General features: G+C 71.5%; 104 protein-coding genes and 6 pseudogenes (2 of these 110 cut by a window edge). 46 read left to right on the plus strand and 64 right to left on the minus strand.

Annotated elements, in window-relative coordinates:
- The 8 genes from B5557_RS08470 to B5557_RS08500 all read right to left on the minus strand — a co-directional run.
- Positions 1-166: the 5' end (the start) of a substrate-binding domain-containing protein gene (locus tag B5557_RS08470; RefSeq protein WP_079658529.1), read on the minus strand. The gene continues 896 nt to the left of window position 1, outside the view; only the first 166 of its 1,062 coding nucleotides appear in the window; its start codon is at positions 164-166; its stop codon lies beyond the left edge, outside the window.
- Between the two features lie 17 nt (positions 167-183).
- Positions 184-1,200: an ABC transporter permease gene (locus tag B5557_RS08475; protein ID WP_079658530.1), complete on the minus strand. Its 1,017-nt coding sequence runs from the start codon at positions 1,198-1,200 to the stop codon at positions 184-186.
- Positions 1,197-2,720, minus strand: coding sequence for a sugar ABC transporter ATP-binding protein (locus B5557_RS08480; protein ID WP_079658531.1), 1,524 nt, complete (start codon positions 2,718-2,720; stop codon positions 1,197-1,199). Before B5557_RS08480 ends, B5557_RS08475 begins: the two co-directional genes overlap by 4 nt.
- A 261-nt stretch (positions 2,721-2,981) precedes the next feature.
- On the minus strand, positions 2,982-4,163 hold the full coding sequence (locus B5557_RS08485) for an ROK family transcriptional regulator (RefSeq protein WP_079658532.1): 1,182 nt from the start codon (positions 4,161-4,163) through the stop codon (positions 2,982-2,984).
- Positions 4,164-4,349: 186 nt separating this feature from the next.
- On the minus strand, positions 4,350-5,027 hold the full coding sequence (locus tag B5557_RS08490) for a GntR family transcriptional regulator (protein WP_079658533.1): 678 nt from the start codon (positions 5,025-5,027) through the stop codon (positions 4,350-4,352).
- Between the two features lie 265 nt (positions 5,028-5,292).
- Complete coding sequence (locus B5557_RS08495) at positions 5,293-6,240, minus strand: beta-ketoacyl-ACP synthase III (RefSeq protein WP_079658534.1); 948 nt, start codon at positions 6,238-6,240, stop codon at positions 5,293-5,295.
- Positions 6,241-6,421: 181 nt separating this feature from the next.
- Positions 6,422-6,559: an MFS transporter small subunit gene (locus tag B5557_RS44185; RefSeq protein ID WP_173877651.1), complete on the minus strand. Its 138-nt coding sequence runs from the start codon at positions 6,557-6,559 to the stop codon at positions 6,422-6,424.
- The gene (locus B5557_RS08500) at positions 6,525-7,859 is read right to left on the minus strand and encodes an OFA family MFS transporter (protein ID WP_079658535.1); all 1,335 of its coding nucleotides are present in this window, start codon (positions 7,857-7,859) and stop codon (positions 6,525-6,527) included. Before B5557_RS08500 ends, B5557_RS44185 begins: the two co-directional genes overlap by 35 nt.
- Before the next feature lie 269 nt (positions 7,860-8,128).
- Between B5557_RS08500 and B5557_RS08505 the strand changes: the two are divergent.
- The 3 genes and pseudogenes from B5557_RS08505 to fdhD form a co-directional block, all read left to right on the plus strand.
- A pseudogene (locus B5557_RS08505) lies at positions 8,129-8,606 on the plus strand (2-dehydropantoate 2-reductase); the annotation flags it as partial.
- Positions 8,604-8,963, plus strand: a pseudogene (locus B5557_RS08510) (2Fe-2S iron-sulfur cluster-binding protein); the annotation flags it as partial. The pseudogenes B5557_RS08505 and B5557_RS08510, both read left to right, overlap by 3 nt.
- Positions 8,964-8,970: 7 nt before the next feature.
- Positions 8,971-9,819, plus strand: a complete 849-nt coding sequence (fdhD, locus tag B5557_RS08515; RefSeq protein WP_079658536.1) for a formate dehydrogenase accessory sulfurtransferase FdhD — start codon at positions 8,971-8,973, stop codon at positions 9,817-9,819.
- A 73-nt stretch (positions 9,820-9,892) separates the two neighbouring features.
- Here the strand turns inward: fdhD and B5557_RS08520 are convergent, their stop codons facing one another.
- Positions 9,893-10,420, minus strand: a complete 528-nt coding sequence (locus B5557_RS08520; RefSeq protein ID WP_079658537.1) for an isochorismatase family protein — start codon at positions 10,418-10,420, stop codon at positions 9,893-9,895.
- 19 nt (positions 10,421-10,439) lie between these two features.
- Positions 10,440-10,877 (minus strand): MarR family winged helix-turn-helix transcriptional regulator, encoded by a 438-nt coding sequence (locus B5557_RS08525; protein ID WP_079658538.1) that lies wholly within the window; start codon positions 10,875-10,877, stop codon positions 10,440-10,442.
- Between the two features lie 81 nt (positions 10,878-10,958).
- Here B5557_RS08525 and B5557_RS08530 point away from each other — a divergent pair, with 81 nt between their 5' ends.
- On the plus strand, positions 10,959-11,876 hold the full coding sequence (locus B5557_RS08530; RefSeq protein WP_079658539.1) for a quinone oxidoreductase family protein: 918 nt from the start codon (positions 10,959-10,961) through the stop codon (positions 11,874-11,876).
- A gap of 25 nt (positions 11,877-11,901) precedes the next feature.
- On the opposite strand, the gene B5557_RS08535 is transcribed toward B5557_RS08530, so the two are convergent.
- Positions 11,902-12,918, minus strand: coding sequence for a bile acid:sodium symporter family protein (locus tag B5557_RS08535; protein ID WP_079658540.1), 1,017 nt, complete (start codon positions 12,916-12,918; stop codon positions 11,902-11,904).
- Positions 12,919-13,072: 154 nt separating this feature from the next.
- Between B5557_RS08535 and B5557_RS08540 the strand changes: the two genes are divergently transcribed.
- The 3 genes from B5557_RS08540 (at position 13,073) to B5557_RS08550 (ending at position 17,130) form a co-directional block, all read left to right on the plus strand.
- Positions 13,073-13,975: a LysR substrate-binding domain-containing protein gene (locus tag B5557_RS08540; protein ID WP_079664664.1), complete on the plus strand. Its 903-nt coding sequence runs from the start codon at positions 13,073-13,075 to the stop codon at positions 13,973-13,975.
- A 322-nt stretch (positions 13,976-14,297) separates the two neighbouring features.
- Positions 14,298-16,124 (plus strand): AMP-dependent synthetase/ligase, encoded by a 1,827-nt coding sequence (locus tag B5557_RS08545; RefSeq protein WP_079658541.1) that lies wholly within the window; start codon positions 14,298-14,300, stop codon positions 16,122-16,124.
- A gap of 169 nt (positions 16,125-16,293) precedes the next feature.
- Positions 16,294-17,130, plus strand: coding sequence for an aldo/keto reductase (locus B5557_RS08550; RefSeq protein WP_079658542.1), 837 nt, complete (start codon positions 16,294-16,296; stop codon positions 17,128-17,130).
- A 75-nt stretch (positions 17,131-17,205) separates the two neighbouring features.
- Here B5557_RS08550 and B5557_RS08555 read toward each other — a convergent pair whose 3' ends face one another.
- The 4 genes from B5557_RS08555 to B5557_RS08570 form a co-directional block, all read right to left on the minus strand.
- Positions 17,206-17,925, minus strand: coding sequence for an SDR family oxidoreductase (locus tag B5557_RS08555; protein WP_079658543.1), 720 nt, complete (start codon positions 17,923-17,925; stop codon positions 17,206-17,208).
- A gap of 104 nt (positions 17,926-18,029) precedes the next feature.
- Positions 18,030-18,968 carry a class I SAM-dependent methyltransferase gene (locus B5557_RS08560; protein ID WP_079658544.1) on the minus strand — a complete coding sequence of 313 codons (939 nt, stop codon included), beginning with the start codon at positions 18,966-18,968 and terminating at the stop codon, positions 18,030-18,032.
- Between the two features lie 244 nt (positions 18,969-19,212).
- A complete protein-coding gene (locus B5557_RS08565; RefSeq protein WP_079658545.1) occupies positions 19,213-20,949 on the minus strand; it encodes a glycoside hydrolase family 6 protein in 1,737 nt (578 codons plus the stop codon).
- Positions 20,950-21,019: 70 nt separating this feature from the next.
- Positions 21,020-22,519 carry a cellulase family glycosylhydrolase gene (locus B5557_RS08570; protein ID WP_173877652.1) on the minus strand — a complete coding sequence of 500 codons (1,500 nt, stop codon included), beginning with the start codon at positions 22,517-22,519 and terminating at the stop codon, positions 21,020-21,022.
- Between the two features lie 265 nt (positions 22,520-22,784).
- Here B5557_RS08570 and B5557_RS08575 point away from each other — a divergent pair, with 265 nt between their 5' ends.
- Entirely contained in the window at positions 22,785-25,700 is a 2,916-nt protein-coding gene (locus tag B5557_RS08575; protein WP_079658546.1) for a glycoside hydrolase family 48 protein, read from the plus strand.
- Between the two features lie 301 nt (positions 25,701-26,001).
- Positions 26,002-28,665, plus strand: coding sequence for a cellulose binding domain-containing protein (locus B5557_RS08580; protein WP_079658547.1), 2,664 nt, complete (start codon positions 26,002-26,004; stop codon positions 28,663-28,665).
- 81 nt (positions 28,666-28,746) lie between these two features.
- Here the strand turns inward: B5557_RS08580 and B5557_RS45885 are convergent.
- Positions 28,747-28,854: pseudogene (locus tag B5557_RS45885) on the minus strand (rhamnogalacturonan lyase family protein); the annotation flags it as partial.
- 54 nt (positions 28,855-28,908) lie between these two features.
- Between B5557_RS45885 and B5557_RS08585 the strand changes: the two are divergent.
- Positions 28,909-29,157: pseudogene (locus tag B5557_RS08585) on the plus strand (hypothetical protein); the annotation flags it as partial.
- Positions 29,158-29,167: 10 nt separating this feature from the next.
- Here B5557_RS08585 and B5557_RS08590 read toward each other — a convergent pair.
- The 3 genes from B5557_RS08590 to B5557_RS08600 form a co-directional block, all read right to left on the minus strand.
- Positions 29,168-29,932, minus strand: a complete 765-nt coding sequence (locus B5557_RS08590; protein ID WP_079658548.1) for a class I SAM-dependent methyltransferase — start codon at positions 29,930-29,932, stop codon at positions 29,168-29,170.
- Between the two features lie 17 nt (positions 29,933-29,949).
- Positions 29,950-30,255 (minus strand): 4a-hydroxytetrahydrobiopterin dehydratase, encoded by a 306-nt coding sequence (locus tag B5557_RS08595; protein ID WP_079658549.1) that lies wholly within the window; start codon positions 30,253-30,255, stop codon positions 29,950-29,952.
- Between the two features lie 87 nt (positions 30,256-30,342).
- Positions 30,343-30,552: a hypothetical protein gene (locus B5557_RS08600; protein WP_079658550.1), complete on the minus strand. Its 210-nt coding sequence runs from the start codon at positions 30,550-30,552 to the stop codon at positions 30,343-30,345.
- A gap of 29 nt (positions 30,553-30,581) precedes the next feature.
- Between B5557_RS08600 and B5557_RS08605 the strand changes: the two genes are divergently transcribed.
- The 5 genes from B5557_RS08605 (at position 30,582) to B5557_RS08625 (ending at position 35,503) form a co-directional block, all read left to right on the plus strand.
- Complete coding sequence (locus tag B5557_RS08605; protein ID WP_079658551.1) at positions 30,582-31,412, plus strand: helix-turn-helix domain-containing protein; 831 nt, start codon at positions 30,582-30,584, stop codon at positions 31,410-31,412.
- Positions 31,413-31,533: 121 nt separating this feature from the next.
- Complete coding sequence (locus B5557_RS08610; RefSeq protein ID WP_079658552.1) at positions 31,534-32,397, plus strand: helix-turn-helix domain-containing protein; 864 nt, start codon at positions 31,534-31,536, stop codon at positions 32,395-32,397.
- Between the two features lie 39 nt (positions 32,398-32,436).
- On the plus strand, positions 32,437-33,258 hold the full coding sequence (locus B5557_RS08615) for an SAM-dependent methyltransferase (protein ID WP_079658553.1): 822 nt from the start codon (positions 32,437-32,439) through the stop codon (positions 33,256-33,258).
- Between the two features lie 113 nt (positions 33,259-33,371).
- On the plus strand, positions 33,372-35,099 hold the full coding sequence (locus B5557_RS08620) for a right-handed parallel beta-helix repeat-containing protein (RefSeq protein ID WP_079658554.1): 1,728 nt from the start codon (positions 33,372-33,374) through the stop codon (positions 35,097-35,099).
- Positions 35,096-35,503 (plus strand): hypothetical protein, encoded by a 408-nt coding sequence (locus B5557_RS08625; RefSeq protein ID WP_079658555.1) that lies wholly within the window; start codon positions 35,096-35,098, stop codon positions 35,501-35,503. The genes B5557_RS08620 and B5557_RS08625 overlap by 4 nt, the downstream gene beginning before the upstream one ends.
- A 91-nt stretch (positions 35,504-35,594) precedes the next feature.
- On the opposite strand, the gene B5557_RS08630 is transcribed toward B5557_RS08625, so the two are convergent.
- The 8 genes from B5557_RS08630 to B5557_RS08665 all read right to left on the minus strand — a co-directional run bounded on the left by B5557_RS08630 (position 35,595) and on the right by B5557_RS08665 (position 46,324).
- Positions 35,595-37,175 carry an IS1182 family transposase gene (locus B5557_RS08630; RefSeq protein ID WP_079658556.1) on the minus strand — a complete coding sequence of 527 codons (1,581 nt, stop codon included), beginning with the start codon at positions 37,173-37,175 and terminating at the stop codon, positions 35,595-35,597.
- Positions 37,176-37,244: 69 nt separating this feature from the next.
- On the minus strand, positions 37,245-39,155 hold the full coding sequence (gene dnaK, locus B5557_RS08635) for a molecular chaperone DnaK (RefSeq protein WP_079658557.1): 1,911 nt from the start codon (positions 39,153-39,155) through the stop codon (positions 37,245-37,247).
- A gap of 84 nt (positions 39,156-39,239) precedes the next feature.
- Positions 39,240-39,998, minus strand: coding sequence for a glycerophosphodiester phosphodiesterase family protein (locus B5557_RS08640; RefSeq protein WP_079658558.1), 759 nt, complete (start codon positions 39,996-39,998; stop codon positions 39,240-39,242).
- Positions 39,999-40,225: 227 nt separating this feature from the next.
- Entirely contained in the window at positions 40,226-40,654 is a 429-nt protein-coding gene (locus B5557_RS08645; protein WP_079658559.1) for an OsmC family protein, read from the minus strand.
- Between the two features lie 76 nt (positions 40,655-40,730).
- Positions 40,731-42,527: a vWA domain-containing protein gene (locus tag B5557_RS08650; protein WP_079658560.1), complete on the minus strand. Its 1,797-nt coding sequence runs from the start codon at positions 42,525-42,527 to the stop codon at positions 40,731-40,733.
- Complete coding sequence (locus B5557_RS08655) at positions 42,524-43,585, minus strand: ATP-binding protein (RefSeq protein ID WP_079658561.1); 1,062 nt, start codon at positions 43,583-43,585, stop codon at positions 42,524-42,526. The genes B5557_RS08650 and B5557_RS08655 overlap by 4 nt, the downstream gene beginning before the upstream one ends.
- Positions 43,586-43,694: 109 nt before the next feature.
- Entirely contained in the window at positions 43,695-45,797 is a 2,103-nt protein-coding gene (locus B5557_RS08660; RefSeq protein ID WP_079664666.1) for a phage holin family protein, read from the minus strand.
- Between the two features lie 116 nt (positions 45,798-45,913).
- Positions 45,914-46,324, minus strand: a complete 411-nt coding sequence (locus B5557_RS08665; RefSeq protein ID WP_079658562.1) for a hypothetical protein — start codon at positions 46,322-46,324, stop codon at positions 45,914-45,916.
- A gap of 84 nt (positions 46,325-46,408) precedes the next feature.
- Between B5557_RS08665 and B5557_RS08670 the strand changes: the two genes are divergently transcribed.
- The gene (locus tag B5557_RS08670) at positions 46,409-47,182 is read left to right on the plus strand and encodes an MBL fold metallo-hydrolase (protein ID WP_079658563.1); all 774 of its coding nucleotides are present in this window, start codon (positions 46,409-46,411) and stop codon (positions 47,180-47,182) included.
- Positions 47,179-47,811 (plus strand): DedA family protein, encoded by a 633-nt coding sequence (locus B5557_RS08675; protein ID WP_079658564.1) that lies wholly within the window; start codon positions 47,179-47,181, stop codon positions 47,809-47,811. Before B5557_RS08670 ends, B5557_RS08675 begins: the two co-directional genes overlap by 4 nt.
- A gap of 45 nt (positions 47,812-47,856) precedes the next feature.
- Here the strand turns inward: B5557_RS08675 and B5557_RS08680 are convergent, their stop codons facing one another.
- The 4 genes from B5557_RS08680 to B5557_RS08695 all read right to left on the minus strand — a co-directional run bounded on the left by B5557_RS08680 (position 47,857) and on the right by B5557_RS08695 (position 52,225).
- Entirely contained in the window at positions 47,857-48,927 is a 1,071-nt protein-coding gene (locus tag B5557_RS08680; RefSeq protein ID WP_079664667.1) for an MBL fold metallo-hydrolase, read from the minus strand.
- Complete coding sequence (locus tag B5557_RS08685; protein ID WP_079658565.1) at positions 48,924-50,171, minus strand: aminotransferase class I/II-fold pyridoxal phosphate-dependent enzyme; 1,248 nt, start codon at positions 50,169-50,171, stop codon at positions 48,924-48,926. The genes B5557_RS08680 and B5557_RS08685 overlap by 4 nt, the downstream gene beginning before the upstream one ends.
- A gap of 264 nt (positions 50,172-50,435) precedes the next feature.
- Positions 50,436-51,200, minus strand: coding sequence for a hypothetical protein (locus B5557_RS08690; RefSeq protein ID WP_079658566.1), 765 nt, complete (start codon positions 51,198-51,200; stop codon positions 50,436-50,438).
- A 230-nt stretch (positions 51,201-51,430) separates the two neighbouring features.
- Complete coding sequence (locus B5557_RS08695) at positions 51,431-52,225, minus strand: RNA polymerase sigma factor SigF (protein WP_079658567.1); 795 nt, start codon at positions 52,223-52,225, stop codon at positions 51,431-51,433.
- Positions 52,226-52,519: 294 nt separating this feature from the next.
- On the opposite strand from B5557_RS08695, the gene B5557_RS08700 reads away from it, so the two are divergent.
- The 5 genes and pseudogenes from B5557_RS08700 to B5557_RS08720 all read left to right on the plus strand — a co-directional run.
- A complete protein-coding gene (locus B5557_RS08700; protein ID WP_079658568.1) occupies positions 52,520-54,313 on the plus strand; it encodes a thiamine pyrophosphate-requiring protein in 1,794 nt (597 codons plus the stop codon).
- Positions 54,314-54,435: 122 nt separating this feature from the next.
- A complete protein-coding gene (locus B5557_RS08705) occupies positions 54,436-54,816 on the plus strand; it encodes a DUF2795 domain-containing protein (RefSeq protein ID WP_079658569.1) in 381 nt (126 codons plus the stop codon).
- 93 nt (positions 54,817-54,909) lie between these two features.
- Positions 54,910-55,176 (plus strand): annotated as a pseudogene (locus tag B5557_RS46200) (diguanylate cyclase); the annotation flags it as partial.
- A 131-nt stretch (positions 55,177-55,307) separates the two neighbouring features.
- Positions 55,308-55,850 carry a type 1 glutamine amidotransferase domain-containing protein gene (locus B5557_RS08715; protein ID WP_079658570.1) on the plus strand — a complete coding sequence of 181 codons (543 nt, stop codon included), beginning with the start codon at positions 55,308-55,310 and terminating at the stop codon, positions 55,848-55,850.
- 143 nt (positions 55,851-55,993) lie between these two features.
- Positions 55,994-56,329: pseudogene (locus tag B5557_RS08720) on the plus strand (DJ-1/PfpI family protein); the annotation flags it as partial.
- Between the two features lie 37 nt (positions 56,330-56,366).
- On the opposite strand, the gene B5557_RS08725 reads toward B5557_RS08720, so the two are convergent.
- On the minus strand, positions 56,367-56,717 hold the full coding sequence (locus B5557_RS08725) for a DUF6158 family protein (protein WP_079658571.1): 351 nt from the start codon (positions 56,715-56,717) through the stop codon (positions 56,367-56,369).
- Between the two features lie 66 nt (positions 56,718-56,783).
- Here B5557_RS08725 and B5557_RS08730 point away from each other — a divergent pair, with 66 nt between their 5' ends.
- Positions 56,784-57,893: a baeRF2 domain-containing protein gene (locus B5557_RS08730; RefSeq protein WP_079658572.1), complete on the plus strand. Its 1,110-nt coding sequence runs from the start codon at positions 56,784-56,786 to the stop codon at positions 57,891-57,893.
- Between the two features lie 34 nt (positions 57,894-57,927).
- On the opposite strand, the gene B5557_RS08735 is transcribed toward B5557_RS08730, so the two are convergent.
- Both B5557_RS08735 and B5557_RS08740 read right to left on the minus strand, forming a co-directional pair.
- Complete coding sequence (locus B5557_RS08735; RefSeq protein WP_079658573.1) at positions 57,928-59,547, minus strand: ABC-F family ATP-binding cassette domain-containing protein; 1,620 nt, start codon at positions 59,545-59,547, stop codon at positions 57,928-57,930.
- A 98-nt stretch (positions 59,548-59,645) separates the two neighbouring features.
- Entirely contained in the window at positions 59,646-60,305 is a 660-nt protein-coding gene (locus B5557_RS08740) for a histidine phosphatase family protein (RefSeq protein WP_079658574.1), read from the minus strand.
- Positions 60,306-60,565: 260 nt separating this feature from the next.
- On the opposite strand from B5557_RS08740, the gene B5557_RS08745 reads away from it, so the two are divergent.
- Positions 60,566-61,387: a class I SAM-dependent methyltransferase gene (locus B5557_RS08745; protein ID WP_079658575.1), complete on the plus strand. Its 822-nt coding sequence runs from the start codon at positions 60,566-60,568 to the stop codon at positions 61,385-61,387.
- Positions 61,388-61,429: 42 nt separating this feature from the next.
- On the plus strand, positions 61,430-61,600 hold the full coding sequence (locus tag B5557_RS08750; protein ID WP_079658576.1) for a hydrophobic protein: 171 nt from the start codon (positions 61,430-61,432) through the stop codon (positions 61,598-61,600).
- 24 nt (positions 61,601-61,624) lie between these two features.
- On the opposite strand, the gene B5557_RS08755 is transcribed toward B5557_RS08750, so the two are convergent.
- From B5557_RS08755 to B5557_RS08825, 15 genes are all read right to left on the minus strand, one after another.
- Entirely contained in the window at positions 61,625-61,909 is a 285-nt protein-coding gene (locus B5557_RS08755; RefSeq protein WP_079658577.1) for a gas vesicle protein K, read from the minus strand.
- Complete coding sequence (locus B5557_RS08760; RefSeq protein ID WP_079658578.1) at positions 61,906-62,094, minus strand: gas vesicle protein; 189 nt, start codon at positions 62,092-62,094, stop codon at positions 61,906-61,908. Before B5557_RS08760 ends, B5557_RS08755 begins: the two co-directional genes overlap by 4 nt.
- On the minus strand, positions 62,091-62,897 hold the full coding sequence (locus B5557_RS08765; RefSeq protein WP_079658579.1) for a GvpL/GvpF family gas vesicle protein: 807 nt from the start codon (positions 62,895-62,897) through the stop codon (positions 62,091-62,093). Before B5557_RS08765 ends, B5557_RS08760 begins: the two co-directional genes overlap by 4 nt.
- Positions 62,894-63,265 carry a gas vesicle protein gene (locus B5557_RS08770; RefSeq protein WP_079658580.1) on the minus strand — a complete coding sequence of 124 codons (372 nt, stop codon included), beginning with the start codon at positions 63,263-63,265 and terminating at the stop codon, positions 62,894-62,896. Before B5557_RS08770 ends, B5557_RS08765 begins: the two co-directional genes overlap by 4 nt.
- Positions 63,262-64,371 carry an SRPBCC family protein gene (locus B5557_RS08775; RefSeq protein ID WP_079658581.1) on the minus strand — a complete coding sequence of 370 codons (1,110 nt, stop codon included), beginning with the start codon at positions 64,369-64,371 and terminating at the stop codon, positions 63,262-63,264. Before B5557_RS08775 ends, B5557_RS08770 begins: the two co-directional genes overlap by 4 nt.
- Positions 64,368-65,123, minus strand: a complete 756-nt coding sequence (locus tag B5557_RS43575; RefSeq protein WP_143688153.1) for a DNA primase — start codon at positions 65,121-65,123, stop codon at positions 64,368-64,370. The genes B5557_RS08775 and B5557_RS43575 overlap by 4 nt, the downstream gene beginning before the upstream one ends.
- Complete coding sequence (locus B5557_RS08785; RefSeq protein WP_079658583.1) at positions 65,120-65,383, minus strand: gas vesicle protein GvpG; 264 nt, start codon at positions 65,381-65,383, stop codon at positions 65,120-65,122. Before B5557_RS08785 ends, B5557_RS43575 begins: the two co-directional genes overlap by 4 nt.
- 7 nt (positions 65,384-65,390) lie before the next feature.
- Positions 65,391-66,152 (minus strand): GvpL/GvpF family gas vesicle protein, encoded by a 762-nt coding sequence (locus B5557_RS08790; protein ID WP_079658584.1) that lies wholly within the window; start codon positions 66,150-66,152, stop codon positions 65,391-65,393.
- Positions 66,149-66,586 (minus strand): gas vesicle structural protein GvpA, encoded by a 438-nt coding sequence (locus tag B5557_RS08795; RefSeq protein ID WP_079658585.1) that lies wholly within the window; start codon positions 66,584-66,586, stop codon positions 66,149-66,151. The genes B5557_RS08790 and B5557_RS08795 overlap by 4 nt, the downstream gene beginning before the upstream one ends.
- Before the next feature lie 61 nt (positions 66,587-66,647).
- Positions 66,648-67,016 carry a gas vesicle protein GvpO gene (locus tag B5557_RS08800; RefSeq protein WP_079658586.1) on the minus strand — a complete coding sequence of 123 codons (369 nt, stop codon included), beginning with the start codon at positions 67,014-67,016 and terminating at the stop codon, positions 66,648-66,650.
- Positions 67,017-67,061: 45 nt separating this feature from the next.
- Complete coding sequence (locus tag B5557_RS08805; protein ID WP_079658587.1) at positions 67,062-68,084, minus strand: DNA polymerase domain-containing protein; 1,023 nt, start codon at positions 68,082-68,084, stop codon at positions 67,062-67,064.
- On the minus strand, positions 68,081-69,928 hold the full coding sequence (locus B5557_RS08810; RefSeq protein ID WP_079658588.1) for a transketolase: 1,848 nt from the start codon (positions 69,926-69,928) through the stop codon (positions 68,081-68,083). The genes B5557_RS08805 and B5557_RS08810 overlap by 4 nt, the downstream gene beginning before the upstream one ends.
- A 4-nt stretch (positions 69,929-69,932) precedes the next feature.
- The gene (locus tag B5557_RS08815) at positions 69,933-71,573 is read right to left on the minus strand and encodes an NAD(P)/FAD-dependent oxidoreductase (RefSeq protein ID WP_079658589.1); all 1,641 of its coding nucleotides are present in this window, start codon (positions 71,571-71,573) and stop codon (positions 69,933-69,935) included.
- Between the two features lie 175 nt (positions 71,574-71,748).
- Entirely contained in the window at positions 71,749-72,777 is a 1,029-nt protein-coding gene (locus B5557_RS08820; protein ID WP_079664668.1) for an SDR family oxidoreductase, read from the minus strand.
- Between the two features lie 12 nt (positions 72,778-72,789).
- A complete protein-coding gene (locus B5557_RS08825; RefSeq protein WP_079658590.1) occupies positions 72,790-73,263 on the minus strand; it encodes a phage holin family protein in 474 nt (157 codons plus the stop codon).
- A 134-nt stretch (positions 73,264-73,397) separates the two neighbouring features.
- Between B5557_RS08825 and B5557_RS08830 the strand changes: the two genes are divergently transcribed.
- Both B5557_RS08830 and B5557_RS08835 read left to right on the plus strand, forming a co-directional pair.
- On the plus strand, positions 73,398-73,748 hold the full coding sequence (locus tag B5557_RS08830) for a VOC family protein (RefSeq protein ID WP_079658591.1): 351 nt from the start codon (positions 73,398-73,400) through the stop codon (positions 73,746-73,748).
- A 107-nt stretch (positions 73,749-73,855) separates the two neighbouring features.
- Positions 73,856-74,203 carry a DUF6204 family protein gene (locus tag B5557_RS08835; RefSeq protein ID WP_079658592.1) on the plus strand — a complete coding sequence of 116 codons (348 nt, stop codon included), beginning with the start codon at positions 73,856-73,858 and terminating at the stop codon, positions 74,201-74,203.
- On the opposite strand, the gene B5557_RS08840 is transcribed toward B5557_RS08835, so the two are convergent.
- From B5557_RS08840 to B5557_RS08865, 6 genes are all read right to left on the minus strand, one after another.
- Positions 74,181-74,741: a GNAT family N-acetyltransferase gene (locus B5557_RS08840; RefSeq protein ID WP_079658593.1), complete on the minus strand. Its 561-nt coding sequence runs from the start codon at positions 74,739-74,741 to the stop codon at positions 74,181-74,183. The two genes, B5557_RS08835 and B5557_RS08840, sit on opposite strands and share 23 nt — an antisense overlap.
- 21 nt (positions 74,742-74,762) lie before the next feature.
- Positions 74,763-75,068 (minus strand): LapA family protein, encoded by a 306-nt coding sequence (locus B5557_RS08845; protein ID WP_079658594.1) that lies wholly within the window; start codon positions 75,066-75,068, stop codon positions 74,763-74,765.
- 87 nt (positions 75,069-75,155) lie between these two features.
- Positions 75,156-76,079: a S66 peptidase family protein gene (locus tag B5557_RS08850; RefSeq protein WP_079658595.1), complete on the minus strand. Its 924-nt coding sequence runs from the start codon at positions 76,077-76,079 to the stop codon at positions 75,156-75,158.
- Entirely contained in the window at positions 76,076-78,040 is a 1,965-nt protein-coding gene (locus B5557_RS08855; protein ID WP_079658596.1) for a prolyl oligopeptidase family serine peptidase, read from the minus strand. The genes B5557_RS08850 and B5557_RS08855 overlap by 4 nt, the downstream gene beginning before the upstream one ends.
- Before the next feature lie 16 nt (positions 78,041-78,056).
- Entirely contained in the window at positions 78,057-79,361 is a 1,305-nt protein-coding gene (locus B5557_RS08860) for a M20/M25/M40 family metallo-hydrolase (protein ID WP_079658597.1), read from the minus strand.
- A 62-nt stretch (positions 79,362-79,423) separates the two neighbouring features.
- Positions 79,424-80,257: a M55 family metallopeptidase gene (locus B5557_RS08865; protein WP_079658598.1), complete on the minus strand. Its 834-nt coding sequence runs from the start codon at positions 80,255-80,257 to the stop codon at positions 79,424-79,426.
- 179 nt (positions 80,258-80,436) lie between these two features.
- On the opposite strand from B5557_RS08865, the gene B5557_RS08870 reads away from it, so the two are divergent.
- Entirely contained in the window at positions 80,437-81,867 is a 1,431-nt protein-coding gene (locus tag B5557_RS08870) for an MBL fold metallo-hydrolase (RefSeq protein ID WP_079658599.1), read from the plus strand.
- Positions 81,864-82,607 carry a sulfite exporter TauE/SafE family protein gene (locus tag B5557_RS08875; protein ID WP_079658600.1) on the plus strand — a complete coding sequence of 248 codons (744 nt, stop codon included), beginning with the start codon at positions 81,864-81,866 and terminating at the stop codon, positions 82,605-82,607. Before B5557_RS08870 ends, B5557_RS08875 begins: the two co-directional genes overlap by 4 nt.
- Positions 82,608-82,628: 21 nt before the next feature.
- Here B5557_RS08875 and B5557_RS08880 read toward each other — a convergent pair whose 3' ends face one another.
- Complete coding sequence (locus B5557_RS08880) at positions 82,629-82,895, minus strand: metal-sensitive transcriptional regulator (protein ID WP_399316624.1); 267 nt, start codon at positions 82,893-82,895, stop codon at positions 82,629-82,631.
- A gap of 111 nt (positions 82,896-83,006) precedes the next feature.
- On the opposite strand from B5557_RS08880, the gene B5557_RS08885 reads away from it, so the two are divergent.
- Both B5557_RS08885 and B5557_RS08890 read left to right on the plus strand, forming a co-directional pair.
- The gene (locus B5557_RS08885) at positions 83,007-83,636 is read left to right on the plus strand and encodes a rhodanese-like domain-containing protein (protein ID WP_079658602.1); all 630 of its coding nucleotides are present in this window, start codon (positions 83,007-83,009) and stop codon (positions 83,634-83,636) included.
- Between the two features lie 48 nt (positions 83,637-83,684).
- Positions 83,685-84,629 carry a sigma-70 family RNA polymerase sigma factor gene (locus tag B5557_RS08890; RefSeq protein ID WP_079658603.1) on the plus strand — a complete coding sequence of 315 codons (945 nt, stop codon included), beginning with the start codon at positions 83,685-83,687 and terminating at the stop codon, positions 84,627-84,629.
- A gap of 54 nt (positions 84,630-84,683) precedes the next feature.
- On the opposite strand, the gene B5557_RS08895 is transcribed toward B5557_RS08890, so the two are convergent.
- The 5 genes from B5557_RS08895 to B5557_RS08915 all read right to left on the minus strand — a co-directional run bounded on the left by B5557_RS08895 (position 84,684) and on the right by B5557_RS08915 (position 91,658).
- Positions 84,684-85,025, minus strand: a complete 342-nt coding sequence (locus B5557_RS08895; protein WP_079658604.1) for a DoxX family protein — start codon at positions 85,023-85,025, stop codon at positions 84,684-84,686.
- Between the two features lie 105 nt (positions 85,026-85,130).
- Positions 85,131-85,856, minus strand: coding sequence for a class I SAM-dependent methyltransferase (locus tag B5557_RS08900; protein WP_079658605.1), 726 nt, complete (start codon positions 85,854-85,856; stop codon positions 85,131-85,133).
- Positions 85,857-86,013: 157 nt separating this feature from the next.
- Complete coding sequence (locus B5557_RS45680; protein ID WP_079658606.1) at positions 86,014-88,527, minus strand: SpoIIE family protein phosphatase; 2,514 nt, start codon at positions 88,525-88,527, stop codon at positions 86,014-86,016.
- 140 nt (positions 88,528-88,667) lie between these two features.
- Positions 88,668-91,061, minus strand: a complete 2,394-nt coding sequence (locus tag B5557_RS08910; protein WP_079658607.1) for an MFS transporter — start codon at positions 91,059-91,061, stop codon at positions 88,668-88,670.
- 153 nt (positions 91,062-91,214) lie between these two features.
- Positions 91,215-91,658, minus strand: coding sequence for an SRPBCC family protein (locus B5557_RS08915; RefSeq protein WP_079658608.1), 444 nt, complete (start codon positions 91,656-91,658; stop codon positions 91,215-91,217).
- 199 nt (positions 91,659-91,857) lie between these two features.
- Between B5557_RS08915 and B5557_RS08920 the strand changes: the two genes are divergently transcribed.
- Together B5557_RS08920 and B5557_RS08925 are read left to right on the plus strand one after the other, a co-directional pair.
- Positions 91,858-92,946, plus strand: coding sequence for an Rv2578c family radical SAM protein (locus B5557_RS08920; protein WP_079658609.1), 1,089 nt, complete (start codon positions 91,858-91,860; stop codon positions 92,944-92,946).
- 143 nt (positions 92,947-93,089) lie between these two features.
- Positions 93,090-94,679 carry an alpha/beta hydrolase gene (locus B5557_RS08925; RefSeq protein ID WP_079658610.1) on the plus strand — a complete coding sequence of 530 codons (1,590 nt, stop codon included), beginning with the start codon at positions 93,090-93,092 and terminating at the stop codon, positions 94,677-94,679.
- 102 nt (positions 94,680-94,781) lie between these two features.
- Here B5557_RS08925 and B5557_RS08930 read toward each other — a convergent pair whose 3' ends face one another.
- Positions 94,782-95,909, minus strand: coding sequence for a tryptophan dimethylallyltransferase family protein (locus B5557_RS08930; protein ID WP_231976311.1), 1,128 nt, complete (start codon positions 95,907-95,909; stop codon positions 94,782-94,784).
- Between the two features lie 140 nt (positions 95,910-96,049).
- Between B5557_RS08930 and B5557_RS08935 the strand changes: the two genes are divergently transcribed.
- Together B5557_RS08935 and B5557_RS08940 are read left to right on the plus strand one after the other, a co-directional pair.
- Positions 96,050-96,448 carry a RidA family protein gene (locus B5557_RS08935; protein WP_079658612.1) on the plus strand — a complete coding sequence of 133 codons (399 nt, stop codon included), beginning with the start codon at positions 96,050-96,052 and terminating at the stop codon, positions 96,446-96,448.
- A gap of 23 nt (positions 96,449-96,471) precedes the next feature.
- The gene (locus tag B5557_RS08940) at positions 96,472-96,972 is read left to right on the plus strand and encodes a GNAT family N-acetyltransferase (RefSeq protein ID WP_079664669.1); all 501 of its coding nucleotides are present in this window, start codon (positions 96,472-96,474) and stop codon (positions 96,970-96,972) included.
- Between the two features lie 21 nt (positions 96,973-96,993).
- Here the strand turns inward: B5557_RS08940 and B5557_RS08945 are convergent, their stop codons facing one another.
- A complete protein-coding gene (locus B5557_RS08945) occupies positions 96,994-97,569 on the minus strand; it encodes an adenylosuccinate lyase (protein WP_079658613.1) in 576 nt (191 codons plus the stop codon).
- A 78-nt stretch (positions 97,570-97,647) separates the two neighbouring features.
- Between B5557_RS08945 and B5557_RS08950 the strand changes: the two genes are divergently transcribed.
- From B5557_RS08950 to B5557_RS09005, 11 genes are all read left to right on the plus strand, one after another.
- Positions 97,648-98,913 (plus strand): IS701 family transposase, encoded by a 1,266-nt coding sequence (locus B5557_RS08950; protein WP_079658614.1) that lies wholly within the window; start codon positions 97,648-97,650, stop codon positions 98,911-98,913.
- A gap of 503 nt (positions 98,914-99,416) precedes the next feature.
- On the plus strand, positions 99,417-101,222 hold the full coding sequence (locus B5557_RS08960) for a 3-hydroxyacyl-CoA dehydrogenase family protein (protein WP_079658616.1): 1,806 nt from the start codon (positions 99,417-99,419) through the stop codon (positions 101,220-101,222).
- A 118-nt stretch (positions 101,223-101,340) separates the two neighbouring features.
- The gene (locus B5557_RS08965) at positions 101,341-102,174 is read left to right on the plus strand and encodes a TetR family transcriptional regulator (protein ID WP_180291499.1); all 834 of its coding nucleotides are present in this window, start codon (positions 101,341-101,343) and stop codon (positions 102,172-102,174) included.
- A 443-nt stretch (positions 102,175-102,617) separates the two neighbouring features.
- Positions 102,618-103,955 carry a crotonyl-CoA carboxylase/reductase gene (gene ccrA, locus B5557_RS08970; RefSeq protein WP_079664670.1) on the plus strand — a complete coding sequence of 446 codons (1,338 nt, stop codon included), beginning with the start codon at positions 102,618-102,620 and terminating at the stop codon, positions 103,953-103,955.
- A gap of 17 nt (positions 103,956-103,972) precedes the next feature.
- Positions 103,973-106,021 carry a protein meaA gene (locus tag B5557_RS08975; protein ID WP_079658618.1) on the plus strand — a complete coding sequence of 683 codons (2,049 nt, stop codon included), beginning with the start codon at positions 103,973-103,975 and terminating at the stop codon, positions 106,019-106,021.
- On the plus strand, positions 106,018-106,977 hold the full coding sequence (locus B5557_RS08980; protein ID WP_079658619.1) for an HpcH/HpaI aldolase/citrate lyase family protein: 960 nt from the start codon (positions 106,018-106,020) through the stop codon (positions 106,975-106,977). The genes B5557_RS08975 and B5557_RS08980 overlap by 4 nt, the downstream gene beginning before the upstream one ends.
- A 15-nt stretch (positions 106,978-106,992) precedes the next feature.
- Positions 106,993-107,499 carry a MaoC family dehydratase gene (locus B5557_RS08985; RefSeq protein WP_079658620.1) on the plus strand — a complete coding sequence of 169 codons (507 nt, stop codon included), beginning with the start codon at positions 106,993-106,995 and terminating at the stop codon, positions 107,497-107,499.
- Positions 107,500-107,502: 3 nt separating this feature from the next.
- Positions 107,503-108,708 carry an acyl-CoA dehydrogenase family protein gene (locus B5557_RS08990; RefSeq protein WP_079658621.1) on the plus strand — a complete coding sequence of 402 codons (1,206 nt, stop codon included), beginning with the start codon at positions 107,503-107,505 and terminating at the stop codon, positions 108,706-108,708.
- A gap of 172 nt (positions 108,709-108,880) precedes the next feature.
- Positions 108,881-109,537, plus strand: coding sequence for a phosphatidylserine decarboxylase (locus tag B5557_RS08995; protein WP_079658622.1), 657 nt, complete (start codon positions 108,881-108,883; stop codon positions 109,535-109,537).
- 19 nt (positions 109,538-109,556) lie between these two features.
- Entirely contained in the window at positions 109,557-110,375 is an 819-nt protein-coding gene (gene pssA / locus B5557_RS09000) for a CDP-diacylglycerol--serine O-phosphatidyltransferase (RefSeq protein ID WP_079658623.1), read from the plus strand.
- 176 nt (positions 110,376-110,551) lie between these two features.
- The gene (locus B5557_RS09005) at positions 110,552-111,778 is read left to right on the plus strand and encodes an alpha/beta fold hydrolase (protein WP_079658624.1); all 1,227 of its coding nucleotides are present in this window, start codon (positions 110,552-110,554) and stop codon (positions 111,776-111,778) included.
- A gap of 23 nt (positions 111,779-111,801) precedes the next feature.
- On the opposite strand, the gene B5557_RS09010 is transcribed toward B5557_RS09005, so the two are convergent.
- Positions 111,802-112,492, minus strand: partial view of a glycerate kinase gene (locus tag B5557_RS09010; RefSeq protein ID WP_079658625.1) — the 3' portion only. 428 nt of this gene lie beyond the right edge of the window; the window shows 691 of its 1,119 coding nt (coding positions 429-1,119); its start codon lies off the right edge, out of view; the stop codon is at positions 111,802-111,804.

Below are 112,492 nucleotides of genomic sequence, written 5' to 3' on the forward strand. Positions count from 1 at the left end.
CGGGCTTGTCGTCGGCGGCCGGCTGGTCGTTCGCGGCCGGCTCTTCATCCTTGGAATCGTTGCTGGTGCAACCAGCAAGGAAGGTTCCGGCGGAGACGGCGGCAGCCCCGAAGAGCATTCCTCTGCGACTGGTGAAGCGGTTCGGATAAGGCGTCGGCTCTGGCATGGCGGTGAACCCTTTCCTCAGGTCGTGCTCGCGGTACGGCGCTGGACCAGCACGGCGGCGACGATGATCGCGCCCTTGGCGATCTGCTGTACGTCGCTCTGCAGGTTGTTCAGGGCGAAGATGTTGGTGATCGTGGTGAAGATCAGGACGCCGAGCACGGAGCCGGTGATGGTGCCGCGACCCCCGCTGAGCAGCGTGCCGCCGATGATCGCGGCCGCGATGGCGTCGAGTTCGTAGAGGTTGCCGTTGGTGTTCTGACCCGAGCCGGACAGGATGATCAGCAGGAAGGCAGCGATGCCGCAGCACAGTCCGGACAGCAGGTAGAGGTAGAGCCGTTGGCGGCGTACGTCGATGCCGGCGAGCCGGGCGGCCTCCGCATTGCCGCCGACGGCGACCGTGCGGCGGCCGAAGGTGGTGCGGTTCAGCACCAGCCAGCCGATGACCGTCACGATCGCGAATACGATCACGAGTGGCGGGACGCCGAGCACATAGGAGTCGCGCTCGCCGAGGTCGAGGATGCCGTTGATCGTCACGATCTGCGTCCGGCCGTCCGTGATCTGCAGCGCCAGCCCGCGGGCGGAGGCCAGCATGGCGAGCGTCGCGATGAACGGCACCATGCCGCCGTAGGCGATGAGCAGTCCGTTGACCAGGCCGCAGCCCACGCCGACGATCACCGCGGTGAAGAGGATGCCCGCGAAACCGTATTCCTGGGTGGCGACCGTGGTGGCCCACACCGAGGAGAGGGCGACGATCGCGCCGACGGAGAGGTCGATGCCCCCGGAGGTGATGACGAAGGTCATGCCAACGGTCACCACCCCGATCACCGAGGCCTGGGTGAGGACGAGTTGGAGGTTGCGGGTGTCCAGGAACTCGTCCGGTTTGGTGATCCCGCCGATGACGACGAGCGCGGCGAGCACACCGAGCAGGGAGAGCGTGCGGAGGTCGGCGCGGGCGACCATGGTGCGCCAGGCGGGGAGTGGGATCTGCGGCACCTTGTCGGTGCTGTTCCGCGGTGGGGAGACGGGCTGCGTCATGACGCCGGGCTTCCTTCCATGACCAGATCGAGTACGCGGTGTTCGTCCAGGTCACGGGCGGGTGCCGTGTGGACGACGTGGCCTTCTCGGAGCACCAGCACGCGGTCGGCGAGGCCGAGCACCTCGGGGACCTCGCTGGAGACCAGCAGCACGGCGAGGCCTTCGTCGGCAAGTCGACGGACGACTGCATACAGCTCGGCGCGGGCGCCGACGTCGACGCCGCGTGTCGGCTCGTCGAGCAGCAGGACCCGGCAGCCGCGCAACAGCCAGCGGGCCAGGACGGCCTTCTGCTGGTTGCCGCCGGACAGGGTGCGCACGGGGACGGACGGGTTGTCGGGGCGCAGGGACAGCTCACGGGTCGCGGCCTGCGCCGCCCCCCGCTCGGCGCGCCGGTCGATCCAACCGCCCCGTGAGAAACGGGACATGGAGGAGACCGAGACGTTGCGTGTGACGGACTCCAGCATCAGCAGGGCCTGCGCCTTGCGTTCCTCGGGGGCGAGCCCGAGCCCGGCCCGTACGGCGGCGCGCACACTGCCGGGGCGCAACGGCCGTCCGTCGACGAGGACTTGACCCGCAGTGGGCTTTCGCGCTCCGTAGATCGTCTCCAGGATCTCCGAGCGCCCCGAGCCGACCAGTCCGGCGAGTCCGACGATCTCTCCGGGCCGCACGGTCAGGTCGAGGGCGGCGAACTCACCGTCCCGGGCCAGCCCCCGCACCTCCAGTACGGGCTTCCCGTCCCCGGCCGCGTCACCCGACGGCCGCTCGGGGAAGACGTACTCGACGTTGCGTCCCGTCATGAGCGCCACGACCTCGCGCGTAGGCGTCGTCTTCGCGGGCAGTCCGCCCGCCACCGCCCGTCCGTCCTTCAGCACGGTCACGCGGTCGCCGATCCGCCGGATCTCCTCCAGGCGGTGCGAGATGTACACGACGGCCACTCCGTCCGCGGTCAGGTCGCCGACGATGCGGAACAGGTTGTCGACCTCGTCGGGGTCGAGGGCGGCCGACGGTTCGTCCATCACGATGAGCCGTACGTCGTGCGAGAGGGCGCGCGCCATGGAGACGATCTGCTGCTGCGCCGCCGACAACTCACCGACCAGTCGGGCTGGATCGATCTCAGGATGACCAAGTCGCTTCAGCAGAGCAGCAGTTGAGGCACGTGCCGCCTTGCCTCGTACGACGAAGCCGACTGCGGTGGGTTCATGGCCCAGGTGGACGTTCTCCGCCACCGACAGGTGCTCCACCAGGTCGAGTTCCTGGTAGATGGTGGCGATGCCGAGGCGCATGGCCGCGATCGGGGAGCGCAGGGTGGCGGAGTCGCCCTGCCAGCGGATGACGCCGCCGTCGGGCTGGTGGGCGCCGGCCAGGATCTTGATGAGGGTGGACTTGCCGGCGCCGTTCTGGCCGAGCAGACAGTGCACTTCGCCGGCCTGGACGTCGAGGTCGACGCCGTCCAACGCCCGTACTCCGGGGAAGGACTTGGTGATGTCGGACATGCTGAGCAGGGGTGGTGGTGATGCCATGTGGGTTCCCCTCGGCGGGCGTGCGGGCCGGAGTCAGGGCAGAACGATGTCGTTGTTCTCAAGGCAGGGCAGGGCAGGGCACGGCAGGAAAGAGCAGGCTGGACAGGACACGCGGAGCACAACAAGCAGGGCAGATCAGGGAGGACGGATCAGGCGGGACGGATCAGGCAGGGCATGGCCGTCGGAGCAGGGCGAGGCTGGGCGTCGCGCTGGTGAACCGTGTCAATGGCGCGCTTGCGGGGATCGTGTCGGGTGGCTGGCTTACGCGGGTGAGAACAGATGGTCGCTGATCAGTCGGGCCGCGCCGATCACACCGGCGGTGGGGCCCAACTCCCCCAGGACGATGGGGAGGTTGCCGGTCGCGAGCGGCAGCGACTGGCGGTACACCTGAGTGCGGATCGCGGCGAGCAGGGTGTGGCCGAGGCCGGTCACCCCGCCGCCGATCACCACCAGGCCGGGGTTGAAGAAGGAGACGAGTCCGGCGATGACCTGGCCGACCCGGTTGCCGCCCTCGCGGATCATCTCGATGCAGGTGGCGTCGCCCGCTGCGGCAGCGGCGGCGACGTCGACGGCGGTCAACGCGCCGTTCGCCTCCAGCCGTGCCGCGAGTTCCGCCGACAGGCCCTGCTGGGCCGCCTCCGTCGCGTCACGGGCCACGGCCGCGCCGCTGAAGTAGGCCTCCAGGCATCCTCTGTTGCCGCAGGCGCACGGACGGCCGTCGGGCACGGCCTGGATGTGCCCGATGTCGCCCGCGCTGCCGGTCGTACCGCGGTAGACCTGACCGCCGACGACGATGCCGCAGCCGATGCCGGTGCCGATCTTGACGCAGAGGAAGTCGGCGACGGTGCGGGCGACGCCCGCATGCTGCTCCCCCATCGCCATGAGGTTCACGTCGTTGTCGACCATGACCGGGCAGCCGAGTTCCTGGCTGAGCGCCTCCCGCACAGGAAAGCCGTCCCAACCCGGCATGATCGGCGGCGCGACCGGCACACCTTCGGGAAAACGAACCGGACCGGGTACCCCGATGCCGGCGCCGTCGAAGCCCTCGGCGAGTCCCGTCGCCCTCAACTTCGCGGCCATGGACAGGACTTGCTCGAAGACCGCGACCGGTCCCTCACGTACGTCGAGGGGCTGGTTGAGGTGTCCGAGGGTCTCCAGTTCGGCGTTGGTGACCGCGACGTCGACCGATGTCGCGCCGATGTCGACGCCGAGGAGGCGCAGCCCGGGGTTGAGCCGGACGTTGTGTGAACGACGGCCACCGCGCGAGGCGGCGAGTCCGTCGGCGACGACCAGCCCCGTCTCCAGGAGCCGGTCCACCTCCACGGCCAGCTTGGACCGGGACAGGTCGACCCGATCACCCAGTTGCGCACGGGAGTTGGGGCCGCTGTCCCGCAACAGTTTGAGCAGGCGGGCCTGGTGAGCGTTCGCGGGTCGTGCCGTCATGCGTCTCACGAACCCCTCCCCGCCTCAATTTCGGCCACCAGTGTCGGGCTTTCGAAGGGAACGTAGCAGCGGCTGCCGAACCTGGGAAGAAGCTGTGCACAGATTGCCGCCAACTTTCTCCACTCACAGGACAAAGCAGCGTGGCGGCACCCACGGCATAGGCTCGGTCGGCGCTGGAAGGAGGGCTCAGGACGTGGCGCGGGCGTGGTACGAGCGCCGGGTGTGCTCGGTGTGCTCACGCATCAGCCGGGTCGCCAGTTGCTCGTCGTGCGCGACGATCGCGGTGATCAGTTCGCGGTGCTCGTCCCAGGACTGGTGGCCGCGCTGGCGGGCGATCGGCGTGTAGTACCAGCGCACCCGGCGGTCGACCTGGGCCGCCAGCTCGGCGAGGACCGTGTTGCCGGCGATCTCCATGATCTTGGCGTGGAAACGGGCGTTCAGGGCGACGGCGGCGTCCACGTCGTCCTGGGCGACGGCCAGCATCCCCTGGGCCTGGATCTCGTTCAGGGCCTCGATGCCCGCCTGGTCCGCGTGCGCGGCGGCGAGCCGTGCGGCTTCGGCCTCCAACAGCGTGCGAACGGTGAGGAGTTGGTCCGCCTCTTCCTCGGTCGGCTCGTGCACGAACGCACCCTGGGCGGGTCTGAGGTCCACCCACCCCTCGGTGTTCAGCCGCTGCAGAGCCTCCCGCACCGGCTGCCGCGAGACGCCGAGGTGCGAGGCGAGCTCGCTCTCGACGAGGTGCTGGCCGGGCTGGAGGGCACGGGTGGTGATGAGTTCGAGCAGCGCCTCGTAGACGCGGTCGCGCAGCGGACCGGGTCGTTCGAGCTTGGGCACCGCACCCTGTGGCAGTCCTCGCGACAACATCGGTCGGTCCCCCTCCTGGGAAACACCGGGCAACCGCACCCGAAAGCCCCGTATCGATTGACGTATCGGCCGTGTGCAGCTGGGTGGCGACTGTCTACAGCCGAGTCTCGATTGTCTTTCGTCTACAGTCTACGGCGCACAGTGGACCAGCCCCGGGCACGGTCGATCGCGTCGCCCTTCGGTGCGGCCTCGACGTCTGGCCTCGCGGCGCGAGCTGCGCGAGCCGCCCTCAAGGGCCCGTCCGACTACCGCAGCCCGCCGCCGCTCACGGGCAGCGCACGACCTGGCCCGCGTACGACAGGTTGCCGCCGAAGCCGAAGAGCAGCACCGGGTCGCCCGTGGAGACGGCGCCCTGCTCGACGAGCTTGGAGAAGGCCAGGGGGATGCTGGCGGCGGAGGTGTTGCCCGATTCGGTGACGTCGCGCGCGACGACCGCGTTGACGGCGCCGATCTTCTGCGCGAGGGGTTCGATGATGCGCAGGTTCGCCTGGTGCAGGACGACGGCGGCGAGGTCCTCGGGAGTGAGCCCGGCCCGCTCGCAGGCCTGTCGCGCCAGGGGCGGCAGTTGGGTGGTGGCCCAGCGGTAGACGCTCTGCCCTTCCTGCGCGAACCGTGCCGGCTGACCCTCGATGCGCACGGCGTGGCCCATCTCGGGCACCGAGCCCCACAGCACGGGCGCGATGCCGGGCTCGACTCCGTCGGGGCAGGCTTCGACCACGGCGGCGCCCGCTCCGTCGCCGACCAGCACGCAGGTGGTGCGGTCGCTCCAGTCGGTCACCTCGGACATCTTGTCGGCGCCGATGACCAGGGCACGGGTGGCTGCGCCCGCACGGACGGTGTGGTCGGCGGTCGCCAGCGCATGGGTGAAACCGGCGCAGACGACATTGACGTCCATCGCGGCCGGCTGCGGAATGCCGAGCCGGGCGGCGACCCGGGCGGCCATGTTGGGCGAGCGGTCGACGGCCGTGGAGGTCGCGACCAGCACCAGGTCGATGTCGGCCGGTGTGAGGCCGGCCGAGGCGAGCGCCTTGGCGGCGGCGTGTGCGGCCAGCTCGTCCACGGGCTCGTCGGGGCCCGCGATGTGGCGCGTGCGGATGCCCACCCGGCTCCTGATCCACTCGTCACTGGTGTCGACCAGGCCCGCCAGGTCCTCGTTGGTGAGCACCTTGGCGGGCTGGTAGTGGCCGACGGCGGCGATGCGCGAGCCGTTCATTGGGGGGTCCCCCTCGTTGCCTTGGGTAGCGGGATCCTCCAGTCTGATCAGTGACTCGCGGGTACGAGGGCGCGTGAAGCGACAGGAAACCGGTTCCCGGGTTGTCGGCTTCCCCATAGCCCTCGGACGCCCGAGCAACCGCCGAACATCCACCCGCCGCACACCCGCCCCACGCAAACCGTTACCCGGTGAACAATTGCGTCGCCTTCTGTACGAGCTCGTACAGCCCGTAGGCGAGCGGCGCGCCCACCCACAGCCAGGCAAAGGCGATCAGTGGCCGCCGGTCAGGCTGCGGACTCGGGCTGCTGTCGTTCGACATCGGCAACCTCCTTCTGGGCGGGCAGGTGGTGACGGGGGTGGACGGGACGGACGAGTTCGTTGGCGACGAAGCCGACGGCGAGCAGCCCGATCATGATGAACAGGGACAGCGTGTACAGCGACGAGCCGTGCTTTCCGGCCTCCTCCTGCCGGTCGGCGATCCAGTTCACGATCAGCGGGCCGAGCACTCCGGCGGTGGACCAGGCGGTGAGCAACCGGCCGTGGATCGCGCCGACCTGGTAGGTCCCGAACAGGTCCTTGAGGTAGGCGGGGACGGTCGCGAAGCCGCCGCCGTAGAAGGAGAGGATCACCAGCGCGCACAGGACGAACAGGGGTTTCGACGAGTCGCCGATCAGCGCGATCAGCCCGTACATCAGGGCGCCGACGCCCAGGTACACCCGGTAGATGTTCTTGCGTCCGATCAGGTCCGAGGTGGACGACCAGCCGATCCGGCCGGCCATGTTCGCCGCGGACAGCAGGGCGACGAAGCCGGCGGCGGCGGACACCGAGACCGGGGTGGAGGTGTCGGCGAAGAAGTCCTTGATCATCGGCGCGGCCTTCTCCAGGATGCCGATGCCGGCGGTCACGTTCATGCAGAGCACGACCCACAGACACCAGAACTGAGGGGTGCGCACCGCACTGCGCGCCGACACCTGCACCCCCTCGACGGCGCTCGGCCCGCCCGCGACCGGCCGCTCGCTGCGCGGCACCCGCACCAGCAGTACGCCCAGCGTCATGAAGACCGCATAGGAAAGCCCGTGCACGAGAAAGGCGAGCGCGATCCCGGAGCTGTCGGAGCCGAACGACTCCAGCATCTGCGCCGACCAGGGCGAGGCGATGAGCGCGCCGCCGCCGAAGCCCATGATGGCGATGCCGGTGGCCATGCCAGGACGATCCGGGAACCACTTGATCAATGTGGAGACGGGTGAGATGTAACCGATGCCGAGACCGATTCCGCCGACGAAGCCGTAGCCGAGGACGATCAGCCAGTACTGCTCGGTGGCGGCGCCGAGCGCGGAGATCAGGAAGCCGGACGAGAAGCAGACCAGGGCGACGGTCATCGCCCAGCGCGGCCCGTTGCGTTCCACGAGCGTGCCGCCGAAGGCCGCGGACAGGCCGAGCATGACGATGGCGAGTTGGAAGGGAAGCGCGCTCTGCGTGCCGCTGAGGTCGAGCGCGGACTCCAGCGGCGGCTTGAACACGGACCACGCGTAGGCCTGGCCGATGGAGAGATGGACCGAGAGCGCGGCCGGGGGGACGAGCCAGCGGCTCCAGCCGGGCGGTGCGACAGGGGGACTCATGAATCCTGAACATTAGGAATCCACAACGGCGTTGAGAAGGCGGCGCGTCGACAGTTTTCGGTGAACGGTATGCGAGCTGCGCCGAGCGGTCGGACCGACCGGTTTTTCGAAACCGCTTGCACAACCGGTGCGGGGACCGCCGCGGGCTCCGGCCCGGCCCCGGCGCCGCGCGCACCCTCGCCGCCCCCACTTGCGTACTGTAGACAATATTTCGTCGACAGAGTTCGGCCAGTTCCTCGGTACCCTCGACCGAACGGAGCTCCCTCACCATGAAAGTCGCAGTCCTCGGCGCCGGTGCGATCGGCGCCTACGTCCGTGCAGCGCTCCACCGCGCGGGCGCCGACGTGCATCTCGTCGCCCGTGGACCGCATCTCGCGGCCATGAGGCGGGACGGGGTGCGGGTGCTCAGTCCGCGCGGCGACTTCACCGCCCGCGCCCACGCCACCGACGACCCGGCCGAGATCGGCCCGGTCGATTTCGTCTTCCTCGGCCTCAAGGCCCACTCGTACGCGGCGTGCGGGCCGCTGATCGGGCCCTTGCTGAACGACTCCACCGCGGTGGTCGCCGCCCAGAACGGCATCCCCTGGCGGTACTTCCACCGACACGACCCCTACGACGGCCGGCGCGTCGAGAGTGTGGATCCGGGCGGCGCGGTCAGTGCGGTGCTCGCGCCCGAGCGGGCCGTCGGCTGCGTGGTCTACGCGGCCACCGAACTCCAAGGGCCGGGTGTCGTAAGGCACTTGGCTGCTCGCGTCCTCGGTCGACCTGTCCACGACACCGCTCGTCGCGGAATGGATCAAAGAATACGAGGCGAAGCCGGACCGCTTCGGACCGGACGCGGCCCGGATCGAGGAGGAACCGAAGATCGACAACGACCTCTACGGGTCCGAGTTCGACCGCCGCGCGGCCGGCAGCTGGGACGAATCGGCACAGACGCAGACCACGACCGTGTGCGCGCACTGCGGGGTGGGCTGCAACCTCACGCTCTATGTGCAGGACAATGAGATCGTGAAGGTGCCGTCACCGCACGACAACCCGGTGACTCACGGCAATCTCTGCATCAAGGGCCGCTTCGGCTACCAGCACGTACAGAACCAGGGCTGATGACGACATGGGACGAGTCACCGAACGACGCAAGGTGATCCGCATCAGGGACGGAGTGGTCTCCGCCCGACCGGACACCCTCGTCGCCGAGGAACCACTGGAGATCCGGCTCAACGGCAAGCCGCTCGCGATCACCATGCGCACGCCCGGCGACGACTTCGCGCTGGCCGCCGGCTTCCTGGTCAGCGAGGGTGTACTGGCCACCGCGTCCGATCTGCTCAACATCGTCTACTGTGCGGGCGCGACGGTCGACGGTTCCAACACCTACAACGTGGTCGACGTCCGGACGACCCCCGGCGTGACGATCCCCGACTTCACCCTCGAGCGGAACGTCTACACGACCTCCTCCTGCGGCCTGTGCGGAAAGGCGAGCCTGGACGCGGTCCGTACGACGACCCGCTGGCCGATAGCCGACACTCCCCCGCTCCGGATCGAGCCCGAGCTGCTCGCGAGCCTCCCCGACCGGCTGCGTGCGGCCCAGCGGGTGTTCGACCGGACCGGGGGGCTCCACGCGGCGGCCCTGTTCTCGGAGGAGGGCGAGCTGCTCGACGTCCGGGAGGACGTGGGCCGGCACAACGCGGTCGACAAGCTGGTCGGCCGCGCCCTGCAGAACGGGGACCTGCCGCTGTCCCGGGCGATCCTGCTGGTCTCGGGGCGGGCCTCGTTCGAGCTGGCGCAGAAGGCCGTGATGGCGGGCATCCCGGTGCTCGCCGCGGTCTCGGCGCCCTCCTCCCTGGCCGTGGACCTGGCCGCGGAGACCGGGCTGACCCTGGTGGGCTTCCTGCGAGGCAGTTCCATGAACGTGTACGCGGGTGAGGACCGCATCACCCTGCGGACCGCGGCCGCCCGGGGCTGACCGGTTCCCCCGCTGCACGGCGGCGGGGCCCCGACCGGCGGGGAGCGCCCCCCTGCGCCGCAGGGGCGCCGCCTCAGCTGCTCAGGAATCGCACCTGGGCCGCACGCACCACCGTCCCCAGCCGGGGGAAGTCCAGTTTCACCGACGCCTCGTGCTCGGCCTCGGTGAGAGCGGACATCGCGTCCTCGACGAAGAACAGCTCGTAGCCGAGGTCGCCGGCGGCACGGGCGGTGGACTCGACGCCGAGGTTGGTGGCGATGCCGCCGAACACGAGTGTGGTGACGCCGAGTTCACGGAGACGGTCGTCCAGTCCGGTCCCCTGGAAGGCGCCGATGGTGCGCTTGACGATCTCCAGGTCGCCTTCCCGGAGCAGCCCCTGGACCAGACCGCTGCCGGGCGGCTGCTCGCCGACCCCGGGGCGCTCGACGCGGACGAGGACGACGGGGCCGCCCGCCGTGCGGAACTCGGCGGCCAGCTCCTCTGCGACGGACAGCACTTCGGTCCCCTTACGGGGCTCCAGGGGCAGCGCGACGATGCGGTCCATCAGGTCGACGAGGACAAGGGCGGTGTGCGCGGGGTCGAGCGCGAGAGGTGCGGTCATGACGGAACGTTATCCACCGTCAGCCCTCCGTGCCGGAAATCCGGGTCAACAGGCCCATGAACTGGTCCCGTTCGGCCGCCGAGAGCGGGGCGAGCAGGGCGTCGTTCGCCTCCCGAGCGGCCTTCTCGCAGCGCTGGAGCAGTTGTCGGCCCTGCTCGGTGAGTGACACGGCGTTCTTCCGGCGGTCACCGGGATCCGGCGCGCGCACGGCGAGGCCCGCGGACTGCAGGTCGTTGAGGATGCCGACCAGGTCCTTGGGGTCGAGTCCGACACTGCGGCCGAGGTCGGCCTGAGCGACGGGGCCGAGATCGCGGACGGCGGAGAGCACGACGTGGTGCCACATCTTGAGGCCCTCGACGGCGAGAGCGTCGGCGACCAGGGCGCGGCCGCGCGCGGCGGCCCGACCGAGGAGCCAGCTGGGGAGAGAGCGGATGGCGGCGAGGGGCGCTTCGGACATGCCTCCACCCTACCGAATTCATTGGACTTCCCAACGACCCCTGATATACCGTTGGGAGTCCCAACGAATTCTGGAGGTGCGATGCGTCGCGTCCGGTACGACTCCATCGGCGGACCGCTGTTCCTGGAGGAGACGCCCGTCCCCGAGCCCGGCCCGGGCGAGCTCCTCGTGCGCTGCGCGGCGATCGGCGTGACCCTGCCCGTCGTCCGCAAGGTCACCGAGGGCACGGAGCCGATTCCGCTCGGCGGCGAGATCGCCGGGGAGGTCGTGGCCGTCGGGCCCGGGGTCACCGGATTCCGGGTGGGCGAGCGGGTGACGGGCCTGTGCTTCGGCCACGGCTACGCCGACTTCGCGCTCCTGCACGAGGCCATGGCCTCCCCCGTCCCGGAGGACGCGAGCGCGGTCGACGCCGTCGCCCTCGTGCGCAGCGGCCTGGTCGCGCTGGGCGCGCTCACGGCCGCGCGGCCCGAACCCGGCGAGGCGGCCCTCGTCACGGCGGCGGCGAGCGGGGTCGGCCACCTCGCCGTGCAGCTGGCGCGCACGCGCGGCGCGGCCCGGGTCGTGGGCGCCGTGTCCGACCCGGCGAAGTCCGACTTCGTGGGCGCACTGGGCGCCGACGACGTCATCGTCTACGACAACGCCGACTGGGGCGCCCCCGTCGACTACGTCCTGGACGCCGTCGGGGGCGCGTTGCTCACTCCCGCCGTCGCGGCCCTCGCTCCCGGCGGGCGACTCGTGGCGTACAGCTCGGGCGGCGGGACGATCCGGGCGTACGACCTGTTGGTGGGCGCGAAGTCCGTGATCGGTTTCCAGATGGCCCACGTCGCGCGCGGGAGGCCTGAGGTGTACGAGCGGTGGCGCCAGGAGCTGTGGCGCCTGTTCGCGGCGGGGACGCTGAAGCCGGTCGTCCACCGGGAATTCGGCCTGGCGGACGCCGCCGAGGCACACGAGATGATCGAGTCACGGAGCAATCTGGGGAAAGTGGTTCTGGTGCCGTGAGCTGGAGGTCGTCGGTGCCAGAGGTTCACGCTGCGGCCGACGCCCGCTCGTCGCGCCGTTCCCCCGGCGCCTCCAACGGATCCCGTGCCCGGCGCTTGGCGATGACGGCGCACACCATGAGCTGCATCTGATGGAAGAGCATCAGCGGCAGTACGGCGAGGGAGGCGTGCGCGCCGAACAGGACGCTCGCCATGGGCAGCCCGGAGGCGAGGGACTTCTTCGAGCCGGCGAACTGGATCGCGATGCGGTCCTCACGATCGAACCGCAGCGCCCTGCCCCCGTACCAGGTCAGGGCGAGCATCACCGCGAGCAGGACGGCCTCGACGACAAGCAGTCCGCCCAGCCGTACGGCGCTGACCTGGTGCCAGATGCCCTGGACCATGCCCTCGCTGAACGCGGTGTAGACGACGAGGAGGATCGAGCCGCGGTCGACCAGTCCGAGCACCTTCTTGTGCCGTGCGACGAAGCCGCCGATCCAGCGGCGCAGCAGTTGCCCGGCGAGGAACGGTACGAGCAGTTGCAGCACGATCTCGACGAGCGAGTCGGCGGAGAAGCCGCCGCCGCTGCTGCCGAGCAGGGACGCCGCCAGCAGCGGGGTGACGACGATGCCGACCAGCGAGGAGAAGGAGCCCGCGCAGATCGCGGCGGGGACGTTGCCGCGGGCGATGGAGGTGAACGCGATCGACGACTGGATCGTCGACGGGACGAGGGTGAGGAAGAGCAGCCCCTGGTAGAGCGGGTGGGTGAGCAATACCGGGATGAGGCCGCGCGCGGCCAGGCCCAGCAGCGGGAAGACCACGAAAGTGCAGGCCAGGACGGTCACGTGGAGGCGCCAGTGCCTCAGTCCGTCGAGTGCCTCACGGGTGGACAGGCGAGCGCCGTACAGAAAGAAGAGGAAGGCGATCGCGGCCGTGGAGGCGCCGGAGGCCACGTCGGCGGCGCCGCCGCGGGCCGGGAACAGTGCCGCGAGCCCGACGGTCCCGAGCAACAGCAGGATGTAGGGGTCGACCGGCATCCAACTCGGCCAGTGCAGGCGTTTCACGGTGCTCCACGTGCGGTTCGATGGGTGTGCGTCCGGGCCCAAGGGGGTCCCTCTCCATCGTCCTCCGGCGCACCGTGATCGGGAATCCGGCATACCGCTCTCACTGTCATCGCGAAACACGATGAACACGAGGACAGCGGCTACTGTGACGGGCGTGTACGAACCCTCCCATCTGCGCACCTTCCTCGCCGTCGCCCAGACGCTGAGTTTCACGCAGGCCGCGCGGCGGCTCGGGCTGCGCCAGTCCACCGTCAGCCAGCACGTGCGGCGCCTGGAGGACGCGACCGGCCGGGCGCTGTTCACCCGGGACACGCACTCCGTGGAGCTCACGGAGGACGGCGAGGCGATGCTCGGCTTCGCGCGCCGGATCCTGGACGTGCACGAACAGGCCACGGCGTTCTTCACCGGCACCCGGCTGCGCGGTCGGCTGCGCTTCGGCGCCTCGGAGGACTTCGTCCTGACCCGGCTGCCGGAGATCCTGGAGGGCTTCCGCCACGACCACCCCGAGGTCGACCTGGAACTGACGGTGGAGCTGTCGGGCACCCTGCACGAGCAGCTGGCCGCCGGGAAACTGGACCTGGTGCTGGCCAAGCGGCGCCCCGAGGATCCACGGGGTGAGCTGGTGTGGCACGACCGGCTGGTGTGGATCGGCGCGGAGCGGTTGCGGCTGGACGCCGACCGTCCGGTCCCGCTCATCGTCTTCCCGCCGCCGGGCATCACCAGGGCGCTGGCCCTGGAGGCGCTGGAGCGGCAGGGGCGGGCCTGGCGGATCGTCTGCACGAGCGGCAGCCTCAACGGTCTCATCGCGGCGGCCCGGGCGGGCCTGGGCGTGATGGCGCACTCGCGGGGCCTGATCCCGCCGGGCCTGGTGCGGATCCCGGACCGGGCGGGGCTGCCGGAACTGGGACGGGTCGACTTCGTGCTGGTGCACGGACGCAGACGGACGTCGGCCCAGGGCGCCGCGGACGCGCTGGCGGCGGCGATCCTGGCGGGCGGCGACCGCCTGCACCGACGACCGGCCCCGGGACCCGGCCGGCGCACCGGCCCGCCGGAGTAACGGAATCAGACGCTCCGCCGCTGTCGGAGGAGAGGGTGACCCCCCGCCCGGGACCCATGGGGCAGGGATCGGCAACGAAGGCCGTGACGGGCCTCGGGAGGGGTCGGGCAGCGTAAGCGGTACGGGCAGATTCGGTGGAGATTACGGTGCCGAAACTTACTCAACCGTCAGCTTTCTGTCCGACCCTTCCCCATGTGAGCCCATTTTCCGGCACTGACCAGCGCAGACGAGAGCATCGCTCGCTTTCCGGCCCCCTCCCACCCCGTCGACGGGTGGGGTAGCTTTCACGGCGCTGAGGGGCCATGAGAAGCGGGGTACGGGTTTGCGCGAGTTCACCAACCCTCCGTTGGCGTTGGCACCGCCGGTCGGCGGTCTGGCCGACGTCGTCTTCCAGCACGCCCAGGACGACCCGCAGTACGTCAGCCTCGGCCGCAAGGACGAACGCGGCGAATGGCGGGACGTGACCGCCGCCGAGTTCCGCGACGAGGTACTCGCCCTCGCCAAGGGTCTGCTGGCCCAGGGCATCCGGTTCGGCGACCGCGTCGCCATCATGTCCCGCACCCGTTACGAGTGGACGCTGTTCGACTACGCCCTGTGGACGATCGGCGCCCAGGTGGTGCCGGTCTACTCGACCTCCTCCGCGGAACAGTGTTTCTGGATGCTCTACGACGCCGAGTGCACGGCCGCGGTCGTCGAGCACGAGGACCATGCGATGACGATCGCCACCGTCATCGACCGCCTCCCCCAGTTGCGGCAGCTGTGGCAGCTGGACTCGGGCTGTGTGCAGGAGCTGTACGACGCCGGCGCCTCCATCGAGGACGACGTGGTGCACCGGCACCGGGAAGCGGTCACCCCCGACTCGACCGCGACGATCATCTACACCTCCGGCACGACAGGCCGGCCCAAGGGCTGTGTCATCTCGCACGGCAACTTCATGTTCGAGGCGGACACGGTCATCGAGCGCTGGGAGCCGGTGTTTCACTCCAAGCGGGGCGACGAGGCGGCGACCCTGCTGTTCCTGCCGCTCGCGCATGTCTTCGGACGGATGGTGCAGATCGCGGCGATCCGCGGCAGGGTCCGCTTCGGTCACCAGCCCCAGCTGCACGCGGCCGCCCTGCTCCCCGACCTGGCCGCCTTCCGGCCGACGTTCTTCCTGGCCGTGCCGTACATCTTCGAGAAGGTCTTCAACGCGGCCCGCCGCAAGGCGGAGCGGGAGGGCAGGGCGGGGCCGTTCGAGAAGGCCGTCGAGGTGGCCGTGAACTACGCGGAGGCCATCGAGGCGAAGGCCTGGGGCCTCGGGCCCGGCCCGTCGGCGGGCCTGCGCATGCAGCACCAACTCTTCGACAAGCTCGTCTACTCCAAGGTGCGCGCGGCCATGGGCGGCCGGGTCCGGCACGCCATGTCCGGCGGCTCGGGCATGGACCGCAAGCTCGGCCTGTTCTTCGCCGGCGCGGGCGTGCAGATCTACGAGGGTTACGGCCTGACGGAGACGACCGCGGCCGCGACCGCCAACCCACCCGGACGCACCCGGTACGGCACGGTCGGCCGGCCCATCCCGGGGATGACCGTGCACATCGCGGACGACGGCGAGATCTGGCTGCGCGGCGAAAACGTGTTTCAGGGCTACCTCAACAACCCCAAGGCCACCGACGAGACCCTGCACGACGGCTGGCTGGCCACCGGCGACCTGGGCTCCCTCGACGAAGACGGTTACCTCACCATCACCGGCCGCAAGAAGGAAATCCTGGTCACCTCCGGCGGCAAGAGCGTCTCGCCGGGACTGCTGGAGGAGCGGGTGCGCGACCATCCGCTGGTCAACCAGTGCATCGTCGTGGGCAACGACCGGCCGTTCGTGGCCGCGCTGGTCACCCTCGACCAGGAGGCCGTCGAGCACTGGCTGCAGATGCGCGGCAAACCGCAGCTGCCGCCCGTCGAGCTGGTGCGCGACCCGGATCTGGAGGCGGAGGTGCGCCGGGCGGTCGTGGCGGCGAACACGCTGGTCTCGCAGGCCGAGTCGATCCGCACGTTCCGCATCCTCGCCCAGCCGTTCACCGAGGAGCACGGACTGCTGACGCCGTCGCTGAAACTGAAGCGCAAGGCGATCGAAAACGCTTACGCGAACGAGGTCGACGCGCTGTATCGCACGTAGGGCAGCAGGTCCTGGGGTTTTCCGATGGGTGGGAACTGGTGTGAAACGGTTACCGGCGGGCACCCGCCCCGAAATCGGGGGTGGGATCGGGCGTCAGGAATGCGATGGCCGCCGTGATCGTTGACGATGGCAGTACCACTTTGACGGACAACCGAAGGATCAAGAGCTCGTGAGCAGCAAGGTCCCCCCGATCATCCTCAACAACGGCGTGGAGATGCCCCAGCTGGGCTTCGGCGTCTGGCAGGTGCCGGACGACGAGGCGGAGCAGGCGGTGTCCACCGCCCTGGAGGCCGGGTACCGCAGCATCGACACAGCGGCGATCTACGGCAACGAGGAGGGCACCGGCAAGGCCATCGCCTCCTCCGGTGTGCCCCGCAAGGACATCTTCGTCACCACCAAGCTCTGGAACAGCGACCAGGGGTACGACGCGACGCTCCGCGCGTTCGACGCCTCCCTGGAGAAGCTCGGCCTGGACTATCTGGACCTGTACCTCATCCACTGGCCGCTGCCGGCGCGCGACACGTACGTCGACTCGTACAAGGCGTTCGAGAAGCTCCTCGCGGACGGCCGGGTACGGGCCATCGGCGTGTCCAACTTCCTGCCGGAGCACCTGGAGCGGCTGATCGGTGAGACGTCGGTCATCCCGGCGGTCAACCAGATCGAGCTGCACCCGCACCTGCAGCAGCACGCCTCCCGTGCGTTCCACGCGGACCAGGGCATCGCCACCGAGGCCTGGTCCCCGCTCGGCCAGGGCAAGGGCCTGCTGGAGGTCCCGGCGATCGTGGCGATCGCCCAGAAGCACAACCGCACCCCGGCCCAGGTGGTGCTGCGCTGGCACCTCCAGCTCGGCAACGTGGTGATCCCGAAGTCCGTGACGCCGTCGCGGATCAAGGAGAACATCGAGGTGTTCGACTTCAGCCTGGACACCGAGGACCTGGCGGCGATCAGCGCGCTGAACGAGGACCGGCGCATCGGTCCGGACCCGGGCACGTTCGACCTCGGCTGACGTTCCCCGCACGTGGTCGAGGGCGCCCCCTGTTCAGGGGGCGCCCTCCGTCGGACGGGCCCGTGAACGCGCTCGTCAGTTGGGCTGCCCGATCGGCCGTACGACGACGGTGTTGATGTCGACGCCCGCGGGCTGTCGGATTGCCCAGACCACGGAGTCGGCGATCTGGTCGGCGGTGAGCAGATGCCCGGGCGGCAGGCTGCCGTAGCTGTCCCAGAACGGGGTCTCGACCCGGCCGGGCGCGATCAGTGTCACGCCGACGCCCCACTCGGTGACCTGGCGGCGGGTGTTCTCCGCGAGCCCGGTCACCGCCCACTTCGTCGCCCCGTAGACGTTGCCCGGCGTGGGCACGAATCCGGCGACACTGCCGACCAGCACGATCCGCCCCCGCGTCTCCCTCAGCGCGTCGATCGACGCGCGGACCAGGAGCGCGGGGCCCAGGACGTTGGTGAGCACCATGTCGGTCCACCCGGCCGGGTCGCCCTCGGCGACCGAGTCGTGCGTGGCGGTCCCCGCGTTGGCGACGACCGTGTCCAGTCGCCCGTATCGCTTGAGCGTACGGTCGACCGCCATCTGTACGGAGTCGTAGTCGGCGGCGTTCCCGGCCACCGTCAACAACCCGTCCGGGTCACCGAGTTCCGCGGCGAAGGCCCGCAGTCGTTCCTCGCCGCGCCCCGTGACGGTGACCCGGTGTCCGGCGTCCAGCAGCTGCCGCGCGACGGCCGCGCCGATGCCGCTGCCGCCTCCGGTGATCAGCGCGACCGGAGAATCCGGCGTGCCGGAAGAGTTGCTCATGACGTGCCCCCATAGCGATGCCTGTTGTGCGTGGCTCGCAGTTCACCAGTTGGAGCACTCTCCAAGTCAAGCCCCACCGGGCGGACTTGATCCGGACCGGTTTGCTACACCGCCTTCACCGCCGTGTGCACCGTGTGCGCCGCGAGCACGAAGACGTCCGCCCTTCGGTGCACGCCCCCCTCGTCCTGAGGGTCGAGCAGCCGGTCGAGCGTGGCGCGGTCGTCCGGGTCGAGAGTGTCGCCGAAGGCGTCCCGCAGCCGGGACAGGGACGCGACGATGTGGGCGCGGGCCCGGTCGGAGGCAGGAGCGGGCAGGTCGAGCAGGAAGCTGCGGGTACGAGTGTGCTTGAGGCCGGCCGCGCCGAGCAGCGCCGCCCAGTCCTCGGTCTCGGCCACGGAGCCGGGCAGGTCGGCCCGCATCCGCGCGAACCACTCGGCCTCCAGCGCGTCGAGCCGTGCCTCCAGACCGGACCGCCCGAAGCCCAGGTCGCGCGGCAGGAACCGGGCCGGCAGACCGCCCTCCATGATCGCCAGGGTTCCGCCGGGTGCGAGCCGCTCCGCGAAGGCGGTGAGGGCAGCGCGCTGATCGCCCAGGTGATGCAGACTGCGGCCGGCCCACAGCAGGTCCGCCGGATACTCCAACTCGTCAAGTACGCCGGGGAGTTCTCCGGCGAGGGTGTCGAAGCGGTCGCTGTACCCGAGCCGGTCGGCCCGCTGCCGGGCCCGGTCAAGCAGCGGCGCGGAGCCGTCGACCGCCATGACCCGCGCCCCGGGGAACGTCTCGGCGAACAGACAGGAGATGACGCCGGGTCCGCTGCCCGCGTCCACGATCAGGCCCGGGTCGGTCACCTCCTTGCCGAGCCAGGACAGGGCGCGCTCGTACAGCGGGGTGAACAGCTCGGCCTGCGCTTCCAGATGCGGGGCCATCGCGGCCCAGTCGATGTCGGTGTGGTGGCCGTGCCCGTGACTGTGCCCGTGCCCCGAACCGTGGTTGTCGTCGTGGGTGTGCCGGTCGCCGTGGGATGCGTGCGGATCGTGCGCCATGGTGGTCAGCCTCTCTTCCGGTGTGCCGTCAGCCTGCTCCGACGCACCGGACGAGAGCCACTCCTGTTGCCGGGACGGCAAAAAGAGAAACGCGGGTGGCAAGCTTTTTCGAGCCGGTGATCCGCCGGGGCCCGGCCCGGGAGGGCTGACCGACCCCGACGGATCACCGTCACCTCAACTCACCGCCCTACGGATCACCGCCGTACGGATCACCGCCGTGTGGTGGTCTGTTTCACCGGCCGGCCTACAGCGGCGGGTACGCGTTCTGCATCAGCTGCTGGAACTGGGCGGAGAACCACTTCCCGGACAGCGGGGCGTTCGCCAGGGCGCCGGACATGCTGTTGCCGTTGCGCGGGTTGCCGGTGTAGGTCGGGTCGCACATCCGGTCGAAGCCCTTGCCCTCGTCGTTGGGGATGGCCGAGCTGGCGCCGTCCGACTCACCCGGCGGCTTCATCCACACGTAGGCGTCGATCCCGGCGGCAGGCGCCGCCTTGGGACGCTCACCGAGGCCCGCGCCGGCCTGGTTGCACCAGTTGCCGACGTGGATCCGACGGTCGTAACGGCCGCCGTTGACGTAAGTGTCCACGCTGGTCGTGGCACCCGGGCCGGTGGGCCGGGCGGCGCCGCCCCAGCCGTTGCGGGAGGTGTCGATCAGCATGCCGATGTCGGACCTGAAGCCGGTGGTCACCAGCTGGTTGCGGAAGGCCTGGGCGTACGACAGCTCGTCGACGTAGCGGTTCCAGTCCACCCACTTGGACTCACGGACCGACTTGCCGGCCACCGAGTCGTTGATGGTGAAGTTGTTCTCCTTCAGGGCGCTGTAGTTCGCCGTGTTGGTGATGAAGCCGTGCACGTCGTCGACGGTCGCGCCCTCGGCGGTGGCGGCCTGGTACATGATCTGGGCGGACGGCACGAAGTTGTCGTCCCAGCCGAGCCAGCCGTGGTGTCCGGCGTCGATGTAGTTGTAGACGTTGGGGATCGCGCCGAGCTTCTTCAGCGCGTAACCGACGCCCTTCACGTAGTTGCCGTTGGCCTTCATGGTGTCGCAGGCCGGGGTGGCGGTGGCCTTGCCACCGGTGTTGGTGACGAGGTTCGGCAGCGAGTCGATCTCGACGGCGGTGACGATCCGCAGGCCCGCGTACTTGCTGTCCGCGAGGATGGCCGCGATGGGGTCGATGAACTGCGTCTTGTACTTGTCGATCTCCGTCGGGCCGAGCTCACCGTTGGAGGCGAGGGCCGAGCAGTCCCGTCCGGGAAGGTCGTAGACGACCAGCTGCACGACTTCCTCACCGCTGCCCTTCTGGGCGAGGGCCGCGTCCAGGTGGTCGCGCAGACCCATGCCGCCGTTCACGCCGTTGATGGTGGCGATGCGGTCGAGCCAGACACCGGTGGGCTGGTTGGAGACGCGGCTGCCGCCCGGCTCGGCGGCGGCGTGCGCCGACCATTCCGGGTTCACGTACACCTTGGCGCCGGCGTAGGGGTTGTCGACCTTGGTACCCGGAGTGCCGGGACCGGTCGGGCCGGGGTCGGTCGGGCCGGGGTCGGTGGGACCGCCGGTCCCGCCGTCGACGTTGCAGGTCACACCATCGAGGGTGAACGTGGCCGGAACCGCGTTGGTGCCGCTGTAGGTGCCCTGGAATCCGAAGCTGACCGAACCGCCGGTCGCCAACGTCCCGTTGTAGGTCTCGTTGTTGGCGGTGACGGCCGCACCGGACTGGGTGATCTTCGCGTTCCAGCCATTGGTGACCTTCTGGCTGCCGGCGTACGCCCACTTCACCGACCAACTCGACTTCGCGGCCGAGTTGTTGGTCACGGTGACGGCGGCGGTGAAGCCGGTGCCCCAGTCGTTCTGCACCTTGTAGTCGACACTGCACGGGATGGCGGCGATGCCGGGATCGCCGGGGACGACCGCGAGCGCCGTCCCGGAGGCGCCGGCGACCAGCGCCAGCGCGGCGAGTACCGCTGTTCTGCTACGGCTCATGAGTGCGGGCTTCCTTCTTGGTCGCGGATGTTTTCCGTTGCGTTCCTTCGATGGAGCTGTGCGGTGGCGCCTATCCGTCGAGCCCGAGTGCGCGCAGGTGATCGCGCAGGCCGGTGCCGTACGCCGTGGGCGTCCCGTCGTAACCCGAGATCAGTGACGGGCCGGTGGAGCAGTCCCAGGCGTTCCAGGTCCAGCCCAGGTACGACACTCCGCGGTCGTCGAACCACTTCATGACCTGGTCGACGAAACCGTGTGAGCAGGTGTTCTCGCCGATCTCCCCTGCCACCAGCGGCACCTGGGCGGCGACCGGGGCGAGCGTCGAATTCCAACAGCTCTCGTTCGCACAGGAGTTGAAGTTGTAGACGTGGTAGGCGGCGGCGAGATTGCCGGTCGGGTCGGTGGGCTTGTACGTCAGCCACTGGCTGAGGTCGTTGGAGTACGCGAGTCCGCCGGCCAGGATCACGTTCTTGGCGCCGGTCGCCCGTACGGAGTCGACGAGATCCTGCATTCCGGCGACTTCGTACCCGATGCCGGGGCAGGTTCCGCCGTCCCGCCAGCACTGCCACGCCTGGGTGGTCGTGGAGGTGGCGCGGTCCGGGTAGGGCTCGTTGAACAGGTCGAACACGACGGCCGTGTCGTTCTTGAAGGTGTTGGCCACCGAGGTCCAGAACGACGGCGTGTACTGCATGTCGGGCATCGGCTTCTGGCAGCTCGCGTGCACGTCGGAGCAGCCGGCCGAGTTGCCCGTGTACTGCCCGTAGTTCCAGTGCAGTTCGACGATCGGCGTCATCCCGTGCGCCTTGACACGGGCCACCAGGTCCTTGACGGCGTTGATGTAATTCGCGCCGCCGTAAGCGGAGTTGATGTTCGACAGGCCGAGCCAGCACTCCTCGTTGAGCGGAATGCGGACCGTGTTGACGTGCCAGTCGGCGATCGCCTTGACGGCCGCGTCGTCGACCGGTCCGTCCCAGATGCCACGCCCCTGGACGCACATGAACTCGCCGCCGGAGCGGTTCACGCCGAGCAGACGGCGGGTCTTTCCGCCGGCGTCCACGAGCTTGTTCCCCGCGACGTGCAGCGCGGGCGGCGCGTCACCGGTGTCCGGTGGATCGGACGTGGGTGGGGTGGTGGGGGTGGGCGTGGGGGTCGGTTCGGTGTCGACGTTGCAGGTGGTGCCGTTGAGCTTGAACGTGGTCGGTGCGCTGTTCGCGCCCGCCTTGGAGGCGATGAAGCCCGTGCTGACGCTCGCGCCCGTGCCGAGGGAACCGTTCCAGCTCTCGTTCGCGGCGGTGACGGTCGTGCCCGACTGGGACCACTTGGCGCTCCAGCCCTGGGTGACCTTCTGACCGCCCGAGAAGTCGAACGTGAGGCTCCAGCCGCTCACGGCCGCCGCATTGTTGGTGATCTTCACGGCAGCCTGGAAGCCGGCGTCCCACTGGCCGGTGACGGAGTACTCCACCGTGCAGGCGGGCGTGGCTCCCTGAGCCGTCATGACCGGCAGGGCCACGCCCGTCCCGAGGGCGGCCATGCCGGCGACGGCTAAAAGTACTGAACGCGGGGGATGTCGCATGAGCGACTCCTTGCAGCTCAGGCGCGTCGTGGCGGACGCGTCGACTGATGGAATCGCTCCCACTGGTGTCTCGAAGTTAGCGCCAAGTGCTGGCAAAGAACAGGGGCGTCGCTGACTTTCCCTCAACTTACGGCGTCGAATCTTTTCGACTCTTCAAGCACCTTGACCGCGTTCACCCCCATCCTCACTATGGGAGCGCTCCCACTGGTTCAAGGCTTGTTGCTCCTCCCCCCACTTCTCCGAGCCGCAAGGAGGAACCAGCATCATGGATCCCTCACGCAGACGTCGCCGGGCGCGGCGCCTGTGGACCGCCGCCGTGGCGGCCCTCGCGCTTCCCCTCGCCATGCTGAGCACGAGCACAACTCCCGCCCAGGCGGCGGCACTTCAGTGCAGCGTGGACTACAAGACCAATGACTGGGGCTCCGGGTTCACCGCGGACCTGACCCTCACCAACCGGGGCACCGACCCGATCAGCGGCTGGACCCTGACGTACTCCTACGCCGGCAACCAGAAGCTGACCAACGGCTGGAACGGCAGCTGGTCGCAGTCCGGTCAGCAGATCACGGTGAACAACGCCTCGTACAACGCGACGATCGCCGCCGGCGCGGCGGTCAGCACGGGTGGGCAGTTCACCTACAGCGGCACGAACGCCGCTCCCGCGAGCTTCGCGGTCAACGGCACCACCTGCGCAGGCGCGCACCAGCCGCCGGTCACCGTGCTGACCAGCCCGACCGCGGGCGCCGTCTACACGCAGGGGGACGCGGTGCCGCTCGCGGCGACCGCCGCGGCCGCCGACAGCGCGACGATCTCCAAGATCGAGTTCTACGACGACACGACCCTGCTGGGAACGGACACGAGCGCGCCGTACTCCCTGTCCGTCTCAGGATTGTCCGTGGGCAGCCACTCCCTGGTCGCCAAGGCCTACGACAGCCTGGGGGCGTCGGCGTCGTCGACCCCGGTCGGCATCACCGTGGCCTCGGGTCCGGCCGTGGTCGCCTCCGCGAACCAACTGGCCGTGCAGCAGGGCAAGACGGGCACGTACTCGTTGAAGCTGTCGACCCAGCCGTCGGCCAATGTGACCGTCACGACCGCCCGCACCACCGGAGACACCGGGCTGACCGTGACGGGCGGCGCAAGTCTCACCTTCACGCCGTCGAACTGGAGCACCGCCCAGAACGTGACCATCACGGCCAACGCCTCCGGCACGGGCGCCGCGACCTTCGAGTCGACGGCGACCGGGCACGCGAAGGCCTCGGTGACAGCCACGGAGATCGCGGGCACCAAGGCGTACGACGCCCGGTTCCTCGACCTCTACGGCAAGATCACCAACCCGGCAAACGGTTACTTCTCCCCCGAGGGCATCCCGTACCACTCGGTCGAGACGCTGATCGTCGAGGCTCCGGACCAGGGGCACGAGACGACGTCGGAGGCCTACAGCTACCTTCTCTGGCTGCAGGCGATGTACGGGAAGATCACCGGCGACTGGACCAAGTTCAACGGCGCCTGGGACATCATGGAGAAGTACATGATCCCCACCCACGCCGACCAGCCGACGAACTCGTTCTACAACGCGTCGAAACCGGCTACCTACGCGCCCGAGCTGGACACTCCGAACGAGTATCCGGCGAAGCTGGACACCGGTGTGTCCGTGGGTTCGGATCCCATAGCCGGTGAGCTGAAGTCCGCCTACGGCACGGACGACGTCTACGGCATGCACTGGCTGCAGGACGTCGACAACACCTACGGTTACGGCAACGCGCCCGGCAAGTGCGAGGCCGGCCCGACGGACACCGGCCCGTCCTACATCAACACCTTCCAGCGCGGCGCGCAGGAATCGGTGTGGGAGACGATTCCGCAACCGACCTGCGACGCCTTCAAGTACGGCGGCACGAACGGGTACCTGGACCTGTTCACCGGTGACTCCTCCTACGCCAAGCAGTGGAAGTACACCGACGCCCCCGACGCCGACGCCCGGGCGGTGCAGGCCGCGTACTGGGCGGACATCTGGGCCAAGGCGCAGGGCAAGGGCAGTGACGTCTCCGCGGCCGTCGGCAAGGCAGCGAAGATGGGCGACTACCTGCGCTACGCGATGTACGACAAGTACTTCAAGAAGATCGGCAACTGCGTCGGACCGACCGCCTGCCCGGCCGGCACCGGCAAGGACGCCTCGCACTATCTGCTGTCCTGGTACTACGCCTGGGGCGGGGCAACGGACACCAACGCCGGCTGGGCCTGGCGCATCGGCTCCAGTCACACCCACGGCGGCTACCAGAACCCGCTGGCCGCCTACGCACTGAGCAGTTACGCCGACCTGAAGCCCAAGTCGGCTACAGGACAAGCCGATTGGGCGAAGTCGCTGACCCGGCAGCTGGAGTTCTACCGCTGGCTGCAGTCCAGCGAGGGCGCCATCGCGGGCGGGGCGACGAACAGCTGGGCGGGCCGCTACGCGACTCCCCCGGCCGGCACCTCGACGTTCTACGGCATGTACTACGACCAGCAGCCCGTCTACCACGACCCGCCGTCCAACCAGTGGTTCGGCTTCCAGGCGTGGTCGATGGAGCGGGTCGCCGAGTACTACCAGCAGACCGGGAACGCGAGCGCCAAGGCGGTTCTCGACAAGTGGGTGGACTGGGCGCTGTCCAAGACCACGATCAACCCGGACGGCACCTTCCGGATCCCCTCCACCCTCCAGTGGTCGGGTCAGCCCGACACCTGGAACGCGTCAAGTCCCGGTGCGAACACGGGACTTCACGTCACCGTCGCCGACTACACCAATGACGTCGGCGTGGCGGCCGCGTACGCCAAGACCCTGACGTACTACGGCGCCAAGTCCGGTGACACGGAGGCGAAGACGACCGCCAAGGCGCTCCTGGACGGCATGTGGACCAACAACCAGGACGCCCTCGGCATCGCGGTCCCAGAGACCCGGGCCGACTACAACCGCTTCGACGACAGTGTGTACGTCCCGAGCGGTTTCAGCGGCAAGATGCCGAACGGCGACACGATCAACTCCTCCTCGACCTTCGCCTCGCTGCGGTCCTTCTACAAGAACGACCCGGCCTGGTCGAAGATCGAGAGCTATCTCGCGGGCGGAGCCGCGCCCGTGTTCACGTATCACCGGTTCTGGGCCCAGGCGGACATCGCCATGGCCATGGGTTCGTACGCGGAACTTCTCGAATAGCCCCCGCCGGGCGCTCCGCGGGTCGGGCGGTGTTCGTCTGCCGGCCGGATGTGACTGGTCGCGCAGTTCCCCGCGCCCCTGAAGGGGCGCGGTAGCGCACCGCTCTCCCGCGGAGTCGCTCGAAGGTCCGCGTACGCGGCTCCGTCACCTGACGACGGGGCCCCGGCCGGGCGGCCCCCACCCGCACAGGGGGCCGCCCGGCAGTCGCACGTCCCGTATCTCCCGCACCGATCTCCTCCCGCACCGATCTCTTCCCGCACCGATCTCCTCCCACATGGCTTCGCGAGGAAGGACCCCCACCGTGCGAAGAACCCGCATCCTCACGGCCGTACTGGCGCTCGCCGCCGGCCTGATCGCGGGCAGCCCGCCCGTGCTGGCCGCGGACGGCAGCCCGAAGGCGACACTGGCCGCAGAGTCGTACACCTGGAAGAACGCCCGGATCGACGGTGGCGGCTTCGTGCCCGGCATCGTCTTCAACCGCAAGGAGAAGAACCTCGCCTACGCGCGCACCGACATCGGCGGCGCCTACCGCTGGCAGGAGTCGAGCAAGACATGGACGCCGCTGCTGGACTCGGTCGGCTGGACGGACTGGGGACACACGGGCGTGGTGAGCCTGGCCTCCGACTCCGTCGACCCGAACAAGGTGTACACGGCGGTCGGCACCTACACCAACAGCTGGGACCCCGGCAACGGGGCCGTGCTGCGGTCCGCCGACCGCGGCGCGAGCTGGCGGAAGACTGACCTGCCGTTCAAGCTGGGCGGCAACATGCCCGGCCGGGGCATGGGTGAACGCCTCGCGGTCGACCCGAACAGAAACAGCGTGCTGTATCTCGGCGCGCCGAGCGGGAAGGGGCTGTGGCGGTCGACGGACTCGGGGGTCACCTGGTCGCAGGTGACGAACTTCCCCAACGTCGGCAACTACCAGCAGGACCCGACCGACACGAGCGGCTACGCCTCCGACAACCAGGGCATCGTCTGGGTCACGTTCGACGAGTCGACCGGTACCACCGGCACGGCCACGAAGACGATCTACGTCGGGGTGGCCGACAAGGACAACGCGGTGTACCGCTCGACGGACGCGGGCGCGACCTGGACGCGACTGGCCGGCCAGCCGACGGGATACCTGGCGCACAAGGGTGTGCTGGATGCCGTCAACGGTTACCTCTACATCGCTTACAGCGACAAGGGCGGCCCCTACGACGGCGGCAAGGGGCGGCTGTTGCGGTACGCGACGGCGACCGGCACCTGGACGGACATCAGCCCGGTGGCGGAGGCCGACACGTACTACGGCTTCAGCGGGCTGACGATCGACCGGCAGAAGCCCGGCACGGTGATGGCCACCGCCTACAGTTCCTGGTGGCCGGACACACAGATCTTCCGCTCCACCGACAGCGGCGGGACCTGGACGAAGGCGTGGGACTACACCTCGTACCCCAACCGCTCGAACCGGTTCACGATGGACGTCTCCTCCTCACCGTGGCTGACCTGGGGCGCCAACCCGTCGCCGCCGGAGCAGACGCCCAAACTCGGCTGGATGACCGAGGCGTTGGAGATCGACCCGTTCAACTCCAGTCGCATGATGTACGGGACGGGTGCGACGATCTACGGCACGGAGAACCTGGCCAACTGGGACAGCGGCGGCCAGTTCACCATCAGGCCGATGGTGCAGGGGCTGGAGGAGACGGCGGTCAACGACCTCGCCTCTCCCTCGTCCGGCGCCCCGCTGCTCAGCGCGCTCGGCGACGTCGGCGGCTTCCGCCACACGGACCTCACCAAGGTGCCGTCGATGATGTACACCTCGCCGAACTTCACGACGACCACCAGCCTGGACTACGCCGAGACCAACCCCAACACGGTGGTCCGCGTCGGCGACCTCGACTCGGGTCCGCATGTGGCGTTCTCCACGGACAACGGCGCCAACTGGTTCTCGGGGACGGACCCTTCGGGGGTCAGCGGCGGCGGAACGGTCGCCGCGGCGGCGGACGGCAGCCGCTTCGTGTGGAGCCCGGCGGGCGCCGGCGTGCAGTACACCACCGGTTTCGGCACGTCCTGGTCGGCGTCGAGCGGGATCCCGGCCGGCGCGATCGTCGAGTCGGACCGGGTCGACGCCAAGACGTTCTATGGCTTCAAGTCGGGCAAGTTCTATGTGAGTTCGGACGGGGGTGCCACGTTCACCGCGTCCGCGGCGACCGGCCTGCCCGGCGGGGACAGTGTGCGCTTCAAGGCGCTGCCCGGCGTCAAGGGCGACGTCTGGCTGGCGGGCGGGGCGAGTGACGGTGCCTACGGGCTGTGGCACTCCACCGACTCCGGCGCGACCTTCACCAAGCTGTCGGGCGTCGAGCAGGCCGACACGATCGGCTTCGGCAAGGCCGCGACGGGGGCGTCGTACCAGACGCTGTACACCAGCGCGAAGATCGCCGGGGTCCGTGGCATCTTCCGCTCGACGGACAAGGGCGCGACCTGGACGCGCATCAACGACGATGCGCACCAGTGGGGTTGGACGGGCGGGGCGATCACGGGCGACCCGAGGGTATACGGGCGGGTGTACGTCTCGACGAACGGACGGGGCGTCGTCTACGGCGACACCTCCGACCCGAGCGGCGGCGGCAGCGGGGGCGGCGGCGGTACGGATCCCACGCCCACGGGGGCCTGTGCGGTGACGTACACGATCACCAACCAGTGGTCGGGCGGCTTCCAGGCGGACGTCAAGCTGGCCAACACGGGCACGAGCGCGTGGACCGGCTGGAGTCTCAACTGGGCCTTCCCGGGCGGCCAGAGCATCTCCCAGCTGTGGAACGCCGACTACACGCAGTCGGGTTCGACGGTGACGGCGAAGAACATCGGCTGGAACGGCAACGTGGCGGCCGGCTCGTCCGTCAGCTTCGGCTTCACGGGCAGTTGGTCGGGCACGAACCCGAAGCCGACCGCGTTCAGGCTCGGCGACCAGAGCTGCACGGTGAGCTGAGGACACCTCGGTGAGCTGACGACGGCTCGGTGGGCCGAGGACGGTGGGTGCGCGCCCCGGCGGACGCGCACCCACCTTCGTTCACGGTGTGCAGACCGCAGGGCGGGGCGCCGTGGGCATCCCGTTGCCGATGAAGAAGCTCGGGTGCGGCGGCTGGTTGTAGGCGGTGTTCTGCCAGGTCAGGCCCGTGCAATCCTCGCGTCGGGCAGTCGCGCGCCCCTGCCCCTGGCGCTGAGGCGCAAGCTGACGCTGCGCCTCTTCGACCACGAGAGCGGCCAGTGGTCTCTGAACTGGTCCTCCAGCAGCACCGGCCGACTCTTCCCGCCGGTCGTCGGCCGTTTCGACGGCGACCGCGGCGCGTTCTACGGCGATGACACGCACGATGGCAAGGACGTGCGGGCGCGGTTCATCTGGTCGGGGGTGCCCGCCGTGTCCGCCCGCTGGGAGCAGGCCTTCTCACTGGACGGCGGGAAGACCTGGCTGACCAACTGAGTCATGGACTTCACCCGTCCGGGAACGCACCGGGAACCGGTTTCCGGAACGCCTTCAGTGTGAAGGCGGGGTCCGGGCGCGGCCGGTCCTGGTCGGGCAGGGCCGCGAGGCGGGCGGCGAAACCGTCGGCCTGGGGGTGGCCGGGCGGCAGGGTGACGAACCAGCCGCGCCGCAGGTCGGCGATGGCCCGGCGCGGGCTGCGGCCCTGCCCCCGGCCGCGGAAGCGGGCGTGCCCGGCCGGGGCCAGCCCGCATGCGACGGCGTACGACTCCACGAGCGCGGCGGCGTCGGAGGCCGGGCGGCGCGGGCGGGAGGCGAGCACGACATCGATGTCGCTGCCCACGTTGTGGGAGGCGCCCTTGTCGACCGTGGTGACGTACACCCCGCCGGGCCGCAGCACCCGGGCGCACTCGGCGACGATCCGCCGCGCGTCCGCGGGGTCCTCCACGAGGTGCAGCAGCCACACACTGCTGACGGCGTCGAACTCCCCGTCCCGGAAGGGGAGTCGGCGGCCGTCGGCGAGGACGACCGCGCCCGGCAGCCGGGCGGCGGCGTGCCGGGCCATGCCGGGCGCCCGGTCCACGCCGGTCACCCGCAGCCCCTGCCGCCCGGCCGCGAGGTGCCGGGTGACGATGCCCGTGCCGCAGGCCACGTCCAGCAGGCTGCGCACCTGAGCGGGCAGGAGGCCGAGGACGCCCTCCGCGGCGGCGGCCGCCCTGGGCTCTCCGCCGCGGAGGGCGTCGTAGCGTTCCGCTTCCTTGTCGTAGTCCAGCACGAGCGCTCCCCGTTCCCTCAGTGCGCTCCGTGTCCCGGGGCCGCGGCCTCCACCCGGCGGGCGAGTTCGACGTCGAGGTCGGTGACGGCGTCGCCCGCGCTGTGGGTGTTCACGGCGAGGGAGACGGTGTTGTAGCCGAGGGTGAGCTCGGAGTGGTGGTTGAGCTCCTCCTGGATCTGTGCGACGTGGATGACCAGGGCGGTCGCGGCGAAGTGGGAGTCGAGGCGGTAGGTGCGGGTGAGGCGGTCGCCGTCCGCGGACCAGCCGGGCAGCTCGGACAGCCGCTCCTCGATCTCCTTCTGCGACAGCGGTTCGACGGCCATGACCCGGCTCCCTTCCTGGGCGGCGCATACCCGTCCAGCGTGCCACAGGACGGCCGTGGCGGCCCTGGTCAGAGGGGTTCGTGCTGGTCAGCCAGGGAACCCATGGACGACATCGCCGTGCCGGGCGCCCGGCATGTCGCCGCGGATCGAGCCCGTGGGGTCGCTGTCACCGGAGTGGTTCACGGACGGCAGCAGGGCGTCCCCGACCCGGGCGTGGCCTTGGCGTCGGGCACGAGCACCGAGCCGGGCGCGGTGCACCGGCGTCGGCTCCGGGGCAGGCGTCCGCCGGTCGTTCATCGGCTCGCTTCTCAACTACCGTCGTCCGTATGACCATTGTCGCGACCGATACGAAGGCCTACTCCGCCGCCTCCGCCGATCCGGGGATCGGCCCGCTGCTGCGGGCCTGGCGGGAGCGGCGGCGGTTGAGTCAGCTGGAGCTGGCGCTGCGCGCCGACTCCTCGGCCAGGCACATCAGTTTCGTCGAGACGGGCCGCTCCCGGCCCAGCGAGAAGATGCTGCTGCGGCTCGCCGAGCACCTCGACGTACCCGTCCGGGAGCGCAACGCGCTGCTCCTGGCCGCCGGTTACGCCCCGCACTATCCGCAGACCCCGCTGGACGACCCGGCGCTGGACGCCCTGCGGGCGGGCCTGGACCGGCTGATCCAGGGCTACGAGCCGTACCCGGCCCTGGTGATGGACGCCCGGTACGACGTGGTGGCGGCCAACCGGGGCATCACGATGCTGCTGGACGGCGTACCGGAGTCGCTGCTCACGGCCCCGCTCAACGCGATGCGCCTCACCCTCCATCCGCAGGGCCTGGCGCCGCGCATCCGCAACCTGCGCGAGTGGCGCGGCCACCTGCTCGCACAAATGGAACGCCAGATCGCCCTGTACCGCTCGGCGCCGCTGCGGGAGCTGTACGAGGAGGTCGCCGCCTACCCGGTCCCGGAGGGCGCGCCGGCGGAGGCACCGGCGGAGCCCGTGCCGTACTTCGCGTTGCCGATGCGGATCGAGCACGAAGGGCGGGTCCTGTCGTTCATCTCGTCGGTCTCCACCTTCAACACCCCGATGGACGTGACCGTCGCCGAACTGGCCATCGAGACGTTCCTCCCGGCCGACCCCGCCACGGTCACCTACCTGCACTCGCTGATCAAGTGATGCTCCACAAGGACCATGCCGGAGGGCGGACTCGGATGAACGTTCGGGTCCGTTCCGGTGTGACCGGCACCGGAACGTGGCACACTGGCCCGCGTGCCTCGACACGTAGGGGAGACGTGGCGTGAGTGAACGACGGCCCGCACCCACCGTGGGCCAGGTGGTACTGGGCAGGCGGCTGCAGGAACTGCGCGAGGCGGCCGGCCTCGGCCGCGAGGAGGCGGCCCGCGCCCTGCGCGTGGCGCCCGCGACCGTACGGCGCATGGAGACGGCCGACGTCGCGCTGAAGATCCCCTATGTGCAGGTGCTGCTGGAGACGTACGGCGTCCCCGAGGACGAGGCAGAGGCGTTCGTCTCGCTCACCGAGGAGGCGAACCGGCCCGGCTGGTGGCAGCGGTTCCACGACGTGCTGCCCGAGTGGTTCAGCCTGTACGTGAGCCTGGAGGGCGCGGCCCGGCTGATCCGCTCCTACGAGCCGCACTTCGTGCCCGGGCTGCTGCAGACCGAGGACTACGCACGCGCCGTGCTGGAGGCCGGGACGGTCGGGCGCACCATCCCGGAGACGATCGAGCGGCATGTGTCGCTGCGCATGGCGCGCCAACAGCTGCTGGAGGGCGCCGACCCGCCTCATCTGTGGGTGGTGATGGACGAGACGGTGCTGCGCCGCCCGGTCAGCGTGGACGCGGCCGTGATGGCCGAACAGCTCGACAGGCTCGTGGAGTTCGCCGAGCGCGACCGGATCACCCTGCAGATCGCCGAGTTCGCGGCCGGTCCGCACCCGGGGACCTCCGCGCCGTTCTCGCTGTTCCGGTTCGCCGAGCCCGAGCTGCCCGACATGGTCGTCACCGAGTATCTGACCGGCGCGCTGTACCTCGACGACCGCAAGGAGGTCTCCGCGCATCTGGAGGTCCTCGACCACATGACGACGCACGCCGCGTCCGCGCCGCGCACCAAGGAGATCCTGCGGGACGCCCGCGCGGGCCACTGAGTTCGGCCGTCCTCCTCCCACTCGCCAGGAGCAGACCGCATGACCGGATCCGAGGCAGAGCAGGCCGCCGTCCCCATCGACACCAGCCGGCCGCATCCGGCCCGGGTGTACGACTGGTGGCTGGGCGGCAAGGACAACTACCCGGTGGACGAGGAGCTGGCCCGCAGAATCCTCGCCGTGGACGGGACGGTGGTGCGCGGGGCGCGGGCCAACCGACGGTTCATGCAGCGGGCCGTGCGGGTGGCCGCCGAGGCCGGGACCCGCCAGTTCCTGGACATCGGCACGGGCATCCCCACCGAGCCCAACCTGCACCAGGTGGCGCAGGGCGTGGCCCCGCATTGCAAGGTGGTGTACGCGGACAACGACCCGATCGTGTTGCGGCACGCGGAGGCGCTGCTGCGCGGCTCGGCCGAGGGCGCCACCCAGTACGTGCACGCCGACGTCCGCGACCCCGACGCGCTGCTGCACCGGGCCGCAGACACCCTGGACCTCACACGGCCGATCGCGCTGTCGCTGGTGGCGCTCACGCACTACCTGGGCGAGGACCCGGCCGGCGACGACGTGTACGGCCTGCTGAAGAGATACGTGGCGGCCCTCGCCCCGGGCAGTTGGCTGATCCTCTCCCAGGTCACACCCGATCTGAGCCCCGAGGCCGTCGCAAAGGCCGCCGAGCAGTTCCGGCGCAGCGGCACCCCTTTCCACCCGCGTTCCCTCGCCGGGTTCTCCCGCTTCTTCGAGGGCCTGGAGCTGCTCGGCCCGGGCGTGATCCCGGTCTCCGGCTGGCGGCCGGAACCACAGGACGTGGCGGCGCAGGCGGAGGGCATCGTGCCGGTGTACGCGGGGGTCGCGCGCAAGAGATGAGCCGCTGTGGCTTCGCGGCCACTCGCTGCCCACCCGACGCGGACGCCCCGCTCCGGTAGCATCGGTGACCGGGAGTCAACGATTCTGCACGGGCGGGTGCTGCGGGGGCGGTCATGGTCAAGAAGTACGTCGTCTCGCCGCACGGCGGTCGTGGCGCCCACCCCGACATCGGATCCGCGCTGCGCGCCGCGGCCGGGCGGGGCCGGGCCGCGCGGGTCGAGATCGCGCCCGGCCACTATCAGGAACCACTGCCCCTCGCCCTGCAGGGTGAGATCGAGCTGTTCGCGCTCGGTGAGCCCGGCTCGGTGGTGGTGAGCCGTCCCCGGGGCACGGTGCTCGAGGCCTTCGGACCGGCCGTCGTCCGCGGCCTCGTCCTGGTCGGCCGGGACGCCGACGCCGGAGTCGTGGACTGCCGCACCGGATCCCTCACCCTCGACCGGACGGAGGTCCGGGCGCACAACGGGGTCTGCGCACATGCGCGACCGGGCACGTCCATGCTGCTGACGGACAGTCAGTTCCTCTTCGGGCGGGCCGTGTTCGCCGGCTCCACCGGGCATGTCGAGCGATGCCGGTTCGCCGACGCCGCCGACAACGCGATCGCGGTGATCGAGGGCGCCCGGGTCACGGTCCGGGGCACTCGGATCGACGGCAGCCGCATCCACGGCGTGCGTGTCAGCGACGCCTGGGCCCGGCTCACCGGGTGCGAGGTCACCGGCACCGAGAAGGCCGCCGTCATCGCGGACACCCGGGCCGAACTGATCGTCGAGGACTGCACGGTCGACGCCGTCCAGATGGCGGCGCTCGCGTTCATCGAACAGTCCCGGGGCACCGTGGTCGACACCCGCGTCACCGACGCCGAGAACGGAATCCTGGTGGCGAGCGGCGCCGACCCCTTCGTGCGCGGCTGTGTGTTCGCCGACTGCCGCGACACCGGCATCCACGTCCAGGAGTCGGGCCGGGGCACGTTCGAGCACTGCGAGATCCACGGCGCGGGAAACGTGGGCGTGCTGTCGACACGGGGCGGCGCCCCACGGGTGAGCGACTGCCGCATCTCGCGAGGCAACGTCGGCATCGCCGTCACCGACAAGGCCCGTGGCACCTTCACCCGCGTCGGTGTCGAGGACCACACCAACCTGGCCCTGCGGGTCCGTGAGGAGTCCAAGGCGGTGTTCGAGCACCTGCGGGTGGAACGCTGCCCGTTCGGCCTGGAGACCCGGGACAACGGCGGTACGACGGCCGAACTCACCGACACGACGTTCAGCGACTGCGACATGCTCGCCGTGGCCGTGCTCGGTCAGTCCCGCGTCACCCTCAGGAACGTCTCGGCGCACCGCGGGCTGCTGGGCTTCGGCGTCGGCGAGGAGGCGCAGCTGCAGCTGCACGACTGCGAGGCCACGGCGGTGAGTTCCGGCGGCGCCATCGCCTACGGCACGTCCAGACTCGTCGCGCGGAACCTCACCGTCACCGGCTCCGCGTCCTTCGGGATCGCCGGAAAGGACTCCGCCCTGCTGGACGTCGCCGACAGCCGGTTCGACGACTGCGGGTCGTTCGGGGCGAGCTTCGACGACGCGGCCGGCGGCCGGCTGGTGAACTGCACCGTCACCGGCACGAAGGGCAAGGCCGTACGGGACAACGGCAGCGTCGAACTGGTCGCGCTGCGCACCTCCCTTCCGATCATGGACAAGAGCACACCGCCGGCCACGCCTCCCCCGTCGATCGTCCAGATCTTCAACGGGCCGGTCTTCCACGGCGATGTCCACGGCATCCAGGTGGCATGGGGCAACAACAGCGTCGTCCAGCAGCAGACCAATCAGAGCGATCAGGACGGAGTCGACCGATGAGCGAGCCGCAGCAGGTGCACCACTACGACGGTCCGGTGTTCCACGGGAACGTCTCGGGTTCCCAGATCTCCTGGAACAACGAGACGGTCAACCAGAACCAGCAGCTCAACACCGCGGTCGCCCCCGGCTACGAAGCGCTGGCGACGCTGGTGACCGACCTGCTCCGGCAGCTGCCCCGGGCCGGCCTCGGCGACCGGGAACGCGAGGACGCCGAGAGCGCGGCCCAGGAGGTCCTCGCCGAGATCACCGGCCCGCAGCCCCCCGAGGCGGGCAGGCTCCGCCGTGCCGTGACCCTGCTCAGGGGAGCCCTCGCCCCCGTCGCGACCGGCCTCGCGGCCGGAACGGTGGCAGGGACGCAGGAGTGGGCCCAGTCGGCGATCCAGGGCCTGGCCGGCCTCGTCTGAAAGGAGCGCCGGGGAGCGCCCTCGTCTCTAGAAGGCTCATGAAGATCTTGGTGAGGGGCTGTCCGGCCGGAGGCCGGGCAGCCCCTGTTCGCTATGTGGTGGCCGGGGTGAGTCGCCAGCGGCCGCCAGTGTGGGTGAGTCCGAGGTTGATCAGTCGGCGGAGGTTGAGGGCGGCGGCTCGGGTGTGAAGCCAGGTGTTGTTGTTGATGGTTCCGCGGTAGCGGAGTCTGCGGTTGCCGTGCTGGACGAGCCAGGCGACGGCGCGTTCGACTGGTGGTCGCCAGCGGCGGTAGTCGGCTTGCCAGTCCGGGTCGGTGGCGGCCTGGCGGCGGGCGGCCGCTTGCAGGTCGTGGTGGGGGCGCATGGTCAGGATGCGGCCGGCCTTGGCCTTGGTGCACCGCTCGCGGAGGGGGCATCCGGTGCACAGGTTCCCGAAGGCCGCCTTGCGCTGGTTGTGCTGTCCGCCGGGGCCCGACAGGGCAACCGTATGCCCGGCGGGGCAGGTGACCGCGGAGGCGGCGGTGTCGATGGCGAAGTCGTCCAGGGTGAAGCCGCCGGGGACGGCGGGCCGCAGTGGGGCGGGCTTGAAGAACAGCCGGTGCCCCGCCTGGTGCAGGGCTTGGCGCATGTCGCCGGCGGAGTAGGCGGTGTCGCCGAAGGCGTCCACCGGACTCTCCTCGTCGGCCAGCAGATCCAGGCCGACGGTGGCCTCGTGGTGCTCGGCTCCGGCGCCGGGCCGCAGAGCCACGGCCGTGTATAAGCCGGTCTCGGGCTCGATGGCCAGGTGGGCTTTGTATCCGTCCTGCTGGTGGGTGCGGGTCTTGTGGATGTGGCGGGCTTCAGGGTCGACGGTGGACACGACGCGGCCCGGAGCGGTCCCCTTGCTGATGCGCCAGCGTCCGTCGCGGCCGTCGGAGTCCTCGGCCGGCTCCACGTCTTGTCCTGCGACCAGCGCCAGGATGCCGAGGGCGTTCGCGGCCTTCTCGTCCAGCTGCTGGTCGGGCAGGTGGCCCAGCAGCCGCAGCACATCGGTGACCAGGGCGTCGACGAGTTCCGCGCGGGCCTGCTCGTCGTTCCAGGCGATGCGGGGTTTGCCGGGATCGGTGTAGTCGTGCGCGGTGCACTGCACGGCCGCGACCTCGGCGGCGCCGGGGACTTCGCGGATCACCGCACGGACGGCGGCGATCAGCTGGGTGACGGTGTCCTGGGTGGCCACCGCGTCGTCCAGCACCGTCGAGTCCAAGGCCCGCCGGTGCTTGCCGCCCAGGACACCGGTGGCCTTCACCACCTCGCGCACGGCCTCGAAGACGCGGTTGGGCCGGGCCGAGCAGGCCAGACGGCGGCGGAAGTAGGCCAGCAGAGACGGGTCAAACGCCAGGTCGTTCAGGCCCAGCCCGCACGCGGCCTTCCACCGCAGGTCACACCGCAGCTCCTGCACCGTCTCGAAGTCCGACAGCCCGTGCAGGGCCTGCAGCGTGATCGCCGCAGCCAGGATCTGCGGCGGCATGCTCGGCCGTCCATTCGCCGACGGGTACATGTCCGCGAACATATGAGCCGGGAACAGAGCACCACGGTGCTCGGCCAGAAACGCGAACACACTCCCCGCCGGAATCAACTCCCGGCACGTCTCCCACACATCCGGCCCGACCGTGTCCCCGGCCCATTCCCCCATCACCACGAAACGAGTCTGGCCCCACCGCTCACGCGGCGGGGCCAGAACCCCAAGATCTTCATGAGCCTTCTAGGCCGCCCCGCCCCTGGTGTCGCGTTCGTCGTCGACGATCTCCGCGTCGACGACCTGCTCGTCGTCCTGGGACGAGGCGGACGACGACGCGGACGACGAGGTGCGCTCCCCGGCGGTGTCCCCGGCCGCCCCCTCGGCCGGCTGCTGCTGGGCCTGCGCGTACATGGCCTGGCCCATCCGCTGGCTGACCGAGGAGAGTCTGTCCACGCCCTCGCGCAGGGCGCCCGTGTCGGCGTCCCGCTCCAGCAGGGCCTTGAGGTCCGCGACCGCCGACTCCACCTCTCCCTTCGTCTCGGCGGGCACCCGCTCCTCGTTGTCCCGGAGGAACTTCTCGGTCTGGTAGACGAGTTGCTCGGCCTGATTGCGGGTCTCGGCCGCCTCCCGGCGCCTGCGGTCCTCCTCCGCGTAGGTCTCGGCGTCACGCATCATGCGGTCGATGTCGTCCTTGGGGAGCGCCGAGCCGCCGGTCACGGTCATCTTCTGCTCGCGGCCGGTGGCCAGGTCCTTCGCGAAGACGTGCATGATCCCGTTGGCGTCGATGTCGAAGGCCACCTCGATCTGCGGAACCCCGCGCGGAGCCGGTGGCAGGCCCGTGAGGTCGAAGACGCCGAGCTTCTTGTTGTACGCGGCGATCTCCCGCTCGCCCTGGTAGACCTGGATGCCGACCGAGGGCTGGTTGTCGGCGGCCGTGGTGAAGATCTCCGAACGCCGGGTGGGGATCGTGGTGTTGCGTTCGATGAGCTTGGTCATGATGCCGCCCTTGGTCTCGATGCCCAGGGACAGCGGGGTGACGTCGAGGAGCAGGACGTCCTTGACGTCGCCGCGGATCACACCGGCCTGGAGGGCGGCGCCGACGGCCACGACCTCGTCGGGGTTCACGCCCTTGTGCGGGTCCTTGCCGGTCAACTCCCTCACCAGCTCGGTCACCGCGGGCATCCGGGTCGAGCCGCCGACGAGGATGACATGGTCGATCGCGGACAGCTTCACGCCCGCGTCCTTGACCGCCTGATGGAAGGGCTGCTTGCAGCGGTCGAGCAAGTCGGCGGTGAGCTCCTGGAACTGAGCGCGCGTCAGTTTCTCGTCGAGGTGGAGCGGACCTTCGGCGGAGGCGGTGACATACGGGAGGTTGATCGTCGTCTCCGAGGAGGACGACAACTCGATCTTGGCCTTCTCGGCGCCCTCGCGCAGCCGTTGCAGCGCCATCCTGTCGTTGCCGAGGTCGATGCCGTGCTGCCCCTTGAACTTCTTCACCAGGTACTCGACGACCCGCTGGTCCCAGTCGTCGCCGCCCAGGTGGGTGTCGCCGTTGGTGGCCTTGACCTCGATGACGCCGTCGCCGATCTCCAGGAGCGACACGTCGAAGGTGCCGCCGCCGAGGTCGAAGACGAGGACCGTCTGCTCCTCGCCGCGGTCGAGGCCGTAGGCGAGGGCGGCGGCGGTCGGCTCGTTGATGATCCGCAGCACCTTCAGGCCCGCGATCTCTCCGGCCTCCTTGGTGGCCTGCCGCTGGGCGTCGTCGAAATACGCGGGCACGGTGATCACCGCGTCGGTGACGTCCTCTCCGAGGTAGGCCTCGGCGTCCCGCTTCAGCTTCTGCAGGACGCGCGCGGAGAGCTCCTGGGCGCGGTAGCGGGTGCCGTCGATGCTGTCGGCGGCCTCCTGCTCGGGGAAGCGCCAGTGCGCGTCGCCCATGTACCGCTTGACCGAGCGGGCGGTGCGGTCGACGTTGGTCACCGCCTGCCGCTTGGCGACCTCACCGACGAGCACCTCCCCGTTCTTGGCGAAGGCCACCACCGACGGCGTGGTCCGCGCACCCTCCGCGTTGGCGATGACGGTGGGCTCGCCGCCCTCCAGCACGGCCACCACCGAGTTCGTGGTCCCGAGATCGATTCCGACCGGACGTCCCATCGCTGTCCCCTTCCGCCCAGGGCTGCTCGCCCGGGGAGCAGAAAGCCACCCGTACCTCCAGGACAGGACCTGAAGCTGCGGCTGTCAATGGGACAGGTGCCCCGTCGGCAGCGTCCGATGCGGTTCCCGGCGCAGTTCCACGGCCCGCCGCGGCCGGTCCGTGACCAGGACGTCCACCCGGGTGTCGGCCAAAAACGTCCGCAGCCCGGGGTCGTCGTTGACCGTCCACACCATGGTGAAAAGGCGGTGCCGGGCCGCCCGGCGGAGCACTGTGGCGCGGGCGAGGCGCTGGTGCACGGCCACGCCGTGCGCCCCGCAGGCCCGCAGCCGCCGCATCGGGAACAGCTCGCTCGCCCGGGTGCCCGCGAGGCGTGCCGCCCCCACCTCCTTGCGGTCGCGTCCCAGCGACAGGGCTGTGCGCACGCCCGGGAAGGCCCGGGTGATCGCGGCGACGGAAACGTCCTCCAGGGAGGTGGCGACGAAGCCGTCCCGGCCGAGCAGGGCGACCGCCCGGTCGACGAGCTCCCGCTCGTAACCGGTTTCTTTCAGATCCAGGTGGGCGACGAGTTTACCGGCGGCCAGGGCCATCACGTCCTCGACGACGGGAACGGTGATTCCGACGCGTCCGCACAGCTCGGCGTAGGTGATCCGGGCGAGCGGCGGTCCGCCGTGGCCGGCCCGGGCGTCGTGGTGGACGACGTAGACGCCGTCGGCGGTCCGCCGGACGTCGAACTCGACGTACTCCGCCCCGGAGGCGAGCGCGTCCTCGTACGCCTCCCGGGTGGCGGCCTCGAAGCGCTCGGAGCCGCCGCGGTGGGCGGAGACGGCGGGGCGCGGTGGCACGGTGCTCAGCTCCCGGACGGCGGACGGGGTACGGGGACGACGGCCGGAGGGCGGACCGGGGCGTCGCCGGGGTCGCTGAGGAGCGTACGGCAGCCGCGGCCGGCGCGCCTCAGCCGGCCGTTTCCGGCACCGTCGAGGCCTGGCGCACGGAACCGACAAAGGCGCAGGGGCCCGGGGTGCAGGGATGTCGGGGTGGTGGCTGCGCCCCGGGCCGTGGTGCGGGTGGGTCAGGTGAGCTTGGCGGACAGGGTGATCGGGACGGCCTTGAGGGCCTGGCTGACCGGGCAGTTGACCTTGGCCTGCTCGGCCGCGGCGACGAAGCCCTCCTCGTCGAGGCCGGGCACCGTGCCTTCGACGCTCAGGTGGATGCCGGTGATGCCCTCACCCGGCTGGAAGGTGACGTCGGCGGAGGCGACGAGCTTCGTGGCCGGGGTGCCGGCGCCGGCGAGGGCGTGCGAGAAGGCCATGGAGAAGCAGCTGGAGTGGGCGGCCGCGATCAGCTCCTCGGGGCTGGTCTTTCCGTTCGCCTCCTGGGAACGGGAGGCCCACGTCACGGGCTGCGGGTCGATGGCGCCTGAGGAGTCGAAGGACACGACACCGTTGCCCTCGAGCAGGTTGCCTTCCCAGACGGTGTGTGCGGAGCGCGTGGTGGCCACGTTTCTTCCTTTCGCGTGGAGGCTGGCGGGCGGACCCGTTTCCGGGTCCCCGGCCCCCATCCGATCACACTCCGCCTCACCGCACCCGGAACACCGGCCCTTGCGCGGTGAACGGCAGGTGACGGCCCTGCGGGATCAGGTAGGCGTGCTCGCGCCGCACCCGCAGGGTGTCGCACCAGCCGTCGGTGATGACGAGGAGGGGCGCGCCGGGCGGGAAGTCGTCGGCGCGGTGCAGCAGGTCGATGCCGGGCTGCAGGACCGTACCGCCGCGCCCGTGCACGCGGACCCGGCCGGCGATCTCGGTGACCGGCACGTAGCCCGCGTCGTGCGGGGCCGCGTCGCAGAACACGACCCGGGCGGCCGGGACGTCACGGGCCTCGGCGTACGAGGCGATCGCGCCGAGCGCCTTGCCGAGGAGGGTGCGGTCCATGGAGCCGGAGGTGTCCAGGACGACGCCGAACGTGCAGCGGGCGACCTCCTCGGGCGGGAACCAGCGGCCGGCGCGCGGGATGTCGGGGGTGGAGGCCTGACGGCGCGCGGGACGGGCGTACGTCCGCAGCGACTCGGGGCGTGGCACGAACTCGTCGAACCAGTGCGCCAGTTGGGCGTCCCAGGGCAGCGGCGGATGACTGAGCGCGCGGATCTCCTCCACCAACCCGGCGGGCAGGAAGCCGCGTTCCTGCCGCTGGTGCAGGTCGAGGCCCTGGGCGAGGCCGCGGCGGTAGAAGCCGTCGAGGTCGACATAGTCGCCGGGCGGACCGAGCGGGCCGCCGAGGATGTCGCCGAGGCCCTTGCCGCGCAGGGTGGCCAGGCGCCGCATCCGGCGCAGGTCCACGGTGATGCGGTCGTAGACCTCCTCGGCGGACAGGCCCGCCAACTCCGCGTCGTACAACAGCCCTTCGGGCATGTCGCCGACCTGCATCTCGCGCAGCCAGCCGTTGATGACGTAGTCGCAGGCGACGTTGAAGAGGTAGGGGTCGCGGGTGCCGCAGCGGTCGCCGTGGCGCAGGGCGGCGTGCAGCATCTCGTGGGCGAGGACGAACCGCCACTGCTCGTCGTCGAACGTCCGCAGCGGGTTGATGTAGATCTCCCCGGCTTCCGCGTTCACGGCGGCGACGGAGATGCCGTGGGCGCGGGCGAGTTCGGCGTCGGCGACCAGCTTGATGCCGGCCGCGAGGCCGCCGAGCAGCGGGTAGGACGAGACGAACCAGCTCAGCGCGCGCTCCCAGGGACGTTGGACGGGCGCCGCGCTGTCCAGGGAGTCGCGGCGGCCGCCCGCCATGTCCATCGCGGCGGACACGGTCCGGGTCAGGGCGGTGGCGAACGCCAGCGGCCAGTCCGGCGTCCGGCGGCCGAACCAGGGCCATGGCACCAGCATCTGGTCGGCGGCCGTCCCCGCCGTGCCGCAGTGCGCGTAGGCGGCCGGAAGCCCGGTGCGCCGCCAGCGGGCGGCGAGCTGTTCCTCGTCGCCGCCGGGGTACGAATGCGGCAGGTCCTCCGGGGTGGTGCCGACGCGGAACGTCAGCAGAAAGCGGTTGACGACGGCGCAGCGGGCGGCGAGCTCGTACCGGTCGGGCTGCGGGCGCGCCTCCTTGGACGCCGGGAGGTGTCCGAAGCCGAGGTGCAGGGCGGCGTGCGCGAGGGACCAGGCCCAGTGGCCGACGTCGGCGATCCGGGTGGGGTGGGCGTGCAGGACGCCGTTGGAGTCGGCGCGGACGAGACCGTCGCGGGGCGCCAGGCCGCACCCCTCGCGGCGGCAGGTGTCGAACTCGATGGCGGCCAGCGCCGGGTTCTGGCGCAGCAGCGCCACCCCGAACTCGAACGACTCCGTGGCGAGGTCCCGCTTCTTCTTGTCACGGGCCTCACGGTTCACCGGCGGGCCTCCACCAGGCGGGGCATGTCGCGGGCCGCCTCCACCAGGAACCAGGCGGGCAGCACGGGGTTGCCGTCGGCGTCGGAGGCGATGACGGTCTGGGCGACCTCGACGGAGATCTCGGCGAGCTGCACGAGCAGCGACTTGGCGCGGTACGCGGTCTGCCGGCCGTTCGCCGACATGCGCTCCTTGACGGCCGGCAGCTCCTTGACCAGCCGGCCGCGGAACGAGTCGGCGAGGTAGTAGAGCAGGTCACGGTCCTCGACGCGGTGCGGCCAGGAGGCCTCGCCCTTGAGGATGGCCTCGATGCCGTACCGGCTGCGGACGATCTTGACGTAGCCGCAGAAGGCGGTGGCGTGGGAGGGCGTCAGCGTGCCGTGCGCGAGGACCTTGAGGGTGTCCTCGTCGAGATCGCGCCCGAAGGAGTGCAGGGCGTCGGAGAGCATGTGCCAGGAACGGGGCGTCGAAAACGGTTCCTCGGTTTTCGGCGGCTTGGACCACAGGTGGTCGGGCCGGTCGGTGAGGTGGTCGAGTATCCACGGGTGGATGCCGTGGCCCGCGGCCCAGTTCAGCCAGTCCCGCGCGGACGCCTCCAGGTGGACGTGGGTGAGCCGGTTGACGAGCGCGGAGGCGATGGGCCGGGCGAGCGCGTTGTCCGTGGCGCGGTTCCCGGCGCCGATGACGATCGAGCCCTTCGGCAGCTCGTAGTTGCCGATCCGGCGGTCGAGAATCAGCGAGTAGAACGCTTTCTGCACATCGGGCGTGGCCGCGTTCAGCTCGTCCAGGAACAGGCAGTACGGCTCGTCGCGGGCGATGGCCTCCGGCGGGCAGAACACCGACCGTCCGTCGCGGATCTGGGGGACGCCGATGAGGTCCTCGGGCGCGAGCTGCGTACCGAGCAGACTCACGCACTCCAGCCCGAGCGACTCGGCGAACTCCCTGACCAGGGAGGACTTTCCGATGCCGGGGGCGCCCCAGAGGAACACCGGCCGCACCACGGCGAGACCGAGGAGCAGTTCGGGGATGCGGGAAGGCGTGACGGTGACGGCAGCCTGCAAGGCAAAGGCTCCTCGGGGGATGCGGAAGGGGCGCGAGTGCGCGGGATCCGGAGACGACCGGCTCGGTACCGCCAGTGTGTGCGTACGGCCCCCCGGACGCAGCCGATTTTCAGGCGGCGTGCTCCTCCGGGGCCGTTTCCAGGGGTACCTGGAGGCCGTTCGACTCGCGCAGCCAGCGGCGCAGGACGCGGTGGACGTGCTCCGCCCCGGTCAACCGCTCGTCGTCCTCGACGGGTGCGGACAGGGCGAGCGGGGACAGCAGGAACGGTCTGGCCTGGGCGCCGCCGAGGCCGCCGTGGGAGCCGATCTGCTCCTCGAAGGCGAGGACCTCGCCGTCGGCCGGCTCGTGGAAGGAGTTGACCATGATGTCGGCGGTGTGCGGGAAGGAGTGGGTGCGGCGTACGGCGTCGGCCGCGCCGGGCCCGAAGACGGCCAACGGGCCCAGATCGCCGTCGAGTCGGTCGAGGGGGATCTCCGCGCCGTACGCGCCGAGGACGACCCCGCCGTGCTCCTCGCTGCGCACCAGGAGGAAGCCGATGCCGGGGTGGTTGGCGAGGGTGGTCAGCAGGGCGGGGTGGCGGGCGTCGATCTCCTCCTTGCTCATCCGGTGCGGCACGTCCGGGAAGGAGACCAGGCCCAGGTTCCCCGAGGCCAGCACGATCGGCTCCGAGCCGCGGCCGGAGGAGCGGTGGCGTTCGCCGCCCTCCTCGACGGGCCGGCGCAGCGCCGCGCGGACGGCCGCGCGGGCCTCGGCGCCGCTGTGGGTGCGTTCCGCCTTGCGTGGCACGGGCAGCCCGCAGCCGGCCCGTACCAGGTCGCCGAGGGTGAGGCCGTAGCGGGCGCGGAACGTTTCGCCGGGGCTCTGGCCGTGGTCGGACAGGACGACGATCCGGTACGGGCGGGGCGCGTGCTCGGCGACGTTCTCGATCAGCGCGAGCGCCCGGTCGAGGCGGCCGAGGACCTGCTCGGTGTCCCGGCCGAGCGGCCCGGAGTGGTGGGCGACCTCGTCGTAGGCCACCAGGTCGGCGTAGACGGCGGTGCGGCCGGCGAGCATGTCGCCCATCACGGCGGCCACCACCACGTCCCGTTCGACGACGGTCGCGAAGGCGCGCACGAACGGATAGAGGCCGCCGCGGCCGACCCGGGGCCGTTCTCCCCGCAGCCGGGCGCGGGTGGACTGGGCGATCTCCCGGACGACCTCGGCGACGAACGACAGGGCGGTGCGCACGGCGTTGGCCGGATCGGAGAAGTAGGCGAAGTAGCCGGACCGCGAGCGGGTCTCCCGGCTGCGTCGGCGGGCGGCTATGGACAGCACGAGGGCCTGTTCGTCGGCGCCGCCGCTGAAGAGGTTGCCCCGGCTGGCGCCGTCGGCGGACAGCAGTCCGCCGTCCCCGGTGTGTTCGACGGCACGGCGCTGGAGTTCGGCGGCGCTGGTGGGACGGTTGCAGACCATCACCTCCCCGCTGTCCTTCTCGTACCAGCGGAAGGCGGGCACGTCGTGGTTGCTGCCGTGCAGGATGCCTAGCTGGCTGGCGCCGGTCTGGCTGGACCAGTCGGTGTGCCAGGGGGTGAGGCGATGGGTGGGACGGTGTGCCGCATCCTGGGCGTGGCCCTGCCGCGGCGGGCCGCCCAGCCATCTCGCGACCGTCGGCATCAGCCCCTTCCCCACGGCCGTGACCAGCACGTCGTGGCCCACGCCGTCGAGCTGGAGGAAGACGGTGCCGGGGGTGGCGGGGCAGGCGGGGCCGCCTCGTCGGCGGCGGTCGGCCAGGCGGTAGAGGCGGCGCCGGTAGGCGTCGTCGTCGCGCACGGCCAGGGCGCCGCCCGTCGCGGAGGCGACGGCGGACATCACGGCGGCGACGATGACGGCGGTCTCGGGGGCCGCCTCGCTCTGCCCGGAGGGGTTGAGCCGCAGGGCGAGCAGCAGCAGCGAGCCGTTGAGGAAGAACACCAGCAGGCCCAGGACGAGCGCCGGGACGAGCAGGAGGAGGCGCACCAGCAGCGGCCAGACCAGCGCCGACAGCACACCGAACACGCCGGCGCCGACGGCCGCGGTCATGGCGATGGTGGTGGCGCTGTCGCCGTCGGCGGACTGCAGCCGGAAGTCCGGCAGGATCCCCGCGAGCACCAGCATCGTGAGCGTGGAGACTCCCCACACCGCGACGCTCCGCCCTGCCTGGCTGACGGCACGCCGCCACCGCAACCCACCCACGCCCACGCCCCGTACACCTCGCGTTCCGGCCCCGACGCCCGCGGGGGCCGCCTCCACCCTGTCACATCGCGGTGACAGGCACCCCTGTGAGCACTGGTGCCGTCGCCCCCGGTGGCCTACCGCCCGTCGTAGCCGGCCGTCGGCATCGACAGCCGGCGATGCACGCGGGCCTTCATCTGGGCGTCGTAGGCGGGCTCGGCGCTGCCGACCGTCTCCACACGCACCCCGCGCCGGGCGCATTCCGCGGAGAATTCCTCCACGGAGGACAGCGCGCTCTCCAGCACCCGGCGGCTCGGCGCGACGAACAGGTCGACACCGGGCCGGACCCCGTCCCACAGCACGCAGTGGTCGGCGCGCAGCCCGCGCACCAGCAGCTCGCGGCCGACGACGTATCCGCGTTCCGCGGCCCACCGCGCGCACATCGCGTGCTGGCTGCGGGAGTCCACCAGGAAGGGATCGTCGTCCAGTTCCTCCAGCGGCGTCAGACTCGCGATCGCCGTGACCCGCATGACCCGCATCGGTCCCATGGCGTCCCCCTCACCTCCGGGTTTCGCCGCCGACCCTACTCCTGCCCGTAGGCTTCGGGGGAGTCGCGCGAAGGAGGCAAAGAGGTGCCGGTGGAGATCACCTGGTGGGGTCACGCCACCTGCACGGTCGAGGATTCGGACGTGCGTGTGCTCACCGATCCCCTGTTCGCCCGCCGTCTGGCACATCTGCGTCGCCGCCGGGGCGCACTGCCCCCGCCCGGCGCCCGGCGCGCGGACGTGGTGCTCGTCTCCCACCTGCACGCCGACCATCTGCATCTGCCCTCGCTGGCGCGCCTCGCGCCGGGCACGCGCCTGCTGGTGCCCCAGGGCGCGCCGCGCGCCGTCCCGGGGCTGCGGCGCCTGCGCCACCTGCGGCTGAGCGAGATGGCGCCGGGCGACGAGACGACCGTCGGCCCGGTACGGATACGGGCCGTGCCCGCGCGCCACGACGGGCGGCGGCTGCCGGTCGGCCGGCACCACTCCCCCGCGCTCGGGTACGTCGTCGAGGGCGAGGCCCGGACCTACTTCGCCGGGGACACCGGCCTGTTCGAGGACATGGCCAAGGAAGTCGGGCCGGTCGACGTGGCGTTGCTGCCGGTGGGCGGCTGGGGGCCGTATCTCGGCGAGGGGCATCTGGACGCGGGGCGCGCGGCGGAGGCGCTGGCCCGGCTGGCGCCGCGCAGCGCGGTGCCGGTGCACTACGGGACGTACTGGCCGATCGGCATGGACGCCGTGCGCCCCCATGAATTCCATGCACCCGGCGAGGAGTTCGCGCGGCTCGCGGCGGAGCGTGCGCCGACGGTGGTCGTGCACCGGCTCGGGCACGGGGAGAGCGTGCGCGTGGAGGTCGCACGGTGAGGTGGTGGCTCGCCGCTGCGGCCGTGACGTCCCTGCCGGCGTCGCCCGCGCAGCAGGCCCTCGGCTATCCATCGCTGTTTCTGCTGGTGCTGATCGGGGCGCTGGTGCCGGTGGTGCCGACGGGGGCGCTGGTGAGTTCGGCCGCGGTGGTCGCCTTCCATCAGACGGCGCCCTTCGCGCTGGCCCTGGTGTTCGTGACGGCGTCCCTGGCGGCGTTCTGCGGGGACGCGGCGCTGTACTGGCTGGGGCGGCGCGGGATGCGGTCGAAGAACGGCTCGCGCTGGCTGGAGGCGATCCGCTCGCGGGCTCCGGAGGAGCGGCTGGCGCAGGCGCAGGAGAAGCTCGCCGACCACGGCACGACGGTGCTGGTCCTGTCCCGGCTGGTGCCGGCGGGCCGTATCCCGGTGATGCTGGCCTGTCTGATGGCGAAGTGGCCGCTGCGCCGCTTCGTCCGGGGCAACCTCCCGGCGTGTCTGGCCTGGGCGGTGACCTACCAGCTGATCGGGATCCTCGGCGGTTCGCTGTTCGCCGAGCCCTGGGAGGGCGTGGTCGCCGCGGTCGCGCTGACCGTGGTGGTCGGCGCGGCCCCGAGCGTGTGGCGCCGGGTCAGGGGAACCCGGACCGCCTGATCCGACCGCGGGCGTCGCACGCCCCCCGGGGATATGACACAGGCTCTACGGCGTGCTGCCCAACACCCGGGAGCCTCCCACCGGCAGGTCCCACAGGTTTTCCCGCTCCAGCCCCGCCTTCTCCCAGGCCGCACGCACGCGCGTGAGGGGTTCCAGAACGGGCTCGGCGGAGAGCACGAACGTGGCCCAGTGCATCGGGGCCATGCGCCGCGCGCCGAGGTCCAGGGCGGCGCGGACCGCCTCCTCCGGGTCGCAGTGGACGTCGCTGAGCCACCAGCGGGGATCGTAGGCGCCGATGGGCAGCAGGGCGAGGTCGATACCGGGACAGCGCTGTCCGATGCGGGAGAACCAGTGGCCGTAGCCCGTGTCCCCGGCGAAGTACAGACGCCGGCCGTCGGGGGCGGTGAGCACCCAGCCGCCCCAGAGGGAACGACAGGTGTCGGTGAGGCTGCGCTTGGACCAGTGGTGCGAGGGCACGAAGTCGAAGCGGACGCCGGACAGTTCGGCCGCCTCCCACCAGTCCAGTTCGGTGACGCGGGTGAACCGGCGGCGCAGGAACCAGCGGCCGAGCCCAGCCGGCACGAACACCGGTGTGTCGCGCGGGAGCCGGCGCAGCGTGGGGGCGTCCAGGTGGTCGTAGTGGTTGTGGCTGATGACGACGGCGTCGACGGGCGGCAGCGCCTCCCAGGGCACGCCGACGGGGGTGATGCGGGCCGGGGTGCCGATGATGCGGCGGGACCAGACCGGGTCGGTCAGGATCGTCAGGCCACCCATGCTCACCACCCAACTGGCGTGTCCCGCCCAGGCGACGGCGATCGTGTCGGCGTCCACGCGGGGCAGCGGGGCGGGCTCGAAGGGGAGCCGGGGGATGTCGGCGAGGCCCTCCTTGCCGGGCCGTACGGAACCTTCGCGGGCGAACCGGGCGAGGGCCTTGAGGCCGGGCAGCGGCGAGGTCAGCCGGTGGTGGAAGGTCCGCGGCCACACCCGCCGCTCCCCCAGCGGGCGGGGTGGGGAGAGCGGCGGGACGGGGGGTGCGAACGGGGGCGGGGGGGCCGGGGCGTCGGCGTCCTTGATGGTCACCGTACCGGTGGTGGTCGACTCGGACTGCTGCGTCATCGAGGAGGCTCCCATCGCTGAGCGTCGTCACGGAGATCGTCGAAGACCGACCTCAGGTGCATCAACGCGCGTTGCACGTGTGGCAGTTCCAACGGGGTGAGCGAGGTGAGGCATTGCGTGCGCTGCGCGTGCGTGCCGTCCAGCAGCATGCCCGTGGACAGCCGGACGCGCAGCGCCCCCAGGTCGTCACCGAAGCGGTGGCCGCCCGGTGCGGGCATGCCGAGCCGGGTGGAGAGGAAGTCCTCCAGTTCCTGTGCGTCGCCCACGTCGTGCGCGGCGAGCGCGTCGCGCAACGGGCCGAGGTCGACGTACAGGTGACGGCCGGCCTTCGGCGGCCGGACCAGGGCGCCGGCCGCGACCACGGTGGCGTGCGCGGCGGCGGCCACGCGCGCGTGCAGGCGTACGGCGGCGGCCACGCGTGCGGTGACCGGGGCGGGCTCGGTCAGGGCGTACGCGGCCGCGGCGGCGACCGGTGCGGCCACGCGTGCGTCGAGGGCGGTGAGGACGTCGAGCACGCGCGCGTGCAGGTCGTCGCCGGCGGCCGAGGCGGGGAACCGGGCGACGGCCGCGGGCCAGCCGATGGGCAGCAGCGCGCCGGCGAGGTCGCTGACGACGGTGACCCGCTCGGGCAGCATCTCTGCGGGGCTGACCGGCACCGTCTCGTGCGGGGCGTGCAGTGTGTCGCGCCAGGTCTCGTCGCTGACCAGGTGCAGCCCCTCGGCTGCGGCGGCCTCCACCGCCTCGTGCAGCACCTCGGGCGGCGCGACGGTGGCGGTGGGATCGTCGGCGACGGACAGCACCAGCAGCCGCGGGTCCCCGCCCTCGGCGCGCACCCGGCGCACGGTCTCCAGCAGGGCGTACGGGTCGGGGACGCCCCCGCACTCGGCGGGCGTCGCCACGTGGAAGACGGGCCGGCCCAGCAGTCGCGCGTACGGCGCCCACCAGGCCGCGCAGGGCCGGGGCACCAGGACGTCACCGCCGACCGCGGCGGTCAGCGCGAGCAGCAGGGCGGGGGCGCCGGGTCCGGCGACGCCCCACCCCGGTTCGGCGGGGGCGCCGCGCCGGGCCCAGTAGCCGCGGGCGGCGTCGAGGAGGGCGGGGCCGCCGCCGATCGGCTCGCCGTCGGCGCGGTCGGCGGCGTCGGCGAGCACCGCGGCGAGTTCGGGCAGTACCGGCAGGCCGTCCGGGGGGAGCGGCGGGCCGTAGCGGACGGGTCCGTGGTCCTCCGGTGCCGTCCGCCGCATGGGGTCCTCCGCGCAGTCCGTCCCTGGTGCCGTCCCGGGCGGCGTCCCTGGTGCCTTGTGCCGTTCCCGGCCGCCGGACGTCGTGGGCCGGGAGGTGCGTGGGGTGCGGGACGTCTCGTACGGGGCTCGGCGTTCGTGCGGGGCCGGGCGCTCGTACGAGGCAGCTCGTGCCCCAGTGCTCTGAGTACCCACTGGGCCCGGTGCCCATGGCTGCCCCGCGCGTTGCGCCGGTCACAGCGCGGGCAGGCCGGCTCCGCGGCGGGGTCAGGCGTCCCCCGCGGGGCGCCGGCGGCGCAGCCGGTGCACGGCGGCGCCGAGCGCGCCGGCGATCAGCAGGCCACCGGCGGCGAGCGCGGGGACGGAGTCGGTGAAGGCGCCTCCCTCGCCGGCCTGGACGCCGTGTTCGACGGTCGCGGGCGGGCAGCCGGTCTCGTGGGAGCCGGTGGCGCGCGGCTCCGGCTCGGGCCGGGCGCACGGCGGGGCGGTGCGGCAGGTGTCGGTGCGGGTCGGGGAGACTCCCTGCGGCTGCGCACACGGCCGGCTCGAGGCGCAGGACCCTCCGGGCTCCGTGGTGCACGGCTGTGTCTGTGGATGGGTCTCGTGCGTCTCGCCACGCGCGACGTCCAGGGTCGCGCGCCACGGCTTGCCCGGTGCGCCGGGCGCGGCCGGGCAGGTGCCGTCGACGGTCCAGGGGGCGTCAGGTCCGGCCGCCACCGGGCTCACCTCGAGATCGGCGGCGGGGGCGATCCGGGCGGTGCCCCGGTAGGCAGGCCCGGCCGGCCCGTCGTCGCCGGGGACCTTGCTCAGCCTGACGGTGCCGTCGGCGAAGGCCTTCGAGGTGGCGTCGAGGCTCTCGGGCGCGGCGGCGGTGAGAGGGCCGCAGGTGACGGACACGGTGACGCTGCCGCCCGGGGCGACACTGCCCGGGCTGACCTCCGCCGCCGGGTCCGCGGCCGCGGCCGGAGCGACGGCGACCAGGGCGGCGCCGGCCACGGCGAGGGCGGAGAGGAAGTGGGCGGTGCGACCCATGGAACGGCTCCTTCGGCCGACGGCTGCGGGGCGGGGCGTTGCCGCCCCACAGCCATCACAGCCCGAGGGAACCCGGGGCGCGCGCGGCCGGACGCCATTGGCGGGACGCGAGCCCCCAACCGGGTGACCTCACCGGCCGGGCGCTCCAGGGGGCCCGTGTGTTCCAGGGGCCCGGGTGCTTCAGCGGGCCTGGGTGCTTCAGCGGGCCCGCGATGCTCCAGGGGCTCCCGTCACGCCGCGTCGTTCAGGACCTGTTCGCGCAACCGGTCACAACACCGGTTGATCAGCCGGGACACATGCATCTGCGAGATCCCCAGCTGCTCGGCGATCCTGCTCTGCGTCATGTCGCCGAAGAACCTCATGTACAAGATCGCCCGCTCCCGCTCGGGCAGCGCGGCGAGCCGCAGCCGGACCGCCTCCCGGTCGACGACGGTGTCCAGCGCCGGGTCCGCCGCGCCGAGCGCGTCGCTCAGCGAGTAGCCGTCCTCGCTGCCGGGCAGCTCCGCGTCCAGCGACAGGGTGCTGAAGCTCTCCAGCGCCTCCAGCCCGGTCCGGACGTCCTCCTCGCTCAGCTGCGCCTGCTCGGCGAGCTCGGTGACGGTGGGACGGCGCCCGGAAATCGTCTGGGACAGGTCCTGGCCGGCGAAGCGCACACGGTTGCGCAGGTCCTGCACCCGGCGCGGCACGTGCAGGATCCACATGTGGTCACGGAAGTGCCGCTTGATCTCGCCGGTGACGGTGGGCACGGCGTAACTCTCGAAAGCGTTCCCACGCTCGGGGTCGTACCGGTCGACGGCCTTGACCAGGCCGAGGGCGGCGACCTGGCGCAGGTCCTCGAAGCTCTCGCCGCGGCTGCGGAAGCGTCCGGCCAGGCGGTCCGCCATGGGCAGCCAGGCCTCGACGATCTCCCCGCGGAGTGCGTCGCGCCGGGGTCCCGGGGGCAGGGTGGCGAGCCTGCGGAAGGCGTCAGCGGTGTCGGGGGCGTCGTCGTGCGGGTGGTGCTTCGCGTTCGCTCGGTTCGGCATGGGACGTAGCAACTCCCTTGCGAGTGCTCTGGGTTGGCCGGTAACCGTGGAAGCGCGGCGACAGCCCGACCGGGCCTGCCGGGGCCTGCGAAGTCGCGGCCTCTCACGGACGTGCCTCCGGTCCGAAGCACTGTGGCTGCGCCTGCCCCCGCTCCTCGCCCCCAAACACCCGCCCAGGTTTCCCGACGCCCGCCGGGGTCACCCGTAGCGGATCGGTCGTCGCGGGTCGGGCTCGTGGGTCGGGCTCCTCGCTGCCGTCGAGCCTCTTTCTTCCGGCCCAGGAAGGTCCCTGCCATGCGCCCCAAGGTCTCCGACCACGTCCTGCGACGACTGCGCGAGTGGGGCGTCGAGCATGTCTTCGGGTATCCCGGGGACGGCATCGCCGCTCTGCTCGCCGCCTGGGACCGCGCCGGGGACGAGCCGCGTTTCGTGCGGGCGCGGCACGAGGAGACGGCCGCGCTCCAGGCGGTCGGCTACGCCAAGTTCAGCGGTCGGCTGGGGGTGTGCGCGGCGACCTCGGGGCCGGGCGCGATCCATCTCCTCAACGGCCTGTACGACGCGAAGCTGGACCACGTCCCGGTGCTCGCGATCGTCGGCCGGACGAACCGGAGCGCGATGGGCGGCTCCTACCAGCAGGAGGTGGACCCGCACACACTGTTGCAGGACGTCGCCTCGGAGTTCGCGGTGACGGTGACGGTCCCCGAGCAGTTGCCGAACGTCCTGGACCGGGCGATCCGCACCGCGTACGCCCGCCGCTGCCCGACCGCGGTCATCATCCCCGGCGACGTGCAGGAGCTCGAACACACCGCCCCCGCCGAGGAGTTCAATATGTTCCCCGCCGGCCGGGACCGCAGCGACTGGACGGCGATCCCGTCGCAGGAGTCCCTGGAGCGGGCCGCCGAGATCCTCAACTCCGGCGACAAGGTGGCGATCCTGGCCGGTCAGGGCGCGGCCGGGGCCCGCGCCGAGGTCGAGCGGATCGCCGAAGTGCTCGGCGCGGGCGTGGCCAAGGCACTCCTCGGCAAGGACGTCCTGAGCGACGAACTCCCTTACGTCACCGGCTCGATCGGCCTTCACGGCACCCGCCCCTCCCACGAGCTGATGCGCGACTGCGACACCCTGCTGACGATCGGCTCGTCCTTCCCGTACACGCGGTTCCTGCCGGACTTCGGCTCGGCGCGGGGCGTGCAGATCGACATCGATCCGCACATGATCGGGATGCGCTACCCGTACGAGGTGAACCTCGTCGGCGACGCGAAGGAGACCCTGCGCCGGCTGATCCCGATGATCCGGGGCGAGGAACGCGGCCGCGAGTGGTTCGAAACCGTTTGTGACAACGTCCGGTTCTGGGACGAGGTGTTGGAGCGGCGGGCGCGAGTGTCGGCCGACCCGATCAACCCGGAGTACGTGGCCCGCGCCCTGGATCCGTTGCTGCCGCCCGACGCCGTCGTCACCTCGGACTCGGGCTCGGTGGCGAACTGGTACGCCCGCCACCTCACGATGCGGCCGGGTATGCGCGGCTCCCTCTCCGGCACGCTGGCGACGATGGGCTGCGGGGTGCCGTACGCGATCGGCGCGAAGTTCGCCCACCCGGACCGGCCGGCGATCGCGCTGGTCGGCGACGGTGCGATGCAGATGAACGGGCTCGCGGAGCTGGTCACCGCGGCGACGTACCGGGACCGCTGGCAGGATCCGCGCCTGGTGGTCGCGGTGTGGAACAACCAGGACCTCAACCAGGTGACCTGGGAGATGCGCGCCGAGGGCGCCCCGTCCTTCGTGCCCTCGCAGCGGCTGCCGGACGTGCCGTACGCGGCCTTCGCGCGTTCCCTGGGGCTGACCGGGGTGCGCGTCGAGAAGCCGGAGGACGTGGTGGCGGGCCGGCGGACGGCCCTGGCGGCGGACGGCCCGGCGGTCGTCGAGTTCCTCACCGACCCGGCCGTGCCTCCGATCCCGCCGCACGCCACCTGGGAGCAGCTGGAGGCCACGGCCGCGTCGATCCTCAGGGGCGACGCCGACGGCGGCTCCATGATCCGGCAGGGCGTCAAGGCGAAGGCGCAGGACTTTCTGCCGGGGCGGGAGATCAGGTAGTCAGCCCGCGCAGTCGGCCGGAGCACCGCAACTCTTTCCTCTCCTGCGACCCGGACCCGTGTCGGCTCCCCGTCCTCGGGTACGCGGGGTCCACCGGCAAAGATCTGGAGGGAGCGACAGACATGCAGCGAGGCAGTGACCGGCTGAGCGTGCACCGGGACGACGAGATGAAGCACGAACTGCAGGGCCTGCTGAGGTCCGGACATCCCACGCGGACCGAGGAGTGGCACGACCCGGAGCCGTCCGCCGAGGACGACCCCGAGGTATGGGGCGGACCGGTGGTGCCGGGCAACTCCCGGGCGTCGCTGGCGACGGTACGGCTGGAGCTCGCCCGGATCCTGGGCCGCAGCTCCTTCCCGGCGGGGCCGGGAGCGCTGGCGGTGGGTCTGAGCCGCAAGAACGCGCCCGACGCACTCGTGGAGGCGGTGCGGCGGCTGCCGCACCGGGACCGCTACGTCAATGTTCAGGAGCTGGCAGAAGCACTGGTCGGGGGCGGCGGCTGATGGGGGGTCGGGGCCTGGCCGCCGGGATCGCCGCCACAGGCTCCACCGTGGACGTCGGGGAGGCGACCACCCGCTATCTGCTGTACGGCCTAGGTCAAGCCCGTCGAGCAGCACATCCACAGCTTTCTGGAGGCGCTGCCGTTCGGAGCGCTGTCCGCCCTGATGTGCCTGCACGCCGACCAGGTGAAGTGCCTGCTGCGGGGCGGCGGGGGCGATGCGCACGCGTGGCGGCTGGTGCCGCGCAGGCGCCCGCTCTCGCCCGTCTATCTCGCGGGCATCGCCGCGGCGGTCGGCACCTGCGTGGCCCTGCCGTACGGCGAGGAGCTGCTGCGCTGTGTGCGCGCGGCCCGGGCCAGGAAACACGCGGGCCCGGACGGAGAAACACGCGGGCGGGGCGAAGAAGCAACGGAAACAGCGGGCCGGGGTCCGACTCGGCCCACCAGCAGGCCGTGTGACGACCGCGAAAGACACGGAAAGGACGTTGAACCCTCATGCGCATCGCGTTTCTGACGGCGCCCGAAGGCGTCGAGCAGGTTGAGCTCACCGAGCCCTGGCAGGCGGCGGTGGACGCGGGCCACGAACCCGTCCTGGTGTCGACCGAGTCCGGCGAGATCCAGGCGTTCCATCATCTCGACAAGGCCGACACGTTCATGGTGGACGAGGTGGTCGGCGAGGTGCCCGCGGAGTCGTTCGGCGGGCTGGTCCTGCCGGGCGGCGTCGCGAACCCCGATTTTCTGCGCACCGACGACCGGGCCGTGGCGTTCGTCAAGGAGTTCTTCGAGCAGGGCCGCCCGGTCGCCGCGATCTGCCACGCCCCGTGGACCCTCGTCGAGGCGGACGTCGTACGGGGCCGGGTGCTGACCTCGTGGCCGAGCCTGCGGACGGACATCCGCAACGCAGGCGGGTCTTGGGTCGACGAGCAGGTGAACATCTGCGACCACGGCCCGAACAAGCTCGTCACCAGCCGCAAGCCGGATGATCTGAAGGCGTTCTGCGAGGCGTATCTGGACGTGTTCGCCAAGGAGGCGAGCTGATGGACGCCACCCCGTTCCCGGACGACCGCAAGCAGGAGCAGCGGGAGGCCTTCCGGGCCGAGGACCCGGCCGGCGGTCCCCTCACCACCGACCAGGGCGTGGCGGTCGACCACACCGACGACTCGCTCGCGGCGGGTGAGCGTGGTCCGACCGTCGCCTCCGTCCTGTACGACGCCGTCCTGCTGCCCGGCGGCCCCACGGGCACTCCGGCGATCACGGCCGACCCGGACGCCATGCGCTTCATACGGGACGCCTACCGGCACGGCAAGCCGGTCGGGGCCCTCGGCTCCGGCGTGGGCGTGCTGTCGGGGCTGCATCTGGAGGGGGTGCGGCTGTCCACCGAGTTCCACCGGGTGGTGGCCGACCAGGGCGTGGTCACGGACACCTCGCCGGGCACCGCGAGCCCGGAGTTCGTACGGGAGTTCGTGACCGCGATCGCGGCCCACCGGCACTGGAACCGACCGCCGGTGAGCTACTGATCGTCCACAGGCGACTCCGCAGGCGGCTCCGGAAGGCTCAGGCCCGGCCGGGGCCGCCCGCCGTTCCCGGGCCCCACTTGCCGGCCGGAGTGCCCGCGGGGGTGTCCTGCGTGGCCGTCCGGCCGCCGTCCGCCCCGGCGGCCCGCTCCCTGGCGCCCTCGCGGGTGCGGCCCGGGGAGACGAAGCGGCGTGGGTTGCGGCGCAGGTACTCGCCCTCCAGCTGGGCCATGCGGTCGTTATGGGCGCGCAGGGCGCCGTTCGAGCCGTACAGCAGGGTGTCGTGGCGCGTGCGGTGGATCGTCTCCAGCTCTTTCATCAGCTGCTGGTCGTCCAGCCGGTCCGGGTCGACTCCGGTCATGGTGGTGCCCCGCTCGTCGTGTTCGTCCATACGGTTCGGGTACCCGCCCGGGAAGCACTGCCAGCACTACCCCCGAGCGGCATCCGGGAGGGAGCCATGGATCTCGCGTTTCTGCATCCACTGTACGAACATTCCGGCCCCTGGGCCTCCGTGTACGTGGACACCTCCCGTCACACGGAGAACACGCCTCACGAACGTCACCTCACGGCCGCCGCGATGGCCCGTGAGCTGGCGCGGCAGGGCGCCGACGACGCCACCTGCCAGGCCGTCGAGCAGGCGATCGAAGGGCTGAGCCACTCCTCCGAGCCCCACGGGCGGGCCCTGTTCGCCCGGGCCGGTGAGGTCGCCCTCGATCCGGCGCTGGCCGCCCGGCCCCCGCAGGGCGACCAGGCGCAGTGGGCGCCGCTGCCGCGGGTCGCGCCACTGCTGGAGCTGGCCGACCAGGACCCGGTGTGCGTGGTGGCGTACATCGACCGCAAGGGCGCGGACTTCGAGCTGCGCACCCCGTTGGCCCGCGAGAAGGTGGACACGGTCTCCGGCCGGCAGTATCCCGTCCACCACACGTCGACGGCCGACTGGTCCGAGCGGCACTTCCAGCTCAAGGTCGAGAACACCTGGGAGCACAACGCGGCGGAGATCGCGGACGCGCTCAGCGTCTGCCAGGAGGAGACCCGCGCCGATCTGCTGGTGCTCGTCGGCGACGACCGGGAGCGGCGGGCCGTGCACGAGCGGCTGCCGCAGCGGCTGCAGGACCGGGTGGCCGAGATGGGGCACGGTGCCAGCAGCCGGCTGCTGGACAAGGACGTGGAGGCGGCCCGGGCCGAGCATGTGCGCGGCCGCGCCGAGGCCGAACTGGAACGTTTCCTCGCTGCCCGCACCCCGGACGAAGCGGGGCACGCCGGGGCGGTGGAGGGCGTGCCGGCGCTGGTCGAGGCGGCCCGTGAGCACCGTATCGACGAGCTGCTGATCCGGCTGGACGGCCCCGACGCCCACCGCGAGGTGTGGATCGGCGAGGACCCGGACCAGCTGGCGGTGCGCCGTACGGAGCTGAAGACGCTCGGCGAGCAGCAATCCTGGGCCGCGCGGGCGGACGACGCGCTGATCCGCTCGGCGGTCGCCACTGACGCGAACGTACTCGTCGTACCGCCCGAGGCGTCCGAGGAGCCGCCGGTGGGGGGACTCGGCGCGCTGCTGCGCTGGAAGTAGCCCTGCGCCGAAGCGGCCCGACGTCGAAGCGGTCCTACCGCGCCCGCTCCACGCGCCGTTCGTCCCACACCGGCTCCGGTGTCTCCCGGACCCGGCCGTCGCTGCCGAAGACCAGGTAGCGGTCGAAGGAGCGGGCGAACCAGCGGTCGTGGGTGACGGCGAGGACCGTGCCCTCGAAGGCCTCCAGGCCCTCCTGGAGGGCTTCGGCGGACTCCAGGTCGAGGTTGTCGGTCGGCTCGTCGAGAAGCAGGGCCGTGACGCCCTCCAGTTCGAGCAGCAGGATCTGGAACCGGGCCTGCTGGCCGCCGGAGAGCCGGTCGAAGTTCTGTTCGGCCTGCTGGGTCAGTTCGTAGCGGCGCAGCCGGGACATCGCCGCGCCCCGGTCCTGGGAGTGTTCCTTCCACAGGATGTCCAGGAGGGTGCGGCCCAGGAGCTCGGGGTGGGCGTGGGTCTGGGCGAAGTGCCCGGGCACCACGCGCGCGCCGAGCTTCCACTCCCCCGTGTGCGCCACGGTGTCGCCGGCCAGCAGGCGCAGGAAGTGCGACTTGCCCGAGCCGTTGGAGCCGAGGACGGCGACCCGCTCGCCGTAGAAGACCTCCAGGTCGAAGGGTTTCATCAGGCCGGTGAGCTCAAGTCCCTTGCAGGTGACTGCCCTTACCCCGGTACGGCCGCCCTTGAGCCGCATCGTGATGTCCTGCTCGCGCGGCGGCTCGGGCGGCGGTCCCGCCTCCTCGAACTTGCGCAGCCGGGTCTGGGCGGCCTGGTAGCGGGAGGACAACTCATGGCTGATGGAGGCGGCCTGACGGAGGTTCAGGACAAGCTTCTTCAGCTGCGCGTGCTTCTCGTCCCAGCGACGGCGCAACTCCTCGAAGCGGGCGAAGCGTTCACGACGGGCCTCGTGGTACGTGGCGAAGCCGCCGCCGTGCACCCAGGCGTCGGCGCCCGCCGGACCGGGCTCCACGGAGACGATCTTCTCGGCGGCGCGGGAGAGGAGTTCGCGGTCGTGGGAGACGAACAGGACCGTCTTACGGGTCTCCTTCAGCCGCTCCTCCAGCCACCGCTTTCCGGGTACGTCGAGGTAGTTGTCGGGCTCGTCGAGCAGCAGCACCTCGTCGGTGCCGCGCAGCAGCGCCTCCAGCACGAGCCGCTTCTGCTCGCCGCCGGAGAGGGTGCGCACCAGGCGGAACTGGGCCTTGTCGTAGGGGACGCCGAGCGCGGCCGTGGTGCACATGTCCCACAGCGTCTCGGCCTCGTACCCGCGCACCTCCGCCCAGTCGGCCAGGGCCTGCGCGTACTGGAGCTGGGCGGCCTCGTCGTCGACGGTCATGATCGCGTGCTCGGCCTTGTCGACGGCCCCCGCGACCTCCTGGATGCGGGGCGGGGCGACGGAGACCAGCAGGTCGCGTACGGTCGTCTCGTCGCGTACGGAGCCCACGAACTGGCGCATGACCCCCAGGCCGCCGGTGACGGTGACGGTCCCGCCGTGCGGTTTCAGCTCCCCCGAGATCAGCCGCAGCAGGGTCGTCTTGCCGGCGCCGTTGGGTCCGACCAGGGCCACCACGGCCCCTTCACCGACCCGGAAGGACACGTCGCCGAGCAACGCCCTCCCGTCGGGGAGGTAGTACTCGAGGTGCGCGGCTTCCAGGTGTCCCATGGTGAGGCATTCTGCGGGGCGCCCGCGGGATGCGGCAAACCGTTATGGGCGCGGGCCGGACAACGCGCGGGCCCGTACGCGGGTCGCCGCCCCGCACGTCAGCCGTCGGCGTCCTCCACCGGCCGGCCCGCCGGTCCGGCCTCGCCTGCGGGCACCACGGTCGCGCCCGCCCAGGACAGGGCCTTCCAGCCGTCGGCCGGGGAGCCCTCCAGGACGACCGTGCCGGTGTTGGCGAGGCGGTGGGCCGCGGCAAAGCCGACGTCGACGTTGTGGGCGCGGGCGGCCGACCAGGTGCGGATCGCGGCGCCGTGGCTGACCAGGGCGACGGCCCCGGCGCCGCTCGCCGCGGCCTCGGCGACCACGGCGTCGTACCGGGCGAGGAACTCGGCGCCGCTCTCCCCGCCGGGCATGCGCAGGTCCACGTCCCCGGCCGCCCAGGCGAACGCCGTGCGCATGTAGAGCTCGCCCTGTTCGGAGTCGCCGGGGAGCATCTCCAGGTCGCCCGCGGAGATCTCCCGGAGCCCGTCGCGGACGAGGACGTCGAGGCCGCGCGCGGCGGCCAGCGGGGCGGCCGTGAGCCGGGTGCGCACGAGGGTGGAGACGTAGAGGGCCTCGATGTCCTCACCGGCGAGGGCCTGCGGCAGGGCGGCGGCCTGCCGTCGGCCGAGTTCGGTGAGGCCGGGGCCGGGCACGGCGGTGTCGAGTAGGTAGTCCACGTTCGTGGGGGTCTGGCCGTGGCGGATGAGCAGCAGTCGCATGCAGTGACCCTCCGGTGGCGAAGCTGCGGTCGAAGCCGCCCCCGCCCGGGAGACGGCCGCTTCAGCGTACCCGGAGCCCATGGGTCCGGATATCGGCCCCACCGTCTTGGCACCGAGGGCCCGTTCCACCTCGCCCCACGCCTGCTGACACACCGTCAGTCCGTATACCGAAACGATCAGTCTCACCATGCGGCCGTCGGCGTACGGTGAAGACACCGGGGACGCGGTTCGGTCCCGGTCCGTCGAGAAGGGGTAGAGCCATGCCGAAAGCACAGGAGACCGCCGTCTACACGCACGGACACCACGAGTCGGTGCTGCGGTCGCACACCTGGCGGACCGCCGCCAACTCCGCGGCCTACCTGCTCGGTTCGCTGAAGCCGCACATGAAGATCCTGGACATCGGCTGCGGACCGGGCACCATCACCGCCGACCTGGCCGCCCTGGTCCCCGAAGGGCACGTCACCGGCGTCGACCACGCGCCGGCCATCCTGGAGCAGGCGCGGGCCACGGCCGACGAGCGGGGTCTGACCAACATCGACTTTGCGGTCGCCGACGTGCACGCCCTGGAGTACCCCGACGACACGTTCTGCGTCGTCCACGCCCACCAGGTGCTCCAGCACGTGGGCGACCCCGTACAGGCGCTGCGCGAGATGCTGCGGGTGACGAAGCCGGGCGGGTACGTCGCGGTCCGCGACTCGGACTACGCGGCGATGACCTGGTACCCCGCCTCGCCCGGCATGGACGACTGGCTGGACCTGTACCGCCGGGTGGCGCGGGCCAACGGCGGCGAGCCGGACGCCGGGCGCCGGCTGAAGTCCTGGGCGCTGGCCGCCGGGGCCACCGACCTCACGGCCACCTCAGCCACCTGGACCTTCAGCACCCCCGAGGAGCGGGCCTGGTGGAGCGGTCTGTGGGCCGACCGCACCGTGGCCTCGGCGTACGCGGAACGCGCCACGCAGGGCGCTCACGCCACGCGGGAGCAACTGCGCGCCGTCTCGGCGGCCTGGCGTGAGTGGGGGCAGCACGAGGACGCCTGGTTCAGTGTCCTGCACGGAGAGATTCTGTGCCGAAAGAGCGCCTAAATCCTGGATTCCGGGAAACCCGGAATCCAGGAGGTTCACACTATGGTTCCCATCTTGCTGGTACTGCTCCTGGTACTGATTCTTTTCGGTGCCGGATTCGCAGTGAAATTGCTGTGGTGGATCGCGATCGCGGTTCTCGTCGTCTGGCTGCTGGGATTCCTCTTCCGCGGGACCTCAGCGGCGGGAGGCAGGGGACGCTGGTACAGGTGGTGAGCTGATCCGGGGCTTTTCGAAGCGTCATTCCCGGGGAAGCAGCGGTCCGAGCGGCCCGAGGTCCAGATTAAGGTCCTCGGGCCGCAATCCGTAGCGGTCGCGCAGCTCGGCCATGCGGTCGTCGAGCAGCATCAGGGTGAGCCCGATGCGCTCCTCCTGCTCCTCGCTCAGATCACCCGTGTCGAAGCGGCGCAGCGCCTGCCGTTCCATCAGCTGGCGCAGCAGTTCCACCACGGTCAGGACGAGTTTCACCAGGTCACGCTCGACGGTGTCGGGCTCGAGGTCGAGACGCCTGCGTCGGTCGGTCACAGCAGCTCCCCCCACGGCGAAGGAACTTGTTCGTTCACCGAGCTGATCAGCGCGTTCAGGTCGATGCGGACGAGATCGACGTCCGCGATGCGCAGGGTGATGTCCCCCGTGACGACGACCCCGCCGGCCAGCAGCCGGTCGAGCAGGTCGACGAGGGCGACCTCACGGCGCTCCACGACGGTCATGTCCCCTCCCCCGGCCGCCCCGCCCCGGACTCCCCAGCCGGCTCCGCATCCCCCGCGGACTCCACAAAGGAATAGGCGGCCCACGGTCCGGTGAGTTCCACCCGCATTCCGGATTCCTCGCCCTTGGTGCGATCCACGATTTCCACGAATTCCTCGGATTCGGCGCGCGGCACGAGATAGGCGGCGTTCAGCACATTCGGTCCCGAGACCTTCGACAGGGCGGGATTCTGCGGCGGATGGAGCCGGGCGTCGTCCGCGTGCGCGGACAGGGTCGCGTGCAGGCGTCCGGCGAATCGCTCGGCACGCTGCCAGGTGTCCTCGTGCGCCCGGGCCCTCGTACGCCGCTGCATCAGGTAGTCGCGGCCCGAGGCGGGCTTGGCCGTCGTGGGCTCGGCCTCCCGCACCTGAGACTCGACGTACACCTTCACGCCCCACTCGACCCGTCCGGCGAGCCGCTCCAGGGTGCGCCGGAAGTCGTCCTCGCGCTCCTCCATCATCACGCGGACGCCGCTGTCGTCCCGGAACACGGTGGCAAGCCGGAGCGGCAGCGGCGTGGTGACGGCGGTGAGGGCGTCGATCACCTGCTGGTGGGCGCGGGCGGTCTCGGTGAGCCAGTCCAGGTCCTCCAGATGGCGACGGAGCGGCTCCTCCGCGAAGTCCCGCTCCGGCACATGGCTGACCACGGCGATCAGACCGTGGTGAGTGAGCAGTCTGGGCGGATCGCCCGCCACGCCCGACAGATCGGCCTGGAGCGGCGCGCCGAGGGGACGGCACACGGCATACACGTAGCGCAGTCCGGTCACCGGGACTCCTTTCGGACGTTCCTACGGGCGCTCTCCGGCGCCTCCTCCCGGGCGCGGTCCAGCTCCAGTTCCTCCAGCCGCGCCAGTCGCTCCCGCAACTCGGCGTTCTCCCGGGCGAGTTCGTTGCGCCGGGCGCCGGAGGACAGGGCCGGGTCGTCCTCCCACCAGTCGATGCCCATCTCCTTCGCCTTGTCGACGGAGGCGACGATGAGGCGGAGCTTGACGGTGAGCAGCTCGATGTCGAGCAGGTTGATCCGGATGTCGCCGGCGATCACGATGCCCTTGTCGAGCACGCGTTCCAGAATGTCGGCGAGGTTGGCCCCGCCGCCCTGTCCGTACGGCTCCGGAAGCCGGCTCGGCATGCTCATCGCCGGCTCCTGCCCTCGTCGTACTGCTCCTCGTCCTCGGGCTCCTCCTCGTCGTACTCCTCGTACTCGTCCTCGGCCTCCTGCGGCCCGCCGCCCTCGTTCTGCGCGGGCTCCTCGTCCTCGTCGTACTCCTCGTCCTCGTCGTCGGTTTCGTCGGTCTCGTCCTCGGCGTACGGGGCGTCCTCGTCGTACTCCTCATCGTCCTCCCGGTCCTCTTCCTCGGCGACCGCGTCCTCGTGGGAGGTGACGACCTCGCCGTCGCGGATCTCGCCGCGCCAGCTGTCCTGCGCCTCCCCCTTGATGGTGATGAAGCGGGCGAAGTTCTTCAGGTCGAGGCGGGCGCGGCGGCCCTGGGCACGCCAGATGTTGCCGGTCTTCTCGAACAGGCCCGTCGGGTAGTACTCGATGACCAGCAGGATCCGGGTGAGGTTGTCGGCGAGCTCGTGGAAGGAGACGACGCCCTTCGTGGTGCCCTTGGCGCCCTCCGACGTCCAGGCGATCCGGTCGTCCGGCACCTGTTCGGTGGTCTTCGCCTTCCAGCTGCGGTTGGACCAGAAGACCTTCGCCTTCCAGTCGCTGGTGGTGTCGTCGGCGCGGTTGGCGCTCTTGACGCCCTTGGCGAAGGTGCTGAAGTCCTGGTACTGCGTCCACTGGTCGTAGGCGGTGCGCAGCGGCACGCCGACGTCGATCGTCTCCATGATCACGGTCGGCTTCTTGCCCGTGCTCTTCTTGCCCTTGCCGCCGCCGAGGTTCTTCAGGGCGCCGGTCACCGTGTCCTTGGCCCGCGAGGCGCCGAGCTCCAGGGCGCCGCGGACCGGTCCCTTGCCCTCAGCGATCTTCCGGCCGCCTTCCAGGGCGAGTTTGGCGAACCCGGGGCTGTTGCCCTCGGCGATGTCGTTGAGCTTGCTCGTGGTCTCGCCGAGCTTGTGGCCGACTCCGACCAGCAGGCGTTGGGCCTGGGCGGCGAGATAGTCCTGCACCTCCTCCTTGAGCCGGTCGGCGGCCTCGCTGTGGGCCAGCTCCGACAAGGGGTTGCCGCCGGCCGCCTTGCCCGCGCCGGCGGCCGCGGACGTCGCGGACCTGGCGGATCCCAGGGTCTCGGTCATCGGTCATCGCCTCCCTTCGACCGCCGGGCCCGGGAAGCAGACCCCGAGGCGCGTCCCGAAGAGCTCCTGGACGCGGTCCTCGCCGCCGACTTCCCGGCCGACGCGGTCTTCTTCGCGGCCGTCTTGCGGGCCGGAGCCTTGCGGGCGGCCCCCTTCTTCGCGGGAGCCTTCTTCGCCGGGGCCTTGCGGGCGGTCTTCTTCGCCGGCGCCTTCTTCGCCGCCCGCTTCCTCGGCGGCGCCTCTTCGGCCCGGCCCTCCGCCTCGTCCTCCTCGTCCGCCTCGTCGGAGTCCTCGGAATCCGAGTCCTCGGAGTCCTGGGCCTCCTCATAGTCCTCGGAGTCCTCGGAGTCCTCGGAGTCCCGCGGCTCCTCGTTGTCGTCGTACTCCTCGTCCTCCTCGTCCGTCTCCCGCTCGTCGCTCGACGCGCCGGGCAGGACGCCCGCGAGCTGGTCACGCACCTCGGAGGTGCGACCGTGCAGGCGCTCGGAGAGGGCCTGCATCTGCCGCTCGACCATGGCGCCGGAGGCCGCCTTGCCGACACCGCGCAGGTCCTCGCGCAGCTGGTCCCCGATCTCCTTGAACTGCGGGTTGTCCCGCAGTTGCCGGGAGGCCAGGTCGGCGAGCGCGCGCGGCGTCAGGTTCAGGCGCTTGCCGGCCACCAGCGAGCCCACGGCGAAGGCCAGTTTCATCTTCTTGGTACGTCCGAGGACGTACCCGGCCCCGACCGCGAGGCCCATTCCCACTCGGTTCATCCTGCCCACCCGTCGTCCGTTCCCGCGCTCCTGCGCGTCGCGATCTCCAGCCGGTCGAGAAGCTCGTCCTCCTGCCGGGAGAACTCCTCCTCGGTGATCTCGCCGGCCTCCAACCGCTCCTCCAGCCGGGCGAGTTCGGTCCGGACCGTGGCCGGGTCGTAGTAGATCCGCTCGGCTTCCTGGAGCACCTGTCTGATCACCCAGCCGCTGCCGCGCACGGGGGCGAACGGCAGCAGAAGCACCTCTGAGATGAGTCCCATCACGCACCTACTCCGTGGCGGGATCCGCGGGTGCGGCCGGATCCGCCGGACCGGGTTCGACGAAGCTGTACGGCGGCAGCGGCCCGTTGACCCGTACTTCGAGGTGCGGACGGCTCTTGCGCAGTTCCTCCGCGGCCTCCAGGAAACCGGCCGCCTCGTCCCGGTCCACCAGGAACGAGACGTTGACCAGCCAGCCCGTGGACTCGGGGCCCAGGGCGGTGGCCGCGGCCAGCGGCGTGAGGTGGCGCTGCACGTCGGCCGCGTCCTCGGCCTCCTTGGCCTTGACCGCGGCGGCCACCATCTCGCCCAGCTGCAGCCGCTGCTCGTAACTGCCGCCGCCCGACTGCCGATTGGACTCGGCGAGCGCCCGCAGCTCGGGGCTGTCGGCCATCACCTGGTGCAGGACGGCCTCCTCGACGTGCGAGGCCTTGACGTTGTACTCGACCTTGCCGTCGATGGCGTCCAGCCGCTCGATGTAGTGCTCGGCGCGCTCGGCGAGGACCCCGGTGACGGAGCTGTCGTCGGGCGCCACGCTGCCGAACCGCATGGGCAGCACGCAGCCGGCCGCGCCGGTCTCGGCAAGCACGTTCTGGTGGGCGAGCAGTTCCCTGCGCTTGGGTCGCAGCCCTTCGGGGGCGTCGCTGACGACCGCCGCCAGCTCGCCCTCCTTCAGCACGCGCACCGGCAGCGGCGGGTCACCGACGCCGGCCAGACCGTCGGGAAGGGCCGGGTGCGAGCTCGCGACGATGCCGTAGACGTACGTACTCACTCCTCTTCCTCCTTCCGGCGCGAAGGGGTGCTCTTGCGCGGACGCTGCCTGGGCTCCCGCTCGCGCTCCCCCGAGCTCTCGTCACGGGCCTGCTTGAAGGCGTCGGAAACGGTCTCCGCGGCGCCGGCCAGCGCGCCCTTGGACTTGCCGCGCGCGCCGGACTCGGTGATCTCGCCGACCAGATCGGGCAGGCCCGGGCTCTTGCGCGGCCCCGCCTCCAGATCGAGCCGGTTGCACGCCTCGGCGAAGCGGAGATAGGTGTCGACGCTGGCCACCACGACCCGTACGTCGATCTTGAGGATCTCGATGCCGACCAGGGAGACCCGCACGAACGCGTCGATGACGAGACCCCTGTCTAGGACGAGCTCCAGCACGTCGTAGAGGCCGCTGGAGCCGCCTCCGCCGCCGGTCTGTTGTGCCGGGACAACGGTCATGTCGACCGCGCCTCCTTGTCTCGGATTGGATGATCGTCTCGGAAGGGAACGGGCCGGCGGCCTAGTGGCCGCCCGACCGGTGTACGTCGGCCCGCCCGCGCTCATAACGGCGGACGCGTCGATAGCCGGTGAGCTGACCCTCAGGATCGAGTTCGACCTGGTAGCTCGCCATCAGGCTCATCGTGTCGGGCACGCGGGCGAGTTCCAGAACCTCTATCTCCAGGGACCAGCCGTCCTCCGTCTGCTCGAAGGACGGGACGCTTTCGGCGGCCATGCCGGTCAGTTCCGCGAGCTGGGCGCGCGCCTGGCGCAGCACCTCCATGGGGTCGGGCCGGTCGTCCGTCACGTTGCCGCCCTCGCCTTCTTCGCTCTGTGGATCTTGGGAATCATGTGAAGTTCGTGACTTTTCCGTGCTTTTTGTGTTCACCATGGCCAACTCTTCCTCCGGGTGGCCTGAAGACTCTTGGCCAAACCTTCACGAGCCGCGCAGTGCGTCGAGCCGGCGCCGGGCCGGGCCCAGGGCGCGCCCGCGGCCCGGCATCCCGGACCAGGGCCGGGTGCGGGCCTGCTCGACGGCGTCGGCGATGGTCCAGCGGCGCGGGCCGAGCTCCGGATCGTCGAGCTGCTCCCAGGTGATCGGTGTGGCGACCGGCGCTCCGGGCCGGGCCCGCACCGTGAAGGGGGCTACGGCGGTCTGGGCGTAGGCGTTGCGCTGTACGTCCAGGTAGAGACGGTTGCCGCGGTCCTTGATGCGGGCGGCCGTGGTCAGCCGGTCGGGGTGCTCGGCGACGAGGAGTTCGGCGGCGTCCCGGGCGAAGGCGCGCACCTCATCGAAGCCGAGGCCCTCCGAGCCGCCGGAGCCGTCCGAGCTGTCCGAACGGTCGGAGCTGTCGGAGCCGTCGGAGCCGTGCGAGCCGTCGAGGGGGACGACGACGTGCAGTCCGCGCGAGCCGGTCGTCATCAGGGCGGAGGGTAGCCGCAGCTCGCGGAGCAGCTCGCCCAGCCATCCGGCGGCCTCGCGGACGGCGGCGAAGGGGGCGTCGTCGGCCGGGTCGAGGTCGAAGACCATCAGGTCCGGCCGGTCGACCCGGCCGGCCCGCGACAGCCAGCGGTGCAGGGTGAGGCAGGCCTGGTCGGCGAGGAAGGCGAGGGTGGCGGAGTCGTCACAGACGGTGTGGCACACCGTGCCGTCCTCCTTGGCCACCTCGACCCGCGTGATCCACTCCGGATAGTGCGCGGGGGTGTTCTTCTGCATGAAGCGGGGGCCGTCGATCCCGTCCGGATGCCGCTCCAGCATCAGCGGGCGGCCACGCAGCTGCGGCAGCATGAACGCGGCGACCGACCGGTAGTACGCGACGAGGTCGCCCTTCGTGTACTCCTTCGCGTCCTCGCCGGCCGGGAAGAGCACCTTGTCCGGCCGGTGCACCTCGACGGTACGGCGGCCGGCGCGCACCGTGCGCACCTCGCCGCCGTTGCCGCCGCCCGCGCCCTTGCTCATGGCGCGATCGCCTGTTCCACCAGCAGCCTCGCGGATGCGGCGATCGACTCGGCGTCGATGCCGGCGGCGTGCAACTGCTCGGCCGGGCTCGCCGAACCGGGCATCGTCCGCACGGCCAGGCGCACCAGCCGGGGCATCGGCCGCCCGTCGAGGAAGGCGTCGAGGACGGCGTCCCCGAGGCCGCCCTGCTCATGGTGGTCCTCCACGCTCAGCAGCAGCCCGGTCTCCTCGGCGGCGCGCCGCAGCGTGGCCCGGTCGACGGGCTTGACCGAGTACAGGTCGACGACCCGGACGGCGATGCCCTCGCCGGCGAGCGCGTCGGCGGCCCGCAGCGCCTCGTGCACGGTGACGCCGGCCGCGACGATCGTCATGCGGTCCCGGTCGGAGGAGCGCAGCACCTTGCTGCCGCCGACGGGGAACTCCTCGTCGGGCCCGTAGAGCACCGGTCCGGCGCCGCGCGAGGTGCGCAGATAGCGGACGCCGTCCAGTCCGGCCATGGCGGTGACGAGCCGGGCGGTCTGGTTGGGGTCGCAGGGGTACAGCACGGTCGAGCCGTGCACGGCCCGGAACATCGCCAGGTCCTCCAGGCCCATCTGCGAGGGCCCGTCCTGCCCGATGGAGACTCCGGCGTGCGAGCCGACCAGGTTGATGCCGGCGCCGCTGATCGAGGCCATGCGCACGAAGTCGTAGGCGCGGGTCAGGAAGGCCGCGAACGTGGACGCGTACGGCACCCAGCCGCGCGTCGCGAGGCCGACCGCGGCGGCGACGAGCTGCTGTTCGGCGATGTAGCACTCGAAGAAGCGGTCGGGATGCTCCTTGGCGAAGGCCTCGGCGCGGGTGGAGTCGCTCACCTCGCCGTCGAGGGCGACGACGTCACCGCGGGCCGTGCCGAGGGCGGCGAGGGCCTGCCCGTAGGCGTCCCGGGTCGCCGCCTCCTCGCCCTTCTCCCACCTGGGCAGGTCGAGGTGTCCGGTGGGCACGGAGTGCAGCATGCGCGTCTCGGCCGGTGCGTGCACCTGGACCCGCAGGTCGCGGAGGCCGCCCAGCTCCTCGATCGCCTCGTCGGCGTCGGGCAGCGGCTTGCCGTGCAGGCCCTCGCGGTCCTGAACGGACTCGACGCCCTTGCCCTTGAGCGTGCGGGCGAGGATCGCGGTGGGCTGGCCCTTGGTGGAGATCGCCTCGCCGTACGCGCGGTCGATCGCGTCCACGTCGTGCCCGTCGATCTCGACCGTGTGCCAGCCGAAGGCCTGGAAGCGGCGTGCGTAGGCGTCGAGGTCGTGGCCGTGCCGGGTGGGGCCGCGCTGGCCGAGCCGGTTGACGTCCACGATCGCCGTGAGGTTGTCGAGGTGCTCGTGGCCCGCGTGCTCGGCGGCCTCCCACACCGAGCCCTCGGCGAGCTCGCTGTCTCCGCACAGCACCCACACTCGGTAGTCGACCCGGTCCAGCCGTTTCCCGGCCAGCGAGATACCGACGCCCACCGGGAGCCCCTGCCCAAGCGATCCGGTAGCCGTCTCGACCCAGGGCAGCCGCTGCGGGGTGGGGTGCCCTTCGAGCCGGCTGCCGAGCTTGCGGAAGGTGAGGAGTTCCTCGTCGTCGACGGCCCCGGCGGCCTTGTAGGCGGAGTAGAGCAACGGGGAGGCGTGGCCCTTGGAGAGGACGAAGCGGTCGTTGCCGGGGTGGGCGGGGCGGTCGAAGTCGTAGCGGAGGTGGTGGGCGAGCAGTACGGCCATCAGGTCCGCGGCCGACATCGAGGACGTCGGGTGCCCGGACCCCGCCGCGGCGGAGGCACGCACACTGTCCACCCTCAACTGCTGTCCGAGTTCGGTGAGTTCGGCGGTGTCCATCGGGCTACTGGTCTCCTTCTACGCGATCCGCGCGGACGTCACCGCGCTTGACAGGCCCGGGCGCCGGATGCCCCTTGGCGGGCGCTGGCCCGGGCTGGTTCTTCGCGGGCTCCGGCCCCGGCTGGTTCTTCGCGGGCTCCGGCCCCGGCTGGTTCTTCGCGGGTTCGACGCCGGGCCGACTCCCCTCCGCCTCGGCTGCGGTCTCGCCCTTGGCCACCTCGGGCGTCGGGGAGGTGATGGTCTGGTGGTCGGTCTCGGTCTCGGTCTCCGCGTCGGGTTCGCCGTTCACGTCCTCGGGAGCGGCCGCGCCGGGACCGGAAACCGGTTCCCGCCTGGGGGCGCCCGGTACCCGTGCCAGCTCGGGCGACGCCGTGTCCAGCGGCACCGACCAGGACCGTACGAGACCCAACTGAACGGACTGGCGCGGGAGTACGGCGTCCAGCAGCCAGTCGGCAGCCACCCGGACGCGGTTGCCGGGCATCGCGGCGAGATGGTAGCCGCGGGCCACCGCCCCGGCCACGGGACCGGACAACTGGACGCCGAGCGGATTCGCGGCCGCCTGTGCCCCGCCCAGGTCGACGACGAACCCCAGGTCCTTGTGCCGGTACGGCCGCAGACCGCCTCCCCCGCCGCACGAGGCGGCGACGTTCTGTCCGGCCACCTTGCCCTGCCGCCACGCATGCTGCGCGGTCATCGGCGCGTATTCCCCGGGCCTTTCCAGATCCGGTACGGCGGCCGCGTCACCGCAGGCGAACACCTCGGGCCGGCCCGGCACCTGCAGGGTCGGCTCGACGAGCAGCCGGCCACGCTCCAGGGGCAGCCCCAGCGACTCCACGAGCGGATCGGGCCGGACGCCCACGCACCACACCAGCGTGCGGGTGTCGACGAACTCGCCGTCGGTCAGCAGGACCCCCTCGCCCGTGGCCTCCTTCACGGAGGTCCCCATGCGCACCTCCACGCCCCGTTCGCGCAGCACCCGGTCGGCGGTGCGCGAGAGCCGTTCGTCCAGTTCGGGCAGGACGCGCTCGGCGACGTCGAGCAGCAGCCAGCGCGGCCGCATGCCCGTGCGCAGCGGGTGGTCGCGCACCAGCGCGTCGGTCAACCGCTGGCCCTGCGCGGCTACTTCGGTGCCCGTGTAGCCCGCCCCGACCACGACGAAGGTGCAACGCGCCACGCAGTCGGACGCGTTGTCGCCGGAGGCGGCCAACTCCACCTGCCTGGTGAGGTGATCGCGCAGATAGAGCGCCTCGGGCAGGCCGCGGAAGCCGTGCGCGTGCTCGGCGACCCCGGGGATGGGCAGCAGCTTGTTGACGCTGCCCGCAGCGAGCACGAGCCGGTCGTACCCGAGCGAACCCGTGTCGCCCTCGGGGTCGCTGTAGTGGACGGTGCGCCCGTCGAGATCGATGCGGTCGGCCTCGCCCAGCACGAGCCGTACGTCGCGCAGGGTGCCGGACAGCGACACGGCGACCCTGCGCGGTTCGAGGATGCCCGCCGCCACCTGGGGCAGCAGGGGCAGATACAGGAAGTGATCGGTCGGGTTGAGCAGGGTGATGTCGGCCCGTCCCCGGGCCGCCCGGGCCAGAGTGCGGGCCGCCCGGTATCCGGCGAAGCCTGCTCCGACGATCACGATGCGGGGTCGGCTCACGGTTCGCCTCCGGCGGTGTTCGGACGGTGGTGCGGACGGTTGTCGTACGAGGGCTTCCGCGTCCCCCTGGCTGTGGCGGCCAAACGTGCGCCGGTTTCCCGTCCGGGCGCCCCTGCACGGCTACGGCGATGGCCACGCCCACGCCCATGCCCATGGCTGCGGCTGGAGCTCTGACTCAGAGCCGGCCGCGACGGCGCAGCCCGACGCCGACAGCGCCCATGGAGGCGCCCAGCGCCCCGGCCAGCAGCCCCTTCCCCATCCGGGCCCGGTTGCGCGAGACCCACTCCTGCGCGCTGCGGTCCGCCGCTTCCCCGTCGAAACGCCCGTGCGGCCCGAAGTCGTGCCCATGGGGCCCGTCGGCGGGGGCCCACAGGTTCCCCACGCCTGCGTGGCCGCCGGCGTCCTGCTGGGCGTCGAAGCCGGTCCGCGCCAGATACCGGTCCAACAGCCCGGGTGCGACCGCGTTGGCCATCAGGGTCGCCGCCGTGGACCCGCCCACCCAGTACTCGCGCCGCCTGCCGTGCCCGGCCGCGTGCACGATCGCCCGCGCGGCGACCTCGGGCTGGTACACCGGAGCGACCGGCCGGGCCCGCCCGGGCATCCGGTTCAGGACCCATTCGAACTGCGGTGTGTTCATCGCGGGCAGCTGCACCATCGTCGTGCGGACCTTGCTGCCTGCGTGCAGCAGCTCGCACCGCAGCGACTCGTTGAACCCCTGGATCGCGTGCTTGGCCCCGCAGTACGCCGACTGCAGCGGCACCCCGCGGTAGGCGAGCGCCGAACCGACCTGCACGATCGTGCCGCGGCCCCGTGGCAGCATGTGCCGCAGGGCCGCCCGGGTACCGAACACGTAGCCCAGATAGGTCACTTCGGTGACGCGGCGGAACTCGTCCGGGGTGATCTCGGTGAACGGCGCGAAGACGCCGGCGAAGGCGTTGTTGACCCAGATGTCGATCCCGCCGAACACGTCGACGACCTGCTGTGCCGCGTCCTCGACGGCGTTGGCGTCGGCGGTGTCTACGCTCACGACGAGCGCCTCACCGCCGGCGCGCCGCACGTCCTCCGCCGCGGCGGCGAGGCCCTCGCGGCCCCGGGCCAGGAGGGCGACCCGGTCGCCGCGGGCGGCGAAGGCGACGGCCGTGGCCCGGCCCACGCCCCCGCTGGCTCCGGTCACCACGACGGCCCTGCCCGCTCCTCGACGGATGCTCACCGCGTGTCACCCCCGGTGGTGCGGGTTCTCGGGGTCGATGTCGTCCAGGCGCGGCGCCTCGCCCGGTGCCGGCACTCCGGTGCCGGGCGCGGTCGGCGGCATCGGCGGGTAGGCCGTTCCGGTACCGCCGGGCGGCCCGGCCGGCGGCGTGCCGCCGATGACCCGCCCGTGGCTCCTGGGCCGCGGCGTGTGGGGCTGGGCGGCGCCCCGCAGCAGGTACGCCACGGCGCCGAGGATCGCGGCGGTGATCAGCGCCGCGGCCCAGCCCGGCAGGCCCACGTCGAGGGCCAGGCCGACCGCGAGTGCGACGGCCGCGCCCGCGTAGAGGGCGACGGCGCCGGACGCGGCGTACAGCGTGGCCTTACGGCGCTGCTTGCGGGACTGCTCGCGCAGTTCGTCGCGGATCGTCTCGCGCGCCACCTGCGCCAGTTCGTCGACCAGATGCTTGTCCAGATGCTCCAGGTGATCGATGCGCTCCATGGCCGCCGGGTACCCGCCGTCACCGACGCATAACGCCGGCGGCCGGCGCACCGGGGCGGGAACGGCGAGGGGACGGCGAGAGGATCAGGTGAAGGGATCACCCGGCCGCGGCCGCCCCAACTAGGCTCGTCCGCATGGACATTCTGGGAGCAACGCTGCGTGTCTGTGTCGACGACCTGGAGGCCGCGGTCTCCTTCTACGAGCGGCTGGCGGGGACCGACGCCCTCCGTTTCGAGCGGGGCGGGGTGCAGGTGGCCGCCGTCGGCTGCTTCCTGCTGATGAGCGGCCCCCCGGCCGAGCTGGAGGTGCTGCGCAAGGTGGCCGCGACGATCGCCGTGACGGACGTCGACGAGGTGCACAAGACCCTCACCGAGCTGGGCGCGGACGTCCTGGCCGGCCCGGTACCGACGCCGGTGGGCCGCAACCTGATCGTCCGGCACCCGGACGGTGCGGTGTACGAGTACGCGGACCGGCGCGGGCACTAGGACGAAAAATCCGTGTGCGGCGCCGATTCCCGGCCGTAGAGTCGGGCGTTCGACGCCCCGCGCGCAAGACCGACCGGGCGCGCAAGACCGACAGTGAGTGAGTGACAGTGAGTGAGCAGCACACGTATCGGGTGATCGTCCGTGGCACGTGGGACGGTCTCACCGAGGCGGCCCGTACCCGGCTGCTCGCCGAGGCCGACGGCCACGGGCTGACGAGCATGCGGTTCACCGAGGAGGGCTCGCTGTCCTACGAGTCGTCGCCGCTGAAGCACTTCTCGATGCGGTACGTGGTGGTGTCGGACGCGGCGGACGGCGAGGAGCTGGCGGGCGCGCTCGCCGAGGAGCGCGCCGAGACGACGCTGCGGGAGCTCGGCTACGGCTTCGCCGGCCTGAGGTCGACGGTCACGGACCTCGACACCATGAAGATCAACTTCAAGCCCGCGTCCCGTCGTTGACCGTCTCTGCGGTGATCGCCCACCGCTCGTGGTCGCGCCACTCCCCGTCGATGTAGATCATCTTCGGGGAGAAGCCCTCCAGCCGGAAGCCGCAGGCCCGGGCGAGGGCGATCGAGGCGGCGTTCCCGGGCTGCACGTTGATCTCCAGCCGGTGCAGCCGCAACGGCCCGAAGGCGTACCGCACCACGAGGCCTAGCGCCTCGCGCATCAGCCCGCGCCCGGCCGCGTGCGCGAAGACGCCGTAGCCCAGCGCACCGCACTGGAAGCCGCCCTCGACGATGTTGTTGATGTTCACGAATCCGGCGACGGCCCCGTCCTCCCGGGTGCACACGAGGAACCCGGCCTTCGACCGGTCCTCTATCAGCCGGCCCGCGTACGCCGTGTACGCGTCGGCGGTGGCCGGCGGGAACAGCCACGGACGGTGCAGGTCCTTGCTCTCCCGCACCCGGGCGGTGAACTCCGGCCCGTCCTCGTAGGTGAAGTGGCGTATACCGGTGCGGGGGCCCTCGGCGAGGTAGCGGGATGCGGTGTGCGGCATCGGGTCAGCCTACGACGCCGGTCACCTCCGCCGGGTCCTGGAATACGCGAGATACGCCCCGCACAGCGCGCCGATGAGCCCCGTGGCGAGCAGGGCCGCCCACAGCGGCATCGTCACCTCGGGAGTCAGCAGTCGGATCTTCGTGGCGCGGGTGTTCTCGAAGATGAAGATCAGGGCGAGGACGGCGAGCACCAGGACGGCGATCCGGGCGGGCGTCAGCGCCCCGGCCCTGCCACCGCCCTTCACGTCGCGCCCGGAGGTCTCGGAGGTCTTCGAGGTCTTCGAGGTCTTCGAGGTCTTCGAGGTCTTCGAGGTCTTCGGGCTCATGCCACCAGGGTGGGACCGAAGCCTCCGGCACGCACGGTGAGACGTGCGCTCCGGGTGAGTCGTGCCCGTCCGCCGCGGGGCAGGAGGTCAGCGCAGGGCGGGCGCGTCGAGGGTGAGGGTGCCCGCGTCCGCGTCGAGGGCGGCGGCCACGCCGAACGGCACGGTCACCGCTCCCTCGCAGTGCCCGAATCCGAGCTCCTCGACCACGGGGACGCCGAGGCCGCCGAGCCGGTCGGCGAGGACCGGCCGCAGATTCTCGTACGGGCCGCACCTGTCCCAGGAGCCGAGCGCGACGCCCGCGACCCCGTCCAGCCAGCCGGTGCGCAGGAGTTGGGTGAGGGCCCGGTCCACCGCGTACGGCGACTCCCCGACGTCCTCGATCAGCAGCAGTCCGCCGCGGGCGCCGGCGTGGGTGTGCGGGGTGCCGTGGCCGGTGGCCAGCAGCGCCAGACAGCCGCCCATGGTGATGCCCCGTGCCCGGCCCGAGGCGAGGGCGGTACCGGTGGAGGCGAGCGTGCGGACGGTCTCCGGGGCGAACAGGGTGGCCTTGAGGTGGTCCTGCGCGCGGGCGTTCTTGATGAAGTCGACGCCCGCGGCCACCGGCCCGTACAGCGTGACCAGGCCGAGGCGGACGGCGAAGGCCTCGTGCAGGGTGGTGGCGTCGCTGAAGCCGACGAACACCTTCGGTCCGGCCGCCCGCATCGCGTCCCAGTCGAGCAGGTCGACGACGCGCTGGGCGCCGTAGCCGCCGCGTGCGCACAGCACGGCGTCGACGGCCGGGTCGCACCAGGCCCGCTGGAGGTCGGCGGCCCGGTCGGCGTCGGCGCCCGCGAGGTAGGGCAGCCGGTCGTGCCGCTCCAGCACATGGGGGGCGACCACCGGGTCGAGGTCCCAGCCGCGCAGCAGGTCGAGACCGGCCTGGAGCCGCTCCTCCGCCACGGGTCCGCTGGGCGCGACGACCGCGACCCGGGCGCCCGCGGCGAGCCGCGACGGCCGCACGAGTTCCTTCACTGCACGAGCTCCAACCTCGGGACACCGGGCGGACGCAGCCCGAACACCTGAGCGTACAGCGAGAGCTCGGCCTCCAGCGCGCGCACCATCGTCGCCGCCTGCCGGAACCCGTGCCCCTCCCCCTCGAAGGCGAGGTACGCGTGCGGCACCGACCGCCCCGCCAGCCGGGCCAGGAACCGTTCGCACTGGGCGGGCGGGCAGATCACGTCGTCCAGGCCCTGCAGCAGCAGGAACGGCACCGTGATCCGGTCGGCGTGCTCGACGGGCGAGCGCTGCGCGTACCGGGCGGGCACCTCGGCGAGCGGTCCGACGAGGCTGTCCACGTACCGCGACTCGAGGTCGTGGGTCTCCCCCGTCGCCCAGCCCACCAGGTCCAGCACGGGGTAGAGAATCGTGCCGCAGGCGTAGACGTCGGTGCCGGTCAGCGAGGCGGCGGCGGTCCAGCCGCCGGCGCTGCCGCCGCGGATCGCCAGCCGGTCGCGGTCGGCGGTGCCCTCGTCGGCCAGGGCCAGCGCGACCGCCGCGCAGTCCTCGACGTCGACCACGCCCCACTGCTCGCGCAGCCGCTCCCGGTAGGCCCGCCCGTACCCGGTCGAACCCCCGTAGTCGACCTCGACGACCCCGATGCCCCGCGAGGTGAAGTAGGCGATCTCCAGGTCCAGCACGAGCGGCGCCCGGTCGGTGGGCCCGCCGTGGGCCCAGATGACATACGGCGGCAGTTCGTGGCCGGGGGCGACGAGTGCGGGGTGGTGGGGCGGATAGACGTGCGCGTGGATGTCACGGCCGTCGGGTCCGCCGAAGGTGCGGATCCGGGGCTCGGGGTAGTGGGCCGGGTCCACGGCGTCGTCGTGCGCGGCGCCGATCACCCGGGCGCGGCCGGTCCGGGCGTCCAGCTCCACCACTTCGTACGCGGTGCGCGGACTGGCCGCGACGGCGACGACGCGTTCGGCGTGCACGGCGAGGGTCGAGGCGAACTCCGTCCACGGCCCCGCCGCGTCGATCAGCTCCCCCGTCCGCGGGTCGAGGATCCCGAGGGCGGTGGCCCCCCGGCCGTGCACGACGGCGACGAGCCCGCTGTCCAACGGCGCGAACCAGCGGTGCCCGAGCTTCCACAGGGCCCCGCCGAACTCCTCCTCGCGCGGGCAGACCGGTTCGTGGTCGCGGTACAGGTTCCACCAGCCGCTGCGGTCGCTCACATACAGCAGGCAGTCGTCCGCCGACCGCATCCAGTCGACCTGCGCGATCGACTCCTGCGGCCCGCCGGCCACCACCCGGGCATCGCTCAGCATGCCGCCGCCCGTGACGTCGGCGACGACCACCTCCGTCCCCTCCCACGGCATCCGCGGATGGTCCCAGGCCAGCCAGGCGGCCCTGCGGCCGTCGGGCGAGAGACGGGCTCCGGTGACGAACCGGCGGCTGTCGTCGGTGAGTTCGCGTACGGCGTCGCGGTCGTGCGCGGCCGAGCCGTCCAGCGGTACGGCCGCCAGGACGCGGCGGACGTCGGTGGGGCCTTCGCCGGTGAACTCCTCCAGTACGCACCAGACTTCACGCCGTTCCAGCAGCAACTGCGGCTCCGCCCAGCGCAGTCCGCCGCCCACGCCGGAGACGGGAGTGAGCGGGCGCGGCTCGGCGTCGGGGCCGGGCTCGTACGCGTACAGCCGCTGGTCGGCGAAGTGCACGAACACCACGAGGGGCCGGCCGTCCCGTACGGTGCCGGCCCAGGGTTGTCCGCCGTACTCGACGACCCGGCTGCGGACATTCCAGGGTGCGGGCAGGACGGACTCCTCCGTGCCGTCCGCGCGTCGCCGCACGAGGGTGCGGCGGCCGTTCTCGGTCGGCCGGGGCGCGGTCCACCACACCTCGTCGCCGACGAAACCGACGTACTCGGGGCGCCCGTCGTGGGTGGCCGCCAGGGTCGCGTCGATGGGCGAGGGCCAGGAACCGTAGGGCAGGACCTGCACGTTCTCCCCCGCTCGCCTAGGCCGTCCGCAGGAACCGGTCGAGGACCTGGACGCCGAAGTGCAGCGCCTCGACCGGAACCCGTTCGTCGACCCCGTGGAAGAGGGCCTGGTGGTCGAAGCCCTGCGGGAGCTTCAGCGGTGCGAAGCCGTAGCCGGTGATGCCGAGCCGCGAGAACTGCTTGGCGTCCGTGCCGCCGGACATGCAGTACGGCACCACGTGCCCCTCGGGCGCGAACTCCTCGACGGCGGCGCGCATCCGGGCGAAGACCGGCGCGTCGACCGGTGCCTGGAGGGCGACCTCGCGGTGCTGGAACTCCCAGTCGACGTCCGGGCCGGTGAGTTCGTCGATGGTCGCGCGGAACTCGTCCTCGGCGCCCGCGAGATAGCGGCCGTCGACGAACGCGACGGCCTCGCCGGGGATCACGTTGATTTTGTAACCGGCGTCCAGCATCGTCGGGTTGGCGCTGTTGCGCACGGTGGCCTCGACGAGGGCGGCGGTCGGGCCGAGCTTCTCCAACAGGCCGTCCACGTCGCGCAGTTCGGTCTCGATGCCGTACAGCGCGCCGAGTTCGGTGAGGGCGGCGCGGACGGTCGGGGTGAGCCGGAGCGGCCACGGGTGCCCGCCGATGCGGGCGACGGCCGCGGCCAGCCGGGTCACCGCGTTGTCCCGGTTGACCTTGGAGCCGTGTCCGGCGCGCCCGCGCGCGGTGAGCTTCAGCCAGGCCGTGCCGCGCTCGCCCGCGGCGATGGGGTAGATCTCGCGTCCGGCGCCGTCGTGGAAGGTGAACGCGCCCGATTCGCCGATGGCCTCGGTGCAGCCCTCGAACAGCCCCGGATGGCGGTCGGCGAGGAACCCGGAGCCGTCCTCGGCGGTGGCCTCCTCGTCGGCGGTGAAGGCGATGACGAGGTCGCGCCGGGGCCGCACGCCCTGCCGCGCCCAGCCCCTGAGCACGGCCAGGATCATCGCGTCCATGTTCTTCATGTCGACGGCGCCGCGCCCCCACACGACCCCGTCGCGCACCTCCCCGGAGAACGGGTGCACGCTCCAGTCGGCGGCCTCGGCGGGGACGACGTCCAGATGGCCGTGGACCAGCAGCGCGTCGGCGGTCGGATCGGAGCCCTCGACCCGGGCGACGACGTTGGTGCGCCCCGGGGTGCGTTCGAGCAGCGTCGGCTCGACGCCCGCCTCGGCGAGCAGCGCGGCCGCGTACTCGGCGGCGGGCCGCTCCCGGCAGTCCCCGCCGCCCCGGTTGGCGGTGTCGATACGGATGAGGTCGGAGGTGAACCGCACGACCTCGTCCCGTGCCTGCGCGTCAGCCATGCCGCTCCCGCTCCTGCCCGTACCCGTGGCTGTGCCTGTGCCTGTGCCTGTGCCTGTGCTGCTCAGCCATACTGCTCCTCGATCGCGGCCGCGACGATCGTGGTGACCGCCTTGAAGGCACGGATGCCCTCGTACATGGTTGCGCTGGTGTACGCGACCTTCCGCTCGCCGATGCGGGCGACACCGGGCACGAGGGTGGCCGTCATCGCGAGGTGCTCGGCGTCGAACTCCACCGCTACGGTGAACGGCCCACCCCTCACCGGCTCCTGATGGACCGCCAGTTGCGCCGCCTCCTTCGCCGCCGCCCGGATGTCGGCGGCGGTGCGGGCAGGCGTACGGCACACGGCCGCGTACCGCGAGACATGGTCCTTCACCGCGACCTTCAGCGCCCCGGGCGCGTACCCGAGCGCGTCCTCGCAGGCCAGGTCGTCGCCGGTGACCAGGACGACCGGCACGCCGTACTCGGCGACGACATGCGCGTTGAGCAGACCCTCGCTGGCCCGTACGTCGTTCAGCCACACGCCGGTGATCGAGTTGGCGAGGTAGGTGTGGGCGAGGACGCCCTCCATGCCGGCGCCCGTGTGGTAGCCGACGAACGCGATGCCGTCGACGTCGCCGTGCTGGACGCCCTCCACCATGGAGAGGGACTTGTGCCGGCCGGTGAGCAGCTCCACCCGCTCGTCGAGCTGTTCGAGGAGCAGGTTGCGCATGGTCGAGTGGGCCTCGTTGACGAGGACCTCGTCCGCCCCGCCGTCGAAGAAGCCCAGCGCCGCGGCGTTGACGTCCGAGGTGAACATCGACCGGCACCGCTCCCATTCGGCGGTGCCCGGCAGCACGTCGGCAGGCCAGGTGACACCGGTGGCGCCCTCCATGTCGGCGCTGATGAGGATCTTCACGTCGGGCCCCGTCCATTCCAGGAGTACCCGAGCCTAGGGCCTGGCCGACGGATCGCGCCGCAGGAGCGGGGTGTGGCGGCGACCAGGGTCCGGAAATACCCCAGGGGGTATCTCTGTTACCTTGGATGTCAGATACCCCCGGGGGTACTTTTCGGCTTCTGTGAAGGAGTGAGTGTGCCGTGTTCCTAGTCGACGTCCTCCAGACCGAGGGGCTGGGCCATCGCAGCCATCTGGCGGGCGGCGCCCGCGCCGCGGTGGTCGTGGACCCGCCGCGCGACATCGACCGCGTGATCGCCGCGGCGGCGCGGCGCGGGGTGCGGATCGTCGCCGTCGCCGAGACCCATGTGCACAACGACTACGTGACCGGTGGACTGGAACTGGCCCGGCTCACGGGGGCGCGCTATCTGGTGCCGGCCGGGGCGGAGGTGACGTACGCGCGTGTGCCGGTCGCCGACGGAGACGTGGAGCCGATCGACGAGGACCTCGTCCTGCGGGCGGTGGCCACCCCCGGACACACCCCGCACCACACCGCTTACGTCCTCGAGGAGGCGGGCCGGCCGGTGGCCGCGTTCACCGGCGGTTCCCTGCTGATCGGCAGCGTGGGCCGGCCCGACCTCGTCGAGCCGCGGCTGACCGAGCGGCTGGCCCGGGCGCAGCACACCTCCGCGCACCGCCTCGCGCGGGAGCTGGCGGACGAGGTGGCGGTGCTGCCCACGCACGGCTTCGGCAGCTTCTGCTCCTCCACGCAGGCCGGCGGCGCGCACAGCACGATCGGCGTCGAGAAGGCGTCCAACCCGGCGCTCCTGCAGGACGCGGACACGTTCGTGAAGGAGCTGCTGGCGGGGCTGGACGACGTCCCGGCGTACTACGCGCACATGGGCCCGGCCAACGCGGGCGGCCCCGCCCCGGTGGACCTGACGGCGCCGCGGCGCGCCGACGCGGGCGAGATCGCCCGGCGGCTCGCGGCCGGCGAGTGGGTGGTGGACCTGCGCAGCCGGGTGGCGTTCGCCGCAGGTCACGTGGCCGGGGCGGTCAACTTCGAGGTCGACGGGCAGCTCGCGACCTATCTGGCCTGGCTGATCCCGTGGGGCAAGCCGGTGACGCTGCTCGCCGGGAGCGCTGAGGACGTCGGGCGCGCCCAGCGGGAGCTCGCCCGGGTCGGCATCGACCGCCCGGCCGCGGCGGCCGTGGGCTCCCCCGCCGACTGGCTCGTGGACGGAGCACGCCCGGCCTCGTTCCCACGGGCCACCTTCGCCGACCTCGCCGCCGCCCGCCGGCGCGGCGAGGACATGACCGTGCTCGACGTCCGCCGGGACCGCGAGCGTGCGGTCGGCTGGATCGAGGGCAGCGTGCACATCCCCCTCCACCAGCTCCATCCGCGGCTCGCCGAGGTGCCCGCGGGCACGGTCTGGGTGCACTGCGCGGGCGGGATGCGCGCGGCCATCGCCGCCTCCCTGCTCGACGCCGCCGGCCGGCACGTCGTAGCCGTCGACGACGCCTTCACCGCAGCAGCCGCCGCCAACCTCCCCCTCACCATCCCCGGTCTCAACACCCCTGGCCAGACCGCCTCCGCCCTCGCCGTCCCCGGCTTCGGCACCTCCGGCGCATGAGCGCGTTCGTTCTGGCGTTGGTTGCCGGGGGGCTGGTCGGTCTGGCGCTGGGGGCGCTGGGCGCGGGCGGCAGCATCCTGACCGTTCCCGCGCTGATCTACCTGCTCGGTTTCAGCCCGGTCGCGGCGACCACCGCGGGCCTGGTCATCGTCATCGCCACGGCGGTCACCGCGCTCCTCGCGCACGCGCGGGCCGGCGCGGTGCGCTGGCGGGCGGGGCTGCTGTTCGCGGCGGCCGGTCTGCCGCCGGCCGCGGCGGCGGGCGCCCTGTCCACACGGGTCCCCGAGCCGGTGCTGACGCTGATGTTCGCGGGACTGGCCGCCCTGGCCGCCGTCCGCATGCTGCGCCGCCGAGCCCCGCGCGGCGACGGGCGGGTCTCGGCGGCGCGTGCGGCGGGAGCCGGGGCCGGGCTGGGCGCGGTGACCGGGTTCCTGGGGGTCGGCGGCGGGTTTCTCGCCGTGCCCGCGCTGGTGGGCGTCCTGGCCGTGCCGATGAGCGCGGCGGTGGGCACGAGTCTGCTGGTCGTCGCAGCCAACGCGCTGGCGGCCCTCACGGCCCGGGCGTTCACGGCCGTCCACCTGGACTGGACGCTGATCATGCCGTTTCTCGCGACCGCCGTCCTCGGGGCCTGGGACGGCAGACGACTGGCCGCGAAGGTCTCCGCCGCGACCCTGCAGCGCGTCTTCGGCGGCGTGCTGCTGGCCGTGGCGGTGGGCATGGGCGTGAGCGCCGTCCGGTGACCGGATACGGATCCCGGGCGCTCAGGCGAGCGACAGGAAGAGCTTCTCCAGGCGGGCCCGCATCTGCGCGGAGTTCCGGATCTCCGGGTCCTCGCTGGTCATGCACTGCTCCAGCCCCGTCGCGATGATCGCGAAGCCGGCCCGGTCCAGGGCCCGGGATACGGCGGCGAGCTGGGTGACCACGTCCTCGCAGTCACGGCCCTCCTCGATCATCCGGATCACACCCGCGAGTTGCCCCTGGGCGCGCCGCAGCCGGTTGAGCGCCGACTTCAGTTCCTCGGCCGACATGTCGAGTTGCACATTTCCTCCTCCATGACCCGCATACACCTATGCGACCCCATATACCCCCATGGGTATCCTACCCGTGCGGGACAACACCCCGTCGAAAGGTTCTGTTCCATGACCGACCCCGCGATCGACCGTACGACCGTCCCCGCGTCCATCCCCGCGTCCGCCCCTGCCGGCCTGACCGTCGCCCAGGCCGCCGCCCGGCTCGACGAGTTCACCGTCGTCGACGTGCGCACGCCCGGCGAGTACGCCGGGGGCCGGCTGCCCGGCGCCCGCAACGTCCCCCTGGACCGGCTCGGCGAGGCCGCGAGCGCCCTGCGGGCAGCCGCCGCGCGCGGGCCGCTGCTGCTCGTGTGCGCCTCCGGCAACCGGTCCGCGAAGGGCTGCGCGCAGCTCGCGGCCCTCGGCGTCGAGGCGGCCACACTGGAGGGCGGCACCGGCGGCTGGGCGGCGGCCGGCCACCCGGTCGAGCGTCCGGCGGGGTCCCGTACCCCCTGGCCGATGGACCGCCAGGTCCGGCTCGCCGCCGGCTCTCTGGTGCTCGCCGGTTTCGCCGTGGGTCTGGCCCGGCCGGGCGCGCACCGGCTGTCCGGGCTGATCGGCGCCGGGCTGGTCTTCTCGGCGGCGACCGACACCTGCGGCATGGCCGCCCTGCTGGCCCGGCTCCCGCACAACCGGCCGCCCAAGGACGCCCTTTCCTTCGAGGAGACGTTGGTGCGGCTGGCCACCCCCGTGTTGTGATCTCCGCACACAAGCCTGCACCGCAGTGACACGAACGGGGATCCGCTCATGACCACGCACACGACGCTGCCACCGGAGCGCTTCGAGGCCGACCGGCCTCATCTGCGCGCCGTCGCCTACCGCATGCTGGGCTCGCTCGGCGAGGCGGAGGACGCCGTACAGGAGACCTGGCTCAGGGCGGCCACGGCGGACATCGGCGCGGTGGAGAACCTCAGCGGGTGGCTGACCACGGTGGTGGGCCGGGTGTGCCTGAACATGCTGCGCTCCCGTAGAACGCGGCCGGAGGTCTCGCTCGACGACCGGGTGAGCGAGCCCGCCGTCGACCCCGGGGAGGGCGGCGATCCCGAGGAGGAGGCGCTCCTCGCCGACTCGGTCGGGGTCGCGCTCCTCGTCGTCCTGGACACCCTGGCCCCGGCCGAGCGGCTCGCGTTCGTGCTGCACGACCTGTTCTCCGTGCCGTTCGACGACATCGCCCCGATGATCGAGCGCACCCCGGCCGCCACGCGGCAACTGGCCAGCCGGGCCCGCCGGCGCGTCCGGGGATCCGCGCCCGCGGATGCGCCCGCCACCGTTGCCGCCGCCGTTCCCGCCGGCGCGCCTGCCGTCGACCGCGTCCGGCAGCGCGAGGTCGTCGAGGCGTTCCTGGCCGCCACGCGCGGCGGCGACTTCGAGGCGCTGCTCGCCCTGCTGCACCCGGACGTGGTCCTCACCGCCGACCGTTTCGTCGTCCCGACGCCCGAGCCCGTCGCGGTCGGCGGGGCCCGGCCCGTGGCCGAGGGCGCGATGGCGGCGACCGGCCGCGCCCGGTTCACCGGCCTCGCCCTGCTCGACGGCCGGGTCGGCCTCGCGATGGCGCCGCAGGGCAGGCTGCGGCTGGTCCTGATGTTCACGATCACCGAGGGCGGGATCACCGGGATCGACGTGGTGGCGGAGCGGGCGCGGCTGGACGGCATCGAGGTGGCGGTGCTCGACGCCGTCGGGTTCGACGGCTGACCCCACGGGTGGGGGGCGACCGGAGTTCCCGGCCGCCCCCCACCCGCCCGTTCGTCAGAACGCCAGCACCAGCGAGGCCACGACCGGCGCCGCGTAGACCAGCGGGAACAGCGCGTGCGAGAACCAGCGGGCCCGCAGCACGGTGACGACGGCCCCGAGGAAGTACAGCACCAGACCGGCCGCGGCGAGCACGCCCACCACGGGCACGAACAGCCCCGCCAGCAGCCCGGCCGCGCCGGCGGCCTTGGCCGCGCCGAGGAACGGCCACCATGCGCGCGGCACTTCGTAGTCGGCCAGCGGCTTCACCGTCCACTCGGCGCGCAGGAAGACCGAGGCGGCCGAGAAGCCGGCCATGACGGCTCCGACGACGGTGACGACAACATAGGCAGTGGACATGTCAGCAGCTCCTCAGCGGGGGTCTCCGTGCGTTCCTTCACCCCCCTGACACGGCGCGACGCGCGAGTGTGACCGCCCCGGACACCCCTTTCGATGTGAGGGCGGTCACAGAGCGCGGGCCGCCACGAACCACTTCGACGGCAGCTCGATCCGGGTGCCGTCCGGTGTGACCTCGGTGGTGACGAGCGGCAGTTCACCGGAGGCCAGCACCGTGAGCCCGGCCGCGCGCAGATACTCCGGCACCGCGTCGTCGGCGACCTCGCCGGGGGCGATGCCGTGCCGGAAGATCGGCGCGAGCTTCGGCGGCGGACCGGCCGGGCCCTGCGCCAGCGAACCGAGGACGGGGCGGGCGGCCTCCGACAGTTCGACGAGGAACGCCCGGCCGCGCTCCCCCACCAGCGTGGCGATCCCCTCCACCAGCGGCTGCCGGTCGTCGGCCTCGCACTGGTGCAGGACACCCCTCATGTAGACGTTGGCGTCCCCCAGTTCGGTGTGCAGGGTGTCGGCCGCGCCCTTCTCGGCCGCGTCCAGCAGCCGGTACGTCGCCAGTCCGGCGGGGTCGGTGCGCCGGGCGTGATCGAGGGCCGCGGCGGCCAGATCGGCTCCGACCACATGCGGGAAGCGGTCGGCGAAGTACCGGGTCTGGGTGCCGTTGCCGCAGCCGAGATCCACCAACGCCAGGCCCGCGTCGACGATATGGGGTTCGAAGAAGGCCAGGTGCACGGCGGAGGTCACACGTGGATCCGCGTCCCAGAACACCCCGCCCGGCTCGTCCGGGGCCTCCCGCCAGAAACCCTCCCACGCCTCCCGGTACCGACTCGCCACGCTCATGCACAACTCCCCAGGATGCAAGATCGATCCGCCGTAAGTGACGGGCGAGTACGGTCTATCGCTCCAGGGGGTCCGCTACAAGCAGGCAGCGCATTCCTTCACTCCGCCTTCGACATCCGTACGCCGTCGCGCGCCTCGTCCCGGGGGCGGCCAGTGGTCAGCGGCGCGGCAGCGTCAGCTCGAACCAGACGGACTTCCCGGCCCCCGTGCGGCTGGCGCCCCACTCGCGGGCCAGCGTGCTCACCACGCGCAGCCCCCGCCCGAACTCGTCGCCGGGCCCGGCGCTCAACAGGGTCGGCAGTTCGTGATCGTCGTCGTCGACCTCGCACAGCAGCGTGTCACCGCGTACGAGGCGCAGGGCCACGGGCTGCCGGTGGGAGTGTCCCAGGGCGTTGGTGACGAGTTCGCTGACCATCAGCTCGGCCGCGTCGGCCAGTTTCGCCAGCCCCCAGTCGTGGAGCTGCTCGCGGACCACCGCGCGGGCCCGGCTCACCTCGGCCGGGTCCAGACGCAGCCGCCATTCCGCGACGTCGTCCGGCTCGATGCCGTTGAGCCGGGTCATGAGCAGAGCCACGTCGTCCTTGCGGCCGCCACGCGTGTTGAGGGCGCGGATGATCGTGTCGCAGGCGTCGTCCATGGCGGCGGCCGGGTGGGCGGCGGACTCGCAGAGCGTCGCCAGGCCCACGCCGATGTCCTCACCGCGCACCTCCACCAGACCGTCGGTGCACATGACCAGCCGGTCGCCCGGCTCCACGCGCACGCGGACCGCCTCGAAGGGCACCCCGCCGACGCCGATGGGCGCGCCGGTGGGCAGGTCGAGGAGTTCGCTGCGGCCGTCGACGGCACGCACCAACACCGGTGGGATGTGGCCCGCGTTGGCGAGGTGCAGCTCGCTCTCGATCGGGTCGTAGACCGCGTAAAGACAGGTCGCCAGGTAGGTGTCGCCGAGCCGTTGCGCCAAGTCGTCGAGATTGCGCAGGAGTTGGGCGGGCGGCAGGTCCAGGGCGGCCATGGTCTGCACGGCCGTGCGCAACTGGCCCATCATGGCGGCCGAGTTGAGGCCGTGGCCCATGACGTCGCCGACGACGAGGGCGGTGCGGGCGCCGGGCAGCTTCACCGAGTCGAACCAGTCACCGCCGACGCGCCCCAGCAGCGTGCCCGGCAGATAGCGGGTGGCGATGTCGCAGCCCGCCATGCGGGGCGGGATGTGCGGCAGCATGCTGTCCTGGAGGGTCTCGGCGACGCTCTCCTGGTAGGTGTACATGCGCGCGTTGTCGAGCACGAGGCCCGCGCGGGCGGCGAGTTCGGCGCCGGTGACGCGGTCCATGTCGTTGAAGACGGCGCGCTCGGGGTGGCGCAGCAGGATCATGAAGCCGAGGACGACGTTACGGGCCTTCAGCGGGACGACGAGCATGGAGCGGCCGGTGATGAGGGGCCGGATGTCGCGTTTCTCGAACTGCGAGGCGATGGCGTGGCCCATCTGCTCAGTGATACGCGGCACGAGGACGGGTTCGCCGGTGGTCATGCACTGGAAGAACGGGGTGTGCGCGGGGAACGGCATGGCCTCGCCGACGGGCACCACGTCGTCCCAGCGGCCGGGCTCGTCGGTGTGCTCCAGGGCGACCCGGTGCCACATGGTGGTCGTGTCCGGCACGCCGTCGGGGAACCCCTCGCCGGCGACGACCTGTTCGCGCAGATAGGTGCCGGCGACGTCGGTGAAGCGCGGGACGACGGCTCTGCTGACCTCGACGATGGTGCGGGACAGGTCGAGGGAGGTGCCGATCTTCCCACTGACCTCGTTGAGAAATTCCAGGCGTTCACGGACGGCGACGTACTCGAGGTCCTCCCTGTCGTCGGCGAGGTCCTCCGGGAGGGGCATCCCTTCGGCCACGGCGCGGGCGGCCCGCTCTCGGCGGACCCTGCGTTCGACGCGCCGGGCCACGCCCCAGTCGGGGGTCACGGGCACCCGGTCGTTCTGGCTGAACTCCAGGACGGGATAGCCGAGTTCGAGGATCTGCGCGACGATGCGGGCGCTTTCGCCGACGCTCATGCTGGGCAGGATCTCGGGCAGTCGGCGGGCGAGGTCCTCGGCGCCGGGGAAGTCGGTGTGCAGGGCGAAGCCGGGGGCGATGCGTTCGACGGCCGCCCGGTCCACCGGATCGTCACTGTGCAGTGCCGCCGCGTCCGCGGCCAGCACCAGCAGCCGTTCCGTTCCCGGTCCGACCAGCGGGTAGGCCCACCACAGGACATCGACCCGGTCGCCGTCGCGCTCGGGCACGGTCAGCCGGGCCCGCCCGGCGGCCGGGTAGCCGAGACCCCGGTCGAGGGAGGAGTCCAACCCGGGCCCGAGACCGTCGTAGGCGGCGTGGTCCCCGTAGCTCCTGTAGCCCCCGTAGCCCCCGGCCGTCCCGTATCCGGCGTCCGGAAGGTCGTCTTCGGGGTCGGGGAGCGCACCGGAGACGGGGAGCAGATCGATCGCGGGCCGGCCGATCGCCTCCTCCTTGGCGGCGCCGAAGAGCCGGCGTGCGCCGGTGCTCCAGTGGGATACGAGGCCCTCGCGGTCCACCACGACCACGGCCAGCGGGACGCGCCCGGCGTCGGCCACGCCGTCGGCCGTCTCGCCCCCTGCTCCGCGGCTGGGAGGTGCGTCCCTCTCGGTGCCACGGTCCATGGCCCAGGCCCTCTCTCCCCAGAGCTACGCAAGATCTGTCCCGCAGTCCCCACCGTACGGTGCGCCTCCGTCGGCATGTGCGGCAATGATGGAATTGGTTTCACCGGGGTGCGCCGGGGTACGCCGCACGTCCGGGGCGGTCAGTCCGCGTGGCCGAGCTGCAGGTCGCGTTCCGTGCGGCCGCCGCCCGCCAGGTGCAGGACGGTGGCGAGGGGCGGGTAGCCGGTGGCGATGACGGTGTACTCGCCGGAGGACAGGTCGACGAAGCGGAACACCCCGTCGGAGCCCGTGGTGAGGGTGTCCACGACGTTGCCCGCAGCGTCCAGGAGGGTCACGCGGGCGTCCTCGACGGGGCGCCCGCCGGTGGCCCGGACCGTGCCGCGCAGTACGGCGCCGCCGGCGAGTTCGACGTCCTGGCGGGTCTCGCGGGAGGCCTGGACGCTGACCGGCAGGGCGGCCGGACGGAAGGCGGGCGCACCGGCGGCGAGGGTGTACTCCCCGGCGACGAGCTCGGTGATGACGTAGCCGCCCTCGCGGCCGCTGCGGGTGCTGGCGACGACCTCGCCGTGGACGTTGGTGAGGGTGACGGTGGCCTCCCGCACCGGCGAGCCGTCCGCGGTGACGATGTTCCCGGCGAGGCGGCCCGCGCCGCCGAGGACGATGTCCAGTTCGACGGGGCGTTCGCCCACGGTGACGGAGACGGCCTGCGGCTGGTGGCCGCCGGCGGCGGCGATCAGGACGTACGCGCCGGAGCCGGGCGTGGACAGCGCGTACCGTCCGTCCTCGCCGCTCGCGCCCCGGCCGACCTGACGGCCCGTCACATCGATGAGGGTGAGCGCCGCGCGGGGCACGACGGTCCCGTCGGGGTGCTGCACCGTGCCGCAGACGGGGATTCCGGCGGTGCACGGGGCCTGGGCCCGCAGGACCGGCGTGGTCGCGGACGCGAGCTCCGTTTCGGCGGCGTTGTGGGACACCAGCGGTTTCTCCTTGAGGAAGCAGGCGATGAGCAGCCCGAGGACGAGCACCGGTACGAGATATAGGAAGATCCCCGGCATGGCGTCGGCGTACGCCCGGATGCAGGCGTCGCGCAGCGCCGGGGGCAGTGCGTGCACGCGTTGCGGGGTGAGGGACTCGGGGTCCGGGAGGCCGGCGCCGGCACGGGCGGGCAGGGTCTCGCGCAGCGCGTCGGCGAGCCGGCCGGCGAAGAGGGTGCCGAAGACCGCCGCGCCGACGCTGCCGCCGATCTGCCGGAAGTAGGTGTTGGCGCTGGTGGCGGTGCCCAGGTCGGCGGGGCGCACGGAGTTCTGCACGGCGAGGACGAGGACGGGCATCACCAGGCCGATGCCGGCGCCGAGGACGGCCATCCAGAGGCTGTACTGCAGCCGGGGCGTGTCGGCCTGCAGCCGGGACAGCAGCCACATGCCGAGGGCGGCGAGGGCGCTGCCGAGGACGGGATAGATCTTGTAGCGGCCGGTGTGGGTGATGAGTTGCCCGGACAGGACCGAGGCGCCGACGATGCCGCCCATCATGGGCAGCATGAGCAGCCCGGACTCGGTGGCGGAGGCCCCGTCGACCATCTGCAGGAAGGTCGGCAGATAGCTCGCGGCGCCGAACAGCGCGACGCCGATCACCAGGCCCACCAGTGCGGTGACGTTGAATACGGGGTCCCTGAACAGCCGCAGCGGAATGAGGGGTTCGGCGGCGATGCCCTCGACGACGAGGAAGAGGACGGCGGCGGCGGCCGCGCCCGCGCCGAGACCGACGACGACGCTCGAGTCCCAGGCGTACTCGGTGCCGCCCCAACTGGTCAGCAGCACCAGGCAGGTGGAGGCGACGGCGAGCAGCAGGGCGCCGAGGACGTCGAACCGGGGTTTCGCGGTCGGCTTCGGCAGCTTCAGCACGACGGTGACGACGGCGAGGGTGACGAGTCCGAAGGGGACGTTGATGTAGAAGCACCAGCGCCAGGAGAGGTGGTCCGTGAAGTAGCCGCCGAGCAGCGGTCCGGCGACCGAGGCGAGGCCGAACGCGGCGCCGATGAGGCCCATGAACCGGCCGCGCTGCCGGGGCGGCACGATGTCCGCGATGATCGCCTGCACGCCGATCATGAGCCCGCCCGCGCCGACGCCCTGGACGGCCCGGAAGGCGATCAGCTGGTCCATGGTCTGCGCCCGTCCGGCGAGCGCGGAGCCGAGGACGAAGACGACGATCGCGAACTGGAAGACGCCCTTGCGGCCGAGGAGGTCGCCCAGCTTGCCGTAGACGGGCAGTCCGACGGTGGCGGTGAGCAGGTAGGCGGTGATCGCCCAGGACATCCGGTCCAGGCTGTGCAGTTCACCGACGATCTTCGGCAGCGCGGTGGCGACGATCATCTGCTCCAGCGCCGCGAGCAGCAGCGCGAGCATGAGGGCGAAGAAGACCAGCCGCACCCGGCGGCCGCCCGGTCCGCTCCCGGCAGCCGACGCCCCCGGCGGGTCCTCCGCTTCCGCGGGACGTGCCGTGACCGGCTCGTCCCGCACCAGAGTGATCCCGCCCATGTCCCGCTCCCCTCGTCGCACCTGCCACACAATTCCCGCGTAAAGCGACAACCACGAGCAAGCGCGACGAGTTACGGCGCCATCCCGGTCACAAGGGAGATCCACTCGAACCGGTGAAGGGGATCAACGCGCAGGGAGCGCACGGGTGTTGATCTACTTCTCGACCTCGGTGGCGAGGTTGGCGAGGATCACGTCGTAGATCCGGCCGAGGCCCTTGGGCGCGAAGGTCCGCTCGAAGAAGCCGCCGATGCCGGTGGCGCCGTCCCAGGTGGTGGTGACGACGACCCGGGAGGCGCCCTCGCCGGCCGGGGTGACGCGCCAGACGGTGACCATCGAGGAGTTGCGGTCCTTCTCGACGAGCTCGCCGTCGGTCGGCTCGGCGACCTCCAGGAGGCAGTCGCGGACGCGCTTGCTGGTGGCCTGGAGCTTCCAGTGGACGAGGGTGCCCTCGCCGTCACCGCCCTCGCGCACCTCGTACTCGCTGAAGTGCTCGGGCAGCAGATTCGCGCGCGTGCCGCTGTAGTCGGCGATGGTGTCGAACACCTTCTCCGGGTCCGCAGCGACGACCCGCTCGGTGGTGGCCTCGACCTGCGCCATGGGGTTCCTCCAGGTCCTTGTTGCTCAGGGTTGCTCAGCTTGCTCAGGTGCGGGGCAAGCCAACCACCCCGGTCCGCAGCCGCCCAAATCGGGGTCGCGGAAGCGATCGTCCCGCGACCGAAAAGGACTGCCGAAGGTCCGTCGCACGATCATGGGAACACATGTTCTATTGTGTGGGCAGGGCTACCGAGGAGGCGTCATGCGCTGGGACAACCTCACCGTTCAGACCCGCCACGACCGGGCGGCGGACGCCGCGCTGTTCGGTGCGGACACGGTCACGACCAGGACGTTCGACACGCCCGAGTTCGCCGGCATCACGTTCCACGAGATCCGGGCCCGCTCGATCCTCAACCGGGTGCCGGGCGCCTCCCGGATGCCGTTCGAATGGACCGTGAACCCCTACCGGGGCTGCACGCACGCGTGCGTCTACTGTTTCGCCCGCAAGACGCACAGCTATCTCGACCTCGACACCGGCGTCGGCTTCGACACCCAGATCGTCGTCAAGGTGAACGCGCCGGAGCTGCTGCGCCGCCAGCTGGCCTCGCCCCGCTGGCAGGGGGAGCACGTCGCGATGGGCACCAACGTCGACTGCTACCAGCGCGCGGAGGGCCGCTACCGGCTGATGCCGGGCATCCTGTCCGCCCTGCGCGAGCGGGCGAACCCCTTCTCGATCCTGACGAAGGGCACGCTGATCCTGCGCGACCTGGACCTGCTGCGGCAGTCCGCCGAGGTGACCGACGTGGGCGTCTCGGTCTCCGTCGGCTTCACCGACACCGAGCTGTGGCGCACCGTCGAGCCGGGCACCCCGGCCCCGCAGCGCCGCCTGGACGTCGTACGGACCCTCACCGACCACGGCATCGACTGCGGGGTGCTGATGGCGCCGGTGATCCCGTTCCTCGGCGACGAGCCGGCCCAGCTGCGCGCCACCGTGCGGGCGATCGCGGCCGCCGGGGCCACCTCCGTTACCCCGCTGGCGCTGCATCTGCGCCCCGGCGCCCGCGAGTGGTTCATGGCCTGGCTGGGGCAGCACCACCCGCACCTGGTGCGCCGGTACGAGCGGCTGTACGCGGACGGCGCGTACGCCCCGAAGTGGTACCAGCGGCGGATCACCCGTCAGGTCCACGAGCTGGCCGAGGAGTACGGCATCGGCCCCACGCGCGCGGGGATGCCCCGCAGGATCGCGCAGCCCGGCCCGACCGACCCCACTGAGCCGGACGGGTCGGCCGGGGCCGTCGGATCGGCCGTCGAGACCGCCGGGGCCGGGCCGGTCCAACTCACGCTGATCTGAGCGCGTTCGAGCGCATCCGGCAACCCGAACGGGTCAAGTAACGCCAGAACAGGTTCTTCCGGACGATCTTTTCGGGACGATGCGGCGAGGGCCGTGACCTGCACGGTCCGTCCGTTTCCGTCCCTTGCGTCCCGGGAGCACTCATGAACAAACGCGCAGCCGTGCTGTGCGCTGCCGCCGCCGTCGTGGCCGGGACGGTCACGGCCGTGCCCGCCGGAGCGAGCCCGTCGCACCCCGCGGCGCCCGCCCGCGCGGCGAAGCTCTCCTGGAGGAGCTGCGCCACCACCGACCAGCCGCGCCTGCAGTGCGCGTCCCTGAAGGTGCCGCTCGACCACGAGCAGCCGGGCGGGAAGCAGATCACGCTGGCGCTGTCCCGTGTCCCGCACACCGCGAAGACGTACCAGGGGCCGCTGCTGGTCAACCCCGGCGGCCCCGGCGGCCGGGGGCTGAGCCTCGCCGGATTCGTCGCCTCGGCGCTGCCGAAGGCGGTGGCGGCGCAGTACGACGTCATCGGCTTCGACCCCCGCGGGGTCGGCAGGAGCACCCCCGCGCTGAACTGCGAGCCCGGCCACTTCGCCCCGGTCCGTCCGGACTCCGTGCCGAGCACGGGGGCGATCGAGCGGGCCAACCTCAAGCGCGCCCGGTCGTTCGCCGCGGCCTGCGGCAAGAAGTACGCGAGCGTCCTGCCGTACATCGACACACTCAGCGCGGCGCGCGACATGGACGCGATCCGGGCCGCCGTCGGCACCCGGCAGCTGAACTACTTCGGCTACTCGTACGGCACCTACCTCGGCGCGGTGTACGCCAAGCTCTACCCGCAGCGGGTGCGCCGCCTGGTCCTGGACTCGATCGTCGACCCCACCGGGGTCTGGTACGAGGACAACCTCACCCAGGACCTGGCCTTCAACGACCGCCACCGCGCCCTGATGGCCTGGATCGCCAGGTACGACAAGACGTACAGGCTCGGCGCCGACCCGGCCGGGGTCGAGGCCAAGTGGTACGCGATGCGGGCTGCCCTGGCCAAGAAGCCGGCCGGCGGCAAGGTGGGCGCCTCGGAGCTGGAGGACACCTTCATGCCCGGCGGCTACTACAACGGCTACTGGCCCCACCTCGCCGAGGCGTTCGCCGCGTATGTGAACGCCAAGGACGACGACCCGCTGGTCGAGGCGTACGAGAACTTCGCCGCCGTCGACTCCGCGGGGGACAACGGCTACAGCATCTACACCTCCGTGCAGTGCCGGGACGCCTCCTGGCCGCGCGAGTGGCACCAGTGGCGCACGGACAACTGGGCGGTGTACGCGAAGGCACCGTTCATGACCTGGAACAACGCCTGGTACAACGCGCCGTGCGCGTTCTGGCCGGGCGAGCCCCTGGAGCCGCAGAACCTCGTCAACGACGACCTGCCGCCGGTCCTGCTGTTCCAGGCGACGAACGACGCGGCCACCCCGTACGAGGGCGGCGCGACGGTCCACGCGCTGCTGCGCGACTCCAGCCTGGTCGTCGAGGAGGGCGGCCAGAACCACGGCATCACACTGAGCGGGAACGCCTGTCTGGACAAGCACCTGGCGAAGTACCTGAGCGACGGCACCGTGCCGCGCGGGACGGGCGGCGGGACGGGCGGGGTCGACGCGGTGTGCAAGGCGCAGCCCGACCCCAAGCCGCTGGGCGCGCGGGTCGCCACGGGCACGGCCCGCGGCGCCGCGCTGCACGGGCTGCTGGGATTCCGTGGCTGACGCGCGGCTGACGGGTGGCTGACCTAGAGCGTGTGAGGGGGCTCCGCGAGGTCGTCATCGGCCGAGCGGAGCCTTCACGCCGCCCCGGGAACGGCTTCGTGGTCAGAGCACGGTGTCGGCATACGTAGGGAACCGCAGGTACACGCCTATGTCCGCGGGGAGTTCCGGTGAGATCGTCCGGTAGCTGCACAGCTCCTGCAGTCCCCCGGTGTCCTGGGGCAGTCCCGCCGTCAGCTGTCGCAGGATCTCGGCGTGCGGTCGCGGGTCGATGCCCTCCACGTCCATGAGCCGGGCGATGCGCTCGGCCGCCTCGGCGTCGGAACGGGTGTTGTCCGGCAGCCGCAGATAGACGTTGGCCTCCTCGGGGCCGGGCGTGCCCTCCCGGAACGCCAGACAGGTCATCGGCTCGTTGCTCACGGTGCCGCCGTTCCGCCCGTAGATGACGCTTCGCGCCCGGGCCGCCCGGGCCTGCTCATAGCGGTGCGCCATCGCCCCGACGGTGTCCAACTCGCCCATGGGCATGGGGAGATGCCGGTAGTAGACCTTTACCCGGGAGGTGTCTCCGCCGTCCAGGTCGAGGGCCATGAGCTCCAACTCGTGCCCGCGCCCGGCGAGTTCCGCGCCGCGGTGCGCGACCGGCCGCCAGGCGTCCGCCAGGCCCAGCCGGTGCATGGCCTCCGCCATGACGTCGTAGGCGCCGTCCAGGCCGTGCACCTGGGGGTTGAGGTAGACCTTGTAGTGGGGCCGCTTACCCGGCCGCCAGGCCAACGAGTGCCAGAGGGTGGCCCGGTAGCGGTCGGGCGCGGACGTGATGAACAGGTCCTCGATGCTCAGATAGCGCGCGATGTCCGTCCCGGGGCTTCCGGCGAGTCGACGCGTCAGCTCCCGGCCGGCTTCCTGACAGCCGAGCGGGGTGCCGTCGGAGCCGAGCGACTCGAAGAGGATGCGGACCTCGGGCCGGCCGCCCTTCCAGCTGACGGAGAGTTCGGCGGGGAAGCCGTCGGCGGAGACGAACGAGGGTGGATCGCACCGGGTTCCGACGGGCCGCGTGCCCCACGGGTGGATCACTTCCCTCAGGTCCTGCAGTACGGCCTCCGTCTCCCACTGGTCCACCCCCAGGCCACGGCAGACCGCTGTCCACCTCTCCTCCAGGAACTGCCCGAACGTCTTCGCCGCGTCCTGACGCGGGTCCAGGCCGGATATCTCATCGGGAAGTTGCGCACCTGCCACTCTCCATCACCTTCCACAGCCGGACCAACCCGGCCTAGTCCGCGCTCACTTCGGCGGAAGGCGATCTTCCCATCGGGAAGATATTCGAATCTCGAACTAATTAGCGACAGACGGTGACACGGATGGTTCACCATGGACGCATGAGTGAACTGACCAGGATCCCCGCCCCCGACGGAGTCGCCGCCGCGGCCCAGTACTCCCACGTCGTGACGGGCACCGGCCGTTTCGTCGCCGTCGCAGGTCAACTCCCGCTCGACGAGCACCGCCGGCTGGTCGGCGAGGACGATCCCGAGGCCCAGGCGCGCCAGGTCTTCGAGAACCTGCGGCGCTGCCTCGCCGCGGCCGGTGCCGGCTTCGACGACGTGGTCAAACTCACCTACTTCGTCACGGACATGGCGCACATGCCCGCCATCCGCACGGCCCGCGCCGCGCACCTGCCCGACGACCGCCTCCCGGCCGCCTCGGCCGTGCAGGTCGCCGCGCTGGTCCGCCCCGAGTTCCTGATGGAGATCGAGGCGTTCGCGGTGGTGGGCCAGTGAGCGCCCCGGTCGTCGTACGGGACATGGCACTCGCCGACGTCGACCGGGTCTCCGAGATCCGTGTCCGTGGCTGGCAGAGCGCCTACCGGGGCCTGATGCCGCAGTCCTACCTCGACGCGCTGAGCGTCGGCGAGGACGCCGAGCGCCGTCGGGCGCACTTCGGGCGCGGCGGCGCCGACGTGGTGAACCTGGTCGCGGAGCAGGCGGGGAAGGTGGTCGGCTGGGCCGCCCACGGCGCCTACCGGGACGGTGAAGTCCGGACCGCAGACGCCGAGTTGTACGCGCTCTACGTCGACACCGGGCACATCGGCACGGGCGTCGGACGTGCCCTGTTGAAGGAGTCGGTCCGGCAGGCCGGCGCCCTCGGCCGTCCCCGCATGTACCTGTGGGTCCTCAGGGGCAACGCCCCGGCCCGCCGCTTCTACGAGCGTGCCGGGTTCCACGCGGACGGCACCGAGGAGCCCTTCGAGGTGGCGGGCGTCGCCGTGCCCGAGGTGCGGTATCTCAGTCCCCTCCCGGTCTGACGGCTGCCGGTGGGCCGCTCCTCACCGCTGTCGGGGGATCCGCGCCAGCGCGTGCACGGCGGCCTCCGCGAGTGCCGGGTGGGCGAGGGCGTCGTTCAGCACCGGCCGGGCCCGGCCGTCCCCCAGCACGCCGAGCCCCTCCACGCACGCCAGGGCCACCCGCCGGTAGGGGTCGTGCGGCCGCAGCCGCCGGCGCAGCGTCGTGATCAGCGCGGGCACGGACTCGGGCGCCCGCAGCTCCACGAGCAGCCGGACGGGGTGCAGGGCGTAGGCGACACGCAGTTCATTGGTGGCCAGGGCGGCCGCGGCGCGTGCGGTGCGGGGGTCGCCGAGGCGGGCCAGGGCATGGGCGGCGGAGGCGCAGCGCGGCGGGTCACGGTGGTTGAGCAGCAGGACGAGCGCCTCGAAGGCGCGCCGGTCCCCCGCGAGCCCCAGCCGGAACGCGGCCAACTCCCGGGCCCACAACGGCTGTCCCGACGCGATGAGCACGCCCGCCAGTTCGTCGTGGTCGCCCGTGGCCGTCAGCCGCTCGTACAGCGCCGCGCCACCCGACTCCCGCCGTAAACGCTCCGTGAGCGTTCGCAACTCTTCGTCCATGACGCGAGCCTAGTAGGGCTTGGTCAGGTCGGTTGTTGTGGTGCGTGTCCTGCGGGTCTGGTGTGGCGTTGAGTTTGTGTGACTCCGGACGAGATTGCTGCGGTGCGTGGTGAGTTGGAGGCGTTCGCGGCGGAGGTGTTCGAGCCGTTCGCGCGCAAGGACCAGCGCCGGTGGGGGCAGGTCTATCTGCGGGGGCTGCTGACCGACGGACAGCGTAAGTCGGTCGAGCCGATGGCCGCCCGGCTTGGGGAGGACGGCAATCGTCAGGCATTGGCCAACTTCATCACCACCAGCCCCTGGGACCCGGCACATATCCGGGCCCAGCTCGCCTGGCGGATGGAGGAGGCGATCGGGCCCGAGGCCCTGGTCTTCGACGACACCGGGTTCCTCAAGGACGGGAGCGCCTCGGCATGCGTGTCGCGGCAGTACACCGGCACCGCGGGCAAGGTCACCAACTGCCAGGTCGGCGTCTCGCTCCACCTCGCGTCCGACCACGCCTCGGCGGCGGTCAACTGGCGGCTGTTTTTGCCCCAGACGTGGGATCCCGCCTCGCCGAAGGCCGATGCCGACAAGATCGCCCGCCGTGCCGGCTGCGGCATCCCGGACGATGTCGGGCACGTGGAGAAGTGGCAGCTGGCCCTGGACATGCTCGATGAGACCCGCTCCTGGGGACTCGAGGTGCCGCTGGCCGTCGCGGACGCCGGATACGGCGACGCCGCCGCCTTCCGGCACGGACTGCAGGCCCGCGGCCTGAATTACGTGGTGGGGATCTCCACCACGCTCTCCGCCCAGCCCGCCGACGCGGTGCCGGTGGCCGAGCCGTACTCCGGGATGGGCCGCCCGCCGGTGGCGAAGTATCCCGACAAGCCGCAGCCGGTGAAGGAGCTGGTCATCGCGGCGGGCCGGAAAGCGGCCAGACGGGTGCAGTGGCGGGAGGGCTCCCGGCCCGGCACCGGCCGCTCGGGCCGCAAGCGGATGCACTCCCGCTTCGTTGCCCTGCGCATCCGGCCTGCCGGACGCGAGGTCCGACAGATGGCCGACGGCCCGGAACTGCCCGTGTGCTGGCTGCTGGCCGAATGGCCCGCCGGCGAGAGCGAGCCGGTGCAGTACTGGCTGTCCGACCTGCCCTCCGGCATGCCCCTGACCACACTGGTCCGCCTCGCCAAACTCCGCTGGCGCATCGAGCACGACTACCGGGAGATGAAACAGGCCCTGGGACTTGCCCACTTCGAGGGCCGCACCTGGAACGGATGGCACCACCACGTCACCCTCGTCTCCGTCGCGCACGCCTTCTGCACCCTGCAACGACTGGCCCGAGCCCCAAAAGACACGGGGCCGGCCTGAGCCTCTACCAAGTCGTCCGCGAGCTACAGACCCTCCTCGCCCTATGGACCGGCGCCTGCCCCACCTGCCACCGCGACATACCCACACCAATACGGACCTGACCAAGCCCTACTAGAGGCTCGGTCGGTCAGGGAGTTACATCACAGCCACGAGGGCTGGCGCGCTCGTTACCCACCGGTTAAGCTCATACGAGCGAATCACCCATTCGCTTCACCTCCTCGCGGTGGCCTGGTGACGCAGTCGCCGCGAGAAGTCGGTTCGGTACCTCGTACCGCTGTACGACCCGGCCACGGGACAGGGCCGGTCGGACTCCCGTTCGTCTCCGGGCGTGTGCACGCCCTGGGCGACGGCACCGGGCGTGTGCGCTCGTAGCCCGGCATCACTCGCACCCCTTGCTTTCCGCATCCCTTGCTTTCCGCACCCGTTGCGCCCAGGCCTCGCAGAGGTTCTCTCGGCGTATCCGGGCGCGTTCCCAGTCGTCACCTCATTTCTGGAGTCCCGCGATGGCCGCTCCCCTGTCCGACACCCCTCTGTCCCCGCTCCAGACGATCGCCGTCATCGGCCTCGGCACCATGGGCACCGGTATCACCGAGGTCCTGGCCAAGGCCGGGCGCGAGGTGATCGGCATCGACATCAGCGAGGCGCAGACCGCGCGGTCCCTCGCCGCGCTGGAGGCCTCCACCGACCGTGCCGTGCGGCGCGGCCGGCTCACCGAGCAGGAGCGCACGGCCGTCCTGGCCCGCGTCCGCACATCCACCGACCTGCGCGCGGCGGCCGGCGCCGACCTGGTCATCGAGGTGGCGCCGGAGTCGTACGAGATCAAGCAGCAGATCTTCCGCGAGCTGGACGGGATCGTGCGTCCCGAGACCATCCTCGCCACCGGCACCAACGCGCTGTCCGTCACCCGGCTCGCGGCCGACTCCGCCCGCCCGGAGCGGGTGCTGGGCCTGCACTTCTTCAACCCGGCGCCGGCCATGAAGCTGGTCGAGGTCGTCTCCTCGGTGCTGACCGCGCCCGCCGCCGTCACCGCCGTCACCCACCTCGCGCTCGACCTCGGCAAGGAGCCCGTCGCGGTGGGCGACCGGCCCGGGTTCGTCGCCGACGGCCTGCTGTTCGGCTACCTCAACCAGGCCGCCGCGATGTACGAGGCCCGGTACGCCTCCCGCGAGGACATCGACGCGGCGATGCGGCTGGGCTGCGGGCTGCCGATGGGCCCGCTCGCGCTGCTCGACCTGATCGGCGTCGACACGGCCCGCACGGTCCTGGAGGCCATGTACGCCGAGTCCCACGACCGGCTGCACGCGCCCGCCCCGATCCTGGGGCAGCTCAGCGAGGCGGGCCTGACCGGCCGGAAGTCGGGCCGCGGCTTCTACACCTACGACGCCCCCGGCAGCGCGACGGTCGTCCCGGACGCGCTGACGCCTCTGTCCGGCGCGGCCGCGGGCGCCGGCCGTCCGGTGCGTTCGGTCGGCGTCGCCGGCTCCGGCACCATGGCCTCCGGCATCGCCGAGGTCTTCGCCAAGGCCGGTTACGACGTCGTCCTCGCCGCCCGCAGCGAGGAGAAGGCGCAGACCGCCAAGGCCCGTATCGGCAAGTCCCTTTCCCGATCCGTCGACAAGGGGCGACTGAGCGCCGAGGCGGCCGCGCGGACCCTGGACCGGATCACCGCGGCCGGCTCCTACGACGCCTTCGCCGACGTCGACCTGGCCGTCGAGGCGGTCGCCGAGGACCTCGCGGTCAAGCAGCAGCTCTTCGCGACGCTGGACAAGGTCTGCAAGCCCGGCGCGGTCCTCGCCACGACGACCTCCTCGCTGCCGGTCGTCGCCTGCGCGCGCGCCACCTCACGCCCGCAGGACGTGATCGGCATGCACTTCTTCAACCCGGCGCCGGCCATGAAGCTGGTCGAGGTGGTGCGCACGGTGCTGACGGCCGAGGACGTCCACGCGACGGTCCGCGAGGTGTGCGTGAACATCAAGAAGCACGCGGTCGACTGCGGGGACCGGGCCGGCTTCATCGTGAACGCGCTGCTCTTCCCGTACCTCAACAACGCGATCAAGATGGTGCAGGAGCACTACGCGTCGCTCGACGACATCGACGCGGCGATGAAGCTGGGCGGCGGCTACCCGATGGGCCCCTTCGAGCTGCTGGACGTCGTCGGGCTCGATGTCTCGCTCGCCATCGAGAAGGTCCTGCACCGCGAGTTCCGCGACCCGGGCCTGGCGCCCGCGCCGCTCCTCGAGCACCTGGTGGCGGCGGGCTGCCTCGGCCGCAAGACCGGCCGCGGCTTCCGCGAATATGCCCGCCGCTGACGGCGTCGGCGACTGGTTCCGAGCGCACGAGGACTGGGGCGGACTGCTCGGCCCCACTGGCGGACCCCCGCCCGCCGAGGGCGGGGGAAACCCCGGACACGCGCACCGAGCTGCGCACATGCAGTACGTTCGGGTCATGCCCCAGCCCGCCAGGTCCTCACGTACACCAGCCACGCCCGACGCGCCGGAGAGTGCCGCAGGCAGCCGCGCGGCCGCCCAACGGCTCAAGATGCGCCGAGAACTGGCGGCCGCGGCCATGGAGCTGTTCGCGACCAAGGGGTACGAGGCGACCACCGTCGACGAGATCGCGGCCGCCGCCGGGGTCGCCCGCCGCACGTTCTTCCGCCACTTCCGTTCCAAGGAAGAGGCGATCTTCCCCGACCACGACGACACGCTGATCCGGGCCGAGGCGGTGCTCAACGCGGCCCCGGCGCACGAGCACCCGCTCGACACGGTGTGCCGCGGCATCAAGGAAGTCATGAAGATGTACGCGGCCCGGCCGGAGATCTCGGTCGCCCGCTACAAACTGACCCGCGAGGTGCCCACCCTGCGCGAGGCGGAGATCGCGTCGGTGGCCCGCTACGAGCGGCTCTTCACCCGCTATCTGCTCGGCCACTTCGACGAGCACGCCCATGACGACGACGCGGGCGACGAGCCGCTGCTCGCCGAGGTCGCCGCGTCCGCCGTGGTCACCGCCCACAACCACGTCCTGCGGCGCTGGCTCAGGGCAGGCGGCCAGGGCGATGTGGAGGCCCAGCTCGACCACGCCTTCGCGATCGTACGGAAGACGTTCGGGACGGGCATCGGGGTCGGCCGCAGCGTCGCCGGCGCACCCGCGCAGGCCCCGGCGACGATCTCCGCGCCGGGCGAGGTCCTGGTGACGGTCGCTCGCACCGACGCCCCGCTGGACGAGGTCATGCGCGCCATCGAGCAGGCCCTCAAGGAGCGCTGAGCCGCTGCCGGGATCACTGCCCGGGAAGACCCTTCAGCTGTGACGACGGCCACCCCACGGGGTGGCCGTTTTGGCATGTCAGGGCACCTTTTCTCGCGGATTTCAGACCTCGTTCGATCGATCATCGCTCATTTGTTACGTAAAGATTTCAGCTGAGAGGAAGTTCTGGCACTCAGTGCCTTGCGAGGTGACACGCGGTGTCATACGTTGAAGGTGTCCGGGCGGCCGGCGTGCAGAGACCTTTCGTACGTCGGCTGTCCCCGCAAGCACATGGCCTGCGCGCCCGGACGCCTGCGTCACAGGCAACCTCCCGCGCCACAAAGCGCTGCCGAACAGCACCGCCGCCGAACCGACGGCACTTCCCTCACATCCCTCAGCAGCACCGACGTAACCCTCAGAGCCCCGCCCTCAGGGCGCTCACCGCCGGAGGCAACACCGTGACCATGCAGAAGATCCTGGACGCGATCCAGTCGCCGGACTCGACACCGGACGACTTCGCCGCTCTGCCGCTCCCCGAGTCCTACCGCGCGATCACCGTGCACAAGGACGAGACGGAGATGTTCGCGGGCCTGGAGACCCGCGACAAGGACCCACGCAAGTCGATCCACCTCGACGAGGTCCCGCTGCCCGAGCTGGGGCCGGGCGAGGCCCTGGTGGCCGTCATGGCCTCCTCCGTCAACTACAACTCCGTGTGGACCTCGATCTTCGAGCCGCTGTCCACGTTCGGCTTCCTGGAGCGCTACGGCCGGCTCAGCGAGCTCACCAAGCGGCACGACCTGCCGTACCACATCATCGGCTCCGACCTCGCGGGCGTCGTCCTGCGCACCGGCCCCGGCGTCAACGCCTGGAAGCCGGGCGACGAGGTCGTCGCGCACTGTCTGTCCGTGGAGCTGGAGTCCTCGGACGGCCACAACGACACGATGCTCGACCCCGAGCAGCGCATCTGGGGCTTCGAGACGAACTTCGGCGGCCTCGCCGAGATCGCGCTCGTCAAGTCCAACCAGCTGATGCCCAAGCCGGACCACCTGAGCTGGGAGGAGGCGGCGGCCCCCGGCCTCGTCAACTCCACCGCCTACCGGCAGCTGGTCTCCCGCAACGGCGCCGGCATGAAGCAGGGCGACAACGTCCTGATCTGGGGCGCGAGCGGCGGCCTCGGCAGCTACGCCACGCAGTTCGCGCTGGCCGGCGGGGCCAACCCGATCTGTGTCGTCTCCTCGCCGCAGAAGGCGGAGATCTGCCGGGCCATGGGCGCCGAGGCGATCATCGACCGCACCGCCGAGGACTACCGGTTCTGGAAGGACGAGCACACCCAGGATCCGAAGGAGTGGAAGCGTTTCGGCAAGCGCATCCGCGAGCTGACCGACGGCGAGGACGTCGACATCGTCTTCGAACACCCCGGCCGGGAGACCTTCGGCGCCTCGGTCTACGTGACGCGCAAGGGCGGCACCATCGTCACCTGCGCCTCGACGTCCGGCTACAACCACGAGTACGACAACCGCTACCTGTGGATGTCCCTGAAGCGGATCATCGGCTCGCACTTCGCCAACTACCGCGAGGCCTGGGAGGCCAACCGGCTGGTCGCCAAGGGAAAGATCCACCCGACGCTGTCGAAGGTCTACTCCCTGGAGGAGACCGGCCAGGCGGCCTACGACGTGCACCGCAACCTCCACCAGGGCAAGGTCGGCGTCCTCGCGCTGGCCCCCCAGGAGGGTCTGGGCGTGCGCGACGAGGCCAAGCGCGCCCAGCACATCGACGCCATCAACCGCTTCCGCAACATCTGAGACACCCGAGGTCATAGATGACTGAGCGTCAGCCCGCCGAAGGAAAGCGGGAGAAGGACCGGCCGTGGCTCATGCGCACGTACGCCGGTCACTCCACCGCCGAGGCGTCCAACGAGCTGTACCGGCGCAACCTCGCCAAGGGCCAGACGGGTCTGTCGGTGGCGTTCGACCTGCCCACCCAGACCGGCTACGACTCCGACCACGTCCTCGCCCGCGGCGAGGTCGGCCGGGTCGGCGTGCCGGTGGCCCATCTCGGTGACATGCGCAGGCTGTTCCAGGACATCCCCCTGGAGCAGATGAACACCTCGATGACGATCAACGCCACCGCCATGTGGCTGCTGGCGCTCTACCAGGTCGTCGCCGAGGAGCAGGGCGCCGACATCACCCGGCTCCAGGGCACGACCCAGAACGACATCGTCAAGGAGTACCTGTCGCGGGGCACACACGTGTTCCCGCCGGGGCCGTCGCTCCGCCTGACGACCGACATGATCGCGTACACGGTCTCCCACATCCCGAAGTGGAACCCGATCAACATCTGCAGCTACCACCTGCAGGAGGCGGGCGCCACGCCGGTCCAGGAGATCGCGTACGCGATGTCGACGGCGATCGCCGTGCTGGACGCCGTCCGGGACTCCGGGCAGGTGCCGGCCGAGAAGTTCGGCGACGTCGTCGCCCGGATCTCCTTCTTCGTGAACGCGGGCGTCCGCTTCGTCGAGGAGATGTGCAAGATGCGCGCCTTCGGCCGCATCTGGGACCGGATCACCCGCGAGCGCTACGGCATCGACGACCCCAAGCAGCGCCGCTTCCGCTACGGCGTCCAGGTCAACTCCCTGGGGCTGACGGAGGCGCAGCCGGAGAACAACGTCCAGCGCATCGTCCTGGAGATGCTGGCCGTGACCCTCTCCAAGGACGCACGCGCGCGTGCCGTGCAGCTCCCCGCCTGGAACGAGGCCCTGGGTCTGCCCCGCCCCTGGGACCAGCAGTGGAGTCTGCGCATCCAGCAGGTCCTCGCCCACGAGAGCGACCTGCTGGAGTACGAGGACATCTTCGAGGGCTCGCACGTCATCGAGGCGAAGGTCGCGACGCTGGTCGAGGCCTCCCTCGCGGAGATCGAGCGGATCCAGGAGATGGGCGGCGCGATGGCCGCCGTCGAGTCCGGCTACCTCAAGTCGCAGCTCGTCTCCTCGCACGCCGAGCGGCGCGGCCGTATCGAGTCCGGGCAGGAGAAGATCGTCGGCGTCAACATCTTCGAGACGACCGAGCCCAACCCGCTGACCGCCGATCTCGACACCGCGATCCACACGGTCGACCCGGCGGTCGAGGCCCGGGTCATCGCCTCCCTGCAGAACTGGCGCGACACGCGGTACCAGCCGCCCTTCAACCATCCGCGCCCGTGCAAGGCGCTGGAGAAGCTGAAGGAGGCCGCCAAGGGCACCGCCAACCTCATGGAGGCCACCCTGGAGTGCGCCCGGGCCGGGGTCACGACCGGCGAGTGGGCGGGGGCGCTGCGCGAGGTGTTCGGCGAGTTCCGGGCCCCGACCGGGGTCTCCTCGGCGCCGGTGGCGGTGCCGGCGGAGGAGGGCTCGGCCATGGCCGACGTCCGCCGCAGGGTCGATCTGACGGCGAAGGACCTCGGGGTCGGCAAGCTGCGCTTCCTGGTCGGCAAGCCGGGCCTGGACGGGCACTCCAACGGCGCCGAGCAGATAGCCGTGCGCGCGCGTGACGCCGGGTTCGAGGTGGTCTACCAGGGCATCCGGCTGACGCCCGAGCAGATCGTGGACGCCGCGCTGGAGGAGGACGTCCACGCGGTGGGCCTGTCCATCCTGTCCGGCTCGCACGCCCAACTGGTGCCGGATGTCCTCGAACGGCTCCGTGTGGCCGGTGCCACAGACATCCCGGTGATCGCCGGTGGCATCATCCCGAATGGAGACGCCGAACAGCTCAGGGCTGCCGGCGTGGCCGCGGTCTTCACCCCGAAGGACTTCGACATCACCGGAATCATCGGCCGCATCGTCGACGAGATCCGGACAGCGAACCAGCTCGACCCCCTGGAGGTCCCCGCATGACCGTCAACCGTCTGCGTCCCCGCCGCTCGTGTCTCGCGGTCCCGGGCAGCAACCCCCGCTTCCTGGAGAAGGCGCAGGGCCTGGCGGCGGACCAGGTCTTCCTCGACCTGGAGGACGCGTGCGCCCCGCTCGCCAAGCCCGAGGCGCGGCACACCATCGTCAAGTTCCTCAACGAGGGTGACTGGACGGGCAAGACGAGGGTCGTGCGCGTCAACGACTGGACGACCGAGTGGACGTACCGCGATGTCGTGACGGTGGTCGAGGGAGCCGGCCCCAACCTCGACTGCATCATGCTGCCGAAGGTGCAGAACGCCCAGCAGATCGTCGCCCTGGACCTGCTGCTGACGCAGATCGAGAAGACCATGGGCTTCGAGGTCGGCAAGATCGGCATCGAGGCGCAGATCGAGAACGCCCAGGGCCTCAACAACGTCAACGAGATCGCGCAGGCCTCCCCGCGCATCGAGACGATCATCTTCGGCCCGGCCGACTTCATGGCCTCGATCAACATGAAGTCGCTGGTCGTGGGCGAGCAGCCGCCCGGCTACCCGGCGGACGCCTACCACTACATCCTGATGAAGATCCTGATGGCCGCCCGTGCCAACGACCTCCAGGCGATCGACGGCCCCTACCTGCAGATCCGCAACGTCGACGGCTACCGCGAGGTCGCCCGGCGCGCCGCCGCCCTCGGCTTCGACGGCAAGTGGGTGCTGCACCCGGGCCAGGTCGAGGCGTCCAACGAGATCTTCTCGCCGTCGCAGGAGGACTACGACCACGCCGAGCTGATCCTGGACGCGTACGACTACTACACGTCCGAGGCGGGCGGCAAGAAGGGCTCGGCGATGCTCGGCGACGAGATGATCGACGAGGCCAGCCGCAAGATGGCGCTGGTCATCTCCGGCAAGGGACGCGCGGCCGGCATGCAGCGCACGTCGAAGTTCGAAACCCCCGTCGACTAAGGAGCCCTGAGCGCGATGCAGTTCGGACGCACCTACGAGGAGTTCGAGGTCGGCGCGACGTACAAGCACTGGCCGGGCAAGACGGTCACGGAGTACGACGACCACCTGTTCTGTCTCCTCACCATGAACCACCACCCGCTCCACATGGACACCAACTACGCGGAGAAGACGACCGACTTCGGCAAGAACGTCGTCGTCGGGAACTACATCTACTCCCTGCTGCTCGGCATGTCCGTGCCGGACGTCTCCGGCAAGGCCATCGCCAACCTGGAGATCGAGTCGCTCAAGCACGTGGCGCCGACCTTCCACGGCGACACGATCTACGGGCAGACGACCGTGCTCGACAAGTGGCCGTCCAAGTCGAAGAACGACCGCGGCATCGTCTACGTCGAGACCAAGGGCTACAAGCAGGACGGCACGCTGGTCTGCGTGTTCCGCCGCAAGGTGATGGTGCCGACCGAGACGTACATCAAGGAGCGCGGCGGCGAGCAGCCCGGCCGCCCGGAACTTCAGGAAGGCTGATCGATGGCCCGCCTCGCCCAGACCGCCGGTCTGACCGACGTCCAGCAGGAGATCCTCTCCACCGTCCGCGACTTCGTGGACAAGGAGATCATCCCCGTGGCGACCGAACTGGAGCACCGCGACGAGTACCCGCAGCAGATCGTCGACGGTCTCAAGGAGTTGGGCCTGTTCGGCCTGATGATCCCCGAGGAGTACGGCGGTCTGGGCGAGTCGCTCCTCACCTACGCTCTGTGCGTGGAGGAGATCGCCCGCGGCTGGATGTCCGTGTCCGGCATCATCAACACGCACTTCATCGTGGCGTACATGCTCAAGCAGCACGGCACGCAGGAGCAGAAGGACCACTACCTGCCGCGCATGGCGGCCGGCGACATCCGGGGCGCGTTCTCCATGTCGGAGCCGGCCCTCGGCTCGGACGTGTCCGCGATCACGTCGAAGGCGGTGAAGGACGGCGACGAGTACGTCCTCAACGGCCAGAAGATGTGGCTGACGAACGGCGGAACGTCCTCGCTGGTGGCTGTTCTCGTGCGAAGTGACGAAGGACACCCCGAGGGCACCGCGCCCCACAAGTCGATGACGACCTTCCTGATCGAGAAGGAGCCCGGCTTCGGTGAGGTCCGCCCGGGCCTGACCATCCCGGGCAAGATCGAGAAGATGGGCTACAAGGGCGTCGACACGACCGAGCTCATCATGGACGGCCTGCGGCTTTCCGCCGATCGGGTGCTCGGCGGGGTCACCGGCCGAGGTTTTTACCAAATGATGGACGGCGTCGAGGTTGGGCGCGTCAATGTCGCGGCGCGTGGCTGTGGCGTCGCACAGCGTGCGTTCGAGCTGGGTGTGCGGTACGCCCAGCAGCGCCACACCTTCGGCAAGGCGATCGCCCAGCACCAGGCGATCCAGTTCAAGCTGGCCGAGATGGCTACCAAGGTCGAGGCCGCCCATGCGATGATGGTGAACGCCGCGCGCAAAAAGGATTCCGGAGAACGAAACGACCTTGAGGCAGGGATGGCGAAGTACCTCGCCTCCGAGTACTGCAAGGAGGTCGTGGAGGATGCCTTCCGGATCCACGGCGGGTACGGCTTCTCCAAGGAATACGAGATCGAGCGCCTCTACCGCGAGGCCCCGATGTTGCTGATCGGTGAAGGCACCGCCGAAATCCAGAAAATGATCATCGGGCGCCGCCTGCTCGAGGAGTACCGGTTCGAGGGCTGATTGCCAGAGTTGGGGGTGTTTTCTTCGAGAAGAAGATCACACCCGGTCAACTTCCGTCAGCCGTCGACTCGGCTTCCTGGCTTACCCAGTTGTGGCCCCGAACCGCTACGATCGCCGAAAAGCCGCCGTCCCCCCTGTCGAAGCGCGGCATCATCCGCTACGAAGGTCATCCATGCCCCACAGCCAAACCTCTGCACACCGCGACAGCCTGGTAGGCGCACGCCTCGCGCGCGGAGCATCGCCGTGGCTCCTGCCGACCGTCGCCACCGCAGCCGTCAGCCTGCTGCGCGCTCGACGCTCGGGTGCCGCCAAGGCCGTCGCCGTGCCCGCTACCGCTCTCGCGGCGGGCATGCTGTGGTTCTTCCGCGACCCCGAGCGTGAGATCGCCCCGGGCCGGGTCATCTCGCCCGCCGACGGAGTGGTGCAGAGCATCATGCCGTGGAAGGACGGGCGCACCCGGGTCGCGATCTTCATGAGCCCGCTCAACGTCCACGTCAACCGCGCGCCGCTGGCCGGCACCGTGACGTCGGTCGAGCACATCCCCGGCGGCTTCGTTCCGGCTTTCAACAAGGAGAGCGAGAACAACGAGCGCGTCGTCTGGCACTTCGACACCGAGCTCGGTGACATCGAGATGATCCAGATCGCCGGCGCCGTCGCCCGCCGCATCGTCCCCTACATCCCCGAGGGCACGAAGGTCGAGCAGGGCGAGCGGATCGGCCTGATCCGTTTCGGCTCGCGCGTCGACATCTACCTGCCCGAGGGCGTGGAGGTCGCGGTCGAGGTGGGACAGAAGACGGTGGCGGGGGTGACTCGCATTGACCGTGATTGACCCTGAGACCCAGGGCTGGGTGCCCGAGGCCGACGAGGTGGACGACGAGGAGGAGATGCCCCTCTCTCTCCGCCTGTCGATAGCGGACACCCTCACCCTCGGCAACGCCACATGCGGCTTCATGGCGGTGTACTTCACCACCACCGGCATCCTCATCCCGCACCTCACCGGTGACCAGGAGACCGGCATGGCCCGCCACAGCGCGGCCACGGCGGTCATCCTGATGCTGTGCGCGGCGGTCTTCGACCTCTTCGACGGCCTGGTCGCCCGCAAGCTGCGCTCGTCCCCGATGGGCGCGGAGCTGGACAACCTCTCGGACCTGATCAGCTTCGGCCTGGCCCCGGCGTACTTCGTCCTGGTCTACGGCATGGTCGCCGACGACGCACACCAGCGGGTCGCGGCGGTCGGCGCGATCGTCGTCCTGCTGGCGGTGGTGCTGAGGCTCGCGAGATTCTCCTGCGTCACCGTAAAGGACGGCACCTTCCAGGGCATGCCCTCGCCGTTCGGCGCGCTGACGGTCGTCTCGATCGTGCTCCTCGAGCTGCCCTTCGCGGCGACGCTGATGGCCATCCTGGGCACCGCCTGGCTGATGGTGAGCCGGGTCGAGTACCCGAAGCCGCGGGGCCGCCTCGCCGGCGCGATGCTCTCCTGGATCGTGCTGTCGATGGGCCTGCTGGCGGCCTGGGCGTTCGACGCCCCGAGCGGCCAGCTCCTGCTCCAGACCGGCTGCGCGCTGCAGCTGGTGATGGGCGCGGTCATCCCGCTTTTCGCCACGGCCCGCCGGGTGAACAACTTCCGCGACAACCGACGCGAGGCCCGGGCGGCGCAGCTGCCCTGACCCTCACCTCACCGTCGAACGGGTGTGGCCCGAGCCTCTTCCAGGCTCGGGCCACACCCGTTTGACGGGTCAACTACTCGGCGCTGACGCCCAGTTGCAGGCCGCAAGGAAGAAGAGGACGGTGGAATCAGGGGGTTCACAGGGATTCGTCCCGTTCCATGGATCGGAGGGCGACCATGCCCGCACACACCCCCACGGACCACCTCGTCCCGCACATCTCGACGATCCCGGCGAACTCGGGCGCCGGCGTGAAGCTGTTCGTCCGGGAGTACGACGGCACCAAGCCGGGCCACACGCCCCAACCGGTCCTGATGCTCCACGGCAGAAGCGTGCCCGTGGTCGCGGGGTTCGACCTCGTGCTCCCCCCGGGAGCCGATGGCCCGGCGACCCGGTACAGCTGGGCGCAGGACCTGGCCGACGACGGCTACGACGTCTTCCTCATGGACCTCCAGGGGAGCGGACGCTCGCCACGTCCGCAGATGGACGCGCCGTGCAACGCCAACCCGGCGCAACAGGACCTCCTGGTGCCGAACCCCCTCCCTGCCCCGTGCGCACCTCCCTACCCGCACCAGTTGGGCAACGCCGAGAGCGAGTGGGCGGAGCTGAACACCGTCGTCAAGTTCATCAGGGCGCTGCCCGGCAGGGACCATCCGATCGACTTCGTCGGCTGGTCCGCGGCCGCGTTCGTCATGGGCCCCTACACGCTCCAGCACCCCGGCGACGTCAGGAACCTGCTCCTGCTCGCCCCGATCTTCCCGCCGCAGGGCCGCTGGTCCACGAACCCCGCGGATCCCTTCGGGCGCCCGCCGGAGGCCACGACCCTGCCGATGTCCCTGCCGGCCGTCACGTTCGGCTTCCCGATGAACGTCGGCAGCAAGACCGGCTTCAAGACCGCCTGGGACAAGGAGCAGGCCAGCCCGCTGCAGCGCGAGCCCGGCATCGAGGACAAGGTGTGGGCCGCCTGCATGGAGAACGACCCCGTCGGCAGCAAGTGGGGCCCGGTGCTGTCACCAGGCGTGTTCGAGGGGATCCTGCGGTACCGGAACACCTACTGGTGGGGCTGGAACAACCAGACCGTCCCGCACAAGGACCCGGGAGGCACGTACGTACTCGGTGACCGGGTCCCCGTGCTCATCCTCTACGGCGAGCAGGACACGCAGGCCAACACCTCGGCGACGCTCCCTCCGGTCCTGCACTTCTCCGTGCCGGACCTCTACACGGCCGTCCAGGGACCGGACAAGCTGATGTTCCGGCTGGCCGGCGCGGGACACTCGGTGCCCTGGGAGCGCAACGCCAAGGTCGTGCAGCGCTTCGCGAGGCACTGGCTCGACAAGGGCAAGGTCGAGGGCCTCACGAGCGGCAGCTACTACCGGGACGACGACGGCGCCCTGTACCCCCTATAGGGCTCAGGTACCCCCTACGGGGGTCAGGACAGAAAGTCCCGCCCGATCCGCTCGGCGACCCGCTCCAGGATCGGTCCGGCGTCCGAGATGCACGTGGCCACGTCCGGCTCGACGTCGGTCAGCGGGTACGCCCGGCGGATCCCCGCCCGGCCCAGCTCCGCCGGCGGCAGGGCGAGACGGCCGCACACGGCGACGACCTCCTTGCCTGCCGCACGGGCCGCCGCGGCGACACCCGCGGGGGCCTTGCCGTGCAGGGTCTGCTCGTCCAGCGACCCCTCGCCGGTGATCACCAGCTCCGCCCGCTCGAGCGCCGGCCCGAAGCCCAGCACGTCGAGCATGACGTCGATGCCGGCGCGGAAGCGGGCGCCGACGAGCAGCGCGCCGTAGCCGATGCCGCCCGCGGCGCCCGCGCCCGGCGCGGCGGCGTACTCCGCCGCCCTCGGCCCGACCGCCGTCTCCAGCACCGTCGCGTAGTGCGTGAGCGCCGCGTCCAGGGTCTCGACGTCGTCCGGCGAGGCGCCCTTCTGCGGCCCGTACACCGCCGACGCCCCCTTGGGGCCGGTCAGCGGGTTGTCGACGTCGCTCGCCAGGACCAGTTCCACGGACGCGAGGCGCGGGTCCAGGTCCGACAGGTCGGCGCGGGCCAGCTCCGCGAGGCCGCCGCCGCCCGGCGCCACCGGCTCGCCGTCCTCGTCCAGGAACCGGGCGCCGAGC

The sequence above is a fragment of the Streptomyces sp. 3214.6 genome (assembly GCF_900129855.1).
In the GTDB taxonomy this organism is placed as follows: Bacteria; Actinomycetota; Actinomycetes; order Streptomycetales; family Streptomycetaceae; genus Streptomyces; species Streptomyces soliscabiei.

Excerpts from the sequence above, each read along its gene's own strand:
- B5557_RS08480 (WP_079658531.1), bottom strand. The coding sequence starts at position 2,720 with ATGGCATCACCACCACCCCTGCTCAGCATGTCCGACATCACCAAGTCC.
- B5557_RS08625 (WP_079658555.1), top strand. The coding sequence starts at position 35,096 with ATGAGCGAGCCGCAGCAGGTGCACCACTACGACGGTCCGGTGTTCCAC.
- B5557_RS08830 (WP_079658591.1), top strand. The coding sequence starts at position 73,398 with ATGGACATTCTGGGAGCAACGCTGCGTGTCTGTGTCGACGACCTGGAG.
- B5557_RS08615 (WP_079658553.1), top strand. The coding sequence starts at position 32,437 with ATGACCGGATCCGAGGCAGAGCAGGCCGCCGTCCCCATCGACACCAGC.
- B5557_RS08980 (WP_079658619.1), top strand. The coding sequence starts at position 106,018 with ATGACCGTCAACCGTCTGCGTCCCCGCCGCTCGTGTCTCGCGGTCCCG.
- B5557_RS08745 (WP_079658575.1), top strand. The coding sequence starts at position 60,566 with ATGCCGAAAGCACAGGAGACCGCCGTCTACACGCACGGACACCACGAG.
- B5557_RS08770 (WP_079658580.1), bottom strand. The coding sequence starts at position 63,265 with ATGAGCATGCCGAGCCGGCTTCCGGAGCCGTACGGACAGGGCGGCGGG.
- B5557_RS08805 (WP_079658587.1), bottom strand. The coding sequence starts at position 68,084 with ATGAGCAAGGGCGCGGGCGGCGGCAACGGCGGCGAGGTGCGCACGGTG.
- B5557_RS08920 (WP_079658609.1), top strand. The coding sequence starts at position 91,858 with ATGCGCTGGGACAACCTCACCGTTCAGACCCGCCACGACCGGGCGGCG.
- B5557_RS08900 (WP_079658605.1), bottom strand. The coding sequence starts at position 85,856 with ATGAGCGTGGCGAGTCGGTACCGGGAGGCGTGGGAGGGTTTCTGGCGG.
- B5557_RS08685 (WP_079658565.1), bottom strand. The coding sequence starts at position 50,171 with ATGCGGCGGACGGCACCGGAGGACCACGGACCCGTCCGCTACGGCCCG.
- B5557_RS08565 (WP_079658545.1), bottom strand. The coding sequence starts at position 20,949 with ATGAGCCGTAGCAGAACAGCGGTACTCGCCGCGCTGGCGCTGGTCGCC.
- B5557_RS08700 (WP_079658568.1), top strand. The coding sequence starts at position 52,520 with ATGCGCCCCAAGGTCTCCGACCACGTCCTGCGACGACTGCGCGAGTGG.
- B5557_RS08595 (WP_079658549.1), bottom strand. The coding sequence starts at position 30,255 with ATGGCCGTCGAACCGCTGTCGCAGAAGGAGATCGAGGAGCGGCTGTCC.
- B5557_RS08785 (WP_079658583.1), bottom strand. The coding sequence starts at position 65,383 with ATGGGACTCATCTCAGAGGTGCTTCTGCTGCCGTTCGCCCCCGTGCGC.
- B5557_RS08695 (WP_079658567.1), bottom strand. The coding sequence starts at position 52,225 with ATGCCGAACCGAGCGAACGCGAAGCACCACCCGCACGACGACGCCCCC.
- B5557_RS08500 (WP_079658535.1), bottom strand. The coding sequence starts at position 7,859 with ATGAGTCCCCCTGTCGCACCGCCCGGCTGGAGCCGCTGGCTCGTCCCC.
- B5557_RS08945 (WP_079658613.1), bottom strand. The coding sequence starts at position 97,569 with ATGGACGAAGAGTTGCGAACGCTCACGGAGCGTTTACGGCGGGAGTCG.
- B5557_RS08880 (WP_399316624.1), bottom strand. The coding sequence starts at position 82,895 with ATGTCGGCCGAGGAACTGAAGTCGGCGCTCAACCGGCTGCGGCGCGCC.
- B5557_RS08975 (WP_079658618.1), top strand. The coding sequence starts at position 103,973 with ATGACTGAGCGTCAGCCCGCCGAAGGAAAGCGGGAGAAGGACCGGCCG.
- B5557_RS08795 (WP_079658585.1), bottom strand. The coding sequence starts at position 66,586 with ATGACCGTTGTCCCGGCACAACAGACCGGCGGCGGAGGCGGCTCCAGC.
- B5557_RS45680 (WP_079658606.1), bottom strand. The coding sequence starts at position 88,527 with ATGGACCGTGGCACCGAGAGGGACGCACCTCCCAGCCGCGGAGCAGGG.
- B5557_RS08875 (WP_079658600.1), top strand. The coding sequence starts at position 81,864 with ATGAGCGCGTTCGTTCTGGCGTTGGTTGCCGGGGGGCTGGTCGGTCTG.
- B5557_RS08475 (WP_079658530.1), bottom strand. The coding sequence starts at position 1,200 with ATGACGCAGCCCGTCTCCCCACCGCGGAACAGCACCGACAAGGTGCCG.
- B5557_RS08990 (WP_079658621.1), top strand. The coding sequence starts at position 107,503 with ATGGCCCGCCTCGCCCAGACCGCCGGTCTGACCGACGTCCAGCAGGAG.
- B5557_RS08530 (WP_079658539.1), top strand. The coding sequence starts at position 10,959 with ATGCGTCGCGTCCGGTACGACTCCATCGGCGGACCGCTGTTCCTGGAG.
- B5557_RS08680 (WP_079664667.1), bottom strand. The coding sequence starts at position 48,927 with ATGACGCAGCAGTCCGAGTCGACCACCACCGGTACGGTGACCATCAAG.
- dnaK (WP_079658557.1), bottom strand. The coding sequence starts at position 39,155 with ATGGGACGTCCGGTCGGAATCGATCTCGGGACCACGAACTCGGTGGTG.
- B5557_RS08730 (WP_079658572.1), top strand. The coding sequence starts at position 56,784 with ATGGATCTCGCGTTTCTGCATCCACTGTACGAACATTCCGGCCCCTGG.
- B5557_RS08895 (WP_079658604.1), bottom strand. The coding sequence starts at position 85,025 with ATGTCCACTGCCTATGTTGTCGTCACCGTCGTCGGAGCCGTCATGGCC.
- B5557_RS08520 (WP_079658537.1), bottom strand. The coding sequence starts at position 10,420 with ATGACCGCACCTCTCGCGCTCGACCCCGCGCACACCGCCCTTGTCCTC.
- B5557_RS44185 (WP_173877651.1), bottom strand. The coding sequence starts at position 6,559 with ATGTCGAACGACAGCAGCCCGAGTCCGCAGCCTGACCGGCGGCCACTG.
- B5557_RS08965 (WP_180291499.1), top strand. The coding sequence starts at position 101,341 with ATGCAGTACGTTCGGGTCATGCCCCAGCCCGCCAGGTCCTCACGTACA.
- B5557_RS08525 (WP_079658538.1), bottom strand. The coding sequence starts at position 10,877 with ATGTCCGAAGCGCCCCTCGCCGCCATCCGCTCTCTCCCCAGCTGGCTC.
- B5557_RS08800 (WP_079658586.1), bottom strand. The coding sequence starts at position 67,016 with ATGGTGAACACAAAAAGCACGGAAAAGTCACGAACTTCACATGATTCC.
- B5557_RS08925 (WP_079658610.1), top strand. The coding sequence starts at position 93,090 with ATGAACAAACGCGCAGCCGTGCTGTGCGCTGCCGCCGCCGTCGTGGCC.
- B5557_RS08840 (WP_079658593.1), bottom strand. The coding sequence starts at position 74,741 with ATGCCGCACACCGCATCCCGCTACCTCGCCGAGGGCCCCCGCACCGGT.
- ccrA (WP_079664670.1), top strand. The coding sequence starts at position 102,618 with ATGCAGAAGATCCTGGACGCGATCCAGTCGCCGGACTCGACACCGGAC.
- B5557_RS08620 (WP_079658554.1), top strand. The coding sequence starts at position 33,372 with ATGGTCAAGAAGTACGTCGTCTCGCCGCACGGCGGTCGTGGCGCCCAC.
- B5557_RS08775 (WP_079658581.1), bottom strand. The coding sequence starts at position 64,371 with ATGACCGAGACCCTGGGATCCGCCAGGTCCGCGACGTCCGCGGCCGCC.
- B5557_RS08885 (WP_079658602.1), top strand. The coding sequence starts at position 83,007 with ATGACCGACCCCGCGATCGACCGTACGACCGTCCCCGCGTCCATCCCC.
- B5557_RS08555 (WP_079658543.1), bottom strand. The coding sequence starts at position 17,925 with ATGAGCAACTCTTCCGGCACGCCGGATTCTCCGGTCGCGCTGATCACC.
- B5557_RS08600 (WP_079658550.1), bottom strand. The coding sequence starts at position 30,552 with ATGAACGACCGGCGGACGCCTGCCCCGGAGCCGACGCCGGTGCACCGC.
- B5557_RS08940 (WP_079664669.1), top strand. The coding sequence starts at position 96,472 with ATGGCACTCGCCGACGTCGACCGGGTCTCCGAGATCCGTGTCCGTGGC.
- B5557_RS08690 (WP_079658566.1), bottom strand. The coding sequence starts at position 51,200 with ATGGGTCGCACCGCCCACTTCCTCTCCGCCCTCGCCGTGGCCGGCGCC.
- B5557_RS09005 (WP_079658624.1), top strand. The coding sequence starts at position 110,552 with ATGCCCGCACACACCCCCACGGACCACCTCGTCCCGCACATCTCGACG.
- B5557_RS08575 (WP_079658546.1), top strand. The coding sequence starts at position 22,785 with ATGGATCCCTCACGCAGACGTCGCCGGGCGCGGCGCCTGTGGACCGCC.
- B5557_RS08915 (WP_079658608.1), bottom strand. The coding sequence starts at position 91,658 with ATGGCGCAGGTCGAGGCCACCACCGAGCGGGTCGTCGCTGCGGACCCG.
- B5557_RS08810 (WP_079658588.1), bottom strand. The coding sequence starts at position 69,928 with ATGGACACCGCCGAACTCACCGAACTCGGACAGCAGTTGAGGGTGGAC.
- B5557_RS08725 (WP_079658571.1), bottom strand. The coding sequence starts at position 56,717 with ATGGACGAACACGACGAGCGGGGCACCACCATGACCGGAGTCGACCCG.
- B5557_RS08735 (WP_079658573.1), bottom strand. The coding sequence starts at position 59,547 with ATGGGACACCTGGAAGCCGCGCACCTCGAGTACTACCTCCCCGACGGG.
- B5557_RS08985 (WP_079658620.1), top strand. The coding sequence starts at position 106,993 with ATGCAGTTCGGACGCACCTACGAGGAGTTCGAGGTCGGCGCGACGTAC.
- B5557_RS08995 (WP_079658622.1), top strand. The coding sequence starts at position 108,881 with ATGCCCCACAGCCAAACCTCTGCACACCGCGACAGCCTGGTAGGCGCA.
- B5557_RS08960 (WP_079658616.1), top strand. The coding sequence starts at position 99,417 with ATGGCCGCTCCCCTGTCCGACACCCCTCTGTCCCCGCTCCAGACGATC.
- B5557_RS08860 (WP_079658597.1), bottom strand. The coding sequence starts at position 79,361 with ATGGCTGACGCGCAGGCACGGGACGAGGTCGTGCGGTTCACCTCCGAC.
- B5557_RS08485 (WP_079658532.1), bottom strand. The coding sequence starts at position 4,163 with ATGACGGCACGACCCGCGAACGCTCACCAGGCCCGCCTGCTCAAACTG.
- B5557_RS08910 (WP_079658607.1), bottom strand. The coding sequence starts at position 91,061 with ATGGGCGGGATCACTCTGGTGCGGGACGAGCCGGTCACGGCACGTCCC.
- B5557_RS08740 (WP_079658574.1), bottom strand. The coding sequence starts at position 60,305 with ATGCGACTGCTGCTCATCCGCCACGGCCAGACCCCCACGAACGTGGAC.
- B5557_RS08845 (WP_079658594.1), bottom strand. The coding sequence starts at position 75,068 with ATGAGCCCGAAGACCTCGAAGACCTCGAAGACCTCGAAGACCTCGAAG.
- B5557_RS08665 (WP_079658562.1), bottom strand. The coding sequence starts at position 46,324 with ATGGGACCGATGCGGGTCATGCGGGTCACGGCGATCGCGAGTCTGACG.
- B5557_RS08605 (WP_079658551.1), top strand. The coding sequence starts at position 30,582 with ATGACCATTGTCGCGACCGATACGAAGGCCTACTCCGCCGCCTCCGCC.
- B5557_RS08760 (WP_079658578.1), bottom strand. The coding sequence starts at position 62,094 with ATGACCGTCGTGGAGCGCCGTGAGGTCGCCCTCGTCGACCTGCTCGAC.
- B5557_RS08705 (WP_079658569.1), top strand. The coding sequence starts at position 54,436 with ATGCAGCGAGGCAGTGACCGGCTGAGCGTGCACCGGGACGACGAGATG.
- B5557_RS43575 (WP_143688153.1), bottom strand. The coding sequence starts at position 65,123 with ATGAACCGAGTGGGAATGGGCCTCGCGGTCGGGGCCGGGTACGTCCTC.
- B5557_RS08890 (WP_079658603.1), top strand. The coding sequence starts at position 83,685 with ATGACCACGCACACGACGCTGCCACCGGAGCGCTTCGAGGCCGACCGG.
- B5557_RS08715 (WP_079658570.1), top strand. The coding sequence starts at position 55,308 with ATGCGCATCGCGTTTCTGACGGCGCCCGAAGGCGTCGAGCAGGTTGAG.
- B5557_RS08825 (WP_079658590.1), bottom strand. The coding sequence starts at position 73,263 with ATGGAGCGCATCGATCACCTGGAGCATCTGGACAAGCATCTGGTCGAC.
- B5557_RS08750 (WP_079658576.1), top strand. The coding sequence starts at position 61,430 with ATGGTTCCCATCTTGCTGGTACTGCTCCTGGTACTGATTCTTTTCGGT.
- B5557_RS08560 (WP_079658544.1), bottom strand. The coding sequence starts at position 18,968 with ATGGCGCACGATCCGCACGCATCCCACGGCGACCGGCACACCCACGAC.
- B5557_RS08935 (WP_079658612.1), top strand. The coding sequence starts at position 96,050 with ATGAGTGAACTGACCAGGATCCCCGCCCCCGACGGAGTCGCCGCCGCG.
- B5557_RS08630 (WP_079658556.1), bottom strand. The coding sequence starts at position 37,175 with ATGGGGGAATGGGCCGGGGACACGGTCGGGCCGGATGTGTGGGAGACG.
- fdhD (WP_079658536.1), top strand. The coding sequence starts at position 8,971 with ATGGGACGAGTCACCGAACGACGCAAGGTGATCCGCATCAGGGACGGA.
- B5557_RS08495 (WP_079658534.1), bottom strand. The coding sequence starts at position 6,240 with ATGAACGGCTCGCGCATCGCCGCCGTCGGCCACTACCAGCCCGCCAAG.
- B5557_RS08570 (WP_173877652.1), bottom strand. The coding sequence starts at position 22,519 with ATGCGACATCCCCCGCGTTCAGTACTTTTAGCCGTCGCCGGCATGGCC.
- B5557_RS08490 (WP_079658533.1), bottom strand. The coding sequence starts at position 5,027 with ATGTTGTCGCGAGGACTGCCACAGGGTGCGGTGCCCAAGCTCGAACGA.